The 112,426-nt window shown below is 58.0% G+C and carries 116 protein-coding genes, 1 tRNA gene, 2 pseudogenes and 1 riboswitch; of the genes and pseudogenes, 62 read left to right on the top strand and 57 right to left on the bottom strand.

The genetic code is table 11. The annotated features are described in order from the left end of the window. Positions 1–45 precede the first annotated feature (45 nt). Positions 46–945, top strand: coding sequence for an acetylglutamate kinase (gene argB, locus DXT88_RS15300; RefSeq protein ID WP_016834869.1), 900 nt, complete (start codon positions 46–48; stop codon positions 943–945). 87 nt (positions 946–1,032) lie between these two features. Here argB and DXT88_RS15295 read toward each other — a convergent pair whose 3' ends face one another. Beyond that, positions 1,033–1,953, bottom strand: coding sequence for a TraB/GumN family protein (locus DXT88_RS15295; protein ID WP_265214739.1), 921 nt, complete (start codon positions 1,951–1,953; stop codon positions 1,033–1,035). Between the two features lie 33 nt (positions 1,954–1,986). On the opposite strand from DXT88_RS15295, the gene DXT88_RS15290 reads away from it, so the two are divergent. Further along, entirely contained in the window at positions 1,987–2,724 is a 738-nt protein-coding gene (locus tag DXT88_RS15290; RefSeq protein ID WP_016834867.1) for a pyrimidine 5'-nucleotidase, read from the top strand. A 48-nt stretch (positions 2,725–2,772) separates the two neighbouring features. On the opposite strand, the gene DXT88_RS15285 is transcribed toward DXT88_RS15290, so the two are convergent. The 4 genes from DXT88_RS15285 to DXT88_RS15270 form a co-directional block, all read right to left on the bottom strand. Beyond that, positions 2,773–3,354 carry a Fur family transcriptional regulator gene (locus DXT88_RS15285; RefSeq protein WP_265214738.1) on the bottom strand — a complete coding sequence of 194 codons (582 nt, stop codon included), beginning with the start codon at positions 3,352–3,354 and terminating at the stop codon, positions 2,773–2,775. A gap of 129 nt (positions 3,355–3,483) precedes the next feature. Next, positions 3,484–4,452, bottom strand: coding sequence for a tyrosine recombinase XerC (gene xerC, locus DXT88_RS15280; RefSeq protein ID WP_265214737.1), 969 nt, complete (start codon positions 4,450–4,452; stop codon positions 3,484–3,486). Positions 4,453–4,478: 26 nt separating this feature from the next. After that, the gene (locus tag DXT88_RS15275; protein ID WP_265214736.1) at positions 4,479–5,147 is read right to left on the bottom strand and encodes a DUF484 family protein; all 669 of its coding nucleotides are present in this window, start codon (positions 5,145–5,147) and stop codon (positions 4,479–4,481) included. A gap of 239 nt (positions 5,148–5,386) precedes the next feature. Then, the gene (locus tag DXT88_RS15270) at positions 5,387–6,592 is read right to left on the bottom strand and encodes a porin (protein WP_265214735.1); all 1,206 of its coding nucleotides are present in this window, start codon (positions 6,590–6,592) and stop codon (positions 5,387–5,389) included. A 370-nt stretch (positions 6,593–6,962) separates the two neighbouring features. Between DXT88_RS15270 and DXT88_RS15265 the strand changes: the two genes are divergently transcribed. Continuing rightward, complete coding sequence (locus tag DXT88_RS15265) at positions 6,963–8,555, top strand: tetratricopeptide repeat protein (protein WP_265214734.1); 1,593 nt, start codon at positions 6,963–6,965, stop codon at positions 8,553–8,555. A 112-nt stretch (positions 8,556–8,667) separates the two neighbouring features. Here DXT88_RS15265 and dapF read toward each other — a convergent pair whose 3' ends face one another. Genes dapF through DXT88_RS15250 form a run of 3 tightly spaced genes read right to left on the bottom strand, consistent with a single transcriptional unit; the run spans position 8,668 to position 11,263 of the window. After that, positions 8,668–9,519: a diaminopimelate epimerase gene (gene dapF / locus DXT88_RS15260; protein ID WP_265214733.1), complete on the bottom strand. Its 852-nt coding sequence runs from the start codon at positions 9,517–9,519 to the stop codon at positions 8,668–8,670. A gap of 23 nt (positions 9,520–9,542) precedes the next feature. Next, positions 9,543–10,421: an LpxL/LpxP family acyltransferase gene (locus DXT88_RS15255; RefSeq protein WP_265214732.1), complete on the bottom strand. Its 879-nt coding sequence runs from the start codon at positions 10,419–10,421 to the stop codon at positions 9,543–9,545. Beyond that, positions 10,418–11,263: a lysophospholipid acyltransferase family protein gene (locus tag DXT88_RS15250; RefSeq protein ID WP_016834860.1), complete on the bottom strand. Its 846-nt coding sequence runs from the start codon at positions 11,261–11,263 to the stop codon at positions 10,418–10,420. Before DXT88_RS15250 ends, DXT88_RS15255 begins: the two co-directional genes overlap by 4 nt. Before the next feature lie 178 nt (positions 11,264–11,441). On the opposite strand from DXT88_RS15250, the gene metK reads away from it, so the two are divergent. Together metK and ahcY are read left to right on the top strand one after the other, a co-directional pair. After that, positions 11,442–12,605, top strand: a complete 1,164-nt coding sequence (gene metK, locus DXT88_RS15245) for a methionine adenosyltransferase (RefSeq protein ID WP_016834859.1) — start codon at positions 11,442–11,444, stop codon at positions 12,603–12,605. An 82-nt stretch (positions 12,606–12,687) separates the two neighbouring features. After that, positions 12,688–12,764: riboswitch (S-adenosyl-L-homocysteine riboswitch) on the top strand. Between the two features lie 47 nt (positions 12,765–12,811). Beyond that, positions 12,812–14,224, top strand: coding sequence for an adenosylhomocysteinase (gene ahcY, locus DXT88_RS15240; RefSeq protein WP_265214731.1), 1,413 nt, complete (start codon positions 12,812–12,814; stop codon positions 14,222–14,224). On the opposite strand, the gene DXT88_RS15235 is transcribed toward ahcY, so the two are convergent. Further along, positions 14,218–14,361, bottom strand: coding sequence for a hypothetical protein (locus tag DXT88_RS15235; protein ID WP_265214730.1), 144 nt, complete (start codon positions 14,359–14,361; stop codon positions 14,218–14,220). The genes ahcY and DXT88_RS15235 overlap by 7 nt on opposite strands. Here DXT88_RS15235 and DXT88_RS15230 point away from each other — a divergent pair. Continuing rightward, positions 14,360–14,710, top strand: coding sequence for a phage holin family protein (locus DXT88_RS15230; protein ID WP_265214729.1), 351 nt, complete (start codon positions 14,360–14,362; stop codon positions 14,708–14,710). The genes DXT88_RS15235 and DXT88_RS15230 overlap by 2 nt on opposite strands. Positions 14,711–14,757: 47 nt before the next feature. Next, positions 14,758–15,600 (top strand): methylenetetrahydrofolate reductase [NAD(P)H], encoded by an 843-nt coding sequence (metF, locus tag DXT88_RS15225; RefSeq protein WP_265214728.1) that lies wholly within the window; start codon positions 14,758–14,760, stop codon positions 15,598–15,600. A gap of 57 nt (positions 15,601–15,657) precedes the next feature. Here metF and DXT88_RS15220 read toward each other — a convergent pair whose 3' ends face one another. Beyond that, a complete protein-coding gene (locus DXT88_RS15220; protein ID WP_265214727.1) occupies positions 15,658–16,287 on the bottom strand; it encodes a 5-formyltetrahydrofolate cyclo-ligase in 630 nt (209 codons plus the stop codon). A gap of 26 nt (positions 16,288–16,313) precedes the next feature. Here DXT88_RS15220 and DXT88_RS15215 point away from each other — a divergent pair, with 26 nt between their 5' ends. From DXT88_RS15215 to DXT88_RS15185, 7 genes are all read left to right on the top strand, one after another. Continuing rightward, positions 16,314–18,266 carry a lytic transglycosylase domain-containing protein gene (locus DXT88_RS15215; RefSeq protein WP_265214726.1) on the top strand — a complete coding sequence of 651 codons (1,953 nt, stop codon included), beginning with the start codon at positions 16,314–16,316 and terminating at the stop codon, positions 18,264–18,266. A gap of 53 nt (positions 18,267–18,319) precedes the next feature. Beyond that, entirely contained in the window at positions 18,320–19,288 is a 969-nt protein-coding gene (locus DXT88_RS15210; RefSeq protein WP_265214725.1) for a complex I NDUFA9 subunit family protein, read from the top strand. A 24-nt stretch (positions 19,289–19,312) separates the two neighbouring features. Continuing rightward, a complete protein-coding gene (locus DXT88_RS15205; RefSeq protein ID WP_265214724.1) occupies positions 19,313–20,011 on the top strand; it encodes a glutathione S-transferase family protein in 699 nt (232 codons plus the stop codon). 21 nt (positions 20,012–20,032) lie between these two features. Then, entirely contained in the window at positions 20,033–21,256 is a 1,224-nt protein-coding gene (locus tag DXT88_RS15200) for a multifunctional CCA addition/repair protein (protein WP_265214723.1), read from the top strand. 15 nt (positions 21,257–21,271) lie between these two features. Then, positions 21,272–21,979: a GNAT family N-acetyltransferase gene (locus DXT88_RS15195; RefSeq protein WP_265214722.1), complete on the top strand. Its 708-nt coding sequence runs from the start codon at positions 21,272–21,274 to the stop codon at positions 21,977–21,979. A 96-nt stretch (positions 21,980–22,075) separates the two neighbouring features. Beyond that, positions 22,076–22,966 carry a phenylalanine 4-monooxygenase gene (phhA, locus tag DXT88_RS15190; RefSeq protein WP_016834848.1) on the top strand — a complete coding sequence of 297 codons (891 nt, stop codon included), beginning with the start codon at positions 22,076–22,078 and terminating at the stop codon, positions 22,964–22,966. Positions 22,967–23,206: 240 nt separating this feature from the next. Beyond that, positions 23,207–26,803 (top strand): indolepyruvate ferredoxin oxidoreductase family protein, encoded by a 3,597-nt coding sequence (locus tag DXT88_RS15185; RefSeq protein ID WP_265214721.1) that lies wholly within the window; start codon positions 23,207–23,209, stop codon positions 26,801–26,803. A gap of 81 nt (positions 26,804–26,884) precedes the next feature. Here DXT88_RS15185 and prmC read toward each other — a convergent pair whose 3' ends face one another. The 17 genes from prmC to DXT88_RS15100 all read right to left on the bottom strand — a co-directional run bounded on the left by prmC (position 26,885) and on the right by DXT88_RS15100 (position 42,874). Then, the gene (gene prmC / locus DXT88_RS15180) at positions 26,885–27,748 is read right to left on the bottom strand and encodes a peptide chain release factor N(5)-glutamine methyltransferase (RefSeq protein WP_265214720.1); all 864 of its coding nucleotides are present in this window, start codon (positions 27,746–27,748) and stop codon (positions 26,885–26,887) included. Between the two features lie 6 nt (positions 27,749–27,754). After that, the gene (locus tag DXT88_RS15175; protein WP_265214719.1) at positions 27,755–28,225 is read right to left on the bottom strand and encodes a disulfide bond formation protein B; all 471 of its coding nucleotides are present in this window, start codon (positions 28,223–28,225) and stop codon (positions 27,755–27,757) included. 152 nt (positions 28,226–28,377) lie between these two features. Then, on the bottom strand, positions 28,378–29,457 hold the full coding sequence (prfA, locus tag DXT88_RS15170) for a peptide chain release factor 1 (protein WP_265214718.1): 1,080 nt from the start codon (positions 29,455–29,457) through the stop codon (positions 28,378–28,380). Positions 29,458–29,558: 101 nt separating this feature from the next. Further along, complete coding sequence (gene hemA / locus DXT88_RS15165) at positions 29,559–30,860, bottom strand: glutamyl-tRNA reductase (RefSeq protein WP_265214717.1); 1,302 nt, start codon at positions 30,858–30,860, stop codon at positions 29,559–29,561. A 105-nt stretch (positions 30,861–30,965) separates the two neighbouring features. Next, a complete protein-coding gene (locus tag DXT88_RS15160; RefSeq protein ID WP_265214715.1) occupies positions 30,966–31,889 on the bottom strand; it encodes an alpha/beta fold hydrolase in 924 nt (307 codons plus the stop codon). Between the two features lie 5 nt (positions 31,890–31,894). Beyond that, positions 31,895–32,590: a response regulator transcription factor gene (locus tag DXT88_RS15155; protein WP_265214714.1), complete on the bottom strand. Its 696-nt coding sequence runs from the start codon at positions 32,588–32,590 to the stop codon at positions 31,895–31,897. 90 nt (positions 32,591–32,680) lie between these two features. Next, the gene (minE, locus tag DXT88_RS15150) at positions 32,681–32,947 is read right to left on the bottom strand and encodes a cell division topological specificity factor MinE (protein WP_050476381.1); all 267 of its coding nucleotides are present in this window, start codon (positions 32,945–32,947) and stop codon (positions 32,681–32,683) included. 1 nt (position 32,948) lies between these two features. Next, a complete protein-coding gene (minD, locus tag DXT88_RS15145; protein ID WP_007879447.1) occupies positions 32,949–33,764 on the bottom strand; it encodes a septum site-determining protein MinD in 816 nt (271 codons plus the stop codon). A 54-nt stretch (positions 33,765–33,818) separates the two neighbouring features. Then, positions 33,819–34,616, bottom strand: a complete 798-nt coding sequence (gene minC / locus DXT88_RS15140) for a septum site-determining protein MinC (RefSeq protein WP_265214710.1) — start codon at positions 34,614–34,616, stop codon at positions 33,819–33,821. Between the two features lie 129 nt (positions 34,617–34,745). Continuing rightward, on the bottom strand, positions 34,746–35,147 hold the full coding sequence (locus DXT88_RS15135; protein WP_265214709.1) for an SRPBCC family protein: 402 nt from the start codon (positions 35,145–35,147) through the stop codon (positions 34,746–34,748). A gap of 135 nt (positions 35,148–35,282) precedes the next feature. Further along, a complete protein-coding gene (locus tag DXT88_RS15130; protein ID WP_265214707.1) occupies positions 35,283–36,422 on the bottom strand; it encodes a BMP family ABC transporter substrate-binding protein in 1,140 nt (379 codons plus the stop codon). A gap of 89 nt (positions 36,423–36,511) precedes the next feature. Further along, the gene (locus DXT88_RS15125; RefSeq protein WP_265214706.1) at positions 36,512–37,432 is read right to left on the bottom strand and encodes an ABC transporter permease; all 921 of its coding nucleotides are present in this window, start codon (positions 37,430–37,432) and stop codon (positions 36,512–36,514) included. 12 nt (positions 37,433–37,444) lie between these two features. Next, positions 37,445–38,545, bottom strand: a complete 1,101-nt coding sequence (locus DXT88_RS15120) for an ABC transporter permease (RefSeq protein ID WP_265214704.1) — start codon at positions 38,543–38,545, stop codon at positions 37,445–37,447. Beyond that, positions 38,538–40,094: an ABC transporter ATP-binding protein gene (locus DXT88_RS15115; protein WP_265214702.1), complete on the bottom strand. Its 1,557-nt coding sequence runs from the start codon at positions 40,092–40,094 to the stop codon at positions 38,538–38,540. The genes DXT88_RS15120 and DXT88_RS15115 overlap by 8 nt, the downstream gene beginning before the upstream one ends. Before the next feature lie 120 nt (positions 40,095–40,214). After that, on the bottom strand, positions 40,215–41,006 hold the full coding sequence (locus DXT88_RS15110; protein WP_016834828.1) for an ABC transporter permease: 792 nt from the start codon (positions 41,004–41,006) through the stop codon (positions 40,215–40,217). A 12-nt stretch (positions 41,007–41,018) separates the two neighbouring features. Further along, positions 41,019–41,846, bottom strand: coding sequence for an ABC transporter ATP-binding protein (locus tag DXT88_RS15105; protein WP_265214699.1), 828 nt, complete (start codon positions 41,844–41,846; stop codon positions 41,019–41,021). Then, positions 41,843–42,874, bottom strand: coding sequence for an ABC transporter substrate-binding protein (locus tag DXT88_RS15100; protein WP_265214697.1), 1,032 nt, complete (start codon positions 42,872–42,874; stop codon positions 41,843–41,845). The genes DXT88_RS15105 and DXT88_RS15100 overlap by 4 nt, the downstream gene beginning before the upstream one ends. A gap of 715 nt (positions 42,875–43,589) precedes the next feature. Between DXT88_RS15100 and DXT88_RS15095 the strand changes: the two genes are divergently transcribed. Together DXT88_RS15095 and DXT88_RS15090 are read left to right on the top strand one after the other, a co-directional pair. Next, positions 43,590–44,426, top strand: a complete 837-nt coding sequence (locus tag DXT88_RS15095) for an outer envelope protein (protein ID WP_029363575.1) — start codon at positions 43,590–43,592, stop codon at positions 44,424–44,426. 139 nt (positions 44,427–44,565) lie between these two features. After that, complete coding sequence (locus tag DXT88_RS15090; RefSeq protein WP_265214694.1) at positions 44,566–45,777, top strand: urate hydroxylase PuuD; 1,212 nt, start codon at positions 44,566–44,568, stop codon at positions 45,775–45,777. A 73-nt stretch (positions 45,778–45,850) separates the two neighbouring features. On the opposite strand, the gene puuE is transcribed toward DXT88_RS15090, so the two are convergent. From puuE to DXT88_RS15075, 3 genes are read right to left on the bottom strand one after another with little or no spacing between them, the layout of a single operon-like run. Beyond that, positions 45,851–46,789, bottom strand: a complete 939-nt coding sequence (gene puuE / locus DXT88_RS15085; RefSeq protein ID WP_016834823.1) for an allantoinase PuuE — start codon at positions 46,787–46,789, stop codon at positions 45,851–45,853. Between the two features lie 29 nt (positions 46,790–46,818). Continuing rightward, a complete protein-coding gene (locus DXT88_RS15080; RefSeq protein WP_016834822.1) occupies positions 46,819–47,550 on the bottom strand; it encodes a GntR family transcriptional regulator in 732 nt (243 codons plus the stop codon). A 17-nt stretch (positions 47,551–47,567) separates the two neighbouring features. Further along, positions 47,568–47,816, bottom strand: coding sequence for a hypothetical protein (locus DXT88_RS15075; RefSeq protein WP_157137878.1), 249 nt, complete (start codon positions 47,814–47,816; stop codon positions 47,568–47,570). Positions 47,817–48,032: 216 nt separating this feature from the next. On the opposite strand from DXT88_RS15075, the gene DXT88_RS15070 reads away from it, so the two are divergent. Then, complete coding sequence (locus DXT88_RS15070; protein WP_265214691.1) at positions 48,033–49,289, top strand: M20/M25/M40 family metallo-hydrolase; 1,257 nt, start codon at positions 48,033–48,035, stop codon at positions 49,287–49,289. Between the two features lie 91 nt (positions 49,290–49,380). Here DXT88_RS15070 and DXT88_RS15065 read toward each other — a convergent pair whose 3' ends face one another. Beyond that, a complete protein-coding gene (locus tag DXT88_RS15065) occupies positions 49,381–50,442 on the bottom strand; it encodes an adenosine deaminase (RefSeq protein WP_265214690.1) in 1,062 nt (353 codons plus the stop codon). Positions 50,443–50,711: 269 nt separating this feature from the next. Between DXT88_RS15065 and DXT88_RS15060 the strand changes: the two genes are divergently transcribed. Beyond that, positions 50,712–51,257 (top strand): hypothetical protein, encoded by a 546-nt coding sequence (locus tag DXT88_RS15060; protein WP_265214688.1) that lies wholly within the window; start codon positions 50,712–50,714, stop codon positions 51,255–51,257. 189 nt (positions 51,258–51,446) lie between these two features. On the opposite strand, the gene DXT88_RS15055 is transcribed toward DXT88_RS15060, so the two are convergent. The 6 genes from DXT88_RS15055 to DXT88_RS15030 all read right to left on the bottom strand — a co-directional run bounded on the left by DXT88_RS15055 (position 51,447) and on the right by DXT88_RS15030 (position 56,456). Then, on the bottom strand, positions 51,447–52,175 hold the full coding sequence (locus DXT88_RS15055) for an amino acid ABC transporter ATP-binding protein (RefSeq protein WP_116434342.1): 729 nt from the start codon (positions 52,173–52,175) through the stop codon (positions 51,447–51,449). Further along, positions 52,156–52,812 carry an amino acid ABC transporter permease gene (locus tag DXT88_RS15050; RefSeq protein ID WP_265214684.1) on the bottom strand — a complete coding sequence of 219 codons (657 nt, stop codon included), beginning with the start codon at positions 52,810–52,812 and terminating at the stop codon, positions 52,156–52,158. The genes DXT88_RS15055 and DXT88_RS15050 overlap by 20 nt, the downstream gene beginning before the upstream one ends. Then, positions 52,809–53,480: an amino acid ABC transporter permease gene (locus DXT88_RS15045; RefSeq protein WP_016834815.1), complete on the bottom strand. Its 672-nt coding sequence runs from the start codon at positions 53,478–53,480 to the stop codon at positions 52,809–52,811. Before DXT88_RS15045 ends, DXT88_RS15050 begins: the two co-directional genes overlap by 4 nt. Before the next feature lie 90 nt (positions 53,481–53,570). Next, positions 53,571–54,353: a transporter substrate-binding domain-containing protein gene (locus DXT88_RS15040; protein ID WP_016834814.1), complete on the bottom strand. Its 783-nt coding sequence runs from the start codon at positions 54,351–54,353 to the stop codon at positions 53,571–53,573. Continuing rightward, the gene (locus DXT88_RS15035) at positions 54,353–55,168 is read right to left on the bottom strand and encodes a GntR family transcriptional regulator (RefSeq protein WP_265215228.1); all 816 of its coding nucleotides are present in this window, start codon (positions 55,166–55,168) and stop codon (positions 54,353–54,355) included. The genes DXT88_RS15040 and DXT88_RS15035 overlap by 1 nt, the downstream gene beginning before the upstream one ends. A gap of 295 nt (positions 55,169–55,463) precedes the next feature. Then, a complete protein-coding gene (locus DXT88_RS15030) occupies positions 55,464–56,456 on the bottom strand; it encodes a 5'-nucleotidase (RefSeq protein ID WP_265214682.1) in 993 nt (330 codons plus the stop codon). Between the two features lie 301 nt (positions 56,457–56,757). Between DXT88_RS15030 and DXT88_RS15025 the strand changes: the two genes are divergently transcribed. The 6 genes from DXT88_RS15025 to otnI all read left to right on the top strand — a co-directional run bounded on the left by DXT88_RS15025 (position 56,758) and on the right by otnI (position 62,964). Then, positions 56,758–57,453 (top strand): FadR/GntR family transcriptional regulator, encoded by a 696-nt coding sequence (locus DXT88_RS15025; protein WP_265214680.1) that lies wholly within the window; start codon positions 56,758–56,760, stop codon positions 57,451–57,453. Positions 57,454–57,504: 51 nt separating this feature from the next. After that, positions 57,505–58,440 (top strand): L-threonate dehydrogenase, encoded by a 936-nt coding sequence (ltnD, locus tag DXT88_RS15020; RefSeq protein ID WP_321161118.1) that lies wholly within the window; start codon positions 57,505–57,507, stop codon positions 58,438–58,440. Between the two features lie 29 nt (positions 58,441–58,469). Continuing rightward, on the top strand, positions 58,470–59,756 hold the full coding sequence (gene otnK / locus DXT88_RS15015; RefSeq protein WP_265214676.1) for a 3-oxo-tetronate kinase: 1,287 nt from the start codon (positions 58,470–58,472) through the stop codon (positions 59,754–59,756). Next, positions 59,753–60,403: a 3-oxo-tetronate 4-phosphate decarboxylase gene (gene otnC, locus DXT88_RS15010; RefSeq protein WP_265214675.1), complete on the top strand. Its 651-nt coding sequence runs from the start codon at positions 59,753–59,755 to the stop codon at positions 60,401–60,403. The genes otnK and otnC overlap by 4 nt, the downstream gene beginning before the upstream one ends. Before the next feature lie 362 nt (positions 60,404–60,765). Continuing rightward, positions 60,766–62,091 (top strand): MFS transporter, encoded by a 1,326-nt coding sequence (locus tag DXT88_RS15005; RefSeq protein ID WP_265214673.1) that lies wholly within the window; start codon positions 60,766–60,768, stop codon positions 62,089–62,091. Positions 62,092–62,157: 66 nt separating this feature from the next. Further along, entirely contained in the window at positions 62,158–62,964 is an 807-nt protein-coding gene (otnI, locus tag DXT88_RS15000; protein WP_265214672.1) for a 2-oxo-tetronate isomerase, read from the top strand. 128 nt (positions 62,965–63,092) lie between these two features. Here otnI and DXT88_RS14995 read toward each other — a convergent pair whose 3' ends face one another. Continuing rightward, positions 63,093–63,245 carry a hypothetical protein gene (locus DXT88_RS14995; protein ID WP_016834768.1) on the bottom strand — a complete coding sequence of 51 codons (153 nt, stop codon included), beginning with the start codon at positions 63,243–63,245 and terminating at the stop codon, positions 63,093–63,095. Positions 63,246–63,711: 466 nt separating this feature from the next. On the opposite strand from DXT88_RS14995, the gene DXT88_RS14990 reads away from it, so the two are divergent. From DXT88_RS14990 to rffA, 14 genes are all read left to right on the top strand, one after another. After that, entirely contained in the window at positions 63,712–65,340 is a 1,629-nt protein-coding gene (locus DXT88_RS14990) for a hypothetical protein (protein ID WP_265214669.1), read from the top strand. Beyond that, positions 65,337–66,035, top strand: coding sequence for a WbqC family protein (locus DXT88_RS14985; protein ID WP_265214668.1), 699 nt, complete (start codon positions 65,337–65,339; stop codon positions 66,033–66,035). Before DXT88_RS14990 ends, DXT88_RS14985 begins: the two co-directional genes overlap by 4 nt. Further along, on the top strand, positions 66,032–66,961 hold the full coding sequence (locus DXT88_RS14980; protein ID WP_265214666.1) for a glycosyltransferase family 2 protein: 930 nt from the start codon (positions 66,032–66,034) through the stop codon (positions 66,959–66,961). Before DXT88_RS14985 ends, DXT88_RS14980 begins: the two co-directional genes overlap by 4 nt. Further along, a complete protein-coding gene (locus DXT88_RS14975) occupies positions 66,942–67,637 on the top strand; it encodes a class I SAM-dependent methyltransferase (RefSeq protein ID WP_265214664.1) in 696 nt (231 codons plus the stop codon). The genes DXT88_RS14980 and DXT88_RS14975 overlap by 20 nt, the downstream gene beginning before the upstream one ends. A 10-nt stretch (positions 67,638–67,647) precedes the next feature. Beyond that, positions 67,648–68,619 (top strand): class I SAM-dependent methyltransferase, encoded by a 972-nt coding sequence (locus tag DXT88_RS14970; protein WP_265214662.1) that lies wholly within the window; start codon positions 67,648–67,650, stop codon positions 68,617–68,619. Positions 68,620–68,638: 19 nt separating this feature from the next. Further along, on the top strand, positions 68,639–69,586 hold the full coding sequence (locus DXT88_RS14965; protein WP_265214661.1) for a glycoside hydrolase family protein: 948 nt from the start codon (positions 68,639–68,641) through the stop codon (positions 69,584–69,586). Next, a complete protein-coding gene (locus DXT88_RS14960) occupies positions 69,583–70,254 on the top strand; it encodes an acetyltransferase (RefSeq protein ID WP_265214659.1) in 672 nt (223 codons plus the stop codon). The genes DXT88_RS14965 and DXT88_RS14960 overlap by 4 nt, the downstream gene beginning before the upstream one ends. A 1-nt stretch (position 70,255) precedes the next feature. Then, the gene (locus tag DXT88_RS14955) at positions 70,256–70,495 is read left to right on the top strand and encodes an acyl carrier protein (protein ID WP_265214657.1); all 240 of its coding nucleotides are present in this window, start codon (positions 70,256–70,258) and stop codon (positions 70,493–70,495) included. Then, the gene (locus DXT88_RS14950) at positions 70,485–71,225 is read left to right on the top strand and encodes an SDR family oxidoreductase (protein WP_265214655.1); all 741 of its coding nucleotides are present in this window, start codon (positions 70,485–70,487) and stop codon (positions 71,223–71,225) included. The genes DXT88_RS14955 and DXT88_RS14950 overlap by 11 nt, the downstream gene beginning before the upstream one ends. Further along, the gene (locus DXT88_RS14945; protein WP_265214652.1) at positions 71,225–72,088 is read left to right on the top strand and encodes a formyltransferase family protein; all 864 of its coding nucleotides are present in this window, start codon (positions 71,225–71,227) and stop codon (positions 72,086–72,088) included. Before DXT88_RS14950 ends, DXT88_RS14945 begins: the two co-directional genes overlap by 1 nt. A gap of 105 nt (positions 72,089–72,193) precedes the next feature. Next, positions 72,194–73,744, top strand: coding sequence for an amino acid adenylation domain-containing protein (locus DXT88_RS14940; protein WP_265214650.1), 1,551 nt, complete (start codon positions 72,194–72,196; stop codon positions 73,742–73,744). Then, on the top strand, positions 73,707–74,153 hold the full coding sequence (locus tag DXT88_RS14935) for a GtrA family protein (RefSeq protein WP_265214648.1): 447 nt from the start codon (positions 73,707–73,709) through the stop codon (positions 74,151–74,153). The genes DXT88_RS14940 and DXT88_RS14935 overlap by 38 nt, the downstream gene beginning before the upstream one ends. A gap of 7 nt (positions 74,154–74,160) precedes the next feature. Next, entirely contained in the window at positions 74,161–75,036 is an 876-nt protein-coding gene (locus DXT88_RS14930; RefSeq protein ID WP_265214646.1) for a methyltransferase domain-containing protein, read from the top strand. A gap of 29 nt (positions 75,037–75,065) precedes the next feature. Further along, on the top strand, positions 75,066–76,205 hold the full coding sequence (gene rffA, locus DXT88_RS14925) for a dTDP-4-amino-4,6-dideoxygalactose transaminase (RefSeq protein ID WP_265214644.1): 1,140 nt from the start codon (positions 75,066–75,068) through the stop codon (positions 76,203–76,205). Between the two features lie 181 nt (positions 76,206–76,386). On the opposite strand, the gene DXT88_RS14920 is transcribed toward rffA, so the two are convergent. After that, positions 76,387–76,462 (bottom strand) — tRNA-Phe (locus DXT88_RS14920). A 216-nt stretch (positions 76,463–76,678) separates the two neighbouring features. Here DXT88_RS14920 and DXT88_RS14915 point away from each other — a divergent pair. After that, on the top strand, positions 76,679–77,950 hold the full coding sequence (locus DXT88_RS14915; protein ID WP_265214642.1) for an FAD-dependent monooxygenase: 1,272 nt from the start codon (positions 76,679–76,681) through the stop codon (positions 77,948–77,950). An 88-nt stretch (positions 77,951–78,038) separates the two neighbouring features. Continuing rightward, the gene (locus tag DXT88_RS14910) at positions 78,039–78,776 is read left to right on the top strand and encodes a DsbC family protein (protein ID WP_016834765.1); all 738 of its coding nucleotides are present in this window, start codon (positions 78,039–78,041) and stop codon (positions 78,774–78,776) included. 51 nt (positions 78,777–78,827) lie between these two features. Here DXT88_RS14910 and pth read toward each other — a convergent pair whose 3' ends face one another. Beyond that, positions 78,828–79,409, bottom strand: a complete 582-nt coding sequence (gene pth, locus DXT88_RS14905) for an aminoacyl-tRNA hydrolase (protein WP_116434328.1) — start codon at positions 79,407–79,409, stop codon at positions 78,828–78,830. Positions 79,410–79,613: 204 nt separating this feature from the next. On the opposite strand from pth, the gene DXT88_RS14900 reads away from it, so the two are divergent. After that, entirely contained in the window at positions 79,614–81,965 is a 2,352-nt protein-coding gene (locus DXT88_RS14900) for a Tex family protein (RefSeq protein WP_265214602.1), read from the top strand. A gap of 144 nt (positions 81,966–82,109) precedes the next feature. Here the strand turns inward: DXT88_RS14900 and DXT88_RS14895 are convergent, their stop codons facing one another. From DXT88_RS14895 to DXT88_RS14860, 8 genes and pseudogenes are all read right to left on the bottom strand, one after another. Beyond that, positions 82,110–82,859, bottom strand: coding sequence for a DUF5610 domain-containing protein (locus DXT88_RS14895; protein ID WP_265214600.1), 750 nt, complete (start codon positions 82,857–82,859; stop codon positions 82,110–82,112). Between the two features lie 264 nt (positions 82,860–83,123). Further along, positions 83,124–84,275 (bottom strand): ABC transporter substrate-binding protein, encoded by a 1,152-nt coding sequence (locus DXT88_RS14890; protein ID WP_265214598.1) that lies wholly within the window; start codon positions 84,273–84,275, stop codon positions 83,124–83,126. A 154-nt stretch (positions 84,276–84,429) separates the two neighbouring features. Beyond that, complete coding sequence (locus DXT88_RS14885; protein WP_265214596.1) at positions 84,430–85,581, bottom strand: deoxyguanosinetriphosphate triphosphohydrolase; 1,152 nt, start codon at positions 85,579–85,581, stop codon at positions 84,430–84,432. Between the two features lie 77 nt (positions 85,582–85,658). After that, positions 85,659–87,353, bottom strand: a complete 1,695-nt coding sequence (gene aroKB / locus DXT88_RS14880) for a bifunctional shikimate kinase/3-dehydroquinate synthase AroKB (protein ID WP_029363555.1) — start codon at positions 87,351–87,353, stop codon at positions 85,659–85,661. Positions 87,354–87,523: 170 nt separating this feature from the next. Further along, positions 87,524–87,871: pseudogene (locus tag DXT88_RS14875) on the bottom strand (type IV pilus secretin PilQ); the annotation flags it as partial. Positions 87,872–87,910: 39 nt separating this feature from the next. Further along, entirely contained in the window at positions 87,911–88,255 is a 345-nt protein-coding gene (locus tag DXT88_RS14870; RefSeq protein WP_265214592.1) for a hypothetical protein, read from the bottom strand. Between the two features lie 171 nt (positions 88,256–88,426). Next, a complete protein-coding gene (locus DXT88_RS14865) occupies positions 88,427–88,873 on the bottom strand; it encodes an HAD domain-containing protein (RefSeq protein ID WP_144967686.1) in 447 nt (148 codons plus the stop codon). Positions 88,874–88,975: 102 nt separating this feature from the next. Beyond that, positions 88,976–89,302: a hypothetical protein gene (locus DXT88_RS14860; RefSeq protein WP_265214588.1), complete on the bottom strand. Its 327-nt coding sequence runs from the start codon at positions 89,300–89,302 to the stop codon at positions 88,976–88,978. Between the two features lie 385 nt (positions 89,303–89,687). On the opposite strand from DXT88_RS14860, the gene DXT88_RS14855 reads away from it, so the two are divergent. The 4 genes from DXT88_RS14855 (at position 89,688) to DXT88_RS14840 (ending at position 91,816) form a co-directional block, all read left to right on the top strand. After that, complete coding sequence (locus tag DXT88_RS14855) at positions 89,688–89,975, top strand: helix-turn-helix domain-containing protein (RefSeq protein ID WP_265214587.1); 288 nt, start codon at positions 89,688–89,690, stop codon at positions 89,973–89,975. 322 nt (positions 89,976–90,297) lie between these two features. Beyond that, positions 90,298–90,663, top strand: a complete 366-nt coding sequence (locus tag DXT88_RS14850; RefSeq protein ID WP_265214586.1) for a hypothetical protein — start codon at positions 90,298–90,300, stop codon at positions 90,661–90,663. Between the two features lie 69 nt (positions 90,664–90,732). Next, positions 90,733–91,188 carry a GNAT family N-acetyltransferase gene (locus DXT88_RS14845; RefSeq protein WP_265214584.1) on the top strand — a complete coding sequence of 152 codons (456 nt, stop codon included), beginning with the start codon at positions 90,733–90,735 and terminating at the stop codon, positions 91,186–91,188. A gap of 82 nt (positions 91,189–91,270) precedes the next feature. Further along, complete coding sequence (locus DXT88_RS14840) at positions 91,271–91,816, top strand: hypothetical protein (RefSeq protein ID WP_157137905.1); 546 nt, start codon at positions 91,271–91,273, stop codon at positions 91,814–91,816. Here DXT88_RS14840 and DXT88_RS14835 read toward each other — a convergent pair. Next, positions 91,813–92,577, bottom strand: a complete 765-nt coding sequence (locus DXT88_RS14835) for a phosphatase PAP2 family protein (protein ID WP_265214582.1) — start codon at positions 92,575–92,577, stop codon at positions 91,813–91,815. The two genes, DXT88_RS14840 and DXT88_RS14835, sit on opposite strands and share 4 nt — an antisense overlap. 89 nt (positions 92,578–92,666) lie before the next feature. On the opposite strand from DXT88_RS14835, the pseudogene DXT88_RS14830 reads away from it, so the two are divergent. The 5 genes and pseudogenes from DXT88_RS14830 (at position 92,667) to DXT88_RS14810 (ending at position 97,703) form a co-directional block, all read left to right on the top strand. Beyond that, positions 92,667–93,550, top strand: a pseudogene (locus DXT88_RS14830) (FTR1 family iron permease). 217 nt (positions 93,551–93,767) lie between these two features. Continuing rightward, a complete protein-coding gene (locus DXT88_RS14825) occupies positions 93,768–94,064 on the top strand; it encodes a hypothetical protein (RefSeq protein ID WP_265214581.1) in 297 nt (98 codons plus the stop codon). A 252-nt stretch (positions 94,065–94,316) separates the two neighbouring features. Continuing rightward, positions 94,317–94,994 carry a response regulator gene (locus DXT88_RS14820; protein ID WP_016835250.1) on the top strand — a complete coding sequence of 226 codons (678 nt, stop codon included), beginning with the start codon at positions 94,317–94,319 and terminating at the stop codon, positions 94,992–94,994. Further along, entirely contained in the window at positions 94,981–96,369 is a 1,389-nt protein-coding gene (locus tag DXT88_RS14815; protein WP_040503634.1) for a sensor histidine kinase, read from the top strand. Before DXT88_RS14820 ends, DXT88_RS14815 begins: the two co-directional genes overlap by 14 nt. Positions 96,370–96,563: 194 nt before the next feature. Continuing rightward, a complete protein-coding gene (locus tag DXT88_RS14810) occupies positions 96,564–97,703 on the top strand; it encodes a porin (protein WP_265214579.1) in 1,140 nt (379 codons plus the stop codon). Positions 97,704–97,798: 95 nt separating this feature from the next. Here the strand turns inward: DXT88_RS14810 and DXT88_RS14805 are convergent, their stop codons facing one another. Next, entirely contained in the window at positions 97,799–98,608 is an 810-nt protein-coding gene (locus DXT88_RS14805) for an ABC transporter permease (RefSeq protein WP_265214578.1), read from the bottom strand. Next, complete coding sequence (locus DXT88_RS14800) at positions 98,605–99,237, bottom strand: ABC transporter ATP-binding protein (RefSeq protein WP_016835246.1); 633 nt, start codon at positions 99,235–99,237, stop codon at positions 98,605–98,607. Before DXT88_RS14800 ends, DXT88_RS14805 begins: the two co-directional genes overlap by 4 nt. A 391-nt stretch (positions 99,238–99,628) precedes the next feature. On the opposite strand from DXT88_RS14800, the gene DXT88_RS14795 reads away from it, so the two are divergent. Continuing rightward, complete coding sequence (locus DXT88_RS14795) at positions 99,629–100,291, top strand: response regulator (protein ID WP_265214577.1); 663 nt, start codon at positions 99,629–99,631, stop codon at positions 100,289–100,291. After that, positions 100,267–101,619 carry an ATP-binding protein gene (locus tag DXT88_RS14790; RefSeq protein WP_265214575.1) on the top strand — a complete coding sequence of 451 codons (1,353 nt, stop codon included), beginning with the start codon at positions 100,267–100,269 and terminating at the stop codon, positions 101,617–101,619. The genes DXT88_RS14795 and DXT88_RS14790 overlap by 25 nt, the downstream gene beginning before the upstream one ends. A 43-nt stretch (positions 101,620–101,662) precedes the next feature. Here DXT88_RS14790 and DXT88_RS14785 read toward each other — a convergent pair whose 3' ends face one another. The 3 genes from DXT88_RS14785 to DXT88_RS14775 form a co-directional block, all read right to left on the bottom strand. Then, positions 101,663–101,848 (bottom strand): hypothetical protein, encoded by a 186-nt coding sequence (locus DXT88_RS14785; RefSeq protein WP_265214573.1) that lies wholly within the window; start codon positions 101,846–101,848, stop codon positions 101,663–101,665. Positions 101,849–101,938: 90 nt separating this feature from the next. Next, positions 101,939–102,400 carry a hypothetical protein gene (locus DXT88_RS14780; protein WP_265214571.1) on the bottom strand — a complete coding sequence of 154 codons (462 nt, stop codon included), beginning with the start codon at positions 102,398–102,400 and terminating at the stop codon, positions 101,939–101,941. Between the two features lie 28 nt (positions 102,401–102,428). Next, entirely contained in the window at positions 102,429–103,211 is a 783-nt protein-coding gene (locus tag DXT88_RS14775) for a COG4705 family protein (protein WP_265215225.1), read from the bottom strand. A 288-nt stretch (positions 103,212–103,499) separates the two neighbouring features. Here DXT88_RS14775 and DXT88_RS14770 point away from each other — a divergent pair, with 288 nt between their 5' ends. After that, positions 103,500–104,255 (top strand): COG4705 family protein, encoded by a 756-nt coding sequence (locus DXT88_RS14770; protein WP_265214570.1) that lies wholly within the window; start codon positions 103,500–103,502, stop codon positions 104,253–104,255. A 329-nt stretch (positions 104,256–104,584) separates the two neighbouring features. Here DXT88_RS14770 and DXT88_RS23415 read toward each other — a convergent pair whose 3' ends face one another. After that, the gene (locus DXT88_RS23415; protein ID WP_321161116.1) at positions 104,585–106,294 is read right to left on the bottom strand and encodes a methyl-accepting chemotaxis protein; all 1,710 of its coding nucleotides are present in this window, start codon (positions 106,292–106,294) and stop codon (positions 104,585–104,587) included. Between the two features lie 709 nt (positions 106,295–107,003). On the opposite strand from DXT88_RS23415, the gene DXT88_RS14755 reads away from it, so the two are divergent. From DXT88_RS14755 to DXT88_RS14745, 3 genes are all read left to right on the top strand, one after another. Further along, positions 107,004–107,237, top strand: coding sequence for a hypothetical protein (locus DXT88_RS14755; RefSeq protein WP_265214569.1), 234 nt, complete (start codon positions 107,004–107,006; stop codon positions 107,235–107,237). Between the two features lie 16 nt (positions 107,238–107,253). Next, positions 107,254–107,457, top strand: a complete 204-nt coding sequence (locus DXT88_RS14750) for a hypothetical protein (RefSeq protein ID WP_265214567.1) — start codon at positions 107,254–107,256, stop codon at positions 107,455–107,457. Positions 107,458–107,557: 100 nt separating this feature from the next. Next, the gene (locus DXT88_RS14745; protein WP_265214565.1) at positions 107,558–108,076 is read left to right on the top strand and encodes a hypothetical protein; all 519 of its coding nucleotides are present in this window, start codon (positions 107,558–107,560) and stop codon (positions 108,074–108,076) included. Between the two features lie 76 nt (positions 108,077–108,152). Here DXT88_RS14745 and DXT88_RS14740 read toward each other — a convergent pair whose 3' ends face one another. Together DXT88_RS14740 and DXT88_RS14735 are read right to left on the bottom strand one after the other, a co-directional pair. Continuing rightward, positions 108,153–108,437 carry a hypothetical protein gene (locus tag DXT88_RS14740; protein ID WP_265214563.1) on the bottom strand — a complete coding sequence of 95 codons (285 nt, stop codon included), beginning with the start codon at positions 108,435–108,437 and terminating at the stop codon, positions 108,153–108,155. 131 nt (positions 108,438–108,568) lie between these two features. Then, complete coding sequence (locus DXT88_RS14735; protein WP_265214561.1) at positions 108,569–109,024, bottom strand: MarR family winged helix-turn-helix transcriptional regulator; 456 nt, start codon at positions 109,022–109,024, stop codon at positions 108,569–108,571. A 64-nt stretch (positions 109,025–109,088) separates the two neighbouring features. Between DXT88_RS14735 and DXT88_RS14730 the strand changes: the two genes are divergently transcribed. The 6 genes from DXT88_RS14730 to DXT88_RS14705 form a co-directional block, all read left to right on the top strand. Then, a complete protein-coding gene (locus tag DXT88_RS14730; protein WP_265214559.1) occupies positions 109,089–109,379 on the top strand; it encodes a DUF1330 domain-containing protein in 291 nt (96 codons plus the stop codon). Positions 109,380–109,494: 115 nt separating this feature from the next. Beyond that, positions 109,495–110,163: an AbiV family abortive infection protein gene (locus DXT88_RS14725; RefSeq protein ID WP_265214558.1), complete on the top strand. Its 669-nt coding sequence runs from the start codon at positions 109,495–109,497 to the stop codon at positions 110,161–110,163. Positions 110,164–110,335: 172 nt separating this feature from the next. Further along, positions 110,336–110,872, top strand: coding sequence for a hypothetical protein (locus DXT88_RS14720; RefSeq protein ID WP_265214557.1), 537 nt, complete (start codon positions 110,336–110,338; stop codon positions 110,870–110,872). Positions 110,873–110,954: 82 nt separating this feature from the next. After that, complete coding sequence (locus DXT88_RS14715; protein WP_265214555.1) at positions 110,955–111,338, top strand: hypothetical protein; 384 nt, start codon at positions 110,955–110,957, stop codon at positions 111,336–111,338. A 152-nt stretch (positions 111,339–111,490) separates the two neighbouring features. Beyond that, the gene (locus DXT88_RS14710; protein WP_265212152.1) at positions 111,491–111,901 is read left to right on the top strand and encodes a YunG family protein; all 411 of its coding nucleotides are present in this window, start codon (positions 111,491–111,493) and stop codon (positions 111,899–111,901) included. A 51-nt stretch (positions 111,902–111,952) separates the two neighbouring features. Continuing rightward, positions 111,953–112,426 (top strand): AAA family ATPase (locus tag DXT88_RS14705; RefSeq protein WP_265214553.1); only part of this gene is annotated, 474 nt, incomplete at its 3' end.

Genomic DNA, 112,426 nt, shown 5'->3' with positions numbered 1-112,426 from the left:
AAAATCGCGGACATTCCGAATATCTCTCCTGCCCAGGAATTGCACATGACCGATTTGACCGACCTGACCGACGTTGACCCCATCATCAAGGCTGAAATCCTGGCCGAAGCCTTGCCGTACATCCGCAAGTTCCATGGCAAGACCATCGTCGTCAAATACGGCGGCAATGCGATGACGGAAGAGCGTCTCAAGCATGGCTTCGCCCGCGACGTGATCTTGCTGAAACTGGTCGGCATGAATCCGGTGGTGGTGCACGGCGGCGGTCCGCAGATCGACAATGCGCTCAAGAAAATCGGCAAGCAGGGCACCTTCGTGCAGGGCATGCGCATCACCGACGAAGAAACCATGGAAGTGGTGGAGTGGGTGCTGGGCGGCGAAGTGCAGCAGGACATCGTGATGTTGATCAATCACTACGGCGGCCAGGCAGTGGGCCTGACCGGCAAGGACGGCGGTCTGATCCGTGCGCGCAAGATGCAGATGCCGGACAAGGAAAATCCGGGTCAATTCCTCGACATCGGCTTCGTCGGTGAAATCGAGGCAATCAATCCGGCGGTGGTCAAGGCGCTGCAAGACGATGCCTTCATCCCGATCATTTCGCCGATCGGCTTCGGCGACGACGGCCAGGCTTACAACATCAATGCCGATGTCGTGGCCGGCAAGATCGCCGAGATCCTGCATGCCGAAAAGCTGATCATGATGACCAACATTGCCGGCGTGCAAGACAAGAAGGGTAACCTGCTGACCGACCTGTCGGCACGCGAGATCGACGAAATGTTCGAAGACGGCACCATCTCCGGCGGCATGCTGCCGAAGATTTCCTCGGCCCTGGACGCCGCCAAATCAGGCGTGAACACCGTCCACATCATCGACGGCCGCATCGAGCATTCGCTGCTGCTGGAAGTGCTGACCGAACAGGCGTTCGGCACCATGATCCGCTCGCACTGAACATCGCAAGCGCATCGCGCAAAAAAGGCGCCCCGGGAAACCGGCGGCGCCTTTTTTATTGCAGCGTGGATGCGTATATGAGGACGGTCAGTAAATCCGTTCGACCTTGAAACCGCGCTGTTGCAGCAACGCCGGCACGCCGGTGGGGCCGACCAGATGCAGGATGCCGATGGCGGCGAAAATGCGATCGCGGCTCTTGAGCAGGCCGCCGATTCGTTCGGCCAGGGCGGGATTGCGCTGGTCCAGCAAGACGTCCTTGGTAAAGCGGCCGACGAAGCTGCCGTCGCCGGCCATTTCATCAAGCAGGCTTTGCAGTCCGGACAGGTTGGCGGTGCGCCAGAACTCGGCCAGCTCCACTACGCGCGCTGCGCTGTCGGGATCGTCGAGCTCCTTGAGGGTGTCTTCCAGCAGCAGGGTTTGCTGTTGCCGGCTTAGCGCGCCGAACAGCGCCAGCTGTGTTTCGGCGCCTTCCAGTTCGATCACGGGCTTGTTGCGTTTGGTGACGAAATCGGCCAGATGGCCGTCGACGGCAAGGTCGGAACGATAGCCTTTGCTGCCGAACTCCTGCACGGTCAGCAGGCTGGCGATCATCCAGGGGCGAAAGCGCGCGACGGCTTCGGCCGGGACATTGTATTTTTTCAGCGCTGCCTGCACCTGCTGCTGCAGTTGCGGAGTGAGGTCGGTCTGGTAGCTCTGGCCTTCGGGATAGAACCCGTAGCGCAGCACCGCGGCCTGCATGGCGGGCGTTTTCTTCGGATCGATTTCGAGCGCGATTGCCGGGGCCTGTTCCAACGCTTGCATCACGCGCGGTTCCAACGGATAGAAGTTGGCGGCGCCGACATGGATGGTGCCGAACAGATACAGCGTGTGGCGTGCGTCCTGCACCTTGAACAAGGCGCCGCGATGCTCCGCGCGGACCGCCGCAGAAGCAGCCTCGGCGGCATTTGCGAGCGGCAGATAAAGGCAGAACAGCCAGCTGAATGTCACTATAATCAGGCGTCGCATCATTGCGCTTTCCATCCATTCACATCAAGTTTTACCGTGCCGAATATTACACCGCTCTGGCTTTTCGATCTCGACAACACCCTGCACAACGCGTCGCACGCGATCTTCCCCGCGATCAACGCCAACATGAACCTGTTCATGGAGCGGGTGCTGAAAGAGCAAGGCTTGCCGGCCGATCAGGACGCCGTCGACGCCATGCGCCAGCGCTACTGGCGCTTGTACGGTGCGACCTTGCTGGGGATGGTGCAGCATCATCAGGTGCGGCCGGAAGACTTCCTGCGCGACGCGCATGACTTCGACGACCTGTTCGGCATGATCCGCGCCGAGCGCGGCTTGCTGAACCTGCTCAAGCGCCTGCCGGGACGCAAGATCCTGCTGACCAATGCGCCGTTGCGTTACTCGCGCGACGTGGTGCGACATCTCGGCCTGCATCGTCATTTCGACAAGCACATCTCCATCGAATCGATGCGCGTGCACGGCAAGCTCAAGCCCAAACCGTCGCGGCAGATGCTGCAACAGTTGCTGGCGCGCGAACGTGTCCCGGCGCATCGCTGCATCCTGGTGGAAGACACCGTGGTCAATCTGAAGTCGGCCAAGGAGCTGGGCGTGCGCACGGCGTGGATCACCCAATACCTGGTCGGCAATCCGCATTTTTCAGCGGCCGGCGTGCGCAGGATGCAGACAATGCATCCGTCATATGTCGATGTGAAGGTGCGTTCGGTGCGACAGCTGACCAGCCATTTGCGTCGCCTGGCCGGCGCTTACAAGGAATAAGCGGGAATAAGCGGTATTCAGCCGTATTCAGCGGCTTCAGCCGAATACTCAATCGTCGGCGCAGTCGGCGCACCAACCCTTGATGGTCAGTTCGATTTCGTGACTGCGAAAGCCCTTGCCGAGGGATTTTTGCAGGGCGGTCTGCAATTGCGCCGCCGTGGTTTGGCGCTTTCCCGATGAAGGCAAAACACTTTCAAGAAACCCCGCTTCGCCGCTGCCGTCCAGGCAAAACACCCGGGCGCAGCGCGTGCATTTGAAATGACCATGCTGATGCTGGGCATTGCCGTGGGCGTGTTGATGGCCGCCATGGCTGCCGTGATCGTGATGTTCGGCGCCGGTGCCGGCGTTGTAGCGGAAGATGCGGTCATCGCTGGCGATCTTGTGCGCCAGCCCGGCCTCGGTCAGGCAGTCGAGCGCGCGATACAGCGTGACACGATCCATGTCGACCAGCTTGTCCTGGATATCCTGATGCGACACCGCGCTGCGTGCGCTCAGTAGCGCTGCCAGGACGCTCACGCGCGCCTGCGTGACGCGCACCGACGCGTCGCGCAATTGCAGCTCGGCCAGAGCCTGCACAGCGGCGGGATCGTGGGGCAGAGCGTTGGCGGTGATGTCGGCTTTGGATTTCATGGCATATCGCTAGAGTGGCTGGTACGGCTGATGTGAGGACGGCTCGCAGATGCGGCGCCCGGTCGGTGACCTATCCGAATTATGCCGCAATTCGCCGGTGGCGGCTTTGTCCGGGCGTGGGAGTGAAGCTTATTTGCCGGCGATCTTCTTGGCGCGCGGATGGGCGGCGTCATAGACTTGCGCCAGGCGCTGGAAGTCGAGCGAGGTGTAGACCTGGGTCGCCGCGATCGACGCATGGCCAAGCATCTCCTGCACTGCACGCAAGTCGCCTGAGCCTTGCAGGACGTGGGAGGCGAAGGAGTGGCGCAACACATGCGGATGGACGTTGGTGGCCAGGCCCAGCGCCTGACCGTGCGCTTTGAGGCGCAATTGCGCTACCCGCGGCGACATGCGCGCACCGCGCTCGCTCAGGAACAGCGCGCGCCGCTCGGCGTCGGCATGACCCCCCATCACGGTCTCGCGCGCGCTCAACCAGGCTTTGAGCGCCTCCATGGCCGGTTTGCCGACCGGCACGCTGCGCATCTTGTTGCCTTTGCCGGTGACGGTCACTTCATTGCCGTCCATGTCGATCCAGCCGGCCGAGACATAGCCTGCTTCCTGGCGGTACTGCACGTCGAGGCCAACCAGTTCGGAAACCCGCAAGCCGCTGGAGTACAGCAATTCGAACATGGCGCGATTGCATAGCTGGGCAGGTGCGGCGGGGTCCTTGAGCGGATTGGCCTGCGACACCAAATGGACGGCGTCATCGGCGGCCAGCGCCTTGGGCAGCGGCTTGGCTTTCTTGGGTGCTTTGACGCCGTCGACCGGATTCGACTTCAACCGGCCCTGTTCGGACAGCCAGTCGTAGAAGCCGCGCCAAGCCGACAACTTGCGTGCGATGGAGCGGGCATTGAGGCCGCGGCCGTGCAATTGCGCGGCGAACTTGCGTATCTGGAAATGGGAGACTGCGTCCAACTCCGCACTGGCGGCTTGCGCCAGCTCGGATAACTCGGCCAGATCGCGACCGTAATTGCTCACCGTGTGCGGCGACAGCATACGCTGGCTCAGCAGGGTGTCGAGATAGCGGTCGATTTCGGCTTGATTGGCGTCGGCGCTCACACGGTCTGGAGGGAAGTCGGGATAAATCAGTGTAGCAGGCAGGCCAGCGCTGCGCTGGCGGTTTCGCTGATGCGGCTCAGGAAATCGGTAGCCATGTCGGCGCTGAAGCGGCTTGGGTCGGGCGAGCCGAGCACCAGCAAACCAAAGGCTTCCGGCGCCGCGCCCACGCGCAGCGGCAGCATTGCCAGCGACTTCACGGAAGCGGCGTCTTCCAGCCAGCTGGCGGCTTCGAAATCGTTGTTGGCGCCGCAGAACGGTGTCGTCAGGCCATTGGCAAAAATACGCGCATCTTCCGAGACGGCGGCGGTGTACCAATTGTCGTTGTGGCTTTCGGCGACGTTCCACAGGCGCAACGTGACCTGCGGGACGTTGAAGATTTCCTGCAGCTTGCCGGCCAGCGCCTGCGGCAGGTCGGCGTCATTGCGCGCCAGCAGCAGGGCGCGCGTCCAGGCTTGGAATTTACCGGTGATCTCGTCGTTTTCCTGGGCGATCCGCATCAGATCGGCCATGTGCAGCTCTTGCACCTTGATCTTTTCACGCAGGATTTCCATCTGGCGTTCCTGCAAGGAGATGGCGCGACCCAGCAAAGGGCTGGTCAGCCTGATCCGGCCGAGCAATTCGGCGTGCTCTTCGAAGAAGTGCGGATGGTCGAGCAGATAGTCGGCGATCGAATCGGAGTCCAGATGGGTGGTCATGTGCGTTTTTTTGAGTGTGGTTGTTCCGGGAGGTCGCGCCAGGCGCGCCGGATTGCATTGCCGCAATATCGCGAGATTATCTACGCTATCGGTAATGCTGACAACTTGAATTCTTGGCGAAGGCGATGAGACCGCTTTCCCAATAAAAACGGGCTTACATGATTGCTCATGTAAGCCCGAATCGTTCAAGCTAAGTTTCTGATTCTGACGTTTGCACGCCAGAGATTCAGACGCTTAAATTAGAACTTGTGACGGATACCAACAGTAACTGCTGTTTGGCTCGAGTCAGTACCAGTTGTGTCACCAGCCACGCCTGGGTTCTTCATGTCTTTAGCACGCAGGTTCGACACGAATGCGTACAGGTCAGTACGCTTGGACAGCCAGTAGTCAGTACCGATGTTGTACTGAGTCAGCTTGCCCTTGCCGTTCAGGCCGTCGAAGTTAGCTGTTGTGTATTCCACAGCAGCCAGCAGCTTCAACGATGGAGTCAGCGAGTAAGCTGTGCCCAGTTCGAATTGGTCCGACTTGCGCGAGTTTGCCAGAGTTGCTGTAGTGACACGATTTGCAGCTGTCAGAGCAACAGGTGTTGGCAGACCTGCCAGGTTTGCCTGTGTATTCAAGTCTTGCTTGACGCGCGACCAGTTACCGTAGACGCGTGCTGGGCCAAACTGATAGCTGGCGACCAAGTTGAACACCTTAGCTGCTGTGTTGCCGGTATTGGCACCAGTAGTGCTCAAAGTAGCTGTCGTAGCAGTGGCAGGGATGAGGCTGGTGTCCGAAGGAGTTGGACCAGCTTTGGATTGGTAATAGTTGGCACCCAGACCCAGTGGGCCGTTGTCATACTTGACGCCCAGACCGAACGATTGGCCGGCAGTTGTCTTGCCAGCTGTTTCGCCGAAACCGTACAACACGTTAGCAGTGAAGCCAGCCAGGTTGTTGGTGGTGTAGCTGATCGAGTTGTTGGTGCGTGTACCTTGCAAACGGTTCAGAGCCGAACCCGCGTTCTGGATAACGCCGCCGAAATCAGCAACGCCAGTGTAGGCGCTGATTGTGTCAGCGAAGTCAGTTTGACGACCGACCAGAACCGAACCGAAGCCGCCGGCCAGACCGACAACCGACTTACGACGGAACAGGTTCGAACCAGTAACAGCGTCGGAACCTTGCAGGCCGCCGTTGTCGTTGGTGAAGCCAGTTTCCAGGTTGAACACTGCGCTCAGACCGCCGCCCAGATCTTCAACGCCCTTGAAGCCGATGCGCGAACCTTGGATAACGCCGGAGTTCATTGCAAACTTGCTACCGGTATTTGTGCCGCCAGCTGGAGTTTGAGCCTTGCTTGTGTAAGTAACGTCGGTATCAACGATACCGTAGATAGTGACGGAGCTTTGTGCTTGTGCAGCACCTGCAAACGCGCCGAGAACGGCCAGTGCAAGCAGAGATTTTTTCATTTGACATCCTTCTATAAAAATAGTCTTGAGGATCCGTACATCTAGTCGGATGGTGAGACATTAAGGGTTCTCATTAGCGCTGGCCTCAGATTGGTCGTTTGGCGGACAAAGTTTTGGTTGAAATTCCGAAACTCCTGCACGACTGTTGTTTTTTTCTAACGCTTTCGAGGTGAATCTCCCACAATCGGGATTTTCCGGAGGTAAGGAGGGGCCTCTGACTATTTGATTGCCTTTGCAGCAACAAAAACATTATTAAAGACTTGAATTGTTGTTTTAAAGCTCCAAATTGATCTCTTAAAGCAGGTATTAAAAAAATATCATGATTTATGGGGGATAATTTTTTCCTTCGAAAGAGTGCTTGGATTGATTTATGGCGAGTCGGGAAGATTTGGCAATTATCCGCGCGGCGCGCGCCGGTCAGGCGGAAGCGCAACTGGCGCTGGGCCGGCGCTATTTATTTGGCGGCAACGGATTGCCGCAGAGCTTCGCCACCGCGTTGCATTGGCTTGACCGCGCGGCGCGTCAGGGAGTGCCGGATGCCTGGACGCTGATTGGCGAGCATATTCCCTATGAGGTCGTGGCGCAGGCGCCGCGTCCGCTTGACTATGTACTCTGGTATGAACGTGCTTTTGACGCCGGGCGCAAGCTGGCCGGGCTGGCGTTTGCACGCCTGGTGTTGGCGCATCAGGCGCAGCCCGAAGCGCAGGCAATGTTGGGCAAGGCGGTGAAGGCGCTGGAATCGGAAGCAAATGCCGGCACGGCCGAAGCCCAATGGTTGCTGGCGCAGCAACAGGGAAGGCGACAGGCTGCGGGAGCCGCCATCGCGACCGGCGAGCAACGCGCCGCTGAGCAGGTCATTGCAACGCAATGGGCGCAGAAAGCCGCCGACGCCGGCGTCGGTCAGGCGCAGTTGGCGCTGGCGGACGCGGCCTGGTTGCGTCAGGATCGGGCAGACTTCATTCGCCGCGCCTTGCCGCTGGCGCGTTCCCTGCTGGCGCAATATGGCGCCGGTCTGCCGCAACTGAATGCCCCCGCCGAGGGCTTGGTCCGACATTTGGGCGAGGGAAACATCGCTTTGCTATCGCGGCTTGCGCAAGTGCTGGCCGAGATCGGCGACGTTGACGCCGAGGAGGCGCAATCACTGCTGGAACTGGGGGCCTATGCCGATGACAAGATGGCACAACTGTCGCTGGGTCTGTTCTTTGCGCGCATGAACGAGAACGGCGGGCGTGCGTTCCCGGGTTTCGGTTCCGCCAATTACAAAAAGGCGATCCGCTGGCTGACGCTGGCTGGTGAGCGTGGTCTTGCGGCGGCATGGTATGCCTTGTCGCGCATTTACCTCAAGCCTGAGTTCTCCCAGCGCAATCTTGCCGACGCGCAGCATTATCTGGAACGCGCTGCCGAAATGGGGCATGCGTTGGCGCAACTCGAGTGCGGCGGTAGCGCCTGGCGCAACCGCCGCGAAGATCCCGCCAACGACGTGCGCGCGGTCTACTGGCTGCAAAAGGCGGCAGCGCAAGACAGTGCCGATGCGCGCGAATTATTGGCCAAAATTGCTGACCGGCCGGCTGCGGCCGCATGGGCGGTTGCGGCCAAGGGGCACATGACACGTGATTTCCTGAACGCCTATCCGTTCCTGGCGGCGCGGCTGGAGCTGGCGATCCTGTTCGGACTGACCCGGCCCGAGGCTTTGCTGATCGATTTGAAACAAGCTGATTGCGGCCATTGCCTGGCGGTCGACATCCGTGACTACTATGCCCGCAGCAAACGGCGCCTCATATTAATAGAGACCGGTGACGAGCGGCAGGTACTCAATCGCATCGGTCGCCTGTTCGAAGACGTCGATTGCAGCTTGAACGGTCCGGAAGGCAATTATCGGCAACGTTTGTACCGTCTGAAAACCGCTTTGCCGCAGGATGATGACGAGCGCGAAGAAGAGGGCGACCTGGCTGAAGAGTCTTAGGCGGTGTTGTTGCAAGGAAAATAAAAGAGATGGCCGCGGCCATCTCTTTTTATTACGTCTTGCATTGGATATTTTATGGTGCCTCTATATAGAGTAGATAGAGTAGAAGCATTCAGATCTCGATCTCACCTTCGAACACCGATACCGCCGGCCCCGTCATCATGACCGGCTTGCCCGGCCCGGTCCAGCGGATCACCAATTCGCCACCGTGGGTTTGCACCGCGACCGGCGTATCCAGCAGGCCGCGCCGGATGCCCGCGACAACCGCTGCGCACGCTCCAGTACCGCACGCCAGTGTTTCGCCGACGCCGCGCTCGAATACGCGCAGATTGACGTTGTGCCGATCAACCACTTGCATGAAGCCGGCGTTGACGCGCTTGGGGAAGCGCACGTGGCGTTCGATCAGCGGGCCGTCGGTCAATACCGGCGCCGCTTCGGTGTCGGCCACGATTTGAACCGCATGCGGATTGCCCATCGATACCACCGAAATCCAGCGTGTCTTGCCGTCGACGTCGAGTGGCCACAGTGCGTCGTCGCCTTCCGCTTTGCTGTCCAGGCCGGACGGATCGAACGGCACCTGTTCCGGACTTAGCACCGGCGCGCCCATGTCGACCGTGACGCGTCCGTCGTCTTCGAGCGTGGGTTCGATGATTCCGGACATTGTTTCCACACGGATAACACGTTTGCTGGTCAGGCCTTTGTCGCTGACAAAGCGCGCAAATGCGCGCGCGCCGTTGCCGCATTGTTCGACCTCGCCGCCGTCGGCGTTGTAGATGCGGTAACGAAAATCGATGCCCTCGGATTGCGTCTTTTCCACCACCAGCATCTGGTCGGCGCCGATGCCGAAGCGGCGGTCGGCAATGAACTTCCATTGCGCCGGGGTCAGCGCGATGTCCTGGTGAATGGCGTCAACGACAACGAAGTCGTTGCCGGCGCCGTGCATTTTGGTGAATTTGATCTTCATGGCATCAATTATAGGCGGCCACGCTAATCATGGCCGTATACATTAGGTGTGCCCGGAGGATGCGTTTTAAAGCGCTTGTGCGCCCAAAAATATTCCGCCGGTGCTTCCAGCACGCGCTCTTCGATAAAGGCGTTCATGCGGCGCGTCGCCTCGACGATATCGTCGCCGGGATAGTTTTCCCAAGCCGGATAGAACGTGGTTTTCCAGCCCTTGTAGTTCGGCAGAAAGGTGGTGATCATCGGCACCACGTTGGCGTGTGTCGCCGCCGCAATGCGTGCGGTGGCGGTCAGTGTCGCAGCAGGCACGCCGAAGAATGGGACGAATTCAGCGTCGCGCAGGCCGAAGTCCATGTCCGGCAGCATGATGAACGGCAAGCCGTCGCGCATCGCGCGGATGATGGGCTTGACGCCTTTTTCGCGCGACAGAAGGGTTACGGGACGAAAGCGCGAGCGCCCTTTGAGCAGCGCCCGGTCGACGACTTCATTTTGCTGTTTGGAGTAAATGGTGCAAATCGACAAGTCGGAATTGAGCACCAGCGCGATGCCGGGGATTTCCAGGCAAACGAAATGCGGGCAGAGCAGGATGGTCGGGCCGGACTTGATGACTTCGACGGGTACGCGCGGTTCGACCTTGATCAGCCGTTTCAGGCGCGCTTCCGAAGCCCACCACAGGATGCCTCGCTCAAGCGCGCTGCGCGCATACGCCTGGAAATGCCGGCGCGCAAGGGTTTCACGTTCGGCTTCGGTTTTGTCGGGAAAGCACAGGCGCAGATTGGTCAGCGTGATGTGCCGGCGCGGCTTCATGATGATGAACAGCAGGGAACCCAGCGCTTCGCCAAGGCGACCGAGAATCGGCAGCGGCAGCCAGTGCAGCAGCCACATCAATGCGATCAGCGCTTTCATTGCGATGCACCCGGCGCGGTCACGCCGGGCGGCGTCTTGTAGCGGTTATAGCTCCAGATATATTGCGCGGGGCAGCGCGCGATCAGCTTTTCCATTGCCAGGTTGATGGCGCGCGCCTGTTGTTCGGGCGTCTCGCCGAGGGTTTCTTCAAACGCCACGAAGCGGATCACGAAACCGCGGCCCCATGACAAGCGCTCTGCGTACGACAAAATGATTGGTGCGCCGCTCATCTGATGCATCTTGGCGGAGAGCGTCATGGTGTAGGCGGGCTTTCCGAAGAAGTCGGCCCAGACGCCTTCGCCGTGTTGCGGAACCTGGTCCGGCAACAGGCCTATGGCCAGCCCTTTCTTGAGCGCCTTGAGCAAAACCCGCACGCCCGACAGATTGGCCGGCGCCAGATGCAGGTTGGGACGTGAACGCGCGCCTTCGATCAGTGGCTTCAGCGCGGCCTTGCGCGGTGGACGATAGAGCGCAGTCAGAGAGGTTTTCTCGGCGATGGCCTGGGCAATGATTTCGAAGCAGCCAAGATGCGGCGTCAGGAAGACGACGCCGGTTTTTGCCTCCAGGGCCTGTTGGGCCAGTTCCCAGTTTTCGATGCGGGCGGTGCGCAAGACGCGTTGGGGCGCGGCGCACCAGATGAACGGCAATTCAAAGATGCCCTTGCCCGCCTCGTTGACGGCAGCCAACAAATGCCGCCCGTGGCCAGCCCGTGTGAGGTTGTCTTTAAGACGCTTCCGGTAGGATGGCGAGGCTAGGTAAACAAGCCAGCCCATCACAATCCCGATCAGGTGCAGCAAAGGCAGCGGAAAAAATGACAACAGGCGGAATAAAGAAAAAAGCATATTTGCCGTTACCGTGAATAATGCTGTTAAATTGCCGAATTTTTGCAAGACGCGTAAAATAGCATGAAAGCCGTCGAGTTAATGACAACTTGCGAGACGGGATATAAATTTCGCTAAAGCGTCGCAGGCTAGAGTAAGGCCGCGACACCGGTTAATCTCTATACTGCAGGAGCATGTGATGTCCAATGAATTTCTCTTTACTTCCGAATCCGTCTCGGAAGGTCACCCAGACAAAGTAGCCGACCAGATTTCCGATGCGATTCTGGATGCCATCTTTGAACAGGATCCACTCTCCCGCGTCGCCGCCGAAACCTTGTGCAACACAGGTTTGGTTGTGCTCGCCGGTGAAATCACCACGCGCGCCAACGTCGACTACATCGACGTCGCCCGTCAAACCATCAAGCGCATCGGTTACGACAATGCCGACTACGGCATCGACTACAAGAGCTGCGCCGTGCTGGTCGCCTACGACAAGCAATCTCCGGACATCGCCCAGGGCGTGGACGAAGGCAAGGGCCTGGACCTCGACCAAGGCGCCGGCGACCAAGGCCTGATGTTCGGCTACGCCTGCGACGAAACACCGGAACTGATGCCTGCCGCGATTTACTACGCGCACCGTATCGTCGAGCGCCAGTCGCAACTGCGCAAGGACGGCCGCCTGCCATGGCTGCGTCCTGACGCAAAGTCGCAAGTCACGCTGAAGTACGTCGACGGCCGTCCGGTCGCCATCGACACCATCGTGCTGTCGACCCAGCATGCGCCTGAAATGGAGCACAAGGCCATCGAAGAAGCCGCGATCGAAGAAATCATCCGCCCGGTCGTGCCCGCAGAGTGGATCAAGAACACCCGTTATCTGATCAACCCGACCGGTCGTTTCGTCATCGGCGGTCCGCAAGGCGACTGCGGCCTGACCGGTCGCAAGATCATCGTCGACACCTACGGCGGTGCCGCACCGCACGGCGGCGGCGCGTTCTCCGGCAAGGATCCTTCCAAGGTTGACCGTTCGGCAGCCTACGCCGGCCGTTACGTCGCCAAGAACATCGTGGCTGCCGGCCTGGCGTCGCGTTGCCAGATCCAGGTGTCGTACGCCATCGGTATCGCCAAGCCGACCTCGGTCATGGTTACCACTTTCGGCACCGGCAAGATCAGCGACGAAAAGCTGGCGGAACTGGTGCTGGAACATTTCGACCTGCGTCCGAAGGGCATCGTGCAGATGCTTGACCTGCTGCGTCCGATCTACCAGAAGACCGCCGCTTACGGCCACTTCGGCCGCGAAGAGCCGGAATTCTCGTGGGAGCGCACCGACAAGGCTGCCGCACTGAAGGCCGCCGCCGGTCTGTAATACCCCGACGCAATCCGGTCATTGTGGCCGGATTGCTGCGGTGTGCTGGCATTGCGCACCCAAAGGATTTACAATGCCTTTCCGTATCAAGGAGCGTTGCGACAAGACATCGATCTTGCCAGGCTTGATACCGTCAACATGCAACTGCGCTCACGTTACTTTTTTTCTGTTTTCTACGAAAGGAGGGCGTGAACAACGCCGCAGCCATGACTACCAATTCCACAAAAGACTATGTGATCGCTGATATCAGCCTGGCGCAATGGGGCCACAAAGAGATCAAGATCGCTGAAACCGAAATGCCCGGCCTGATGGCCATCCGCGAAGAGTTCGCTGCCGCCCAGCCGTTGAAGGGCGCACGCATCACCGGTTCCATCCACATGACGATCCAGACCGCCGTGCTGATCCAGACGCTGGAAGCGCTGGGCGCCAAGGTCCGTTGGGCATCCTGCAATATCTATTCGACCCAGGACCACGCTGCCGCGGCAATCGCCGACAAGGGCACGCCGGTGTTTGCGTTCAAGGGCGAGTCGCTGGACGACTACTGGGAATTCACGCACCGCATTTTCGAATGGCAAGGCGGCGAGAACGAACAAGCCAACATGATCCTCGACGATGGCGGCGATGCAACCTTGCTGCTGCACCTGGGTACACGCGCTGAAAAAGACGCATCGGTGCTGAACAATCCGGGTTCGGAAGAAGAAATCTGCCTGTTCAACTCCATCAAGAAAAAGCTGGCGACGTCGCCAAACTGGTATTCCACGCGCCTGGCGCAAGTCAAGGGCGTCACCGAAGAAACCACCACCGGCGTGCATCGTTTGTACCAGATGTTCAAGGACGGCAAGCTGGCCTTCCCTGCGATCAACGTCAACGACTCCGTCACCAAGTCCAAGTTCGACAACCTGTACGGCTGCCGTGAATCGCTGGTCGACGGCATCAAGCGCGCCACCGACGTCATGATCGCCGGCAAGGTCGCCGTCATCGCCGGTTACGGCGACGTCGGCAAGGGTTCGGCGCAAGCCATGCGCGCGTTGTCGGCGCAAGTCTGGGTCACTGAAATCGATCCTATCTGCGCACTGCAAGCCGCAATGGAAGGCTATCGCGTCGTCACCATGGATTACGCGGCCGAACACGGCGACATTTTCGTCACCTGCACCGGCAACTACCATGTGATCACGCACGACCACATGAAGAAGATGAAAGACCAGGCCATCGTCTGCAACATCGGTCACTTCGACAACGAAATCGAAGTCGCCGCACTGAAGCAATACAGCTGGGAAAACATCAAGCCGCAAGTCGACCACGTCATCTTCTCTGACGGCAAGCGCATCATCCTGCTGGCCGAAGGCCGCCTGGTCAACCTCGGTTGCGGCACCGGCCATCCGTCCTATGTGATGAGCTCGTCGTTCGCCAACCAGACCATCGCCCAGATCGAGTTGTTCGTGAACACCAAGAACTACCCGGTCGGCGTCTACACGTTGCCCAAGCATCTGGATGAAAAGGTCGCCCGCCTGCAGTTGAAGAAACTCAACGCGCAACTGAGCACCCTGACGGCAGAGCAGGCTTCGTATATCGGCGTGAAGTCGGACGGTCCTTACAAGCCTGATCACTACCGTTATTGATCCGCGTTGCGGGCGACGGCCTTGCCGTCTCCCGCTGGTTTGTTCGTCGTTTTATCCGCTGCCGACCGGGCGATGGCAATGCTGCCATGCAGATATTGCCGGACCCGGCCGGCGCGCCGCCTGAAAGGAAACCACATGCGTCTTCTCATCCTCTGGCTGATCAATGCGCTGGCCTTGCTGGCCGTGCCTTACCTGCTGCATTCGGTGCAAGTCGACAGTTTTGGCGCGGCGCTGATCGCAGCCCTGATCCTCGGCTTCGTCAATACGCTGGTGCGTCCGGTGCTGGTGGTGCTGACTTTGCCGGTGACCTTGCTTACGCTGGGTCTGTTCATCCTCGTGATCAACGGGCTGATGTTCTGGGTGGTGGCGCAACTGGTGGGCGGTTTCCATGTGGGCGGCTTCTGGTCCGCGGTCGGCGGCGCGCTGTTGTACAGCATCGTATCGTGGGCCTTGTCGACGCTGTTGCTGAAATCGGGTCGCAGCTGAACTGTAATGTTCTGATCGCGTCTTGACCGTTTCCGGATCGAATTCTCATGACACAACATAATTTCAGCATCGAGTTTTTCCCGCCCAAGACACCCGAAGGCACGGAAAAACTGCGCGCCACGCGCGCCAAGCTGGCCGCGTTGCAGCCGAAGTATTTTTCGGTCACCTTCGGCGCCGGCGGTTCGACCCAGCAGGGTACGCTCGACACCGTGCTGGAAATCATGCGTGAAGGCCACGTGGCTGCACCGCATCTGTCTTGCATCGGCAGCTCGCGCGATGCCCTGCGCGACATCCTGACCGAGTACAAGTCGCACGGCATCAAGAAGCTCGTTGCGCTGCGCGGCGATTTGCCGAGCGGCTTCGGCGCTGCTGATTTTTCGTCCAGTGAATTCCGCTATGCCAACGAGCTGGTCGAATTCATTCGCGCCGAAACCGGCGACTGGTTCCACATCGAAGTCGGCGCCTATCCGGAAATGCATCCCCAGGCCAAATCGCCGCAGGACGACGTCCGCAACTTCGCGCGCAAGATCGAGGCCGGCGCCGATGCCGCGATCACGCAGTATTTCTACAACCCCGACGCTTACTTCAACTTCGTCGACGATGCGCAAAAGCTGGGCGTCAACGTACCCATCGTACCGGGCATCATGCCAATCACGAACTACACCCAGTTGATGCGTTTCTCGGACATGTGCGGCACCGAAATCCCGCGCTGGATCCGTCTCAAGCTTGCCAGCTACGGCGACGATGCCGATTCGATCCGCGCGTTCGGCCTCGACGTGGTGACGCAGCTGTGCGAGCAATTGCTGGAAGGGGGCGCGCCGGGTCTGCATTTCTACACGCTGAACCAGCCTGCGGCGACCATGGAAATCTGGCAACGGCTGGTGGATTGAGGTGATATTTCAGCAATAAAAAGCCGGCGCTTGCCGGCTTTTTTATTGCCCGGCATTTCACCCGTTGGTGAGGATCAGGTCCAGCGCAATATCATGCGGCTGTCCTGCAAATTCGGCCAGCGCTTCCGCATAAGCGATACCGATGGCCAACGGACGCGGCTCCTGCGCCAGCGTACGGTCGTAAAAGCCGCCGCCGTAGCCCAGCCGCAGGCGCGCCGCGTTGAATCCCAGGCAAGGGATCAGCAAGGCCTGCGGACGCATGATCTCCTCATGCGCCGGCGCCGAGGTGCCCATGGCGTCTTTCACCAATGTTTCTCCCGGCGTCCAGCGGACAAATTCCAGCGGCGCCTCTTTTCCTCGAATTATCGGCAAGGACAGGTGCACGCCTTGCGCCGCCAGCGCGTTATAGGCCGGATGCAGGTCCGGTTCCTGGCGGATCGGGTGGTACACGCCGAGGCTGGCGACCGGATTGTTTTGCAGCCAGTCCAGCAGGCGGCTGCAGATCATCGCTTCAGCCGCGGCTTTGGCTGCCGGCGTCATGGCCTTGCGGGCGGCGAGCAAACGCGTGCGCAGGACTGATTTTTCCGACGCAGCGGTTGTGGTTGTCGCCGCTGTTGCCGCTATTTGCGGCGTGCTCCCGGCAGCGTCAGCGTGCGCGGAACCGCGTGCTATCCTTGAAGTCGTCATTTGTTTCAATCGAAGGTTGTATAAGAATGCAATTAAAGAAATGCGTGGTCGTGATCACATGCGCTGCTGCGGCGGCAATCAGTTTTACGCTGCCGGCCCAGGCGCAAAAACGTCCTTCAGCCAATGCCTCGCAGGATGACGTTTTCCTTGCGCTGCGCGACGCCTCACGGGTCGATGATTCGGCCACGGCGCTCAACCTGGCGGCGCGTTTGCCCGATTATGTCATTCCTTCCTACGTCGACTATTATCGGCTGAAACCGCGCGTGCGCGACTTCACCGCGCCGGTGTCGGAAATCCGCGATTTCCTGAGCCGCTACGACGGCACGGCGATCGGCGACCGCCTGCGCAACGACTGGTTGTTGGCGCTGGGCAAGACCGGCGACTGGGCCACCTTCGATGAACAATATCCGCTGTTCGTGCTGAACGACGACGTGCAGGTCAAATGCTTCGCGCTGAATTCGCGCGCGCTCAAGGGCCAGAACGTCGCCGACGAAGCACGCGCCTTGCTCACCAGCCCCAAGGACTACGGCCAGGGTTGCAGCGACCTGATCGGCACGCTGGCGCAAAACCATCAGTTCGGCGAAGGCGATGTCTGGGCGCAGATCCGCCAGGCGGTCGAAGCCGGCAGCATCATGGTGGCGCGCCGCGCCGCGATCTTCACCGACAACGGCGACGTCACCCTGCAGCAGGTGATCGACAAGCCGGCGCCGCTGCTGGCGCGCGGACCGGGACAGGGCCGCACCGCGCATGAGCTGTACATCATCGCCATCGGCCGCGCCGCCAAGAGCAATCCGCAGCAGGCCGCCGCTTTCCTGAGCGGCGCTTCCGGCCTGACCGCGCAGGAGCAAGCCATCGCCTGGGCGCAGATCGCCCTGCCGGCCTCGATGAAGCTGATGCCGGAAGCGATCGACTACTGGCGCAAGACCAAGGACGCGCCGCTGTCCTACGAAGCGTATCAATGGAAAGTGCGCATCGCCCTGCGCGCCGGCGACTGGAAGCTGGTGAAATCCACCATCGAAGCCATGCCGGCCTCGCTGCGCAGCGACATCACCTGGACTTACTGGCTGGCGCGCGCGCAAAAGGAAGACGGCCAGGCCGAATCGGCCCAGCGCCTGTTCCAGTCGATTGCCTCGAACGTCAGCTTCTACGGCCAGCTGGCCACCGAAGAACTGGGCCAGAAAATCGTGATTCCCGCCGGCCCGACGCCGCCGACGCCGGCAGAGATCGCACCGATGGCGCAGAACAGCGGCTTCAAGCGCGCGCTCAAGTTCTATGACCTCAACATGCGCTACGAAGGCATTCGCGAATGGAACTGGGAACTGCGCCGCATGAGCGACCGCCAGTTGCTGGCTGCCGCCGAGTTCGCACGCCAGAGCGATGTGCTCGATCGCATGGTGAACACCTCTGACCGCACCAAGCAGGAAATGGATTTCACCCAGCGCTTCCCGGCGCCGCATCTGAGCGAAATGACCGCCAACACGCGACCGCTCGGGCTGGAAAACGCCTGGGTCTACGGCCTGATCCGCCAGGAGTCGCGTTTCATCAAGAACGCCAAATCCTATGTCGGCGCCTCCGGCCTGATGCAGTTGATGCCGTCGACCGCGAAATACGTCGCCAAGAAGATCGGCCTGACCGAGTTCACGCAAGACCAGATCAACGACATCAACACCAACCTGCTGCTCGGCACCAGCTATCTGAACATGGTGCTCGGCAATCTGGATGGTTCGCAGGCATTGGCGACGGCTGCCTATAACGCCGGCCCGGGGCGTCCGCGCACCTGGCGTTCGACGTTGAGCCGCAGCGTTGAAGGCGCGATCTTTGCCGAATCGATTCCGTTCAACGAGACGCGCGGCTACGTCAAGAACGTGATGTCCAACGCCACTTATTACGCCGCCCTGTTCGAGAACAAGCCGCAGTCGCTCAAGCAGCGCCTCGGCGTGGTGGCGCCGCGCACCAATATCCCGACCGACCTGCCTTGACGCGATACGATGACGCTGCGTCGAGGACCTGAAGCAAGAAAGCGATGACGGCCATGGCGTACAGAAACATACTGATAATCGGCGGCTCCGGATTCATCGGCAGCCAATTGGTGGCGCAGCTGGCGCGCAGCACGGCGGCCGGAATCACGGTGCCGACCCGGCGCTATGAACGCAGCAAGCATCTGCTGGTGATGCCGACGGTGCGCACGACGATCGCCGATGTGCACGACGAGGCCGTACTTGATCGCCTGGTGTCTCAAGCCGACGTCGTCATCAATCTGGTCGGCATCCTGCATTCACGCAGCGGACCGCGTGGCAGCGCCTGGGGTCCTGATTTCGAGCGGGCCCATGTCGAACTGCCGCGCAAGATCGTGGCCGCCTGCGCCAGGCATGGCGTGCGGCGTTACCTGCACATGAGCGCGCTGGGCGCATCGGCGCAGGCGCCATCGATGTACCTGCGCTCCAAGGCGGCGGGAGAAGTTGCCGCGTTCTCGGACGCCACTGTCGCCGCCACGGTGTTCCGGCCTTCGGTGGTGTTCGGCGAGCACGACAACTTCCTCAACCTGTTCGCCGCGCTGCAAAAGCGTTTCCCCGTCATGCCGCTGGGCGGCGCCGACGCGCGTTTCCAGCCGGTGTACGTGGGCGATGTGGCGCAGGCTTTCGTCAGCGCATTGCAGAATGAGTCCACGCAGGGCCGCAGCTACGAGCTGGCCGGGCCGCAGGTCTATACGCTGCGCCAATTGGTGCAACTGGCCGGCGCATGTTCCGGTCATCCACGCCCGGTGTTTGGATTGCCGCCGGCATTGGCGTCCTTGCAAGCTTTTTTGCTGGAACATTTGCCAGGACGCATGATGAGTCGCGATAATCTGGCTTCCATGCAGGTGGATAATGTTGCAAGCGGGCCGATGGCGCCGGAACTGCACATCGCGCCGACCGCGCTGGAAGCGATTGCGCCGCGTTACCTCGCCGGCGTGCACATGCAGCAGCAAATGGACGCCCATCGCCGCGGCGCACGGCGCTGAACACAATCATTTTTAAGGACCGCCATGCAGAACACCGAACTTGATCCGACCCTGTCGGCGACGTTGGAAAAAGCCGGCAAGAACGCTATCACGCTGGTCATCGGCAACAAGAATTACTCCTCCTGGTCGATGCGCCCGTGGGTGGTGCTGACCGCGTTCGACATTCCTTTCCGCGAAATCCGCATCTGCCTCGACCAGCCCGACACCGCCGGCAAGATCGCCGAATATTCCGCTGCCGGACGCGTGCCGGTGCTGCTCGACGGCCAGACGCATATCTGGGATTCGCTGGCCATCTGCGAATACCTGGCCGAACAATTCCCCGACCGTAAGCTGTGGCCGCAAGAGACCGCCGCCCGCGCCGTCGCGCGCAGCATCACGGCTGAAATGCATTCCGGTTTTACCGGCCTGCGCAGCGCCATGAGCATGGACATCCGCGGCAGCTATCCAGGCAAGGGCCGCACGGCCGAAGCGCAGGGCGACATCGGTCGCATCTGTGAAATCTGGGAAGACTGCCTGTCGCAGTTCGGCCATCACGAATTCCTGTTCGGCGACTTCTCGATCGCCGACGCCTTCTATGCGCCGGTGGTGATGCGTTTCCGCAGCTACCATGTATCGCTGGCGCCGGCCTTGCAGGCTTACGTCGATCGCGTGGCGGCGCATCCGGCTGTGGCCAAGTGGATCGCCGAAGCGCTGGTCGAAAAAGAAGTCTTGCCCGACCATTGACCATTGACCATTGAGCCACTAATGAAGATCTACGTCGTCGGCGGCGCGGTGCGCGATGAACTGCTCGGTTTACCCGTGCAGGATCACGACTACGTGGTCGTCGGCGCCACGCCGGAAGACATGCTGGCGCGCGGCTTCCGTCCGGTCGGCAAGGACTTCCCGGTGTTCCTGCATCCCGACACGCAGGAGGAATACGCACTGGCGCGCACCGAACGCAAGACGGCGCCGGGCTACAGGGGGTTCGTGTTCCATACCGACAGCACCGTCACGCTCGAGCAGGACCTGGCGCGGCGCGACCTCACCATCAACGCCATCGCCAAAGGCGAGGACGGCGTATTGGTCGATCCCTATCACGGTCAAGAAGATATCCGGCGACGCGTATTTCGCCATGTCTCCGACGCCTTCATCGAAGACCCGGTGCGCATCCTGCGCCTGGCGCGCTTCGCGGCGCGCTTTCCCGATTTCACCGTCGCGCCTGAAACCAATGCGCTGATGCAGAAGATGGTCGCCGCCGGCGAGGTCGATGCGCTGGTGCCCGAGCGTGTGTGGCAGGAATTGGCGCGCGGCATGATGGAGCAGATGCCCTCGCGTATGTTCAACGTGCTGCGCGACTGCGGCGCGCTGGCGCGCATCCTGCCGGAGCTGGATGCGCTGTGGGGCGTACCGCAACCGGCCAAATACCATCCCGAAATCGACACCGGCGTGCACGTCATGATGGTGCTCGACTATGCCGCCGGACGCGGCTATTCGCTGGGCGTGCGTTTCGCCGCGCTCATGCACGATCTCGGCAAGGGCACCACGCCGCCCGATCTGTGGCCCAGCCATCATGGTCATGAAGGCCGCAGCGTCGAGCTGGTGCAAGGCATCTGCGATCGTCTTAAAGTGCCCAACGATTGCCGCGACCTGGCCGTGATCACCGCGCGCGAACATGGCAACGTCGGCCGCGCCTTCGAGTTGCGCCCGGCCACCATCGTCAATCTGCTGGCGCGTTGCGACGGCTTCCGCAAGCCGGAGCGCTTCCACGACATGTTGCAGGCGTCCGAATGTGACCGCCGCGGCCGCACCGGTTTCGAGGACGTCGCGTTCCCGCAGCTGGATTACCTCATGGGCGCGCTCAAGGCCGCCCAGGGCGTGGATGCCGGCGCCATCGCCGCCAAGCACCGGGAGCAGCCGCAGCGCATCCCGGAGGCGATCCTGGCGGCGCGCACGGCAGCGGTGGCAGAATATGCCGCCAACGCCGCTTAATTCATTTCCACGCCCATGCCGACATTCGCCACGCAACTGCGCGCCAGGCTGGACCGCCTGAAGCAGACTCTCAGCGCCCTCGCCGAGGCATCGGACAAGCCGATGATCCTGGTCAAGGAGCTGTCGCCGCGCGCGCGTCGGCATCTGCTGCGGCATTTCCTGGCGCTGGAAGAAAAAGACCGGCTGCTGCGTTTCGGCAGCAAGCTGTCCGATGAGCTGGTGACGCGCTACGTCGAGAATATCGATTTCTCGCGCGACACGATTTTCGGCGTCTACGATCGCAAGATGCGCCTGCTCGGAGTCGGCCACCTGGCTTTCGCGCCGCGCGAAGCATCGCCTGTCAGCGGCGCCACGCTCAAGGCCCGGGTGGCCGAGTTCGGCGTGTCGGTGTCGGCGGCGGCGCGCGGCATGGGCGTCGGCACCAAGCTGTTCGTGCGCGCCGCGATCCGCTGCCGCAACGCCGACGTCGACACGCTGTACATGCATTGCCTGTCCTCCAACAAGGTCATGATGCACATCGCCAAGAAAGCCGGCATGGAAATCCATCGCGACTACGGCGAAGCGGACGCTTACCTGAAGCTGCAGCCGGCCAATCCGGTCACGCTGTTCCAGGAAGCCATGGAAGAGCAGGCGGCCATGCTCGACTACATCATCAAGGCCAACATGCGCGCGCTGTTCAAATGGATCAGCAGGGTCTTCGGCATCGGCAAACCGAAGGCCTGAATGCAGGCTTGAACCAGCCGCACGCCTTGCCGCTGCGCAGCTCCCGGACCGAAATCGGCGATAATGGCGGCTTACAGGCATTTTCCAGCAGAACTCATGAACAACTCCGCCAGCACCGACGATTTTTTTGCCAGCGTGGCCGCCAAGTCGGACAGCGGCGCCTTGCGCGGCGACTACAGCAACGCCGACAAGAACTTCGTCGTCGACCAGAACTGGGCCGCTTATACGCCCGCCCAGCACGCGCTGTGGCGACGCCTCTACGAGCGTCAGGCCAGGCTGATCCCGGGCCGCGCCTGCGACGTCTTCCTCGACAGCATCAAGGCGCTCGACGTCTCGCAGGGCATCCCGCAATTCGACCGCACCACCGAGGCGTTGTACAAGGCCACCGGCTGGCAACTGGTCGCCGTGCCCGGACTGGTGCCGGACCATACTTTCTTCGAACACCTTGCCAACCGCCGTTTCCCGGTCACCGTGTGGCTGCGCGAAGAGAGCGAGTTCGACTACATTGTCGAACCGGACGTGTTCCACGATTTCTTCGGCCATGTGCCGCTGCTGTTCAATCCTGTCTTTGCCGAACATTTGCAGGAGTACGGCAAGGGCGGCCTCAAGGCGCTCAAGCTCGACGGCCTGGCTTTCCTTGCGCGCCTGTATTGGTACACCATCGAGTTCGGTCTGATCCAGAGTCCCGAGGGTTTGCGCATCTACGGCGCCGGCATTCTGTCGTCGGGCGGCGAAGTCGAATACTCCCTGCGTGGTTCACAGCAGAATCAGCAGCCGAACCGCATCCCGTTCCAGGTCGAGCGCGTCATGCGCACGCTGTACAAGATCGATTCGTACCAGGAAACCTATTTCGTCATCCGCGATTTCCAGCAGCTGTTCGACGACACCGCGCCCGATTTCACCGCGCTGTACGAGCAACTGAAGGCGCAGGACGCCTTGCCGGCCAACACGCTGCTGCCGGGTGAGCGAAACCTTCCCATCGCCTGATCCGTGGCGACTGCGCACCGGCCCTTGCCTTAACCGCAGGGGCTTTTTTTCGTTGTCAGCGCATTGTCAGTCCGGCCACCCGCCATGCTGCGCCGTGCGTAGCGGCGATACGCGGCTTGTGCTACTGTAGCCGCATCAAAAGAACGAAACCATTCGCCCACAAGGCGGAAGAGTTTCAGGCAGGATCTCGAACAGATCCATGTGCAAACAAAGACACGATTTTTGGCACGGAGACAATGCATGAACGCACCCCTACCTTCCAGTGAACGCCTGCTGCTGGATGACATTTCCCTGGACGACAAATATTCGCTGGAGCGCGGTCGCGTTTTCATGACCGGCATCCAGGCGCTGATACGGCTGCCGATGCTGCAGCGGCAGCACGACCTCCAGGCGGGATTGAACACCGCCGGTTACGTCACCGGCTATCGCGGCTCGCCGTTGGGCACGGTCGATCAGACCGCTGCCAAGGCCAGGAAATATCTCGACGCCGCCCACGTCAAATTCCATCCCGGCATGAACGAAGACCTGGCCGCCACCGCCGTGTGGGGCACGCAGCAGGTCAACCTGTTCCCGGGCGCGCAATACGACGGCGTGTTTTCGCTGTGGTACGGCAAGGGGCCCGGCGTTGATCGCTGCGGCGACGTCTTCAAGCACGCCAACATGGCCGGCACCTCGCAACACGGCGGCGTGCTGGTGATCGCCGGCGACGATCACGCCGCCAAGTCATCCACCACCGCGCACCAGAGCGAACACATCCTCAAGGCCTGCGGCATCCCGGTGCTGTATCCGTCGTCGGTGCAGGAATACCTCGACTACGGCCTGCACGGCTGGGCCATGAGCCGCTATACCGGCCTGTGGGTGTCGCTCAAGTGCGTGACCGACATCGTCGAATCGGGCATGTCGGTGGAGATCGATCCGCAGCGCGTGCAGCCGATCATCCCCACCGATTTCGAATTGCCCCTGGATGGCCTCAACATCCGCCAACCCGACACCGTGCTCGAGCAAGAGACGCGCATGAATGTCTACAAGTGGTACGCCGCGCTGGCCTATGCACGCGTCAACAAGCTCAACCAGATCATCTGGGACAGCCCGCGTGCGCGCATCGGCATCGTCACCGCCGGCAAGTCCTATCTCGACACGCGCCAGGCGCTCTACGATCTTGGCATCGACGAGCAAGTCGCGCGCGACATCGGCATCCGTCTCTACAAGATCGGCATGACCTGGCCGCTGGAAGCCGAAGGCGTGCGCGAGTTCGCGCAAGGCCTCGATGAAATCCTGGTGGTCGAAGAGAAGCGCCAGATCCTCGAATACCAGATCAAGGAAGAACTCTACAACTGGCGCGACGACGTGCGTCCGCGCGTGGTCGGCAAGTTCGACGACACCGGCGAATGGAGCGGCTCGCCGCGCGAAGGCCACGGCAACTGGCTGCTGCCGGCCACCTATGAACTGAGCCCGGCGCAGATCGCGCGCGCCATCGCCACGCGTATTTCCAAGTACTACGCCGGCCATCCGATCGAGCAGCGCGTCAAGGCGCGCATCGCCTTCCTCGAAGCCAAGGAAGCCACGCTCAACGTCAGCACCAAGCCAGATCCGAACAAGGACCGCATCCCGCATTTCTGCTCGGGTTGCCCGCACAACACGTCGACCAAACTTCCCGACGGCAGCCGTGCGCTGGCCGGCATCGGCTGCCACTACATGGTGACCTGGATGGATCGCGAATCGACCATCTTTTCACACATGGGCGGCGAGGGCGTAACCTGGGTCGGACAGGCGCCGTTCACCAGCGAGAAGCACGTGTTCTCCAATCTCGGCGACGGCACGTATTTCCATTCGGGTTTGCTGGCCGTGCGCGCGGCCGTGGCGGGCAAGGTCAACATGACCTACAAGATTCTGTACAACGACGCGGTCGCCATGACCGGCGGGCAAGAGTTCGACGGCCCGCTCGACCCGGCCATGATTTCGCGCCAGTTGGCGGCCGAGAACGTGCGTCCCATCATCGTCGTCACCGACGAGCCGGACAAGTACCCGGCCGGCACGCCGTGGGCCGAAGGCGTGACCATCCGCCATCGCAGCGAACTCGACGCCGTGCAGCGCGAACTGCGCGAAGTGCCGGGCGTGTCCGCCATGATCTACGACCAGACCTGCGCCTCGGAAAAACGCCGCCGCCGCAAACGCGACGCCTATCCCGACCCGGCCAAGCGCGCGGTCATCAACGAGGCGGTGTGCGAAGGCTGCGGCGATTGCAGCGTGCAGTCCAACTGCCTGTCGGTGGAGCCGTTGGAAACCGAGTTCGGCCGCAAGCGCCAGATCAATCAGTCGTCGTGCAACAAGGATTACTCCTGCGTGAACGGGTTCTGCCCGAGCTTCGTCACGGTGGAAGGCGGCAAGCTCAAAAAGGCCAAGCGCGTCGCCGTTGAAAAGACCGAAGCCGCAGCGCAGGGACCATTACTGCCGGAACCGCAATTGCCCGCCATGGGCGACACCTACGGCATCGTCGTCACCGGCATCGGCGGCACCGGCGTGATCACCATTGGCCAGATCCTGGCGATGGCGGCGCACGTCGAAGGCAAGGCTTGCTCGGTGCTCGACATGAGCGGCCTGGCGCAAAAGGGCGGACCGGTGATGTCGCATGTGCGGTTGTCCGAACGTCCCGATGACCTGTATTCGACGCGCGTGGGCACCGGTGCGGCGGACCTGGTGATCGGCTGCGACGTGATCGTCACCGCCAGCCGCGATGCCTTGTCGCGCATGGGCGAGGGACGCACGCATGCAGCGGTCAATGCGACCCGCATGCCGACCGCGGCCTTCGTGCGCAATCCGGACTGGCAGTTCCCGGCGGAGTCCGCCGAGGGCAGCATCCAGAGCGCCTGCGGCAAGGACCGCGTGGCCCTGATCGACGCCGGCAACATCGCCACCGCGTTGATGGGCGACGCCATCGCGACCAATATGTTCATGCTCGGTTATGCATGGCAACGCGGCTGGGTGCCATTGTCGGAAAGCGCGCTGCTCAAGGCCATCGAGCTCAACGCCTTGTCGGTCGAGTTCAACAAGCAAGCCTTCGGCTGGGGCCGCGCTGCCGCGCACGATGCCGACATGGTGGCGCAAGCCGCGCGTCGCAACGGCATGACGGCGCAGGTGATCGACTTCAAGCGTCCGCCATCGCTGGAAGAAGTGCTGGCCAAGCGGGTCGACTTCCTCACGCAATACCAGAATGCCGCTTACGCGCGCCGGTACAGCGACTTCGTTGCGCAGGCGCAGCATGCGGAAGCTGCATTGGGTGAAGCCGGCAAGGCGATGAAGCTCAGCACGGCGGTGGCGACGTACCTGTTCAAGCTGATGGCGTACAAGGACGAATATGAAGTTGCGCGCCTCTATACCGCGCCGGCCTTCCGCGAAAAGATTGCCGGCATGTTCGAGGGCGACTACCAGCTGAAATTCCACCTGGCGCCGCCGCTGCTGGCCAAGCATGACAGCAAGGGCCACCTGATCAAGAAGGAATACGGCCCGTGGATGATGCGCGCCTTCGGCGTGCTGGCCAAGCTGCGTTTCTTGCGCAACACCCCGCTGGATGTATTCGGCTACACCGACGAGCGCAAGCAGGAACGCGCGCTGATCGGCGAATACTGCAAGACGGTCGGCGGTTTGTTAAGCAGGCTCAACGCCGACAATCTTGCTCAGGCAACGGCGATTGCACGCATTCCGGAAGATATTCGCGGCTATGGCCATGTCAAGGAACGCCACCTGAAAGCGGCCAAGCAGAAGGAAGCGGATTTGCTGCGGATGTTCGACGCAGGCCAGAAGCCGCATGTGCCGGAAGGCGGAAAACAGGCCGCCTGATTTACTTGCAGGAGGAGCCAACAAGCACCGTCGTCTTGATGAAAATCGGGACGACGGTGTTTTGTTTTGGAGGTGGGAAATCTATTGCGAAGCGGCAGCAAGCTTGCCGCCGCTGACACGTTCAATCCCCGCCAGATCACGCCAGCTTTGCACTTCGGCGAAACCGCGCTGCTCCAGCAGCTTGCGCACGGCGCCAGACTGATCGTAGCCGTGCTCCATCAACAGCCAGCCGCCCGGTTTCAGATAAGTCGCCGCACCGTCGACGATGATGCGCAGCGCCGACAAGCCGTCGGCGTGATCGGTCAACGCGCCGATCGGTTCGAAGCGCAAATCGCCCTGCGACAGATGCATGTCGCCGGCGACGATGTAAGGTGGGTTGGAAACGATCAGGTCGAGGTACGGCTGATTGGCGTTGCCCATGTCATTCAGCGCGGCGTACCAGTCGCTGCGCAAGAACTCCACCTTTGCGCCATGCCGCTGCGCATTGCCGGCGGCGACCTTCAGCGCGCCTTCACTGACATCGAGCGCCCTCATGGCGACATCCGGCCGCGTGTGTGCGATGGCCACCGCGATGGCGCCTGATCCGGTGCCCATGTCGAGCGCCTTGCCGTGTTGCGGCAGCCGCTCCAGCGCCAGCTCCACCAGCAATTCGGTGTCGGGGCGCGGGATCAGGACATCCGGTGTGACTTGCATCGCCAGGCCGAAGAACTCGCGCTCGCCGACGATGTAGGCAATCGGCTCGCCTTGCAGGCGACGACGGAACAGCGCGCTCAGTTGCGCCGCTTCATCGGCAGCAAGCTGACGTTCGGATTGGGTGATCAGCTGGATGCGCGTCAGTTGCAGTGCATGGCCGATCAGGATGCGATTTTCCAGCGGATCGAGCGGGGCGCTGCGTAGCGCCTCGGCCAGACTGATGCCTGGCCGGATGTCCGAAAAATCACCCACGGAAAATCAAGCGCGCTTGACGATGCGGCGCACCAGCACGATGGCGATGATGGCGAACCAGATCAGCGACCATTGCGGAATCGACAGGCCGAGGAAAGGATACGGATTGGCGCACAGGCCGTCGGCCTTGAACAGCGTCGGGAACAGCGTCGCGGTCGGGATGGTGTTGAGGGAAGTTTCCAGCGGATCGATGCCGCAGGAAGTACCCGGATGCGCCTGCACCCACAGGTGCCAGCCGGCGGTGGCGATGCCGCCCAATGCAGCCAGTGCGCCGAGGCCGGCGCCAAGCTTGGCGGAGCCCGGCGGCAGGAAGGCGAAGATGATGCAGATGATGGCGATGGCGACGAAGATGTAGCGCTGGATGATGCACAGCGGGCACGGCATCATCTCTTCGACGATCTGCAGATACAGAGCGACGCCGAGCAGGGCGACGCACAACAGGGCCACGGACAGGAACAGGGATTTGGACGATTTCATGGGCGTTGGATTTTGATGTTGTTCGGAATTGGCTAGCCTAAGCTGTACCCTGAGAGAGGTCCGTTTGCAATTGGTTCCGGCGTCGCTGCATTGTGCCACAGGCCGCGACAATGCTGGGCTACTGGCCGGTCGCACTGAACAATCGCCACTCTTTATTCGTCACCCAGCTGCGCCAGCAACTCCGCCTGATGCTCGGTGATCAACGCATTGGTCAACTCTTCCAGATCGCCGTCCAAGATGAAATCCAGCTTGTACAGCGTCAGGTTGATGCGGTGATCCGTCATGCGGCCCTGCGGGAAATTGTAGGTGCGGATGCGTTCGCTGCGGTCGCCCGAGCCGATCAGCGATTTGCGCGTGGCGGCTTCCTTGGATTGCTGTTCGCGCAGTTGCACGTCCTTGATGCGCGCCGCCAGCACCTTCAGCGCCGAAGCCTTGTTCTTGTGCTGGCTGCGGTCGTCCTGGCATTCCACCACGATGCCGGTCGGCATATGCGTGATGCGCACCGCCGAGTCGGTCTTGTTGATGTGCTGGCCGCCCGCGCCCGAGGCGCGGTAGGTGTCGATGCGGATATCGGCCGGGTTGATGTCGACGTCTTCGACTTCGTCGGCTTCCGGCATCACGGCCACGGTGCAGGCCGAGGTGTGGATGCGGCCCTGGGTTTCGGTGGCCGGCACGCGCTGCACGCGATGGCCGCCGGATTCGAACTTCAGGCGTGAATACGCGCCGAAGCCGGCGATGCGCACGATCACTTCCTTGTAGCCGCCGACTTCCGAATCGGAGGCCGATATCATTTCCACCTGCCAGCGGTTGCGTTCGGCGAAGCGGGTGTACATGCGCAGCAGGTCGCCGGCGAACAGCGCCGATTCGTCGCCGCCGGTGCCGGCGCGGATTTCCAGGAAGATGTTGCGCTCGTCGTTGGGATCCTTCGGCAGCAGCATCTTTTGCAGGTCGGCTTCCAGCGCTTCCATGCGCGCCTTGGCGCCGTTGATTTCTTCCTGCGCGAATTCCTTCATGTCGGGATCCGACAGCAGCTCCTGCGCAGTCGTGATGTCGTTCGCCGCCTGTACATAAGTGTGGTACAGCGCCACCAGCGGACCGAGCTCGGCGTGTTCGCGCGTCATCTTGCGGTAGTTGTCCATGTCGGACGTGGCTTCCTGCTGCATCAGCAGGTTATTGAGTTCTTCCAGCCGTTCGGCGAGCTGGTCGAGTTTGGCGAGCATGGATGGTTTCATGGACTGACTTTACTGAAATGAGGGGGTGATGCGATGCCGCGTTGCAAGCATGGGCAGAGAGTGCCGGCGATCGCGAGGATGCCGGCCGGCGAACCGAGTCGCTAACGTTTGGTGCGGAACAGTTGCGGCAGCAGCTGGACCAATTGCGCGCGCTCGTCGCCTTGCGCGTGATGCAGGGCCTGTTGCGGGCCGTGCAGGAATTTGGCGGTGAGGCCCCTGGACAAGGCGTCGAGCACGGCGTCGATGTCTTCGCCCTTGGCCAGCAGCTTGCGGGCGCGTTCCAGCTCGGCCATGCGCAGCGATTCGCCGGCATCGTGCAGGTCCTGGATCACCGGCACCACGGCGCGGCTGTCGATCCAGTGCATGAAGGACTGCACGCGGGTTTCGATGATGGCTTCGGCCTGCGCGACGGCGGCCTGGCGGTTTTCGACCCCGCTCTGCACGACTGACGCGAGGTCGTCGACGGTGTACAGGAAGACGTCGTCGAGACGGCCGACTTCGGATTCGATATCGCGCGGCACGGCCAGGTCGACCATGAAAATCGGTTTGTGGCGACGCGCCTTGACGGCGCGCTCGACCAGGCCGAGGCCGATGATCGGCAGCGACGAGGCGGTACAGGACACCACGATGTCGAACTTCGACAACTGCGTCGGCAGATCGGCCAGGCGCAGTGCCGCGCCGTTGAAGCGATGCGCCAGCGTTTCGCCGCGTTCCAGCGTGCGGTTGGCGACGGTCAGCGATTTCGGATTCTGCGCAGCAAAATGGGTGGCGCACAACTCGATCATTTCACCGGCGCCGATGAACAGCACGTTCTGGCCCGAGATCGAATCGAAGATGCGTTGCGACAAGCGCACCGCAGCGGCCGCCATCGACACGCTGTGCGCGCCGATTTCAGTGGTGCTGCGGACTTCCTTGGCGACCGCGAAGGTGCGCTGGAACAACTGATGCAAATAGGTGCCGAGACCGCCGGCGGCATCCGCCTGGCGCACGGCGTCCTTCATCTGTCCGAGGATCTGCGGTTCGCCCAGCACCATCGAGTCCAGCCCGGAGGCGACGCGGAAGGCGTGACGCACGGCATTGTCCTGCGGCAAGGCGTAAAGGAAAGGACGCAGTTCGGCGTAGGAAAGCTTGTGATAGTCAGCCAGGAAATGCGCGGTGCTGTCGATGGCGACATCGACGCCGCCTGCGGCAGCGGTGCTGGCGGCGTACAGCTCGGTGCGGTTGCAGGTCGACAGGATCGCCGCTTCGCCGGTCTGCGCCAGATTGGCGCTCAGGTCCGCGCGCCCGAACCAGGCGCGCGCCGACGCCACCGCCTGGCCGATCTGGTCGGCCGGGAATGCCACTTTTTCGCGCAGGGAAACCGGCGCGGTAGTGTGGTTCAGTCCGACGGCAAGCAAGTGCATGGCGACTCTGTGGTTTACGGGCGAAGTGCTGCGAAAAAATGGAGAAATATCAACTCGGTATTATACCCGCTGCAGGTAAAGGGGTTTTGAAGTGTATCAATATGACTATTTATGCAGGCTATGAGGCGACACCGCACGCGGAGGAAGTTTTTCCATATGGACAATAATTTCTCGTGCGTAACGTTCTGGTTGCTCCAGATCGGGAAAATGCCCGCAGTCGTTGAACTGCACGATGTCCGCCTGCGGCAGGCAATCTTGCAGCGATGCCGGCGGCGTGGTCCGGTGCGAACGGTCCAGATTGCCCCAGATCAGCGTGCAAGGGATGTCCGATAACGTGGACAGGGAGGTTTCGCGCAACAGCCCCTGCACCACGCCTCCCAGGCAGAAGCAGCCACCGGCATCAAAAGCACGGCGTGCGGTTTCCTGAAATGCGCCAGTATCCGTGCTTGCCGGCAAGGCGCTGCGATACCAGAGCTGCGCCAGTTTGCGGCGGGCCAGCCAAGTGATCAGCTGGCCCGCCACCGGCACGCGCAACGGTCGCGGAATCATCTTGTACGCCCACGCCTGCATCGCCGCCAGCGCCGGCGTTTGCGTCAGCATCAAGCTGTCGATGCGGGCCGGCGCCAGTTGCGCCGCGCGGATCGCATACAGGCCGTTGGCGCAGCTGAACGCCAGCGTGGCGCGCCCGATTTGCAGTTGATCCAGTACGGCCAGCACCACACCTGCGCCTTGCTCCAGCGAGTGGGCGTAATCCGCCGCCGGCAATGAAAAACCGAATCCCGGCATGTCAAAGCAGACCACGCGGAAGCGCGGCGCCAGCAAAGCGATCAAGTGTTGATAGTGGGCCACCACGTTGGGGCCGTCAGGCGTGAAGACGATGCAGGGGCGGTCATCGTCGCCCGCGGCAGAGTCGGTCACGTGCACGCGTCCGGCGGCGGTGTCGACAAAGCGGCCCTGGCGCAGTGCCGGATCGCGCGCCAGCGTTGCCGCGATACGGCTAAGAAAATGGTCGGTGCGTGCGCCTGACACGTCGTCTACTTTTTCGCAGCGGGGCCGTCCAGCCGCTCCAGCTGGTAGCCGTAGCCGTACACGGTGCTGAGCCGATAGCCGTTCTCGGGCTTGAGCGCGAGCTTGCTGCGCACGCGCGAGATGTGGGTGTCGATGGTGCGGGTCGGCACGGCGTTGTCGTCTTCCTCACCCCATACGCTTTCCTGCAGCGTGACGCGCGACAGCGGCCGGCCGATGCTGGCGAACAGCAGCAACGCCAGCGCGAATTCCTTTTGCGTCAGCGTGACCGGCACGCCCGCATGAGTGACCACGTGCGCGGGCGTTTCAAAACGATAATCGCCGAATTGCTGCACCTGCCGCGCATCGTGGTCCGGATAGGCGCGCTGCAGCAGCAAGGCCACGCGCGCGGCAAGGGCCTGGCGACGCAAGGGTTTGAACTCGCTCTCGACCAGGCGCCGGCCGGCGTATTCCGACAACGCGACCAGTTCGGCAGCCGTGTCGTCCGCCAGCAGCAGCACCGGCAGCGTCGCCGTCGCTTGCAGAATTTCAGCGAGGTGTTCACCGGCGTCGGCCACATCCACGATCAGCAATTGCACCTGTGATTGCGCCTGCGCGCGGCGCAGGTCGGCGCGCTGCTGCACGGCTTCGCAGTCGTGCGCGGGCAGGCTGCGTGCGATCAGGGCAAGGTCGTCGGCGGAGCGGCTGAAGATGGAAATGTGCATGGCATGCAGAGAGCAGTTTTCGGAGCGTCGAATGAATCCGGGCTCCAAAAAGCACTGCGCCGGATCAAGTCCGGCGCAGTGATGAGGAGCTTAAGGCGCGTCGGCGTCCGGCAGCACCACGTTCACGTCGAGCACTTCCAGGTTGCCCTGGCGGTCGAGCGAGATCTTGATGTCGTCGGCGTTGACCTTGGTGTACTTGGAGATCACCTCGATCAGTTCCTTGTGCAGCGCCGGCAGGAAGTCATAACCCTGGCCCTGGCGACCGCCGCGCTCGCGCGCGATGATGATCTGCAGGCGTTCCTTGGCAGCGGTGGCGCTTTTTGCCTTGGGCGGAAACAGGAAGGAAAGCAAAGCCATGTCATTTACCTCCGAAAATACGCTGGAGCAGGCCCGGCTTTTCGTAGCTGGTAAAGCGCAGCGGCAGGTCTTCGCCGAGGAAGCGGCTGACCAGGTCCTGGTAGGCCTCGGACACGTCGGTCTCCTTCAGGTGGATCGCAGGATTGCCCTGGTTGGACGCGTGCAGCACCGATTCCGATTCAGGGATGATGCCGATCAGCGGGATGCGCAGGATTTCCTGAACGTCGGTGTACGACAGCATTTCGCCGGCTTCGACGCGCTTGGGCGAATAGCGGGTGATCAGCAGATGTTCCTTGACCGGTTCGCCGCCGCTCAGGGCGCGACGCGACTTGGCCTGGATGATGCCGAGGATGCGGTCCGAATCGCGCACCGAGGAAACTTCCGGATTGGTCACGATGATCGCTTCGTCGGCGAAGGTCAGCGCCATCACGGCGCCGTGTTCGATGCCGGCCGGCGAATCGCAGATGATGTATTCGAAATCCATCTTTTGCAGGTCGCCCAGCACGCGTTCCACGCCTTCTTCCGACAGCGCGTCCTTGTCGCGGGTTTGCGAGGCCGGCAGGATGAACAGGTTGTCGCAATGCTTGTCCTTGATCAGCGCCTGGTTCAGCGTTGCTTCCTGATTGACGACATTGATCAGGTCGTACACCACGCGGCGTTCGCAGCCCATGATCAGATCGAGATTGCGCAGGCCGACGTCGAAGTCGATGACGACGGTCTTGTGTCCGCGCAGAGCCAGACCCGATGCGAAACTGGCGCTCGACGTCGTTTTGCCGACGCCGCCTTTACCGGATGTCACAACGATGATTTTTGCCACAAAAGACTCCTTAGAAGATTGAATACTTGATGATGCGAATACTAAATTACCGAATTATTTGCTGGTATTGATCGGCAGCACGTCGATACGGTCGCCGGTCAGGCGCACCTGCACCTGTTTCTGCGCCAGTTCGGGCGGATGACCGTTCTCAAAGGTACGGTAGACGCCGGCAATCGACACCAGTTCCGCTTCCAGGCTCGCCGCGAAGATACGGGCGCCGGTATTGCCGCTGGCGCCGGCCAGTGCGCGGCCGCGCAAAGGGGCGTAGACGTGGATGCTGCCGTCGGCGATGATCTCGGCGCCGTTGTTGACCGCCGCCATGATCACCAGGTCGGCGCCGCGTGCATAAATGCGCTGGCCTGCGCGCACCGGCGTGTCGATGATCATCGTGGCGGCTGCGGGTGCGAACGAAGCGGCCGGAGCGACCGGAGCGGCCTGAACCGGCGCTGCGGCGGCCGCAGCAGCAGGGGCAGCGGCCGGCTTCGGCGCTTCCTCTGCTGCAACGGCGGTTTCGGCTTCCTGTTGTTGCGGACGCGGCGCGCCGCCGTCGATGGACAGTCCTTGCGCAGCGATCTCGGCGTGCAGTTCCTCCGGCGCATTACGCACGGCGACCGCATTCAGGCGATAGCGCTTGAACAAGGTGACCAGCGCAGCCCAGTCGATGCCGGCGCCGGCAGTGTCCAGCGCGCCGATGTCGATCACGGCGAATTCGTCTTCAAAGAAGTCGGACACGCCGCCGGTCATGTCCCTGAGGGCCTGGTCCAGTGCTGCCGGATCGGTTTCGTGCAGGATCGCGGAAATGGCGACCACCGTGGATATCTTGATGTCGATCGGTTTGCGAGCTTTTTGCATAAGTTGTTCAGTGCCCGCGTTTTCCCGGTGGGAAAACGGCAGGTTCATTGCGTTCGGGGGGATTCCGTCTGGCGCGGGGCCGGTGTTGGATTGGCATTATACAGTCAGCGCGGCGGCCGGATAAAGGCTTTAGGCTTCCAGCAAGGCCTTGAGCGCTTCCAGGTCGCGCGTCACCCAGGCGGTATCTTCGTTGAATTTGTCATCGCTCATCCCGGGCTGGCGGAACAGGGTGAAGGTCAGCTCGCAGCCGTCGCCGTTGGCCACTGCGCGCATGGGGATGACGACGCCGGCGCCCGACGCCAGGATCACCTCGTGGTCAAGCACGCCGAAGTCGTTGGCCGGCGCAAAACGGACTTCCAGCTTGCCTTCCGGCGTATCGGCGAACCATTTGCCGTCGACTTGATGAATGCCCTTGCCCAGGCCGGAAGCCCATTTCGGCATGTTTTCAGGATTGGCGACGAAGCGATACACGTCCTGTACGGCGCGTTCGATGGTGACGTGCAGGAGACGGGTGGGAAGCGGCTTGGGCATGGCGGATCTCCTTGGGCAAGGAAGCCATTATGCCGCCGCGCAGGCAAAGCGGGTGCACAAAAAAATGCCGGAGACGCTGAGGTCTCCGGCAGATTGCTACATTGGCAAGTCGGATGAATCCGAAGAATCGGACGATCAGCCCGGTACCTTGCCTTCCACGCCTTCGACGTAGAACTTGACGCCATGCAGGAAGCCGTCATCGGCAACCGCATCCTTGGCGACCTGTTCCTTGCCGGTGTTGTCCTTGATCGGACCTTTCCAGATCGGTGCGGAACCGTCGGCGATGCCCTTCTTGCGCTCTTCGACCAGCGCCTTGACGTCGGCCGGCAGTTCAGGATTGAAGCCGCCCAGGTCGATGCCGTTTTCCTTCAGGCCGAGCCAGGTGGTGCCGGTCTTCCACGAACCGTCGAGCACCGCCTGGACGCGCGCCGTGTAGTACACGCCCCAGTTGATCATCGACGCCGCCAGGTGAGCCTTCGGGCCGAAGCTGGTCATGTCGCTGTCCCAGCCGAATGCGTAGACGCCTTTTTCCTGCGCAGTCTGGACGACGGCGGCGGAATCGGTGTTTTGCATCAGCACGTCGACGCCCTGGCCGATCAGCGTGGTGGCGGCCTCACGTTCCTTGCCCGGATCGAACCACTTGTTGACCCAGACCACGCGCGTGGTGGCTTTTGGATTGATCGAGCGCGCGCCCAGCGTGAAGGCGTCGATGTTGCGGACCACTTCAGGAATCGGCACCGAAGCGACCACGCCCAGCTTGCCCGACTTGCTCATCTTGCCGGCGACCACGCCTGCCAGGTAAGCGCCTTCATAGGTGCGCACGTCGTATTGCGCCAGGTTGTCGGCGGTCTTGAAGCCGGTGGCATGTTCGAATTTGACGTCCGGGAATTCCTTGGCGACCTTCAGCATCGCTTCCATGTAGCCGAAGGTAGTGCCGAAGATCAGCTTGTTGCCGTCGGTGGCCAGCTGGCGCATTACGCGCTCGGCGTCGGCCGCCGACTCGGGGACGTTTTCGACGAAGGTGGTCTTGACCTTGTCGCTGAACTTGGCCTCGACCGCCTTGCGGCCGTTGTCGTGGGCGAAGGTCCAGCCGGCGTCGCCGACCGGGCCGATGTAGACGAAGGCGACCTTCAGCGGTTCGGCTGCGGCCGGCGCTGCAGCGGCAGGCGCAGGTGCGGTGGCGGGAGCTGCTTCTTCTTTTTTGCCGCAGCCGATCAAGGTGGCGGCGGCCAGCGTGGCGAGCATCGCAATCGATGCCCTGCGCGAAATCTTCATACTTTCTCTCCCTGGTGAAAAATCAATCGAATCAATTAAAAAATAATGTGCAAAAACGAGCAGGCAAAAACAAGAAACAAACAACAAAATCAGGATGCGCCCGGGCGGAACGGCTTGCCCAGCGAAGCCGGCATGTTCAGGCGGATCCAGTCCGGATTGCGCGAGATCAGCGCCAGCACCACGATGGTGGCGACGTAGGGCAGCATCGACAGGATCTGCGACGGAATCGTCACGCCGATGCCCTGCAGATAGAACTGCAGAATCGTCACGCCGCCGAACAGCAGCGAACCGAGCAAGACCCGTGCCGGACGCCAGGTGGCGAAGGCCGTCAGCGCCAGCGCGATCCAGCCGCGCCCGGACACCAGACCCTCCACCCACATCGGCGTATAGACCAGCGACAGGTAAGCGCCGGCCAGGCCGCAGCAGGCGCCGCCGAACAGCAGCGCGAGGAAGCGGATGCCGCGTACCGAATAGCCCAGCGCATGCGCCGACTCGGGCGACTCGCCGACCGCGCGCAGGATCAGGCCAGCGCGCGTGCGGTACAGGAACCAGGCAATCGCCGCACACAGCAGCAGCGCGACATAGGCCATCCAGTGCTGGGTGAAGAAGGCCGGGCCGACGAAGGGAAGATTGTTCAGGCCTGGAATGCCGGTGCTTTGCGACGGCAGCGCCAGGCCGACGAAACGCTGGCCGATGAACGCCGACAAGCCGGCGCCGAAGATCGACAGCGCCAGTCCGGTGGCGACCTGGTTGGTCGCCAGGATCAACGCCAGCCACGAGAACAGCGTCGCCATCAGCATGCCGCACAGCGCGCCGGCGAGGAAGCCCAGCAGCGGGCTCCTGGTGGTGTAGCCGACCGCGAAACCGGCGATGGCGGCGACCAGCATCATGCCTTCCGCGCCGAGATTGAGCACGCCGGCGCGTTCGTTGATCAGCAGGCCGATGGCCGCCAGCAGCAGCGGCGTGCCGGCGTTGATCGAGGCCGCGATGAGGGGAGCGAGTTGGTCCATGTGTTGTATTCCTTAAGCTTGCTGTTTCCAGCGCAGGCGATAGTCGATCAGCGTGTCGCACGCCAGCAGCAGGAACAGCAGCATGCCCTGGAACACGCCCGTGATCGCCGACGGCAGACCGAGGCGCGATTGCGCCAGCTCGCCGCCCAGGTACAGCAGCGACATGATCAGTCCGCCGAACACCGCGCCGATCGGATGCAGGCGGCCGATGAAGGCGACGATGATCGCCGCGAAGCCATAGCCCGGCGACACCGACGGCAACAGCTGGCCGATCGGCCCGGCGATTTCAAACGATCCCGCCAGGCCGGCGAAGCCGCCCGAAATCAGCAGCGACACCCATAGCGCATTGCGGCTGGAAAAACCGGCGTAGCGCGCGGCGTGAGGGGCGACGCCGCCGACCATCAGCGAGAAGCCGCGGAAGCTGCGCATCATGAACACCGCCATCACGATCGCCGCCACGATGGTCACGGCAAAGCCGATGTGCAGGCGCGTGTCACTCATCAGCATCGGCAGCATGAATTCGCTGGAGAAAACTTTCGACTGCGGGAAGTTCATGCCGTTGGGATCCTTCAGCGGACCGTTGACGGCATACATCAGCAACAGTTGCGCGACATAGGTCAGCATCAGCGACACCAGGATTTCATTGGCGTTGAACTTGTCGCGCAAGAGCGCCGTGATGCCGGCCCAGAATGCGCCGCCGATCACGCCTGCGACGATCATCAGGATCAGTCCGAGACCGCCCGGAATCGCGTGGTCGGGCACGTCGATCCACACCAGCATGGCGCCCGCGCACAAGGCGCCGACGGTGAACTGGCCTTCGGCGCCGATGTTCCAGATGCTGGCGCGGAAGCACACGGCAAGGCCCAGCGCGCACAGGATCAGCGGAACCGATTTCAGCAGGAGTTCGCTGATGGCGCGCCTGCTGCTGAACGGATCCACCAGGAAGACCTTGAGCCCGGCAATTGGATCCTTGCCCAGCGCCATGAACAGCAGCGCGCCGAGCAACAGCGTCAGGACGATGGCGATGACCGGCGACAGATAGGTCATGCGGCGCGACGGGACGCCGCGCAGTTCGAGCCGGAACGGAAGCGAGGTGAACATTGCCTTAGCCATGTGCAGCCTCCGCAGCGGCGTCCGATGCATCATCGTTCCACAAGCCGCTCATCCACAAGCCGACCTGCTCGCGCGTAGCCTGTTCAATCGGGATGGAAGGCGACAAGCGTCCCTTGGCGATCACATGCAGGCGGTCGCACAGGGCGAACAATTCGTCGAGTTCTTCGGAGATCACCAGCACGGCACAGCCTTCTTGTTTGAGCGCCAGGATTTCGGCATGGATTTGCGCGGCGGCGCCGACGTCGACGCCCCAGGTCGGTTGCGCGACGATGAAGACGCCGGGTTTGCGCTCCATCTCGCGGCCGACGATGAACTTCTGCAGGTTGCCGCCGGACAGGCTTTTCGCCAGCGCATCGGGACCGCCGGCCTTGACCTTGAAGCGCTCGATGATGGCGGCGGCGACCTTGCGCGTGTAGGCGAAGTCGATCATGCCGTGTTTCACGTACGGGACTTTCTGATGCGACAGCAGCATGTTGGCCGACAGGCTCAGTGTCGGCACGGCGCCGCGACCGAGGCGTTCTTCCGGCACCAGGCCGAGGCCCTTGGCGCGGCGCGGATTCGGCGCCAGGTGACCGACGGCGCTGCCGCCCAGCATGATCATGTTGGGCGCGGCGCGCTGGTCTTCGCCGGACAGCGCCGCCAGCAGTTCCTGCTGGCCGTTGCCGGACACGCCGGCGATGCCGACGATCTCGCCGGCGCGCACTTCGCATTCGATGTCTTTGAGTTCGGTGGCGAACAGATGCGCCTTGGGCAGGCACAGGCGATTGACGTGCAGCTTGCGCTCGTTGCGTTGCGACTCTGGGTTTCTCTCGCGGCGCAGGCGTACCAGTTCTTCGCCGATCATCATGCGCGACAGGCCGGCGCTGGTTTCATTGCGCGGGTCGCAGGTGCCGGTCACGCGGCCGCCGCGCATCACGGTGGCGCTGTGGCACAGCGCGCGGATCTCGTCGAGCTTGTGGCTGATGTAGAGGATGCTGCAGCCTTCGTCGGCCAGCAGGCGCAGCGTGACGAACAGTTTCTCGACCGCCTGCGGCGTCAGCACCGAAGTCGGTTCGTCGAGGATCAGCAATTGCGGATTGGTGAGCAGCGCGCGCACGATTTCCACGCGCTGGCGTTCGCCCACCGAGAGCGTGTGGACGTGGCGATTCGGTTCCAGCTCGAGGCCGTATTTTTCGCCGGTCTGGCGGATGCGCGCGACCAGGTCCTGCATGTCGGTGTCGGCGTCGAGGCCGAGCGCGATGTTTTCCGCCACGGTCAGCGTGTCGAACAGCGAGAAGTGCTGGAACACCATGGCGATGCCGAGCTTGCGCGCGATCTGCGGATTGGCGATGTGCGCCAGTGCGCCGTTCCAGTAGATTTCGCCGGCGTCGGGCTTGACGGTGCCGAAGATGATCTTCATCAGGGTCGACTTGCCGGCGCCGTTCTCGCCGAGCACGGCATGGATCTCGCCGGGCGCGACGCTCAGGTTGATGTCGTCGTTGGCCAGCACTCCCGGATAGGTCTTGCGGATATGCGCTATTTGCAGGCGCGCAGGCGACGTTGCGGTCACGGTTTTCCCCTAGCAGAAACGGCGCGGCGTGGCGCGCGTTTCAGGTTATTCAAATGATCTGCGGAATTTACCATAGCCAAATAAGCCGGATTGTCGACAATCGGAGAAATTGCAAAAATATCACGCGCGGTTGCCGCCGTCGCGACCCCGATGCGCCCAGCGCGTGGTGCGTTTTTCGATGATCGCGAACAGCTCGTACATGGCCATCGCCATCGCGCCGATGACAACCAGCCCGGCAAAGGCCAGCGGCATCTTCATCGACGAGCCGGCCGAGACCAGCAGGTAGCCGATGCCTTCGTTGGAGGCGTTCATCTCCGATACGGTCGAGCCGACGAAAGCCAGCGTGATGGCGACCTTCAACGACGCGAAGAAATACGGCAGCGAGCGCGGCATGCCGACCTTGAGCAGGATGTCCATGCGTTTGGCGCCGAGTACGCGCAGCACGTCTTCCAGTTCCGGCTCCAGGGTCGCCAGACCGGTGGCGATGTTGACCATGATCGGGAAGAAGGAAATCAGGAAAGCCGTCAGGATCGCCGGGCCGGCGCCGATGCCGAACCACACCACCAGCACCGGCACGAAGGCGGCTTTGGGCAGTGCATTGAACGCCGTCATCAATGGATAGGCTGCGGCATACAGCAGCGGCGACGAGCCGATCAGGAAGCCCAGCGACACGCCGACCGCGACCGCGATGGCGAAGCCCACCATGGTGACCCAGAAAGTCGACAGTGCGTGATGCGCAATCGGACCGGCGAATTCGATCATGGCCTCGATGATCGCCATCGGGCTCGGGAAGATGAACTCGGACACGTCCAGCGCGCTGCAGACGATTTGCCAGACCACCAGGATCGCCAGCAGCAATATCCACGGCGCCATCGTGCGCGCGGCCTGGTTCAGGGAAGAAGTTTTTTTCATGGTCGCCTCGGCTTAAGTATTTCTGACGCGGCCGATATGCTCGCGCAACTCGTGCACCAGGGCGTTGAAGGGATCGGTGTAGGTGAGCTCCAGTTCGCGCGGACGCGGCAGCGGATTTTCCTTGCGCGCCACGATGCGGCCGGGGCGTTTGCTCATCACATAAATGGTGTCGGCCAGGAAGGCGGCTTCGCGCAGATCGTGGGTCACCAGGATGACGTTGAATTTGCGCTCGGTCCACAGGTCGCGCAGCACGCACCACAGCTCTTCGCGCGTGAAGGCGTCGAGCGCGCCGAACGGTTCGTCCAGCAGCAGCATCCTCGGTTCGTGGATCAGTGCGCGGCAGATCGACGCGCGTTGCTGCATGCCGCCCGACAGTTCCCACGGGAACTTGTCGGCATAGCCGTCGAGGCCGACCGTCTTGAGCAACTTGAGCGCACGCTCGGCGTACTGCGCCTTGTTCTTCTTGAAGTCGCGCCGATACGGCTCGACGATTTCCAGCGGCAGCAGCACGTTGTCGAGCGTGGTGCGCCACGGCAGCAGCGTCGGCGCCTGGAAGGCCATGCCGACGAATTTGAGCGGACCGGTGACGTCGGCGCCGGCGATGGAGATGCTGCCGCGCGTGGGACGTTTCAGGCCGGTCGCCAGCTTCATGAAGGTCGACTTGCCGCAGCCGGACGGGCCGACGATGGCGATGAATTCTCCCTGTTTGGTTTGCAGGGAAATGTCTTCGACCGCGAATTCGTCGGAGCCGTCGTAGGACAGGAAGACGCGGCGGAAGTCGACGAAAGTGTCGGCCGAAGCGTCCACAGCTGCTTCAATAGTGTCGGCGTGCAATGTCATTTCCCGAACACGTTGAGCAGTTCTTTGGATGGCAGGTAAGCCGGGGTCCAGATCTTTTCCGCATTGACGCGGGTCTTGGTGCCGTAGGCATCCGACACTTGCGAGGCCATCAGCGTCAGGCGCGGCAGGAACACCTGGCCGTAACCTTCGGCCTTGGCGTGCGGCGTGGCGATGGCGCTGGAGATGGCCAGCTTGAGGCGGCGCAGTTCCAGCTTCGCGTCGATCAGGCCGTCGCGTTCCTTGAGCACCTTGATGGCGGCTTCGGGATCGGCCAGCACGTCCTTGGTGGCCTTGGCGAAGGCGCGCAGGAAACCCCTGAGCGCTTCCGGATTGGTCTTCATCAGGCTTTCATTGGCGATGATGGCGTTGCCGTACAGCTTGACGCCGTAGTCGGGGTACATCATCACGTTGATGTCCGCATCCTTGATGCCGCGCGCGTTCAGGTTCAGCAGCGAGGTGAAATAGAAGCCGGTGATGGCGTCGACGTCGCCGCGCGCCAGCATGGTTTCACGCAGCGGCGGATCCATGCTGATCCAATTGGCCTTGGAGGCGTCCAGGCCGTTGGCCTTGGCGAAGATCGGATAGCCGCGGCGGCCGGCGTCGAACACCGGCGAGCCCAGCTTCTTGCCGGTCAGGTCGGCCGGCGTCTTGATGCCGGTTTTCTTGAGCGAGAAAATCGCTGCGGGCGTGTCGTTGTAGACCATCATCACGGCCATCGGCTTGCCCGGCGAACCCGGGTTGTTGGCGGTGAATTCCATCAGCGCCGCCATGTCGGCAAAGCCCATGTCGTAAGTGCCCGACGCCACGCGATTGACGGCGTTGCCGGAGCCGCTGCCGGCGTCGATGACGACGTCCAGTTTCTCCTGCGCGAAATAACCCTTGGACTTGGCCACCAGGAACAGCGCCGACGGACCTTCAAAGCGCCAGTCGAGCTGGAACTTGATCTTGGTTTCCTGCGCAAAAGAGGCCGAACAGGCGGCGCTGAGCAGCAGGGCGGCGGTGAACTTGAAGAGCTTGTTGGCGTGCATGGCGGGCTTCCCGTTGGTTATTCAGTGGATGACTCAGTTGGTCGGTGGATTGAGGCACAGGTGAAGAGATGTCGCCAATGCGCTTCGATTTTGTTATCAGGCTTCTACAAACGATGTACAAACGATGTCTCGTTGAAAAGCATTTACTGTGCCAAGAACCTCGCACGGCAGCGACAGCGAAGGCAGCGCTGCGGCCGGCCCGCGGCCGGGCTTTATTTTGTCGACAATCCAAAATTTCATTTGCGACAATTTGGTGCTTTGCTGCACCGCTCTAGCAAGAGCTGCACTAAAAACAGTATTCTTACGCCCCCGTAAGCCTTGTAAACAGCGGTGTTTGTCGATAAACAGGTTTAGTACTGTCGTTCTATATTTTGTCGACAATCTTCCGTTGCAACCATCTCAAGGGCATGCCGGGGCGGGCTGTTTTCCACTCTGTGCAGCGACTCCGGCCGCTGCGGGGACGTCTTCTTCTCCGGGTTCATTTTTTGCCTGGCTGTCGCGTCCGCGGCCGCATTGTCGACAGTTTTTCGCCGTCTTGTTTTCGGCTGGCATGGCGTTTGCATTGATGGACCCGGCGGATTGCGCATCGGTGTTTGCCGGGTGCGATGCCAGACCAGTTGGACATGGGTGAGCAAATGAAGGAGCGCGCGTTACCTCCGTGACGAGCGATGGGATCCGGATTTATTTTTCAATGAAACGCAAAGGGAGAAAACGTATGAAGAAGAGTGCAATGGGGATGTGCTTGACTACCGCAGCGCTGGCTGTGTCGGCCATGGGCAGCATGTCGGCCAACGCCGCCGAATGGGCCGACAATTCGATCGGTATTCGCTACGGTACGCAATTTGCCGAGCCGTTCAATTCGCAAGACATCGCGAAAAAAATCGTCAACTTTACGCATGCCAGCGGCTACAAATACGGCACCAACTACCTGAACGTCGATTTGCTGATGTCGGATAGCAAAGACGCCGAATCGCAAGAAGCCTATATTGTTTATCGCCATACGCTGGATATCGGCAAGGTCGCCGGCAAGGATCTCTCTTTCGGCCCTGCGCGGGGTTTTGGCTTGACCGCAGGTTTTGACTGGAACACTAAAAACGATCCCGGCTACAGCTCGCGCAAGCGCATGATCGTTGCCGGTCCGACGGTGATGCTGGATGTTCCGGGCTTCCTCAACATCAGCCTGCTGGCGCTGTGGGAAAGCAATCAGCCGCTCAACAACGGCGTGCGCATGAGCAGCCGTTACTCCTATGACACGCATCCAATGCTGAACGCCGCCTGGGGTATCCCGTTCGGCACCAGCGGTTTCGCCTTTGAAGGCTACGTGAACTACATCGCCGCCAAGGGCAAGAACGAATTCGGCGGCGGCACTGCGCCCGAGCTGAACTTCGACGGCCAGATCATGTACGACGTCGGCATGCCTATGGGCATGGGCAAGAACACCTTCCGCGTCGGTCTGGAATATCAATACTGGCGCAACAAGTTCGGCAACCCGCACAACGTCCCGGGTTCCCTGGCCAAGACGCCGATGATCCGCGCCGAATACCACTTCTAAGCGTTTCTGCGGGCATGCCGATGTGGGCGTCACTTCGGCATGCCCAGTTCCTTCGGTGCCGGGTCCTTGGATCCGGCATTTTTTTCGACGTCAGTAATGGTATAAACAATTCCGGTATCGACTCACTACGCGGGGCGCAATGGAAGCATACATTTTCGACTGGCTCAATCTCTTGCTGCGCTGGCTGCACGTCATCACGGCGATCGCCTGGATCGGCTCATCGTTCTACTTCGTCTGGCTCGACAACAGCCTGACCCGGCCGGACGATCCCGCGCTGCTCGGGAAGGGCGTCGGCGGCGAGCTGTGGGCGGTGCACGGCGGCGGTTTCTACAATCCGCAGAAATACCTGCTGGCGCCGAAGACGCTGCCGCAAAACCTGCACTGGTTTTTCTGGGAGTCGTACAGCACCTGGCTGTCCGGCTTCGCGCTGTTCTCGGTGCTGTATCTGTTCAATGCGGGCACCTTCCTGGTCGACAAGCATGTGCTCGACATGACCGCGACTACCGCGGTGCTGGCGGCGCTGGCCTACCTGATTGCGGGCTGGCTGGTGTATGACGCCATCTGCCGTCTGTTCGGCGACAAGCCGGGCGGCGACCGCGTGGTCGGCGTGCTGGTCACGCTCTATGTCGTCGTTGCGGTCTGGGTGGCGTGCCATGTGTTTTCGGGACGCGCGGCCTTCCTCATGACCGGCGCCTCGCTGGCCACCGTGATGAGCGCCAACGTGCTGTTCTGGATCATCCCCGGCCAGCGCAAGATGGTGGCGTCGATGCGTGCGGGACAGAGTCCGGACCCCATCCACGGCAAGCGCGGCAAGCAGCGCAGCGTGCACAACACGTACTTCACGCTGCCGGTGATCTTTGCGATGCTGTCGAATCACTACAGCATGACTTACAGCGCCGGCAACAACTGGCTGGTGCTGCTGCTGATCATGCTGGCCGGCGTGCTGATCCGGCAGTTCTTCGTGCTCAGGCACAAGAGCGTGTTCAAGTGGCAGTATCCGGCCGCGGCCGTCGTGATTCTGGCCGGCGTGGCCGCGTGGATCGTGCCGAAGTCGGCGCTGCAGCCTGCGTCCGCAGTGACTCAAAACGCGCCGGCCGTCTCCTTCGCACAAGTGCAGCAAGTAATCGAAACGCGCTGCATCCAATGCCACGCGGCCAAACCGACGCTGATGCCGGTGCCGGGCAAGGGCATCCTGCTCGACAGCAAGGACGGCGTGTTGCAGCATGCGCAGCAGATCTACCAGCAAGCCGTGGTGCAAAAGGCCATGCCGCTGGGGAACATGACCAACATCACCGACGACGAACGGGCCCTGTTGGGCAAGTGGTTCGAGGCAGGCGCCAAGGGCGAATGATCAGGTGGCAGGCGTAGGAAAGTAAAAAGGCTGAACGCGGTGTTCAGCCTTTTTTGATTCTCCGGAAATCCGTTCAGCCGGCGTAAGGATGCTGCTCGCGCCAATGGTTGGCGATGTCGATGCGGCGACAGATCCACACGCGCTCATGCGACTGCACGTAGTCGAGGAAACGCTGCAACGCGGCAAAGCGGCCCGGCCGGCCGAGCAGGCGGCAATGCATGCCGACCGACAGCATCTTCGGGGCTTCCTCGCCCTCCGCGTACAGTACGTCGAAGCTGTCCTTCAGGTATTGGAAGAACTGCTCGCCGGTGTTGAAGCCCTGCGGCGTGGCGAAGCGCATGTCGTTGCTGTCGAGCGTGTAGGGCACGACCAGATGCGCTTGCTCGCTGCCGTCGGCCAGCGCCACCCGGGTCCAGAACGGCAGGTCGTCGCCATAGTAATCGGAGTCGTAGGCGAAGCCGCCGTGCTCGACCACCAGCCGGCGTGTATTGGGCGAATCGCGGCCGGTGTACCAGCCTTGCGGATGCATGCCGGTCAGCTCGCGGAAAATCTCGACGGCGGCGCGCATGTGTTCACGCTCGGTCTCGATATCCATGTTCTGATAGTGGATCCAGCGCAGACCGTGGCAGGCGATCTCGTGACCCAGTTCGACGAAGGCCCGGGTCACTTCCGGATGGCGTTGCAGCGCCATGGCGATGCCGAATACCGTGAGCGGCAGCCGGCGCTTTTCGAATTCGCGCAGGATGCGCCAGACGCCGACGCGCGAGCCGTATTCATAGATCGACTCCATCGACAGGTGGCGCGCCGGATAGGCGGCCGCGCCGATGATTTCAGACAGGAATTGCTCCGAGGCCGGGTCGCCGTGCAGCACGGAATTCTCGCCGCCTTCTTCATAGTTCAGCACAAACTGCACTGCGATCCGGGCGCGGCCCGGCCAGTTGGCGTGAGGGACGTTGCGGCCGTAGCCGATCAGGTCGCGCGGATAATTGCCTGCTGCTGGTATGTGTTGCATGTGTTCTTTTGAAATGAAGAAGACGGTGTTCAGGTGCTCTTGCCCAGCACCGATCGCAAATCGAAGTGATCGTCGTCGCTGGGGCGGACCCTGTCTTCACACAAGTGCAAATGGTGTGCCATGTGTTCCTGCGCCTGGGCGATGTCGCCGTTTTCGAGCGCCGCCAGCACGGTGTCGTGTTCGTCGAAGGAGCAGGCATTGTGTCCTGGCGCCTCGGTCTTGGCGATCATCAGCGTGGTGCGCGAGACCAGCTTGCGCAACGTGTCGACCAGCAGCGCATTGCCGGTCAGCTCGGCCAGTGCCAGGTGGAACTGCGCCGACAGGCGGATCCAGCGCGGCCGGTCGCCGGTCAGGTAGGAGTTGCGCTCTTCCTCGACCATCTTGCGCAGGCCGGCGATCTGGCGCGTGCTGGCTTCGCGGCCGACCTTGTCGAGCACCGCGTATTCGATGATGTTGCGCAGCTCGAACATGTCCTTGACCTCGGCGTGCGAAGGGCTGGCGATGAAGGCGCCGCGGTTGGCTTCGAGGTCGACCATGCCTTCGGTGGCCAGGCGCGACAGCACCTTGCGCACGGTGTGCCGGGCGGTATCGTAAATCTGGCACAGGACCTGCTCAGTGAGCTTGGTGCGCGGCGGCAGGCGATGTTCCATGATGGCGTCGTAGATGTCCTGGTAGAGGCGCTCCTCGACGGCCGGCGAATGATCGCGGACGGCGGGATGCGAAGCCAGGGGCGAGCGGGATGTCTTGCTTGGTTTGGTCATGGCAGGAATAGATGGCATCAAGGGTTGAACGGAAGCGACGGCTTGTTTGCGACGATGCAGGAGTCATACCGGCGGCCAGCATTGTCGACAATGGGAAAAACGATCTGCAACAATTTGGTGAGATTGCGCACCAAAATCGACGCGGCGGCGCGCGACATGCACCACCGGTAACGCGCTGCAGTGATTGTTCCGTCGCACTTTGCGGGCGTCATTGCCGCAGCAACCGCGCGATGGCAATTGTCGACAATCATTTGTGTATTTTTCATCGGATATTGCCCATGCATTTTGACAACGACTTTCCTTCCCATGCAAGAAGCGTACTTGCTGCCCGTTTTTGCCGGACGCGGGCGATGGCCAACGAATAAACAGGGACTGAACAAAGGGTTGAACGCCCGCGGCGCAAGTCTTCTACATCTACAATCACGTATGCGGTTTTTACAGCAGTCTCCGGTTCTCCTCAGTTTTCTTTTACAGGTCATCTCATGCCGTCTTCATTGCAACAATCCGTAGTTACCTTCCTTGATGCGGAACACGCCGCGCAAACACGTTTCCTGCAGGAACTGGTGCGAGTGCCGTCCGACAATCCGTCCGGCGATTGCGCCGCGCACGCCGCGCGCGCCCAAGCCTTGCTGGAGCAACTGGGTTTCGACGTGGAAGTGCACGTGGTGCCGGATGAGCTGGTCAAGGCCAACGGCATGATCTCGGCCGCCAACCTGATCGTGCGCAAGCGCTTCGGCAGCGGCGGCCCGACCATCGCGCTGAACGCCCATGGCGACGTGGTGCCGCCCGGCCTCGGCTGGAGCAAGGATCCCTACGGCGGCGAAATCGTCCAGGACGCCGAACACGGTCCCGTCATGTACGGTCGCGGCGTGGCGGTGTCGAAGTCGGATTTCGCCACGTACACCTGGGCGCTGCTGGCGCTGATCGCGGCGGAGAAAAATGGCGCTGCGCTCAACGGCGCCATCGAACTGCAATTTACTCATGACGAAGAAGCCGGTGGCGACATCGGTCCCAAATGGATTCTCGAGCAAGGCCTGAGCAAGCCCGACTACGCGGTATCGGCCGGCTTTGCCTACGGCATCACCTCCGCGCACAACGGCTGTCTGCATCTGGAAGTTACCGTCAAGGGCAAGCAGGCGCACGCCGCGATGCCGCACACCGGCATCGACGCCATCGAAGCCGCGAGCGGCATCCTGCAGGCGCTGTACGCCTATCGTGCGGAACTGGCGGAAAAGAAATCGGCCGTCGCCGGCATTGATCACGCCACGCTCAACGTCGGCCTGATCAAGGGCGGGATCAATACCAACGTGGTGCCGGATCTGGCGAGCTTCCGGCTCGATCGCCGCATGATTCCGGAAGAAGCGGGCTTCGACGCCGAAGGCGATCTGCGCCGCGTGATCGACGCCGCTGCGGCGCGTTATCCGGGCATTGAAGCCGGCGTGCAGCGCATCCTGCTGGCCGAGCCCCTGGCCGAACTGCCGGGTGTGGAGAAACTGATCGGCGCCTTCAGCCGCAATGCCGAAGCCATCCTGGGCGAGCCGGTCAAGGCCCACGGCGTGCCGCTGTATACCGACGCGCGTCACTACACCAGGCAAGGTATTCCGACGATCCTGTACGGCGCGGGTCCGCGCACGCTGATGGAGGCGCGCGGTCACAATTCGGATGAAAACCTGCGCCTCAATGATTTGTTGAAAGCCACCAAGGTGGTGACGCTGGCGCTGGCGGAGTTGCTGCAATAATCTTTCGCTGAAAAGAAAAACGGCGCCGCGACCAGATGATCGCGGCGCCGTTTTTCATGCGCTCGAATGATCGAATGCTCGAATGCTGGAACTAATGCGCTGCAGCGTACTGATCGAGCTCGGCAGTCAGGCGGCCTTTGTCGGCAGCTGGGAGGAAGCTGGCGTCGATGCCGTTGCGCGCCAATTGCACGATTTCTGCACGGGAGAGATCCAGCGCCGCCACGACGGCCAGGTAGTTGTCGTTCATGTAGCCGCCGAAGTAAGCCGGATCGTCGGAATTGACCGTCACCGCGAGACCCGCGCGCAGCAGTCGCGCCAGATTGTGCCTGGCCATGTCGTCGACCACGCAGAGTTTGAGGTTGGACAGCGGGCATACCGTCAGCGGCGTTTTTTCACGCACCAGGCGTGCCATCAGGGCGGGGTCTTCTTCGCTGCGCACGCCGTGGTCGATGCGTTCCACCTTGAGCACGTCGAGCGCGCCGATGATGTACGCCGGCGGACCTTCTTCGCCGGCGTGGGCCACCAGGTGGAAGCCGAGCTCCTTGCAGCGCGCAAAAACCTTGGCGAATTTCTCCGGCGGGTTGCCGCGCTCGGACGAGTCCAGGCCGATGCCGCTCCACAGGTCGCGGTATTGCTCGCGCAGCGGCAGCGCCGCGTCGAGCGTGACGAAGGCGTCTTCTTCGGAAAGATGGCGCAGGAAGGACATGATCATGGCGCTGGAGAAGCCATGTTCATCGCGTGCCTCGCGCAGCGCACGGGCGATGCCGGCGAACACCACGTCAATGCCGATGCCGCGTTCGGTGTGGGTCTGCGGATCGAAGAAGATCTCGGCATGGCGCACGTTGTCGGCGCGCGCACGCGCGATGTAGGCGGCGGTCATGTCGTGGAAGTCCTGTTCGGTCTGCAGCACGTTGGCGCCGGCGTAGTAGAGATCGAGGAAGGACTGCAGGTCGGTGAAGTCGTAGGCTGCACGCAGCGCATCAACCGAAGCATAGGGCAGCGCGACCTTGTTGCGCTGCGCCAGGGCGAATAGCAATTCAGGTTCCAGCGTGCCTTCGATGTGCAGGTGCAGCTCGGTCTTGGGCAGGGCTTCGACGAAGGAGCGCATTGCTGCGGACAGGGCGGGGGGAGCTGAGGTGGCGGAGGTAGTCATGGCTGGCCTTTGGTATTGAACTGGAACGATGGCGTATTTTCTCAGAAAGCGTCGTCGGGCTTCGAAAAACGTTCGTGAATTCTTGTCATTCAGGAAAACTAAATCACCTCAGTGCGGACTAAGAGGCAGCGCCGTCTCGAAGAAGGGGCTGGAATAATGTAAAGTTTTCGTGAAATGCGGCGTATCCGCGGTAATGCATGTTTTAATGCTGTGCCGTCAGGCGGACCAAAATAAATTGCACAAGCAAAACAGGAGCGGTCGGATCAGGTATGAAGAAGATTATTGCGACGACAATGACATGCAGCATGCTGGCGGGAGCAAGCGTAGCACTCACCGGCTGTTCGCTGTTTTTCTGGAAGAAGAAGGAAGACGCCAGCCTGGTGCCGTTCTCGACCATTCCGAGCAGCGCGTACCAGAGTTTTGTCAAAAACTGGGACAACAAGGCGCAACCGGTGCTGTGCGCGTTGATTCGCTCCCAGGCCGACTGGAATTACTGGTTCCAACCGGCGACGACGATGCGCTCCCAGCGCGCGTTGACGCCCTCTGAAGAATACTTCGAGACGCGCCAGTTGTTGCTCGCCACGCGCGTCATCCAGGCGCCCGACGCCGCCGAGCGCAGCCAGATCTTCAGCGCCGACAAGGTCACCATGCGGAACGGCGTGCTGAAGCTGGAATACCGCTTCGTCAAGCCGGTTTCCGGCGCAACCTATCAGGTCAAGGATTTCCTGCTGGTGGAAATTCCCAAGGAGCGCTACACCACCGGTCCGGTGGAGTTCATCGAAAACGGTTCCAAGGTGTGCCAGATCGCGCGCTGACGCTCTTGCCGCACTCTGCGCGACATCGACAAAAAGCCTGAGCCCTTGCTCAGGTTTTTTTTCGTTTTGGCGGGACGCTGGTTGCCAGTCGCCAAAAAAATCCCCTGCCGGTGTAATGACGTGCAGGGGAGGTGCAGAAAGGAACAGTATTGCCTTTGTTGTCGTCTTGTTGTCTTGTTGTTTTGACTATCAGTGCGTCATGCCAAGGAACTGTTGCAACTCCGGTGTCTTCGGATTGGCGAACAACTCTTCCGGCGGTCCGATCTCGTGGACCTTGCCCTGATGCATGAACACCACGCGGTCGCACACTTCGCGCGCGAAGCGCATTTCGTGCGTGACCATGAGCAGGGTCATGCCGTCGTCAGCCAGGCTGCGCACCACGGCCAGCACTTCATTGACCAGTTCGGGATCGAGCGCCGAAGTGATTTCGTCGCACAACAGCGCCTGCGGCTGCATGCTCAGTGCGCGCGCAATCGCCACGCGCTGTTGCTGGCCGCCTGAGAGCTGATCGGGAAATGCATCGAACTTCATGCCCAGGCCGACGCGCTCCAGGTTTTTCTTGGCCAGCTCGCGCGCTTCGGCTTCCGACGTGCCCTTGACAATCATCGGCGAGATCATCACGTTGCGGCCCACGCTCAGGTGCGGGAACAGGTTGAACTGCTGGAAGATCATGCCGACCTTCAGGCGCAGCGTCTTCAGTTCCAGTTCGCTGGTGCCGAGATAGGCGCCGGCCACGCTGATCGAACCTTCGTCGATGGTTTCGAGGCCGTTGATACAGCGCAGCAGCGTGCTCTTGCCGGAGCCGCTCTTGCCGATGATGGCGATGACTTCACCGGCATCCACGGACAGGCGGATGCCCTTGAGCACTTCGTTGTCGCCGTAGCGTTTTTTGACATCCTCAATGGCGATGAGCGGCATTGAATTTCCTTTCCAAGAATTGGCTGTACTTCGACAGCGGCCAGCACAGGGCAAAGTAAAAAAGTCCGACGACGGCAAACACGGTGAACGGCATGAAGGTCGCGTTGGTGATCACGGTGCCGGCCTTCGACAGTTCGACGAAGCCGATGATCGAAGTCACGGCAGTGCCCTTGATGATCTGTACGCCGAAGCCGACGGTAGGCGGAATCGCGATGCGCAACGCCTGCGGCAGGATGATGTGGCGCATCTGTTGCAGGTGACCCATGGCCAGTACCGAAGAGGCCTCCCACTGGCCGCGCGGAATCGCGTCGACGCAGCCGCGCCAGATTTCGGCGAGGAAGGACGCGCTCCACAAGGTCAGCGCCAGTCCCGCCGCCAGCCAGGCCGGCACTTCCAGTCCGAACAGCGCGAGCCCGAAGAAGATCAGGAACAGCTGCATCAGCAGCGGCGTGCCCTGGAACACTTCGATGTACAGCCTGGCGGCGCGTTGCAGGGCGCGGCGTTTGGAAATGCGCGCGAACAGGATCATCATGCCGACCACGCTGCCCAGCACGAAGGTCGCCAGCGACAGCAGCACGGTCCAGCGGCCCGCCAGCAGCAGATTGCGGACGATGTCCCACAGGGAAAAGGAGATCATGAAGCCCTCCGCGCAAAGATGAACTTGTCGCCGATCAGGCGCAGCAACTGCCGCAGCAGGATCGCCATCGCCAGGTAGATGGCGGTGGCCAGCAGATAGGCTTCGAAGGCGCGGAAGTTGCGGCCCTGGATGAAGTTGGCGGCGAACGACAACTCTTCCACGGCGATCTGCGAGCACACCGCCGAACCCAGCATGACGATCACGATCTGGCTCGACAGCGCCGGCCAGATCTTTTGCAGCGCCGGACGCAGGATGATGTGGCGGAACGCCTGCACGCGCGACATCGACAGGCTCAGTGCCGCCTCCATCTGGCCGCGTGAAATCGCATTGACGCCGGCGCGGATGATTTCCGTGCTGTAGGCGCCGAGGTTGATGACCATGGTCAGGATGGCCGCCTGCATTTCGCTGATCTGTATGCCGAGGCTGGGCAGGCCGAAGAAGATGAAGAACAGCTGCACCAGGAAGGGTGTATTGCGGATCAGCTCGACGTAGCCGCTGACGATGGGCTTGAGCCAGCGCGGTCCCTGCGTGCGCGCCCAGGCGCCGAAGATGCCGACGGCGATGCCGACGACGCCGCCGACCGCAATCAGCTCGACCGTGGTCAGCACGCCCTTGACCAGCACGTCGGTGTAATCGAACGCCGCGAGGAAATCAAAGTGATAGGCCATGTGGATGCATTTTCCGAGTATGGGTGGTGTGAATCACTTCCGCATGCAGGTCATCCGGACCCCTTCACGGGATCCGGTTCGTTGTGCGGATCAGAGCGTGGCCGGCAGCGGCAGACCCAGCCACTTGACGGTCAGCGCGCTCAGCTCGCCGTTCTTCTTGATCTCGGCGAGGACCGCGTTGACCTTGTCCTGCAGCTTCTTCTCGTCCTTGTTCAGGCCGATGAAGCAAGGCGAATCCTTGATCAGGAATTTGGTTTCAGGCTTCTTCGGCGGGTTCTTGGCGATGATGGCGGCGGCGATCACGTTGCCGGTCGCGACCAGTTGCACCTGGTTCGACAGGAATGAACTGATGGTGCCGTTGTTGTCTTCATAGCGCTTCACGGTAGCGCTGGCCGGCACGATCTTCGACAGTTCCAGGTCTTCCACCGAACCGCGCGTGACGCCGATGGTCTTGCCCGCCAGATCGGCAGGGCCGCTGACCTTCTGGTCGGCCGGACCGAACACGCCGTTGAAGAACGGTGCGTAGGCGGCGGTGAAGTCGATCACTTTTTCACGCTCGGCGTTCTTGCCCATGCTGGAGATGACCAGATCGACCTTCCTGGTTTGCAGGTAAGGCACGCGGTTGGCGCTGGTGACCGGGATCAGTTCGACCTTCACGCCGAGCTTCTTGGCGATCAGCGAGGCGACGTCGATGTCCAGGCCTTGCGGTTTCAGGTCGGCAGTGACCGAGCCGAACGGCGGGAAATCCTGCGGTACGGCGACGCGCAGCACGCCGGCCTTCTGGATGTCGTCGAGCGCGTCGGCGCGGGCAACGGAAGTGGAAATCAGCAGCGCGCCAGCCATCAGGCCAAGCAACAGTGTCGAGAGTTTCATCATGATTCTCCAAGTTGAGATGAAGTAAGGGAAATGGCTGAAGTAGCCTGCTTGTTGACGGAGCGCGAAGTCGTCTTTTTGCGCTTCGCGGGTGCTGCAAAAGCGTTGCCGACCACCGATGCGGCCGACACTGCGGACACCGGCGCCAGCGCCTGGCGAAGCGGCGCCAGCGGGTCGTTGACTTCGGCCTTGTTGAGGCCGGCTTCGACGTGCTGCAAATGGTCGTGCATCAGTTGCTCGGCTGCGGCCAGGTCGCCGCGTTCGAGCGCCGCGACGATGTGGACGTGTTCGGCGCAGGAGTCTTCGGCCTGCTCGGAAGACTGGTGCAGCATCGCGGTCAGCGTGGTGCGTGCAGTGAGGTCGCGCAGCGTGTCCGACAGCAGCGTGTTGCCCAGGCATTCGCACAGGGCCACATGGAAGTCGCCGAGCAGATAGGCGCGCGCGCCGACGTCGTCGCCTTCAATCGCGGCCTGTTCGCGGTTGATATGGTCGCGCAGTTGCCCGATGGCGCTTTTGGTAATCGGTCGTGCGTGGCGCAGCAGCCCGAGTTCGATCACGCGACGCGCCTCGAAGGCTTCACGCGCGTCGCTCGGCGACGGTTCGATGACGAACCAGCCGCGCCGCGCGCTGACGGTGACGATGCCGCGCGTGACCAGGCGCGTCAGCGCTTCGCGCACCAGCGTGCGGCTGACGCCGAACAATTCGGACAATTGCTGCTCGCCCAGGCGCGTGCCGGGGGCAAGCTGCTTGGCGAGGATCGCTTCCATGATGCGGTTGGCGATCTGGATCGAGGATTTAATGGCGTCGGTGCTCATATCCATCATCTGAGCAATATGCATGCCAATCTTGTATACCAGATTGACGTACAGAAAGAATGCATCGGGCGGGAAGGTGCCGCCAGCTGCAAAGCCTTTGCTGTCATGGCATTGAGCGGCTGAACCAGGCCGCGGCAGGGAAGGTGATGATTCGATTTGGCGCATTGCCCATCCCTGCCTTGGTGCATTTTTGGCGAGGTCTTGTATATCAGTTCACGGCGGCTCACTACTGCGGCGCAAAAAAAAGCCGCCGGTGCAACCCGGCGGCTTGGTGTTCTGCCTTTAAGGCTGCGCTTCAGTTTTTTGAAGTTTCCAGCGAAACATCGCTGTCGGCGGACGGCGGCGTCAGCAATATCGGCTTGGCGCTCTTGCGCGCGCTGCGGGCGCCGAGCGCGCCGCCTTCATACGGCACCCGACCTGACGGCACCACGGCGGATGCCAGCTCGACATGGCCTTCCTGGTCGTCGAAGAACATGTGGGCGCCGAACGCGTGCAGCACGTCCGCCTTGGGCAGGCCGCCGAGGAAGAAGGCCTCGTCGACGGTGACGTTCCAGGTGCGCAGCGTGTGGATCACGCGTTTGTGCGCCGGGCTGTTGCGCGCGGTGACGATGGCGATGCGCACCGGGCAGGTCTCCGGCGTGAACTGCTTCTGGATTTCGGCCAGGGCGAACAGCAGCTTGGCCAGCGGGCCTTCCTTCATTGCCTTGTTGCGGTGGCGTTGTTCGTGACGGACGAAAGCCTCCAGGCCTTTTTCAGCATAAATCTGTTCCGACTCCCGCGAGAACAGCACGGCGTCGCCGTCGAAGGCGATGCGGATCTGGTTTTCCGGGGCGACGTAATTGGTCGGCGCGGTATACAACTGCGCCGCAGCGACGCCGCCGTCGATGGCGGCCTGGACGTCGCTCTTGTCGCGCGAGAGGAAAAGATCGATCTTGAATGCTTCGAGGTAATGCACGATAGGTTCGCCGCCGGTGAAGGCCGCGCGGCTGATGTCGAGCTTGTGCGCCTCGATGGCGTTGAAGGCGCGCAGGCCGGTGTCGGGCGAATTGCGCGAGATCACCACCACTTCCACCAGGCGGCGGTCGGGGATCAGCGTATTGAGACGGAGCAGGGCCTTGACCAGCGGGAAGGCCGTACCCGGTTCAAGCGGATCGTTTTCATGCTGGCGCTGGTAATCGCTGTAGGCGGTCACGCCCTCGGTGTCGTAGATGGCGTTTTCGTGTTCGAGGTCGAACAGCGCGCGCGAGGAAATGCCGATGACCAGCATGCCGGAAAGATCGTAAGCCATGTCTTATATAAGCAATTGATGAGCGATGAGGAGTGTTTGTGCCGCGAAACTGATCTGCGCAGTGTGCCACAGATGGAATTCGGTCCCCAGTTTTGTAGCGATTTGGCCGCATGCAACATCGGCATGGGATCTGGAGCGGCAGCTTTTCTCGCTATTTGTTAACTTTGTCTGGCAACATCACGCATATTGCCTGCTTCTTTGTCGCGTGTTGTCAAAAAGTATTTTTCGGTCGCGGATTGCAACGCGTTACATAAATTTGTATGATGACCGTATAACTTATTTAAAAGACCCAGAGACAAGCATGTTTCAGAAGATCCCGGTACAGGCGCTCAGCGACACGGTAGCGCGGCAATTGCTGGAAAAAATCGACCTCGGCGCCTTTCCGCGCGGCGGCAAGTTGCCGACCGAGGCGGTGCTGGCGCAGGAGTTCGGCGTCAGCCGCACGGTGGTGCGGGAAGCGCTTTCCCGGCTCAAGCATGAAGGCCTGGTCGAGCCGCGCCAGGGCAGCGGCGTATTCGTCACGGAGCAGGCCGGCATCAAGCCGCTGCGCATCGATTACACGGAGGTCAGTTCTCCCGAAGCAGTCTTGCAGATCGTTGAATTGCGTCGCGCCATCGAAGCCGAGGTTGCCGCGCAGGCTGCCAAGCGCCGTACCGACGCCGACATGGCGGCGATTGACGCCGCGCTCGCGCGCATCGGCCAGGATGTCCGCGAAGGCAGCGACGGCGTCGCCGCCGACGTCGCGTTCCACCGCGCACTGGCGAGCGCCACGCGCAATCCCTATTTCATCAAGACGCTGGAGTTCCTGAGCCAGTATCTGGAAGCGGCCACCAGCGTCACGCGCGGCAACGAAGCGCGGCGCGACGACTTTTCGCGCCAGGTGCGCGAAGAGCACGAAGCCATCGTCGCGGCGATTCGCGCCGGTGACGAAATGGCCGCGCGCGCGGCCGCGCAGACGCATATGTTCAACGCGGCAAGGCGACTGAGCCAGGCCTGAAAATCTCGACGATTCAACCATTTCCAACCAGGCGCAGTAAAACGAGAGGCCATCCGGTCCCGGCCAGCGCCGTTAAATTTATCGGAGTCGACAATGTCAAAAAATGTAGGTGTGATCGGTTTGGGCGCCATGGGTCTGGGCGTTGCCCGTTCTTTGCTGCGCGCCGGTTTCAAGGTGCACGCCTGTGACGTGCGCAAGGAAGTGCTCGACAAGTTCGCAGCCGACGGCGGCATCGCTTGCGCCTCGCCTGCCGAGATGGGCAAGGCAGTCGACGTGATCATCACGCTGGTGGTCAACGCCGCGCAAACCGACACCGTACTGTTCGGCGAGAACGGCGCCGCTTCCACATTGAAGCCGGGCAGCGTGGTGATTTCGAGCGCCACCGTGGCGCCGGATTTCGCTGTTGCACTGGGCCAGCGTCTCGCCGAAAAAGATCTGCTGCTGCTGGACGCACCGGTGTCCGGCGGCGCCGCGCGCGCCGCATCGGGCGAGATGACGATGATGACCTCCGGCCCCGCCGAGGTCTACGCCAGGATCGAAGACGTGTTGAAGGGCATGGCCGGCAAGGTCTATCGCCTGGGCGACACGCACGGCATCGGTTCCAAGGTCAAGATCATCAACCAGCTGCTGGCCGGCGTGCACATCGCCGCATCGGCGGAAGCGATGGCGCTGGGCCTGCGCGAAGGCGTCGATCCCGATGCGCTGTACGAGGTCATCACGCATAGCGCGGGCAATTCGTGGATGTTTGAAAACCGTGTGCCGCACATCCTCAAGGGCGACTACACGCCGTTGTCGGCGGTCGATATTTTCGTCAAGGACCTGGGCCTGGTGCTCGACACCGCACGCCGCAGCAAATTCCCGCTGCCGCTGTCGGCCGCTGCGCATCAGATGTTCATGATGGCGTCCACCGCCGGCCACGGCGGTGAAGACGATTCCGCCGTGATCAAGATTTTCCCCGGCATCGACCTGCCGCCGTCAAAACAGTAAAACAGTAACCAAGCAATCCGGAGTTCATCATGTCTCAAGCCAAACCTCTGCTCGGCTGCATCGCCGACGACTTCACCGGCGCCACCGACCTGGCCAACATGCTGGTGCGCGGCGGCATGCGCACGGTGCAAACCATCGGCATTCCCGAACAGTTGCCGGCGGTCGCCGCCGATGCGCTGGTGATCGCGCTGAAGTCGCGCACGATTCCCGCCGCCGAAGCGGTCGAACAATCGCTGGCCGCGCTGCGCTGGTTGCAGCAGCAAGGCTGCACGCAATTCTTCTTCAAGTATTGCTCGACCTTCGACTCGACCGACGCCGGCAACATCGGCCAGGTGACCGACGCGCTGCTGAAGGAACTGGGCGCCGACTTCACCATCGCCTGCCCGGCCTTCCCCGAAAACGGCCGCACGATCTATCGCGGCTACCTGTTCGTTGCCGACGGCTTGCTCAATGAATCAGGCATGGAAAACCATCCGCTCACGCCGATGACCGACGCCAACCTGGTGCGCGTGCTGCAACGCCAGACCGAATCCAAGGTCGGCCTGGTGCGCTACGACACCGTGGCCAAGGACGCTGCTGCCGTGACCGAGCGCTTCACCGCGCTGCGCACCGACGGCGTCAAGATGGCGATCGCCGATGCGGTATCGGATCGTGATCTGTATGTGCTGGGCGAAGCTTGCGCAGAATTAAAATTGGTCACCGGCGGCTCCGGCATCGCGCTCGGCCTGCCGGAGAATTTCCGTCGCGCCGGCTTGCTGCACGCCAGCGCCGAAGCCGCGCAACTGCCGCAGGTCGGCGGTTTGTCGGCAGTGCTGGCCGGCAGCGCATCGAAGGCCACGAACGCGCAAGTCGCCGAATGGACGGCCACGCATCCTGCCTGGCGCATCGATCCGTTGGCCCTGGCGCGCGGCGAAGCCGTGGTGGCGCAAGCATTGGCGTTCGCCGATGAACACATCAGCAAGGAAGCGGTGCTGATTTACGCCACCGCCACACCTGACGAAGTCAAGGCGGTGCAAAAGGAACTCGGCGTCGCCAAGGCCGGACATCTGGTCGAACAGGCGCTGGCAGATATCGCCAGGGGTCTGCGCGAACGCGGCGTGCGCCGCTTCGTGGTGGCCGGCGGCGAAACTTCCGGCGCTGTCGTGCAGGCGCTCGATGTGCGTGCCTTGCGCATCGGACCGCAGATCGATCCGGGCGTGCCGGCGACGGCCACGCTCGACGACCAGCCGTTGGCGCTGGCGCTCAAGTCGGGTAATTTCGGCAGCGTCGATTTCTTCGAGAAGGCGCTGCGCTTCCTCGCCGGAGAAACGCAATGAGTCCGGGCGTGAGCAAGGAAAGCCAACTGCGCGAAGAGATCTGCCGCACGGGCGCCAGTCTCTACCAGCGCGGCTATACGGTCGGCTCGGCCGGCAACATCAGCGCACGTCTGGATGACGGCTGGCTGATCACGCCGACCGACGCCTGCCTCGGTTTCCTCGATCCGGCGCAGATCGCCAAGGTCGACGCCGCCGGCAACCGGGTCTCGGGCGACAAGCCGTCGAAGACGCTGGCGCTGCATCGCATGGTCTACGACAACAATCCGGAGATGCACGCCGTGGTGCACACGCACTCGACCCACCTGGTCAAACTGACGATCACGGGCGTGTGGTCGCAGGACGATGTGCTGCCGCCGATCACGCCGTATTACGTGATGAAGGTGGGGCACATCCCTTTCATCGCCTATCGCCGTCCGGGCGATCCGCTGGTCGCTGAACAAGTGAAGCAACTCGCCGGCAAAGTGCGCGGCGTGCTGCTTGAGCGTCTCGGCCCGGTAATGTGGGAGAGCTCGGTTTCCAAGGCGGCCTGCGCGCTGGAAGAGCTCGAAGAAACAGCCAGGCTGTGGCATCTGGCGGGCGGCAATGTCACGCCGCTGGACGACGCTGCGCTGACCGAATTGCGCGAGGTATTCAACGCGCGCTGGTAGCCGCTGATCCATTGCGCGGTTGAGCGCTACGGCTTCAACAAGAACAAAAGCCAATTCAACGGGGACACCGGTTCAGGCCGGTATCCCGGCCGCAGCATTCACTTTTTTTCGCCAGCCACGCACCGCCCGATTTTGTATCAGCACGTCAGATTTTTAAATTGCCTGCTTTTTTAAAGCAGGCATCGTAAGAGCCGCTAACAGAACGTCGCCGGCAAGGCGCGCCGACGAAGACAGTACGAAAGTACCTTGGTTAAGCTGAACCGGGAGAAGCAACGCCGCCAGCGGCGTTTTGTTAGCGGCTCTAAACCAGCGGCCGTGGGAGCGGCTGCATATCAACATAATCAACAGGAGATTGTCGTAGCATGACTGCATCAACCAACATCGGCGCCGCACCGGCTGTCAACACCAGCGCCAACGAACAAGAACAGAACCGCGTCTACGCCAAGGTATTCTGGCGCATCATGCCTTTCCTCATGCTGTGTTACGTGATCGCCTATCTCGATCGCGTCAACGTCGGCTTCGCCAAGCTGCAGATGTCGGTCGACCTGGGCTTCAGCGAAACCGTCTTCGGCCTCGGCGCCGGCGTGTTCTTCCTCGGCTACTTCCTGTTCGAAGTGCCGAGCAACATCCTCATGCACAAGGTCGGCGCGCGCGTCTGGATCGCCCGTATCATGATCACCTGGGGCATCCTGTCCGCCGCCTTCATGTACGTTGAAACGCCGATGCAGTTCTATGTGCTGCGCTTCCTGCTGGGCCTGGCCGAAGCCGGTTTCTATCCCGGCATCATCCTGTACCTGACCTACTGGTATCCGTCGCATCGACGCGCCAAGGTGATCGCCGTCTTCATGTCCGGCATCCCGGTCGCCGGCATCCTCGGTAACCCGCTGTCGGGCTGGATCATGGACGCCTTCCACGGCACCACCGGCATGCACGGCTGGCAATGGATGTTCGTGATCGAAGCGGTCCCGGCCGTGCTGATCGGCCTGGCCACGCTGGCGTACCTGGACAACGGCATCGCCAAGGCGAAATGGCTGAGCGCCGGCGAAAAGAAATTGCTGGAAGATGAAATCGCCTCCGACCAGAAGGGCAAGGAAAGCGTGCATTCCTTCGCCGATATCGTCAGCGACAAGCGCGTCTGGCTGATGTGCCTGATCTACTTCTGCTTCGTCATGGGCCAGTACGGCCTGACGCTGTGGATGCCGACCCTGGTGAAAGCCACCGGCGTCACCGGCAACCTGCACATCGGCCTGCTCAGCGCGATTCCGTTCGGCTGCGCCATCATCGCGATGAACCTGATCGGCCGCAGCGCCGACGCGCGCCGCGAACGCCGCTGGCATCTGATCGTGCCGGCGCTGATGGGGGCAGTCGGTTTCGTCGGTGCGGCGCTGTTCGCCGACAACACCGCAATTTCGATCGCCGCGCTGTCGCTGGCCGCTGCGGGCGTGCTGACTTGCGCACCGCTATTCTGGTCGCTGCCGACCTCGTTCCTGTCGGGCGCCGCGGCCGCTGTCGGTATCGCCGCCATCAACTCGGTCGGCAACCTGGCCGGTTTCGTCAGCCCGTACCTGATCGGTTACCTCAAGGACCTGACCCACAGCGGCGCGACCGGCATGTACATGCTGGCGATCATGCTGGTGATCGGTTCTGCTGCGGTGTTGAAGACTTCGCCGAAGCTGGTGAACAAGTAAGTTTCACACTAGACTTATCCGGCGCGCACTGTAGCAAGTGCGCGCCACTATTCCAAGGAGACCACGATGCTGCGCTTTGCCGCCAACCTGAGCATGATGTACAACGAGCATGCTTTCCTCGATCGCTTCGCCGCTGCCGCCAAAGATGGCTTCAGCGGCGTCGAGTTCCTGTTTCCCTATGATTTCCAGCCGGAAGAAATCCGTTCGCGCCTCGACGCCAACGGCCTGACGCAGGCGCTGTTCAACGCACCGCCGGGCGACTGGGCGGCCGGCGAGCGGGGCATCGCATCGCTGCCCGGCCGCGAAGACGAATTCAAGCGCAGCATCGAGACCGCGCTGAAATATGTCGAAGTCATCGGCAACAAGACGCTGCACGTGATGGCCGGCCTGATCCGTCCCGACCAGGATCGCGCCAAACATCGCGCGGTCTACATGGACAACCTGTCGTACGCCGCCCATCATGCCGACCTGGCCGGCGTGACCGTGGTGATCGAGCCGATCAACACGCGCAACATCCCGGGCTTCTTCCTCAATCGCCAGGACGACGCGCAAGCCATCTGCGCAGAAATCGGCGCAGAGAATCTGAAGGTGCAGTTCGATTGCTACCACTGCCAGATCGTCGAAGGCGACGTCGCCGTGAAGTTGAAGCGCGACATGGCCGGCGTCGGTCACATCCAGGTCGCGGGCGTGCCGGAGCGTCATGAGCCGGATATCGGCGAGCTGAACTATCCCTACCTGCTCAAGCTGATCGATTCGCTGGGCTACAAGGGCTGGATCGGTTGCGAGTACGTGCCGGCGGCGGCGACCTCGGACGGCCTCGGCTGGCTCAAGGCACTGGCGGCGCAGGGGCTGACTGAGCTGAAGCCGCGCTGATCAATCGAGGCGGTGAAGAACCGGTTCTTCACGGAAAAGATGTGAAGAAAAAAAGCGGGGCGTTCCTGACGGAACGCCCCGCTTAGTTTTTTTATTCTTACCGAATGTCTGCTGACTGCTCTCGCCAGTTAATCGTTCGGGTGAATCTGCTTGGTGACGCTGCTTTTATCGTGGCACTTGATGCAAGTCGCGTAATGCCAGATCGCAGGAAGCGGAATCTTGTAGCCGTGTTTCTGGCCACAAGCCAGACATACCAATTCGCCTTGCTCGGGGATATTCATGTTGTGCTGCTATGTGATGATGGTTGTTCGAAGTCGCGGAGCCGTCCTTTGGAAGTTAATGATAGTTAAGAAAAAACATTAACCAATGACAACAGTTCACAGACTGGTGTTGATTCTACCCTTGATTGGAAAAGCCTGCCGGGGAGCGGCATCGTTCTAATATGGTTTGACATGGGATAAAGCGGGGACTCCATGTTAAACACGATTACCGCAGTTCGCTTGATATCCCATCCTCCTTTCCTTTGGGATAGTCGTTTTCAGAAAGCACTGTGGTGGCTTTCTACAGAACGAGATACGCCGGGCAACTCATATGGTGGTGAACTGACACAAAAAACCATAGGGGAAAGTTGTTGTTGAAAGATAATTTATTGCAGTTAGTTGGTGAACTTCAAGACACGAGTCCACAAATATTCTGTATCCTTCATTGCCCTAAATTCGCCAAAATTACATAACAAGGTACCCATCCATGGTCAATGATCAGATTCCCCCTCCGCTAAAAAGCGAGGAAGCCTGGTTAAATCGCCATTTGAAAATATTGCTGATTGTCTATTCAGCGGCCCATTTACCTATGTTGGCTTTTTTTGATGCGCGTTTTTGGGATGATTGGAGCCTGCACAAAGCAGCTCCTGAAACGATACTCTCCGTCTTTGGTCAAGGGGGATCACCTTGGGTCGGCTATCTGCATATTGCGATGCAGCAAGCTGGCGGATGGTCGTATCTTGCGCTGACATTTCTGGCGTTCTTCGTGACTGTAGTTTGTGTATTTGAAATCTTGATGCGCCTTAGTGTGGGTGCGTCAGGTTCGTTCTGGATTGCCGCCTTTGTTGCTGTTCTCCCGGTAAACTACGCACGGATAGCGGAAATTTCTCTTCCCAGTACATTGGCGTTGACCATTTTCATGGCGTCATGGGTGACATTGTTGTCCTCGTGCAGCAATCGCCCTTTCTTTTACCGAGCAATCGCGTTGACGGGATTTTTTATATCGTTTCAGATAGGCTCTTTGATTGTCTTTTTTGCAATTCCATTTGTAACTTATCTTTATGTCCGTTGGATGCAAGAGGTTAGCAAAGGTTGCAGATCTGGGTTGAGTATAATACTGGGGGCTGCCGACCTGATGGCGTTGCCTTTTGTGTACTGGTATGTCAAATCGGTGTATTTCAAGCCGTCGGGCATGTTTCAGGACGGTTACAACGTTCCCGTACTAAGCTTGGAGACTTTTGCAAAGCCCATTTTTTCGATCCTTGATTTTTTCAGTGGCGGCGGAATGGCTATTGGGTCGGGGGCTATCGTTGTAGTCATGGCGCTGACATTTTTGTTGGGCCGAATGTCAGGCTTGTGTCCAAAATTTGATGGCAAAGGCTGGAAGCAGGGCTTAGTTTTTATTTTAGTTGGAATTTTGGTCAGCTATATCGGGGTATTTCCATACGCAGCGGTTGGAAAGTTGCCTTCGTTTTCTGACTGGACGCAAACCAGGCATCAATTTCTCCTGATGTTTGGTCTTGCCATAACTATCTATGGTATCGCCTCATGTTGTGTAAGAAAAATTAAAACAGAGGCTTATGGTGCGGCCGCGTTGATTCCCTTGTTTTTTGTCTTAATGTTTATTGGGAACTGGTGGCAGATATATTCAGAATTTTACGTTGATACTTTAAAGCAGCGAGCGATTGTCGCCTTGATGAAGCGATCCCCGCTGGGGGCGGGTGGAAATTTCATCATCTTGGATAATACAAAATTAAGTGCCTTTTCCACTCATACAGGGTTTGGTGAATACGCAGCAATTCATGCGAACGTCAGTTCGTCGCACGACTCTTTAGTTTTGGATTATCAGGCGGTAGGAGAATATGAGGGCTGGGAGCGATTTGTGGGCGCGTACAGTAAATTTCTTGGCGTCTGGTCCAAGACCGAACGTGTGAATTTAGAGCTTAAGCCCTCGTTCTATGTCTTGAATTCCACTGTCAATCCAGATGATAAAATAAAATACTCGCTTGCAATGTCGCTGATGCGTATGTTTAGTAACAAAGACGAGGCAGAAATTGTGGGAAATCTTTTATCTCTGGATGGGCCATTCTCAACGCAGCCAAGATTGCCGAGATGACCAAAAAAGTTGCCATTCTCCAGTCTAACTATATTCCTTGGAAAGGGTATTTTGACATGATCGCTGCCGTAGATGAATTCATTCTCTACGACGACATGCAATACACGCGGCGTGACTGGCGTAATAGAAATCAAATTAAAACCCCGCAAGGTGTGCAGTGGTTGACAGTTCCTGTTCAAGCCAAGGGTAAGTATGACCAGAAGATCAGGGATACAATCATCGACGGTTCTGAATGGGCTGGATCGCATTGGAAGACTTTGGCGCAGAACTATAGCCGTGCGGCACATTTTGATGAGGTGGCGATATGGCTGAAACCTCTATACCTTGCTGAGTCTTATACCCATATTTCTGAGTTGAATCGCCGCCTCATCGAAGCTGTTTGTCAATACATGGGTATCAAGACCATCATTTCCAGCTCATGCAGCTATAGTTTAATTGACGGCAAAACAGAGCGTCTGGCGGATCTCTGCAGGCAGGCGGGAGCGACGGAGTATATCTCTGGCCCTTCGGCAATAAATTACGTTGAAAAAAATGCATTTGAAGACCTGAACATGAAGTTGACATGGTTTGACTACGCAGGCTATCCGGAATACCCGCAACTCTGGGGAGAGTTTGCCCATGGGGTCTCTATTCTCGATCTATTGTTCAACTGCGGTAAGGATGCTCGCCGATATATGAAATTTCCCCCCCAATGAAGCTTTCAATTGTTGCTACGCTCTATCAGTCTGCTGAATATATTGCTGAATTTTATCGGCGAGCTAGCGCTGCCGCCAGGCAGCTTGTAGGCGAGGATTATGAGATTGTTTTTGTCAACGATGGGTCGCCCGACAACAGCGTCGAGCTTGCGGCACAACTGACAGAAAGTGATGACCATGTGGTCGTGGTGGATCTTGCACGCAACTTTGGGCATCACAAAGCGATGATGGCGGGGCTTCAACAATCGAGTGGCGACAAGATTTTTCTGATAGATAGCGATCTCGAGGAAGAGCCGGAATGGTTGATGACTTTTTCGGAAAGGATGGCAGCGGAGAAAGCGGACGTCGTCTACGGTGTGCAGAGCCGGCGAAAAGGTAATTGGTTTGAGCAATTCAGCGGTTACCTTTTCTACTCGCTGTTCAATTTGCTCTCCAACATCGATCATCCTAGAAATCTCGTCACTGCGCGTTTGATGTCCAGGCGCTATGTGAATGCGCTTTTGCGTCACGGAGAGCGTGAGTTGGTCATCTCATGTTTGTGGGTCATCACTGGATTCAAGCAGTGCGCGCATCCGATCAAGAAGCATCAAACAAGCAAATCGACCTATGGTTTTTTCAAGAAACTCAATCATCTTGTGAATGCCGTTACGTCGTTCAGTGAGGCACCGCTGAAGATGATTTTTTTCTGCGGTATCGCGGTGCTTTTGGCTGCTTGTACCTACGCATCGTGGCTAGTTGTGAACCGTTTCTTCATGGCGCGGCATATTGATGGCTGGACGTCCATCATGGTGTCGGTCTGGATACTTGGCGGATTAATCATTTCATTCATCGGCGTTATCGGAATCTACCTAGCTAAAGTATTTTCGGAAACCAAACAGCGTCCATATGTCATTGTCAGGGAAGTATATGGAAAACCAAAGCTCTAACATCAACAGCAGCTACGAGCGGCACTATGCCGAAAGAGCCAAGGCCAAGGTCTATCCAACGGAGTTCGTTGTCAGGACCATGTTGGCAACATATCCGAAATTGGACTTCATCAAGCCGGTGCCTGGCAATACCATTCTTGACGTAGGTTTCGGTGATGGTCGCAATACGGTTCTTCTGTGCGATAGTGGCCTAGAGGTCAGCGGTATTGAAATTACGCAGGGAATTGTCGATCAAGCCAACGCACGGATGAAAAATCTGGGGCACCGTGTTGATTTGCGCGTCGGACGCAATAGCAGCATCCCTTTTGGGGACAGCTATTTTGACTATATTTTGGCTTGCCACAGTTGCTACTATTGTGATGAAGGCCAGACCTTGCAAGACAATCTCAAGGAGTATTCCCGAGTGCTGAAACCAGGCGGGTTTGTGATTGCCTCTGTGGCTAACAGGTCCTCCTATATTTTCGAAGGTGCCAAAGAGCTTGCGGACGGCTCTCTGGAAGTCGCCAACGATCCCTACAATAATCGCAATGGCTACCGCTTGCATGGATTTTCCAATACGGCAGACATAGAAAACTATTTTTCCCCGTTATTTAACAACTTCTCTTTCGGCGCCGCCGACAACGACTACTACGGCATTTCAGAACGAGTGTTTTGGGTTATATGCCAGAAAAAATAAGAAGCGACACGTGAAAACTACTCCAATCTATCGTTGCATTAAGGCAACTTGCAATCATGAACCTCTTGCCGAGCAAGGTGAGGGCCTAGTCTGTCCGGCAGGTCATTTCTATCCCTATGTCGCGGGTTCGCAGGTGCCGGTCTTTGCCTGCCAACCTGAAGACGTCAACGAATACGCGCTCAAGGATGCTGCGGCGATTCATGACAACTCCCTGCGTTGGGTATTCGATACCTTCGGATCAGACGAGTCGAGCCTTCGGCATAACCTGATTGCGCGACTTCACCTGTCCAAGGGAAAGACAATTTTGGTGACAGGGGCGGGCGCTGGCAATGATCTGCCTTACATTGCACAGAGTCTTGATGGCGCTGGGACCATTTACGCGCAAGACATTGCCAAGCAAATGCTGATGGCCGGCGTCGAGCGTCATACTGAACAGGTCAAGGCGTCGGGCGTGGACATTTTCTTTTCTGCAAGCGATGCGACAGACCTGCCGTTTGGCGACAATATGTTCGACGCGGCTTACCATTTTGGCGGGTTGAACTTATTTCCCGACATCGGCCGTGGGATTGCCGAAATGAATCGCGTTGTCAAGCCGGGCGGCCAGATTGTTATCAGCGACGAAGGTGCGGCTCCGTGGCTGAAGAAAACGGAGATTGGTCAGATGTTGATCAGAAACAATTCGCTATACGCATTTGATCCGCCGTTGGACCTGTTGCCAGACACTGCCAGGGAAGTAAAGCTTTCCTGGGAGCTCTGCAATACTTTTTTCGTCATTGAATTTGTGGTGTCGGATCAGCCTCTGCCGATCAACATTGATGTTCCCCATGTCGGTCGCCGCGGCGGTAGCATACGCACACGCTACTCTGGCCAACTTGAAGGCATTGATCCTTCGCTCAGGGACAAAGTCTATGCGGATGCTGAAAAACTGGGTGTGAGCCGCGTGGCTTATCTCGAATCGCTGTTGGCGAAATCTCAATCGTAAGAAAGATTTGGGCAGAACGATGAAGGATCGATTGAACTCAAAAAAGCCATTTTCCTGGAAAAAACAAGGCCTGATTTTTGAGGCAAAAATTCCAGGTTTTACTCATGGCTCGCACCCCTGCGCCATCCATTACAAGGATGATATTTTCGCAGTCGCTTTTACCTGTCGCGACGCAAACAGCAGGTCACATATTTTCCTGTCGTATGCTTCGGTTTCCGACGGCAAGATTTCTCTCATCGGCTCGCCAAAAGTCGCTTTGCTACCTGGTGCGCCTGGTACCTTCGATTGCGATGGAGTGATTAGTGTTTGCTTGATCAAGAACGAGGGGCAGTTGTATCTTTACTACGTCGGGTGGCAAAATCTTCCTGACGGTCTGTGGATTTGCGACACCGGCAGGGCTAAGCTCGATGCGGACAATCTTACATTGACCAAGGAATTCCTTGGCCCGGTTTTGGGACGTGACAAGCACAATCCTTTGTTTGCTGCCGCTACCGCGTTCCACATTCGGGACGGTATTTGGCATACGTGGTACAACTCCGGCGTTAAGTGGGAAAAAACGGAGAATGGTTGGCACCATCACTATGGTATACATCATGCGCAGTCTCCTGACGGGGTAGATTGGGCTTGCGATCCAGGACTGTGCATTCCCTTCGCAGATGAGTATGAGTACGCTTTCGGTCGTCCGACAGTGTTTTGCAAGGACGACACATACTTCATGTGGTTTGCGCATCGCGCTTCCAAGAATATTGATACCTATCGAATAGGTTTCGCTTCGTCCTTGGACGGGCTGGCTTGGGAGCGCAACGATGCAATATCGGGTATCGACGTATCTTCGGGCGGCTGGGACAGCGAGATGATCTGCTACCCCTATGTTTTTGAGCATGCAGGGAAAATGTACATGCTCTATAACGGCAACGGGTACGGACGTACGGGCTTCGGTTCTGCCGTACTGGAGGACGCTGTATGAGAAGAATTGTCCTCGCAGGAAACGCCGTCACTGCCGACATCCTGAACGCCTACCTTGCCCACGACAAGCGATATCATGTGGTTGGTTCGACGGTGGATGATGATTTTTTGCAGGCTGGCCGGGTCAATGATATGGAATCGGTTCCCTTGAGTCGTCTCAAAGAGGTCTTTAAACCTGAGGACTGCACCATCTTGATGGCCATGGGGTACAACGATCTTAATCGTGTGCGCGAGTCCATGTTCCACAGGCTTAAGGAGATGGGCTATGCAATTGAAACCTATGTTCATCCGGATGCGAAGGTCTACACGGAACATGCTTTAGGCGAAGGCGCTGTCGTCATGCCTTCAGCGGTGGTAGAGGCCCATGTTCGAGTAGGTGCAAACAGTATGGTTTGGGCGAACGTCACACTGGCTCATCATTGCTCTGTGGCTGAAAATTGCTGGATCGCATCCGGCGCCGTGATTTCCGGCAATGCCAATGTAAGTCGCAATTGCTTTGTCGGGGTCAACGCGACTATCGTCAACGAGGTAACCGTGGGCGAATACGGCTTTGTAGGCGCTGGCGCGTTGATCACCCGGGACACGAAGGCCTCCAGCGTTCAACTGGCCCGTTCGGCGGAAGAGCATCGTTTTGCGTCACAGGATTATGTCAAATTTTATGGACTTTGAAATGAACCAGCGTTTGGCCGCTCTCTTGGCGGAGGTGTTTAATTTGCGCCGAGAACAAATAGTTCCGACCTTGACCAAGGCAGAAATCCCCGTCTGGGATTCGTTGAAGCAGATGGATCTGGTCGTGTCGCTGGAGCGGGAATTCGGTATTGCTCTTGAGATACCGGACATTGTCAGGATGAACTCCGTCAGCTCCATCATCGAGACTCTGACGCTTAAAGGTGTGGATCTTGGAGCTTGAACAGGCCGTTGTTCTGGTCACCGGTGGCGCCAAGGGCTTGGGCTTGGCCATTGCCACTCACTTAGAGCAAAAAGGCGCAATCGTGTCCGTGGTCGATCTGGACGCTGACGCCGTCGCAGCCCTGCCTGCCGCCATGCAGGGGTATGTGGCGGATGTCACAAACCAAAGTGACGTCGGCACGGTGGTCAGCGAAATTGTTCGGCGCCACGGACGTATTGATATTCTGGTTAACAATGCCGGGGTGATATTCAGTGAGCCTTTCGTTAATATCATGAATCCCACGGGCATGATGCACGACTATGAGCGTTTCAAGCGTTCCGTTGCCGCTAACCTTGACTCTGTGTTCATTGTTACATCTGCGGTGGTTGAGAAAATGGTAACCCTTCGGACTAAGGGCGTGATCGTCAGCATCAGCTCAATCAGCGCCTCCGGCAACGAAGGTCAAACGGCGTATTCCGCAGCCAAAGCCGGCGTCAATGCCATGACGCGCACTTGGTCCAAGGAACTGGCGCGGATGGGGATTCGATGCAATGCCATTGCGCCCGGTTTCATCGATACGCTGTCAACACGGGGTGCGCTGAACGAGTCCATCATCAAGCATATCCAATCCAATACCCCGCTCCGCAGACTTGGTCGTGGAGAGGAAGTGGCACAGGCTGTCGCCTCCGTCATCACCAATGATTTCATCAATGGTGTCGTGTTGGATGTAGATGGCGGTCTGACCATCTGATGGCAACTCGTCAAGTTTTCGTGGGCAACCGCCGTTTCGTCTTGCAAGAGATTGTGAGACAAGACGTCGGTCCTCTCACTGTGATTGTTGTAGCCGGAACGCATCTGCACCGAGACCTTGAGAACAGGGTGCTTCCCGTTGACTATCAGTTGGTCAGTAGCAAAAAGGAGCTGCTCACGGTTCTTGAGCACATCTCGTACGACGTTCTCCTGTCCAATGGTTGCCCTTACATCCTCCCTGTCGCCGACTTGCCTGTTGCACGGTATGTGAACATTCATCCATCTTGCTTGCCGGATCTGCGCGGCGTCGATCCAGTCATCGGGTCCATTTTGCATGCACGTGATGCAGGCGCTACTTGTCACGTGATGGATGCCCATATCGATACCGGGCCTGTTATTTCTCAGGTCCGAATTCCTTATTCCGATGACTTGGATGTCACTACGTTGTATCAGTTAAGTTTCGTCGCTGAGCAACGTGCGTATAGCTTGGCATTGGAACGTGATTTCGCGCCGCAGTTCGACCAGGTGGCGGCGACCGACGACATCTACTATAGCCGTAGCGCCGGCGACCGGATATTGACGTTCCGGGAGTCCAATTCCCTTCTATTGAAAAAAATAAAGGCGTTCAACAATCGCTCCCAGGGCTGCGAGTTCACGATAGATGGGCGTAGTTTTCGTGTGTACATGGCGGCGCGTATGCACAACACTTTCTTGTCGGATTTGTCGCTGCAGCAGGACGAAGGGGTAGTCTTGTTCAGCTATGAGAACGGCATTATTTTCCGCAAGGATGGCGAAATCCTCCGGTTTCTGGACATCGTGCCCGGCGACGGTCGTGCGATTGAAGTGGGTACTCGCCTGTTCTAGATACTGTGGCTCGAAAATATCGATTCCTGTTACATCGTGGCGGCACTCGATGTGCAATTGGCCGTCCGAAGTTTTCCCCATGTTCTCTTTAACTGTCCATCAGACATGAGTATTTATTTCCACAATCTTGGTTTGCTGTTTTCCGATGTCGCGGCCACAAATGCCCAGCAGCCTGCTCTGCGCTATGAAGAGCACAGCCATAGCTATGCCGATCTCGCGATCTGGGCTGAAAGTCTGGCCGCTCTTTTGCGGACCCATGGATTGGCTCGCGGTGATGTCATTGCAATCGCCCATAACAAGCAAGCAGTGTCGTATGCTCTGATGCTTGCGGCACTTCGGTTGGGCATCGCCTACGTTAATATCGACGTAGCCTCTCCTGCAGCCCGGAACGCGCGCATTCTTGATGTTAGTGGCAGTTCCTTGTTGTTCTACGACGATTTGGAGTACACGCAGCAGATGCAGGAATTGGCTTCAGATGCCGGATGTGATCTGATCGAACTAAAGCCGGAATTGTTGCACGTGATATCTCAGGCGGAGCGGGCAGTGCAGCAGGACCTGATGCAGCAGGTTGACGGCGCCACCATCGCATATGTCATGTTCACTTCGGGGTCTACCGGAGTCCCAAAGGGCGTCGCTGTTACCCACCAGAACGTTTTGCATTTCATCGCTTGGGGGCGACGGCAATTCCAGATTGAGCGCTCTGCCAATTTTGCGAATTTGAGCCCGATGTATTTTGACAATTCCGTGTTTGATTTCTACGTCGCGATTTTTTCCGGCGCGTCGCTCAGTCCTATTCGCAGAGAACTGATGGCCAATCCCTATGACTTGGTTGCGTATGTCGCAAAAATGAAGTGCGATATGTGGTTTTCGGTTCCATCCCTGCTGATCTATTTGAATGCCATGAAGGCGCTGACAGCTAGGAGCCTGCCGGAAATACGAAATATTGTGTTTGGCGGTGAGGGTTACCCCAAGTCAGAGCTGAAAAAGCTTTACGACACATTTTCTGAGCAGGCGGTGCTGACGAACGTGTATGGGCCGACGGAATGTACATGCATTTGCAGCGCATATCGCCTGAGTTCAGAAGATTTCGACAAGATGGATGGGCTGCCGCCGCTGGGTCATTTGAATGTCAATTTCGACTATCTGATCGTTGATGAAGACGGTCAGGAGGCGCACCTGGGCGAGCTGTGTTTGATTGGCCCCAACGTCGCGGCCGGGTACTTCAATGATGTCGAACGCACTGCAGCGTCGTTCTTCACGTTGAATGACTCAAAGCGCTTTATGAAGCGTATGTATCGGACTGGCGACCTAGTGCAGAATATTGATGGCATGTTGTATTTTGTGGGGCGGAAGGACAATCAGATCAAGCATATGGGCTATCGCATTGAGCTTGAAGAGATCGAGCATGCGTTGGCAAAGATTCCTCAGGTATCTCAAGCCGCCGTGATTTACCACAAGGCCAACTCCTCGTACGGGAAGATAGTGGCTTTTGTTGCATGCACCGACGACGTGGTTGAAGCAGCGTTGCTGGCCGATCTGGCCGCGCTGGTGCCTGAATACATGGTGCCAAGCAAGTTGCTGGTGATGACCAAGCTGCCGCAAAACCCGAACGGGAAGGTTGATCGACAGCAATTACGAATTTTGTTGGGCAAATGACGTGAGACGTAATAGGTGGCTGTTACTTTTTTTTCAGGTGGTCCGCTACGGCATCGTCGGTGTGCTGAATAATCTTTTGGGATATCTGATCTACCTTGCACTGACATGGTTGTGGCTGGATCCTAAGCTGGCGATTACCTTGCTGTACCCTATTGGCGCTATGACGGCCTATTTTGGCCATGCCAAATATGCTTTTGCGTACCAAGGCGCGCATAGTTATGGAGTGTTGCGTTACGTTATGGCGCATCTGATAGGGTACGCTATCGATGTGTCACTCCTTCATGTATTCACAGATAGACTTGGTTTCCCGCATCAAGCGGTGCAGGCCTGCGCAGTGATCGTTGTCGGAGGTGTGTTGTACCTGCTTTTCAGATACTGGGTTTTCCCCTCCCCCCAAATTAACAAGTGAGTAATTTATGCTCGTCTGCCCAGTTTGCAGTGAAGAATTAGAAGATGAAGGGAAACTATGTGGGACCTGCAAATTTTCAGTCGCAACGCGAGAGGGTTTTGCAACTTGGGCTCCCGAGTTGGCAGACCACAATAGCGGTTTTCGTGCCGAATATTTTTCCGACCTCGCACAGGTAGAATCAGCGCATTTCTGGTTTCGGGCTAGAAACGCTTTGATTATATGGGCGCTCAAGACGTATTTCCCTAATTTTCATTCCCTGCTGGAGGTTGGTTGCGGCTCCGGTTTCGTGCTATCGGGCATTGCGGCAGCTTTCCCTCATGCAAGGCTGGTTGGGAGCGAGATTTTTGTTGCAGGCCTGGAGGTGGCATCCAGTCGCATACCAGGTGCCGAACTAGTTCAAATGGATGCCAGGAAACTGCCTTACGTCGATGAGTTCGACGTCGTGACCGCTTTTGATGTCATTGAGCATATTGATGAAGACGTTACAGTGTTGCAGAACTTCTTTCGCGCGGTTAAACCTGGCGGTGGCTGCATCATCACTGTGCCTCAGCACAAATGGCTTTGGAGCCCGGTCGATGAAGAAGCCTGTCATAAAAGGCGTTACACTGCCGCCGAGCTGCATGGCAAGATGGAGGCGGCCGGGTTCAAAATTTTGCGGACGACGTCTTTTGTCGCGTTACTGCTCCCCCTCATGCTGACATCTCGCCTGCGCGACAAACGTGTCGGCAAATCAGGAGGTGTGGACTCGCTGCGGATGAACAAGACCCTCAATTCTTTGCTTGAAACAATTCTCAACCTCGAACGTCGGGCTATCAACGCAGGGCTCAACTGGCCTCTGGGCGGTTCCAGGCTTGTCGTCGCGCAGAAAATACTCTCCTCGTAAAATTAACCTTGAACCCGGCATATTTTCAAATGAATCAAAAAAAGATCCAGTTCAATCGACCTTACATGACGGGCAAGGAGCTGTCCTACATCACCGAGGCAAAATCGGGTCATATGCTCGCTGGTGACGGGCCCTTTACCAAGCGCTGTCACGGGTGGATTGAAGAAGAGACCGGTTGTGCCAAGGCGCTGCTAACCCATTCTTGCACCGCAGCTTTAGAGATGGCGGCGCTGCTGCTGGATATTCAGCCTGGCGACGAAATTATCATGCCGTCGTATACCTTCGTTTCTACGGCCAATGCGTTCGTGTTGCGTGGCGGCGTACCAGTATTTGTCGACATTCGTGAAGATACGCTAAACCTTGATGAGCAGCTGATCGAGGCTGCCATCACCCCTCGCACGAAGGCAATCGCGCCGGTGCACTACGCGGGCGTTGCTTGCGAGATGGATACCATCATGGCGATCGCAAAACGTCGCAATCTGAAAGTAGTCGAAGATGCCGCTCAGGGGGTAATGTCAACCTATAAAGGCCGCGCTCTGGGAAGCATTGGCGATCTCGGAGCATACAGTTTTCATGAAACCAAGAATGTAATTTCCGGGGAGGGGGGGGCGTTGCTTGTCAATGACCCTACGATGGCTCTGCGCGCGGAGATCATTCGAGAAAAGGGTACCGACAGAAGCCGATTTTTTCGCGGTGAAGTAGACAAGTACACTTGGCAAGATGTCGGATCATCGTTCTTGCCAGGGGAGTTGGTCGCGGCTTTTCTCTGGGCGCAATTTGAAGATGCCGATGGTATAACCAAGGATCGGCTGCGCAGTTGGCAGCGTTACCACGAGTTGCTGGAGCCGTTGGAATCTGCAGGCCTGCTCCGTCGCATGATCGTGCCTGAGGGCTGCCAGCACAATGCGCATATGTACTACGTGCTGATCACGCCAGAAATTGAGCGACAGGGAGTGTTGGATAAACTCAGGAGCAATAATATTTCATCTGTCTTTCACTATGTGCCTCTTCATTCGTCGCCGGCAGGAAAGCGGTACGGCAGATCACATGGCGAGCTGAATATAACTGATGAACAGTCTGCGCGATTGGTACGTTTGCCACTATGGGTAGGGATTACCGAAGAGCAGCAATCTAGAGTTATCGATGTGCTTAAGGGAATTGCCACGTGAGTGACCAGTCAGCGGCAAGCACCGGAGTCGTTCAAACCGACGCATGAGTAGCCATGGCTACGTCAGCATTTTCAATCAAGGAAAGTCCAAGCTGTGACGATGGATTTTGCTCAATCTGCAAGCAAAGATATTTTTTAGAACAATAAAAAAGGCCTGATTTTCATCAGGCCTTTCATGTTCTTGGTGGCCCGGGGCGGAATCGAACCACCGACACAAGGATTTTCAATCCTCTGCTCTACCGACTGAGCTACCAGGCCAAGAGGCCGAATTATAGCAAGATAATTTTAGAATGCAAAGGGTGCTTCCACTTTTTTATCAAAAAGTTCGCCGGCTCCATATGGAGTGCGCTGTGCAGTCGCTTGAGTTAATTATTTCCGGCTTTCTTTCTTCACCTTCCTTTGCTTTCCGATACTGCGTTCTTGTGACGGAGATCAAGGAAAGGCCTGCGGCGAAGGCGTTTATAATGCTTTCCCATGAACGGCACCTCATCCCATCCTTCTTCTCACGCCACCGCGCGCAAGCCTGCGGGTGTGTCTTCTCCTTCCGCTGATATCTGCGTCGTCGGCAATGGCGCCATCGGCAAGACCGCCGCGCTGGCGTTGGCGCAGGCCGGTTTGCGCGTGACGCTGCTGGCGCCGGCCGCTGCCGCTGCAGGACCTGCGGCGGCAGCGGGCGCGGAACAAGCCAGTTGGGACGTGCGCGTCTATGCCGTCAACCAGATCGCGCGCGACCTGCTGTCGTCGATCAAGGTATGGGATGCGCTCGACGCCGAGCGTGTGGCCGCGGTCGACGGCATGGACGTCACCGGCGACGATGAAAACCATCCGGGCCATCTGGTGTTCGACGCCTATGCGGCGCACGTCGATGCGCTGGCGTGGATCGTCGAGGATCGCAACCTGAACGCCGCGCTCGATGCGGCGCTGAAATTTTCTCCCAACGTGCGCGTCGTCAACGGCCGCGCCGTGTCCTTGCGCAGCGATCCGCACGGCGTCGCTCTGCAACTGGAAAGCGGCGACACGCTCGACGCTTCCTTGCTGGTCGGCGCCGACGGCGGGCAATCGTGGGTGCGCGGCCAGTGCGATATCGGCCTCGACTACCGCGCCTACGGACAGCGCGCCATCGTCACCAATTTCGCCTGCGAAAAAGCGCATCAGGGCGTGGCCTATCAATGGTTCACTGCAACCGAGGGCATCGTCGCACTGTTGCCGTTGCCGGGCCAGCGCGTGTCGCTGGTGTGGTCGGCGCCCGACGCGCTCGCCGAGACGCTGATGCGCCAACCGGCTGCGCAACTTGCGCAGCATCTCGGCAAATACGCTGCGCATGCATTGGGTGGGTTGACGCCGCTGGAGCCGGAAGTGGTGCGCGATTTTCCGCTGACGCTGGTCAAGCCGCACGCCATGACGGCGCCGCGCGTGGCGCTGATCGGCGATGCCGCCCACGTGATCCATCCGCTGGCCGGTCATGGCATGAACCTCGGCTTCGCCGATGTGGTCGCTTTGCTGAAGGTCATCAACGAACGCGAGCCGCAACGCGATTGCGGCGACGCCCGCGTGCTGAGCCGCTATGCACGTGCACGCAAGGAAGAAGTCCTGCTGATGCAACTGGCCACCGACGGCCTGGCGCGCCTGTTCGGCACCGGGCTCGAGCCGCTGCGCATGGTGCGCAATATCGGATTGAACCTGGTGAATCACTTGCCGGTCTTAAAGCGGCGTCTGATGGCGCATGCCCTCGGCAAACGGGTTTAATTGTTTTAATTTATAGTGTGACGACTTTGCACGGTGCAAGCCGGGACATGCAGGCGTTTCAACTATCGTCTTCTTATCGGATCAGAACATGAAAAAGATTTTTGCACTTCCAGTCTTCCTCGCGGCAGCCGGCCTTTTGCTGGCGAGCGTGGGCGGCTCCGCTTTCGCGGCCGACGCGACTGAAGCCGCCATCAAGAAGGCGATCGAACCACGCCTGGGCGAAGGCGCCAAGGTCGAGTCGGTGAGCAAGACGCCGTATGCGGGATTGTATGAAGTGCAAGTCGACGGCGACGTGATTTATACCGATGCCAAGGCGCAGTACCTGTTCATCGGTCGCGTGGTCGATTCGCAGACTTACCGCGATTTCACCAAGGAAAAGATCCAGGCCATCAACAAGGTCAAGTTCTCCGACCTGCCGCTGGACCTGGCGATCAAGACCGTCAAGGGCAACGGCAAGCGCACCATCGCCGTGTTCGAGGATCCGAACTGCGGTTACTGCAAGCGTTTCCAGAAGACCTTGCTGGACGTCGACAACGTGACCGTGTACACCTTCCAGTACAACATCCTGGCGCAGGATTCGATCGAGAAGTCGCGCAACATCTGGTGCTCGTCCAATCCCGGCAAAGCCTGGAGCGACTGGATGCTGAACGGCAAGGAAGCCTCGGCTGCGCCGGCGTCCTGCAATGCGCCGCATGAGCAAGTGCTGGCGCTGGGCCAGAAGATGAAGATCACCGGCACGCCGACCATCATTTTTGCGGACGGCTCGCGTATTCCCGGGGCCATCGATACCAAGGGCCTGGAACAGAAGTTCGCCACGCTGAAGTAACCGTAAGGCGCTCCGCCGTCAGTATTTTTGCTGCGGCCGTCAGGTTGAGATTTACTTGGCGGCCGTATGCAACTGCATCATTCCCGCTTCAAATTTCCCCTCGCACAACAATGGAATGGCATCGAGACTCTTCTCGATGGCGTCGTTGATGAGCGCCTGTTCTTCCTTGCGCGGACGATGCAGCACGAAGTCGGCCACCGGTTGCTGCAGGCCCATCGTGCGCGGATGACCGATGCCGATGCGCAGGCGCCAGTAGTCTTGCGTGCCGAGCGCGGCGGTGATGTCCTTGAGGCCGTTGTGGCCGCCGGAAGAGCCGCCTTTCTTGATCTTGGCGCTGCCGGGCGGCAGGTCCAGTTCGTCGTGCACCACCAGCACTTCGTCGGGCGCGATCTTGTAGAAGCGCGCGAGTGCGCCGACCGACTGGCCGGAGCGGTTCATGAAGGTCTGCGGCTCCAGCAGCCAGACTTCCTGGCCGGCGACGGAAGTCTTGGCGGCCAGCGCATTGAAGCGCGTCTCGCGTGCAAGACGAATGCTGCCGGCGAGATTGTCGACCAGCCAGAAGCCGGCGTTGTGCCGGGTCTGCTCGTATTCCGGGCCGGGATTGCCGAGGCCGACGATAAGGCGTATGGACATGCTGATAAAAAGTTAACAGGAAAGCGCAGATTATCGCGGATAACGAATCTACCCGTCCAATTCCGCCGTGTTTCCATCCCGGGTTGCCGTGTTTATTGCTGCAAATCCATTTATTTCGTGCATTTGGGGGCTGTCAAGATTGGCGCGTCCCGCTGAATTGCGTATCATCCAACGCTTGTTTTTCAATTCCCGGATTTCATTGTCATGTTGCCTTCCATCGAACAACGTTTAGCTCTCGAACTCGTCGCCAAGCCGGTGCAGGTTGCCGCCGCGATCGCCTTACTCGACGAAGGCGCGACCGTGCCTTTCATCGCACGTTACCGCAAGGAAGCCACCGGTGGCCTGGACGATACCCAGCTGCGCCTGCTGGAAGAGCGCCTGCGTTACCTGCGTGAACTGGAAGACCGCCGCACCGCGATCATCTCGTCCATCGAAGAGCAGGGCAAGATGACGCCGGTGCTGCTTGACGCCATCGTCCACGCCGAAGACAAGACGCGCCTGGAAGACCTGTATTTGCCGTACAAGCTCAAGCGCCGCACCAAGGCCCAGATCGCCGCCGAAGCCGGCCTGACCGAACTGGCCGACGCGCTGCTGAACGACCCGATGCTCAATCCGGAAGAAGAAGCGGCGAAATACCTCAAGCCCGCCTTCACCACCGACAGCGGTGACAATCCCGGCGTGGCCGATGCCAAGGCGGCATTGGACGGCGCCCGCCAGATCCTGATGGAACGCTTCGCCGAAGATGCCGAGCTGTTGCAGGCATTGCGCGAATACATCACCGAACACGGCATCGTGGAATCCAAGGTGATCGAAGGCAAGCAGGACGCCGGTGAAAAATTCGCCGACTATTTCGACTACTCCGAAACCATTGGCACGATTCCGTCGCATCGTGCGCTGGCCTTGTTCCGCGGCCGCCGCGAAGAGATGCTGACGGTGGTTCTGCGCCTCGACACCGAAGAAGAAAAACCGAAGTGGGACGCGCCGCACAACCCCTGCGAAAACCGTATCGCCGCGCGCTTCGGCGTCAGCAGCAAGGGCCGTCCCGCCGACAAGTGGCTGGCCGACACCGTGCGCTGGGCATGGCGCGTGAAGGTGTTCATGCACCTCGAGACCGAACTGATGACCGGCCTGCGCGAGCGCAGCGAAGCCGAAGCGATCAACGTCTTTGCCCGCAACCTGAAGGATCTGTTGCTTGCCGCACCGGCAGGACCGCGCGCCACCATGGGCCTGGATCCGGGATTGCGCACCGGCGTCAAGGTGGCCGTTGTCGACGCCACCGGCAAGGTGGTCGACACGACAGCCATCTTCCCGCACCAGCCGCGCAATGACTGGGAAGGTTCGCTGCACACGCTGGCCAAGCTGGCCGAGAAGCATAACGTCTCGCTGATCTCGATCGGCAACGGCACTGCTTCGCGCGAGACCGACAAGCTGGCGCAAGAGCTGATCAAGATGCGTCCGGAACTGAAGCTGACCAAGATCGTCGTGTCGGAAGCCGGCGCGTCGGTGTATTCAGCTTCCGAATTCGCGTCGAAGGAATTGCCCGATCTGGACGTGTCGATCCGCGGCGCGGTATCGATTGCGCGTCGTCTGCAAGACCCGCTGGCGGAACTGGTCAAGATCGATCCGAAGTCGATCGGCGTCGGCCAGTACCAGCATGACGTCGGCCAGTCGCAACTGGCGCGTTCGCTCGACGCCGTCGTCGAGGATTGCGTGAACGCCGTCGGCGTCGACGTCAACACCGCTTCCGCGCCGCTGCTGGCGCGCGTGTCCGGCCTCAACGCCAGCGTCGCGCAAAGCATCGTGTCGTATCGCGACATGAAGGGCATGTTCACCTCGCGCGCCGGTTTGCGCGAAGTACCGCGCCTGGGCGACAAGACCTTCGAGCAGGCGGCCGGCTTCCTGCGCGTGATGAATGGCGAGAATCCGCTCGACGCCTCGGCGGTTCACCCGGAATCGTATCCGCTGGTGAACAAGATCCTGGCCGACATCAAGAAGGACGTGAAGGGCGTGCTGGGCGAAAGCGCCTTGCTCAAATCGTTGAGCCCGGCAAAATACGCCGACGAAAAATTCGGCGTGCCGACCGTCACCGACATCCTCAAGGAACTGGAAAAGCCGGGCCGCGATCCGCGTCCCGAGTTCACTACCGCGACCTTCAAGGACGGCGTGGAAGAAATCAAGGACCTGCGTCCCGACATGATCCTCGAAGGCGTGGTGACCAACGTCGCCGCCTTCGGCGCCTTCGTCGACATCGGTGTGCATCAGGACGGTCTGGTGCATATCTCGGCGTTGTCCAACACCTTCGTCAAGGATCCGCACACCGTCGTCAAAGCGGGCCAGGTGGTCAAGGTGAAGGTGCTGGAAGTCGACGAGAAGCGCAAGCGCATCGCGCTGACCATGCGTCTGTCCGACAGCGCCCCGGTCGCCGGCAGCAAGCCGGAGCAACGCGGCGATCGCAACGATGCACGTCGCCTGTCGCAGCACCAGGGCCAGCAGTCGCGTCAGCCGGCGCCGGCGAACAACGCCATGGCGGCGGCGTTCGCCAAGCTCAAGGGTTGATGCAAAAATCCCTTCTTTGCGGCGCAGCGCGCCGGCAGGAAGGGGCAGGAAATATCGACGGACAAAAAAAGACGCGGCATGCCGCGTCTTTTTTTACGCCTGCAGCATGGGCTGCAGGACACTATGGCGCTGCCGGTCGGGGAATCAGTCGTTGGTAATGGTGGTGCGGCTTGCCGTGACCGAAACCGACACCGATACCGACACGCTGGTGGTGGTGCTGGAGCTGCCGTCGGCCGGAACAGAACCGTCGTCGGTCGTCGGATTCTTCAGCGACGCAACGAAATCGGCGATGCCCTTCTTCAGGATTTCATAGGTCTTGTCGATATTGCTGGCGATGTCGCCGTTGAGGACCTTGAGGCTGGACAGAATGCCGCGCGCTTCATCGAAGCCCTGGTCGACACCCTTCTGGATGAGGCTCATGAACTTGTCGATGTTGGCGTCCCGCTTGGTGTTGTCGGTGCCATCGGCGCCGTCGGTACCATCGGTGCCGTCAGCGCTGCTGCTGGTCGGGCTGTTCTGGCTGAACAGCCCAAAAGCGCTCTTGATGAACGACAGGATGCGGTCGGCGGTAGCTTCCGGGCTGTTGTCCTGCGACGCGGCGTTCTGGATGGCGTTGTCGCCAAGTTCCGGTTTCAGGATCTCGTTGAGATTTTCGATCGCCGACTTGTAGACCAGCGACAGCGGATCGTTCTGCGACGACAGCGAGACTTCCAGCGACGATTGCAGGATGGCTGCATTCAGCTGTTGCTTGGCAATGGCCGGCGTCAGTTTGATATCTGACGCGCCGGACGCGCCTTCCGTCTTGGCGGCGTCGTCGGTGGCGGCGGCATCGTTGGTCGCCGGCAGGCTGGTGGCCGGTGTGTTGGTGTTAATCGTGTTGGTGCTGATAGACATGGCAGGTCTCCTGTACAAGGACCGCACGCAAGAAGGAGGGGAAATGGCAGTCCATCCTCAACTTACGGCATGCTGACGGAAATCTGAAGGTCGCAATCCCAACTTCATTTGTAAGAATTTATGAACAGAATCGAGACAATACGTATCGTTTTCACTGAAATTAAGACGATCATTGTTTTTGGGAAATACTGTCTTGCAGTTATCGTGCGCCTCGCCCCATGAGAGCGATGATCCTGTCTCTCAAATCGCTTGCGGCGAAATTATCTAAGGCTGGATGACGCCGGTCTTATCCATTGTCGTCACGTCGACATAGGTCGAGCCCTGATGGCTGGACGGCGAAAAATTGATTTGGTAGCCGGCGTGGTCATAGGTTTTGTTGTTCACTGTTTCCAGCGCGACAATCAATTTCTCGTGCGTCAGTCTGTGGCTGGCGCGGCTGAGACCTTCCGCCAGCACTTTTGCTGCGATATAACCTTCGAGTCCGAGATAGCTGAACTGTCCGACCCTGGCGATGCGCATCGCCTTTTGGTATTCGTGCACGATGGGCGTGCGCGCTTTCCAGGGATGCGGCACGATTTGCGAAATGATCAGGCCGCTGGCCGCTTCTTCGAGATCGCTGGTCAACAGCGGGCTGCACACCAGCGAGGCGCAATAGAAGTAACCGAGATAGCCTTTGGCGCGCAGGCTTCGTATCAAAGCGCTGTTGACGTTTTGAGAAATGCTCATGATCAGCACCACGTCGGGTCGGCTTTCCAAGAGCTTGTCGGCGATCTTGGCTACATTTTGTCCCATGATGCTTTCCGAGGCGACCAGCTGTGCATTTGCATTACTGATTTTGGTTTTCATCATGGCGTTGTGCGGCAGTCCCGTAGCATCATTGAAGATCGCCAGCCGTTTCAGTCCCATCTGCGTAAAGCGCGAAAACAGGTAGTCGTATTCATTGGCATAGCTCGCGCGTATGGTGAAGACATGCCGGTTGAACGCGGCGTACACAATCCAGGATCCCGTCACGGGGGCGAAATACGGCACCTTGCGTTCGTTGATCAGCGGCAATACGGCGGCGGTGGTTTGCGCGCCGATATAGCCGAACAGCGCGATGGCCTTGTGTTCGTCGAGCAGGTCCTGGGTATTCTTGAGCGCCAGGGTGGGGTCGTTCTGGTCGTCCAGCGTCATCAACCTGACCCGGCGGCCCGTTATCCCGCCGCGGCTGTTGAGTTGGGCGAAGTAGACGTTTGCGCCGGTGATGAACTGGCGCGTGAGCTTGGCGTAGGGGCCGCTCAGATCAGCAGACTGGCCGACGACGATGTCGTTGTTGCCGGCAGGTTCGGTGGGATTGAATTGTCCATGGGCATGGCAACACAAAGAAAAGAGGGCCGGCGCGACGATGTGCCGCACGGAAAGGAAGGGTATTCGCATGGTCTCGACACCTCCACCGGTTGTTGGCCGTGGAGATGGTTTTGTCGTGCTATTCAGAGTAGCAACGATGAACGAGGAGGCAATGCATTTATGCGAATTGGGCCCACAAACCGGCTGAATCTTGACGATATACGAACCGCGTCAGAATTTTTTTCTACAGTTCTTCCACCATGAACAAGCGCCGGTGTTCGCGCATGGCGTAACGGTCAGTCATGCCGGCAATGTAGTCCGACACCTGGCGCGCCTGGCGGCGTATGCCTTCCTCATCCTGCCCTGCGACCACGTAGTCGGGCGGCAACAAAGTCGGTTGCGACAGAAACGCCTGGAACAATTCGGCGATGATGCGGCGCGCCTTGGCGGTCATGCGGTTGACCTGGTAGTGGCGATACAGGTTCTGGCGGAGGAAGCGCTTGAGCACTGCGGCCTCTTGCTGCATCGGTTCGGAAAAGGCGATCAGCGGCGCGGCATTGCGCACATCTTCGATGCTGCGCGGCGCAACGGCGGCGATATTCTCCTGCGAGGTCTGGATCAGATCGACGATCAGGGTATTGATCATGCGGCGCACGGTTTCATTGATGGCGCGGCGGCCGGTGATGCCCGGATAGGCTGATTCCGCTTCGCGTTGATGGCGCGCGAAGAAATCCACCTCGCCCAGTTGCGCAATCGTCAGCAGGCCGGAACGCAGGCCGTCGTCGATGTCGTGGTTGTTATAGGCGATCTCATCGGCCAGGTTGGCCAGTTGCGCTTCCAGGCTCGGCTGCTTCTTGTCGATGAAGCGCTGGCCGATGGCGCCGAGCTGGCGAGCGTTGGCCGGCGAGCAATGCTTGAGGATGCCTTCGCGTGTTTCGAACATCAGGTTGAGGCCATCGAAGGCGCCATAGTGCTGTTCGAGGTCGTCGACCACGCGCAGGCTTTGCAAGTTGTGCTCGAAACCGCCGAAGTCCTTCATGCAGCTATTGAGTTCGTCCTGGCCGGCGTGGCCGAAGGGCGTGTGGCCGAGGTCGTGCGCCAGCGAGATGGCTTCCACCAGGTCCTCGTTCAGACGCAGGTTGCGTGCGCAGGAGCGCGCGATCTGGGCGACTTCGATGCTGTGGGTCAGGCGCGTGCGGAACAGGTCGCCTTCATGATTAACGAAGACTTGGGTCTTGTATTCGAGGCGGCGGAACGCGGTGGAATGGATGATGCGGTCGCGGTCGCGCTGATATTCGGTGCGCGATCCGGGCGCAGGTTCGGAGAAGCGCCGCCCTGTCGATGTTGCTGCGTGTGCGGCATAAGGTGCAAGGTGGAGCGGCGCGTCTTGGGTCATGTCAGGAACTCATTCAGGTGCTTCAATGCAGGCTCTTCAATCGACGGCGACACAATGATGTTCTGCAGCCGTCGTCGTCAGCTTCGGGTTTGTACGCAGGCCGCCAGCGTCTGCAGCAGGAGTTCCTGCGGCACGTTGGTGATCAGCGGCTGGCCCAGCGGCTTGATCAAAATGAACTTGATCGCGCCGCCTTCGTTTTTCTTGTCCACTTCCATCAGTTCCAGCCAGCGTTGCGTGCCCAGATCGGGCGCCGTCACCGGCAGGCCGGCGGCTTTCACCAGTGCGGTCAGGCGGTCCTTCGAGGCGGCGTCGATGTAGCCGAGACGATGCGACAGATCGGCCGCCATCGCCATGCCGCAACCGACTGCTTCGCCGTGCAGCCATTGGCCGTAGCCGAGGCCGTTTTCGATGGCGTGGCCGAAGGTGTGGCCGAAGTTGAGGATGGCGCGCAGGCCGCCTTCGCGTTCGTCCTGGCGCACCACGTCGGCCTTGATTTCGCAGGAGCGCTGGATCGAGTAGGCCAGCGCGGCATTGTCCTTGGCCACCAGCTTGCCGATGTTGGCTTCGATCCAGTCGAAGAAGGCGGCGTCGATGATGGCGCCGTGCTTGATCACTTCGGCCAGGCCGGCCGCCAGTTCGCGCGGCGGCAGCGTATGCAGCGTGGCGGTGTCGGCGATCACGGCTTGCGGCTGGTAGAACGCGCCGATCATGTTCTTGCCGAGCGGGTGGTTGATGCCGGTCTTGCCGCCCACCGACGAATCGACCTGCGACAGCAGCGTGGTCGGGATCTGCACGAACGGTACGCCGCGCATGTACGAGGCTGCGGCGAAGCCGGTAAGGTCGCCGATGACGCCGCCGCCGAGTGCGACCAGCGTGGTCTTGCGATCGCATTTTTCGGCGAGCAGGACATCGAACACTTTCATCAGGCTGACCCAGGTTTTTTGTTCCTCACCGTCGGGCAGCACGATTTCGGTGACCTGCTTGCCGGCGTCTTCGAGCAGCTTGCGCACGCGCGGAAGATACAGCGGACCGACCTTGTCGTTGGTGACGACCGCGACGCGCTTGCCGGCGACGTGGCGCGTCAACAATTCGGGGTTCGACAGCAGATCGTGGCCGATGGTGATCGGGTAGCTGCGCTCTCCCAATTCGACTTGCAGGGCAACGGGGGCGAAGGTGGATGCGGTCATGGCAGGTTCGGCGTAGGCGGCTGGTTGTGCGGAGGAGGTCGCCGGCGCAGAGGCGGCATCGGCAGTCTGTTTGGGTGTCAATTCGAGCTGGCTCAGGATCGCCTGCACCAGGAACTGCACGTTGGGGCGGCCGGTCTCGATGACGAAATCGGCCACTTCGCGGTAATACGGATCGCGCTGGCGCGACAGTTCTTCGAGCTTGCGGCGCGGATCGGCGGTTTGCAGCAGCGGGCGGTTCTTGTCGCGGCCGGTGCGTTGCAGGATCTGGTTGATGCCGGCGCGCAGATAAATCACGGTGCCGCGCTGCTTCAGGTAGGCGCGCGTTTCTGCACGCAGGATGGCGCCGCCGCCGGTGGCCAGGACGATGTCCTGCTGGGCGCTCAGTTCGCGGATGACGTCGGCCTCGCGCTTGCGAAAACTTTCCTCGCCTTCGATTTCAAAAATCACGGGAATGGTTGTGCCGGTGCGTGACTCGATCTCGTGATCGGAGTCGACGAAGCGCTTGTTCAGTTTTTTCGCCAGGGCGCGCCCTATCGTTGTCTTGCCGGCGCCCATCAGGCCGACAAGAAAAATGCTTCCACTCATATACGATTTTTCACTGCGGAATTGTCCGGATAGCTGGTCGCTGGAGGCCTGTATTGTTGGTCTTTCGGCCTGCCTTGCGCAACCAGCTGCAACAGACGATTTTACCGTCTGTTACGCGGTTGTCGGGGAAATATCGGGAAAAACATGCTTTTTGATCCCTTTTGAGTCCGCTACCGCAAGAAATTGCGGTCGGCGACGATTTTGGGCGTGAGGAAGATCAGCAGTTCCGTCTTGTGGTCGATGCGGGCGCTATGCCGGAACAGATTGCCCAGCACCGGGATGTCGCCCAGCAACGGCACCTTGGAAACGGTGTTCGATTCCGTCTGCGTGTAGATGCCGCCGATCACCACGGTGCCGCCGTTTTCCACCTGAACCAGCGTCTTGACGTGTTTGGTGTTGATTGCCAATCCGCCCGGCGTGGCGGTGCCGCGGCTGTCCTTGTTGATGTCGACGCTGAGGATGACGTTGCCGTCGGGTGTGATCTGCGGCGTCACCTCAAGTTTGAGGTTGGCCTTCTTGCCGTTAGGAGTCAACTATTTTGTCTGCTATCTGACTGCCTAGATATAACTGAAACGTCGCGCTAAAGATTCACAAGCAGACTCGCCAAAAATTCTAGCCCATATTTCAGACGCTTCGATTTCCGCTTCAATATCCGCTTGGTTTCGGTTTTTCGAATATTTGTCAGGTTTTTCCAAGGGAAGATGCTCCGTTTCAGCATCAATCGTGATCAACGTTAACAAATCGACGTCGTCATTTTCCATGGAAATCGTGTGTCGTAACAACGAAATTTTTCTCGCACCCAGCAAGAAACTTATTTCATTAGCCAGCATAGCCTTTGCAACTGACGCTATCTGACGCCGGACTAAATTTACATATTCTTCATCGAATAGATGTTGAGACATGGCTCTTCGCTTTATGGATGTTTGACTTACGGTACTGTTTTTAAAGAAATTCTGTGTGCCGATATTGCATGGAAAGCTCAGATGAGGGGGAGTGCGGAACGAGGTATTGAAGGCCTCAGTGCTGTGGCTAGAGTGAAAATTTGACCTAATGGCTGTTTGTATAAGTGATGGTTAGATAGAACTTAATTTCTCCTCAAGAATGAGACATATTTCATTCGTCAATCCTATGGCGGGATCTGTGCGTACAAGATTCGATAAGAATGGACGAAACAAATGCGGTTGATCATCAAGAACTACCCATGATTCCCAATTTTTATCGGCATGCAGAAGCCAGCTTTTAACTTCGGCTTGTCGGACATAAGAGCCCATCTCGCTGGGACTTTGAATGTCACGCCAATTGGGTGTCTTGCCGATGATGCGCGACCGAATATCAGTACTAAATAATGATCGCAATTCTTCGAGAGTACGATTTTCACGCCAGGTAGAAGTGATTACAACGTCGACGTGCTGGCAATTTCTTAAAGAATTTTCCAATAGGGAGCGCCGACAAAATAGATCGGAATTATTTTTGTAGATTGCAGGGTGCAGGACGCCATCGAAATCAAGAAATAGCAACATGGCAGATTTTTATTTGCTTACATGTGATATTCATCAAGCGAAATATTTTCCGGAAAAAGCGAAGGAAGAAATTGAGCCAATATCCCTTTGAATCTTGCAAAACTATCTCCTACGCTTGGAAAACCGCTTGAATAGCTGATACGCAATGAATCCCCAGAAGGCTAAAGATCCAAGTCCAATAGATATGTCGATAATGTTCTTGCTCTTAAATAACTGGGCAATGAAGCCGACGCAGAAGATCGCGCCCATCAATACAGTCACTGACCAACCCAAGGCCGTGAGTTTCCCTCCAGACTCGTACATCACCCCACCACAAAATGGGCATAGATGCTGCGTCACCATATATCTGAAAGTGCCGAAGGCTGGCCGATAGTGCCACAGTTTAGGAATGCAATTTTTATCGCAATGCGGGCATTTGATCTTATCCATTGTTTTTCTCACTTTCTTAAGGCCTGCTAGGCCACATCCAGATAAATTTATTGCCTACTTAGGTGATGTTCGAGATCTTTTGAGAGCGTCTGCTTTAATGCCTTCGCCCATTTGGCGAATTCATCGAGTGGTTGTATAGCTTCAGTCTGCTCTTCCGACTGTCCGCGAGACCGTATCAGGCGCCATTGGACAAGTAGATTCCCATCTACTGCCATGCTGATAGATTTCACTTTTCTAACTACGCCACCATGGCCGATATAGGCCGAGCAGGGCCGGATCTCACATTTCTTCATTGATGTATTCCTAAAAACAATAAATGAACACTATAGATTGTAGCTCTAAAGTGTTCAAAATGAGTACATCGGTCTCTTTGGGAGACTGTTATATGAAGTTACGAGAAGGATTTGCAGAGGCCCTCCGGGAGACTCGGAAACAACGGCAATTAACTCAGGAAGATTTTTCGAATGTTTCGAGCCGTACTTACTTAAGTAGCCTGGAGCGGGGGATGAAATCGCCTACGTTGGATAAGCTTGAAGAAATTGCGTCAGTAATAGGGGTTCATCCGGTTACCCTTTTGGCTATGACTTATTGCAAGGTAGAGAATGTCCAAGCGGAGACATTTTGCAAAAAAATACGATTGGAAGTAGAAAATTTTTTAACTGTGCGTGATTGAGGATTTAGGCCATCAGCTGATGCAAGCGTGGCGAGGTAGTCATTTTTGCCGACACTGCAAAACGCAAGAATTTTTGATCAAGTCGAAGTTTCTGTTGTGCAATTGCATTAAGAGATTGTCGCGATCGCGGCGCACGCACAAGGTCGCTCATATATGGGAGCCACGTAGGCGCTCCGCCAGGCCGACCTTCGAAAGGATTTTGGGAAAATGAAAAATTGCGCGTGTAACTATTCCCTCAAGATGGCTTTATATACTCATCTCGCTTAATGTCCTCAAAACCGTTGTCTGCAACCGGCCAGTAACGGTCATTCACATTTTAAGAATGAATATAGACGACATCCTTAACCAAATCGATAAAAATGCTCGGCCAGATGATGACGCATTTGATTTGCTATTCGTTTCGCACAGCGGTTCGCGCAACGCATTCTGCGAAAGCTTCACCAAAGAAGTTGCGCAGCGCTACCTAGATAATTTTTTGAAATTCGATAAAGCCGACTGTGCAATAAACTCTTTGTCTGCTTGGGCACCTCTTGAGACATTTTCTGAATTTTCTTGGGCCATATATAGAGCCTTCGACGAAGGTGAATATTTGCACCTTGGACAGCTAGCAGGCACGAATGAAGAGTTGTACACCAAGCCTATGCTCCGCAAGGCTCTGAATACGGTCCCTTTGAAATCCGATAGTTAACCTCCGCAACCGGCCAGTTTCGGACATTCAAAAATCATTCCAGGCGAAGAAACTGAAGAAAGAGGCGAAATGGAAATTCGTGATATCTGTTCTGACGACTTGAATTTAATCTGCCAACATCGAGAATTGATGTTTCGAGAGGCGGGCCGGGATGAAACAGCTCTGGCTGCGATGTCACCTAATTTTCGAAATTGGTTGGAACCCAGAATCGCAGATGGTAGCTATTTCGGATTTCTTGCCACTGATAACGATGACGTCGTAGCCGGCATCGGCTTGATGGAAGTTGATTGGCCGCCTCACCCATCTCATCCATATCAAGCTAAGCGCGGCTATGTACTCAACGTGTACGTAGTGCCAGCATATCGTCGCCGTGGCATTGCAGACTTGTTGATGAAAATGGCCGACGCTGAATTTAAGAAACATGGATTAACTTTCGCGATTCTACATTCAACCAACTCCGGGCGTCCGCTATATGAAAAAATCGGCTGGTCCTCAACCACGGAGATGGCCAAGCCGTTGGTGTAGGTCGTTGACGTCAACATTGTTATCCGCGTCCGGCCAGAAGCGGCCGAGCTGTAGAGGTGATTCAAATATGGAAGGAAAAACTATGCTGGATGAGGCCACACCACTTGGGGCAGACATTGCCTCGTACTTTAAGAAAATAAGTGACGGCCATCTATCCGGCCATCAGGGACTAGGCCTTAATCTTCTTAGTCAACATGAGGCCCTCAAATTTTCCCGAGCTCTGCGCGGTCATCCTTTTGTAGAGACAGCGGAATCTCTCGTGCTTGACGATGCCGAAACTAGTAATCATCACTTACTGATCACCAAGGGAGCGCTGGCTGGATCCATATTTTTCTTGGACCATGACGGCGACAGCCGAGTGGTGTTCGAGTCATTGCAGTCATTTCTGGCTACGGCCTATGACGCAGTATCCCGCCAGGTTTGGATTGAAGAACTTCACCCACCTGTAACACCTATTTGCCAAACTCCAAGAGAACTAGATGTATTAGTCACTAGCCTGCTCAATTCTGACTTGGAAGATCTTATGCCTGTTGAATGCAAGCGAGTTAGCAAGAAGTTTTGGCGTGGAGAAGCAGTCAAACTAGGTGATGCGTTAACTCCCAGTTGGCACTTTATTAAAAATGGTTAATTTTTAACATGCTGTGGCGGAAAAAGGAGAAATACCGCGGTGCTCCAAGCGATCGCCGCACTCCATCCCGCGAGCACATCGGACGGATAGTGCACACCCAGATAGAGCCTGGAGACACCGATCAGCAGCACGAAGAGAATGCCGAGCATCATCGCCGGATAGCGCATTTCAGTACGGCGCAAGAAAATACCGAGAGCGCATGCAAGCGCGACGGAATGCATCGCATGCCCACTGGGAAAACTGTAGGTATGTTCGGCAACGATCGATATCCAGAGATCCGGCCGGCTGCGAGCGAACAACTGTTTCGCCACAAAATTGAGAGCGCCGGTGCCGCCGATAAGAACACAAAAAAACTTTAGTTCCCACCATCTTTTTCTGAAAAGAAAGAAAGTCGCCAGCGCGATCTCGATCGGTATCAGTACCGCAGCAGATCCGGCATTAGTGATGAAGACCATGATGCGGTCCAATGCCGGTGTCGCCTGATGGTGGAGGTATAGCAGCAATGCCGGATCAAAGGAAAACGGATCTTGTTCTACAACGTCTTCCGCGAGCACGCCAAAAAGCCAGAGCGAGGCGGCCAGCACCGCAAATATGCTCTGCAGGCTGAGCGTAGTTCGTTTGACTTGCATGTCGTCGTTTCTCCGTCTTTGATGAAACGTGCAAGCATAGGCAGCGCGACTTAGTTCTTTATTAGGTTTATCAGGTAACCGCCAGTCCTTCTCGTCCGTTGCAAGAATCCCGGACTTCCTGTTGTTTGCCATAAAGCATCTTTACCGCCGCCCTAAGGATCGGCTAAGTCTGCCCAGATATCATAACGCGCGTGTTTTTGCGCATCATTAGCCGGGGAGAAATATGGGGCAGGTTCTGTTTTACCGTCTGGCGAGAAAACGTGGAAGCGCTTCTGATCGTCGGAATCTTGTACGGCTGGATCAGGCACAGCGGAGATGTCGCGCGGCGCGGCTTGCCTTATCTGATCGGTGGCGTGGGCTTCGGGCTGCTGCTGGCGATTGCCGTCGGCGCCGCGCTGATGGGTTTCGGCGAACTCATTGCCGGAGACACGCAAACCTATTTTCAAATTACGCTCGTGCTTTCCGTTGCTGCGCTGATCGTCCACATGGTGTTCTGGATGAGAAAGCATGGCCGGACATTGCGAGCCTCGCTCCTCAGCCCCCTGGAAACCAACGTGTCGACGCGCACCTGGTGGGGGGTGTTCTTCCTGACGGCGCCTGCCATCGCCCGCGAAGGCAGCGAGATGGTGGTCTTTCTCTACGGGATCGGCATGGGAATGCACGCCGACGGAACACTAGAGATGAACATTGCAGCCGCACTGGGACTGGCGCTCGGCTCCTGACCTTTTACCTTCTGCAGATGGGCGGAAAATTCTTTTCCTGACAAAGTTTCTTCCAGGTCACCGAGATTATCTTGCTGTTCCTGGGCGCCGGCTCGTTTCTCAACGGCATTGAAAGGCTCATCGATACACTGATTGAAAGCAGCGACGCCCTGGCCGGCGCCCACATTACCTCCTTTCTCACCGCGCCCGTATGGAACACCACATGGCTATTGGATGAATCGTCAAAACCAGGCAGCTTGTTGTCGTCAATGATCGGCTATCGCGGCCAACCTGCGTTAATGAGCGTCGCAGCCTATGCCGCCTACTGGATCGGCATCGTATGGGCGCTCGGGCGTGTACGCGTAACGGCGTCGCAGCCGAAAGCGCTATCCGTCGCAGGCTGACAACCGTTGTCCGCTGGCATCTTCCGGCTGATATTGCCATGCCCAGACCGCTGTCGTCGCATGACAACAAAGGGAAAGGCCTAAGTGACTGCTAAGTGAAGCCCGCTAGCCTATCGTCGAGGCGAGCTCCGGCTAACGCATTTGCCGAGGGCAGTCAGCCTCATGTACGAACGCAGGGGAACAAGATGATCAACCAATATCTTTCTGGAGAATCAACATGAACGTGAGTACAAATACAGCGGCATATGCCGCAAAGCAAACCGATTACACAGCCGCGAGTACACCTAAGGCGACCTCTGTGAACGACATTACTTCATCTACACCACCGTCAACCGGCAACCCGGTGAAAACCGACACGGTGACAATAAGCAATGCAGCCCGCGCTGCGCTGGCGGAAGCGACTGAGACTGCTGCGCAAACAACTAAAGAGGCGCAGGGGGGAGACCGTCAGGCAATGAAAATCTTGGCCAAGCAACAACATAGTCGTACCAAGCAAAGCGCCGTACCAGCTTAAGCTTGGAAAATGAACCGGTCCGCTCATGCAATACCGGGCCGGTTCATATCCACTTTATATGTTGACGCCCGTTTAAACATTCACCTTCTCAAATTGAGCTTCCTATCTCGACGCGGAACACGGTTCTGTAACGAGTTTCAAAAGGCAGTTCTCTGCAAACGCAATCTGATGCATAAGACATCGAAGTTTGCATGCTCATCGCCACGCTGATCATGGCAATGAGCCTATTTTAATAATAACGAGGAGACAAGAATGCGCCTTCTTCTGGTCGAGGATCATAAGCCTCTTGCAGATTGGCTGATGCTCACATTGCAACGCAACAACTATTCGGTCGACTGCGTCCATGATGGCGCTGATGCCGATCATTTGCTGCTCACGCAGCAATACGATCTCATTATTCTCGACATAGCGCTGCCAAAGCTCAATGGCAACGAAGTGGTCAAACGCTTGCGCGCCCGCAATAACGCGGTACCGGTACTCATGCTGACCGCGGCCAATTCCGTTCAGGGCAGAGTATTGAGCCTGGACCTGGGGGCGGACGACTATATGGGAAAGCCCTTCGAGGTCAGCGAACTGGAAGCGCGGATTCGTGCGTTGCTGCGACGATCAGGGCAGCGCCCCAATCCGGTATGGCAATGCGGATCGCTGATCTACGACAGCAATACGCGCATCTTCACCGTGGCGGAGTTGCCTTTGTCCGTCACCGGGCGCGAGCACGCGATACTGGAAATACTCATGCTCAAGGCTGGCAAGACCGTCAGCAAAAAAATGCTCGCGGAGAGTCTCTTTTCCATGGAGGACGAATCGTCTTTCGATGCCATCGAGGTCTACATCCACAGGTTGCGAAAAAAACTGAGTGACTGCGATGCCTCCATTATTACGCTGCGAGGACTTGGCTATCTGCTAAAGCACCACCATGCAATTCAATAGCTTGCGAGGGCAACTGCTTGTGTGGTTGCTGGTTCCATTGGCGGTATTTGTGGCGTTCAACAGTTGGGTTGCCTACAAGAATGCCATCGAGATGGCTACCGTGGTCCAGGATCGGATGTTGCTCGGCGCGGCGCGGATCATTGCGGAACAGATCCGCTACGACGACGATATTTTTGAAGTCAGTGTGCCGCCGTCGGCGCTCGAGCTTTTTGAATCGGCGGCGCAGGATCACGTCTACTATCGCGTCACCTCCTCCAACGGGACACTGCTGGCCGGCTCCGAGGATTTCCCGCTTCCGCGTGCGCCTGCACGCATGGACGCTGCAGTGCATTTCAGCGCACAGTTTCGCCAGCAGCCGGTGAGAATCGTCGCGTACACAAAATCTGTCATTGCCGCCCCCTCGGAAACAACCGTCATCGTCGAAGTTGCCCAGACTCTGCATGCGCATAAAATACTGTCCGACGGGGTCTGGGAACATACGATTCAACAGCAATTGCTGATCATGCTTCTGGTCGCCGGCCTCGCATGGATTGGCATGCGCCGCGGCCTGGCGCCGACCATGCGTCTGCGCGATCATGTCCAGAATCGCCAGCCCAGTTCGCTCGAACCGCTGGACGCAACTCCCGTTCCCAACGAACTTGTTCCGCTGGTGGATGCGATCAATCACTATGTGGGCCGCCTCGACGAGCACATGACTGCGCATGACCGTTTCATCGCTAACGCCTCACATCAGTTGCGCACCCCGCTGGCGGCACTCAATACGCAGGTCGACTACGGTTTGCGCAGCGAGACCATCGACGGAAAGAATGCGGCGCTACGTGCCATCAACGGCGGCGTACAGCATGGAATCAGGCTGGTCAATCAACTCCTGACACTCTCCAATGCAGGTGCCATCAGCACCAGACGGCTGCAGCACGCGCAGAAGGTCGATCTGGTGAGAGTGGTCCAGCAGGTCTTTGAAGAACTTGCCATCGTCGCTCAGGATCGTGGCATTGACCTGGGCTTCGAATGCAAGGAAGAGCAGATCTGCTTGACTGACACGGCCGGCCTGCTCGACGAACTCGTCAGCAATCTGGTGGACAATGCCTTGCGCTACACGCTGGTCGGTGGCGTCGTCACGGTTTCCGTGGAACGTCATGACGGCGCGGTACTTCTGAAGGTGGAAGACAATGGCCCCGGCATCCCTGAATCAGAACGCGAACGCGTCTTCGAACGCTTTTATCGCATCGATGCCGGCAAGCATCATGGGACCGGCCTCGGACTAGCCATTGTCCGAGAGATCGTAGCGGCTATCGGCGCGGTCATCACCCTTGGCTCACCGATTAACCATAGTGGATTGATCGTATGGGTTCGCTTTCCGGTACAGCAGGAATAGCATGCACGATGGCCAGAAATCAGTGCTATCACAACGAAGCTTTCTGTTTCCTTTCGATAGATGAAATTCCATCTTGTTGTACAAAGCAAACGTTCCATATGAAATGAAAGCAAATCGTAAGTTGGCGAATTCTATAGTCAGCCGGCCAGACAAAGCACTGTCCGGCACATTAAAAACAGACCGGAGACTATCGAATGAAAAAATCACTCTTGAGCATCGCCATGCTCGGCGCCGTCGCCTCCTATGGTAACGCCAGCGCACAATCCAGCGTCACTGTATATGGACTGATCGACGCAACCATCAGTACAACCAACAATGCCAATGCCAACGGCGCACGCCTCACAGGCATATCAACGGCCTGGTTCAGCGGCAACCGCCTCGGATTTCAGGGCAAGGAAGATCTCGGTGGCGGCACCGGAGCGATCTTCAAACTGGAAGCGGAGTATCTGGTAGCCACGGGCGCGATGGATACACCCGGCGTCTTGTTCAACCGCGATTCGTGGGTCGGTCTGCAGAACAATGAAACCTTCGGCAAAGTCACGATCGGCCGTCAGAATACCCTGGTACGCGATTTCTCCCAGACTTACGGCGATGCGTACGGCTCAAGCAAATTGGGCTACGAAGAAGGTGGCTTCACCAACAACAACAATTTCAAGCAACTGATTTTCTACTCGGGTAGTGCGACTGGCACACGCTATGACAACGGCGTGGTGTGGAAAAAGGTCTTCAACAACGGCATCGTGGTAGGTGCAGGATATCAATTTGGCGAAGTGGCAGGCGCCATGAACAGCGGCACCACCAAAGCGTTTGCATTGGGCTACAACGGCAGCAATTACGTCATTTCAGGTTTTTACAACGAAGCCAACACCAATAACAAGCTCAATTCCAGCACTGAAAAACACAAGGCCTATTCGCTGGGCGGCAGCTACATCATGGATCTCGTCCGCCTGAACGCCGGTTACTTCCATTACACTGCGGAACAAGGTGCACTGGGCACACGTACTGACAATGCATGGACAGTGTCGGCAAAGCTCACTCCCCAGGGTGTAATGGATTATGAGCTCGGCTATCAAGTCATGAAAGCCAAAAACGCTGCGATCAGTTCCGATGGCAGCAGCACGCTGAATGCCTTCTCGGACGCCACTAACTCCACCGTTACCGGCTCCGGCAAAAAAGCAACGCTGTACGCCTCGGCCTTCTATCATCTGTCCAAACGGACGGAATTGTATGTGGCAGCCGACTACATGAAACTCACGGATAACTACCGCGTTGGTTCCGCCAACGGCTTCAAGAACCAGACGGAGCTGGCAGTTGGCATGCGCACGCGCTTTTAACAGATAGCGATGGCCGCCCCGTCGCCAAAGGTGGGCGGAATAGTACTGAGGTTGCGGCGCACCGGCGCGTATCCATGATTATTGGATAATGCCGATCATGCGCCGTTTTTTTTATTTTCCAGCCGGTCACAGCGAAGACGATGCCGCTCATCGGTAATCGCGTTGGCCGCCAGGTAAATGCTGCCGGTCGCCGCCAAGCCACTGGCGCCGGCGAGAATGAACATGAGAAGAATCTGGTATTTAGCTGCGTTGACGGCGTCGACACCAGCCAGAATCTGACCGGACATGATGCCAGGTAAAGTGATGATGCCCGCCGCGGACATCTGATTGATCACAGGAATCAAGCCGCTGCGGATGGCGTTGCGCATATGGGGGGCGAGCGCTTCATAGCGCGTTGCCCCCAGTGCAAGACGTCCCTCGACCACATTGCGCGACGACGTCACGCCGCTAAAGAAGATGTCCAGTCCCAGGCTCGCGGAATTCAGCACGCTACCCAGCACAATGCCCATCAGAGGCACCGCATAGTGGGCGTCATACCAAGGCGACGGCCGAATCGCCGTCAGCAGCGCCAACAGTACTGTAGCAATCGACGTTGCACTGACCATTGCAGTGCTGATGCCATAGCTTTTCCAACCTTTGAGACGCCATTTTGGGCGGACGGCCACTTCTCGCGCCGCCGCCAAGATCATGGCCAGGATGACCAGCGACGTCGCCAGCGGTGATCTGAGTTCCAGCACGTAGCGTAACAGCAAGCCGACCAACAGCAATTGCACTACCATGCGCACCGCCGCCCACAACACCGGCTTATGCAGCTGCAGGCCGAGCCCGATCGAAATGACGGCGTTGATCATCACCAGTACGGAGGCGATCGCGAGATCGGACGCAGAAATGGGCTGCAGCATCATGATGCCTTCCTTCGCGTGATCTCCAGGCGGTGATTGCCGAGCCGTTCTGCCTGCTCAGCCGAGTGCGTCACGAGAACGAGCGCCAGACCGGCATGCAAGCTGTCGCGCAAGACTGCTTCGACGGCTGCTGTATTGACCTGGTCCAACGCGCCGGTCGGTTCGTCCAGCAACAAAACCTTCGGCCGGATCAGCAAAGAACGAATCAGCGCCAGGCGCTGGCGCTCACCGGTAGACAAGCGCGAAATTTCCGCATTTAGTATGCCGTACGGAAGATTAAGCTGTGCTAGCAGGATACAGGCCTCTTCAAGACCGCTTGGCTCAAAATGCTCACCAACAGTGGGTTCCCACCAGGCCGGCTCGGCGGATTGGTACACCACCCGGCGGCGCCATTCAGGTGCAGCCATCTCCTGGCGTCGGATGCCGTGCAGACTGATCTCGCCGGTGTTTTCATCGAGATCCGCGATCATCCTCAGCAGTTCACTCTTGCCGGCTCCCGAAGGACCGCTGACAACTAAACATTCACCGCCGTTCAGCCCGAAAGAGTATGGACCCGCGAGCGCCGAATACAGCCCCTCGACCTGAAGGACTTCAGTTGAACCCGCTCTAGGAATTCCTGTATAAGACATCATGACCTGAAGAGTGATAAGTGAATATTAAAAAGCTGGGAGTAAATATCTCACTAGATTGTCGGGTGCTCCCGTACCAGATGGTATCCGACGGGCTGCGTTGCCGTGACGATGGTCGCCGACAGGGAGATTGTCCAGAAAACTTTGCGAAGCTTAGACGCTTAGAATTAGTTAAAAATTAGGTTTTTTCGCAACAATATTTCTCTGCGGACATTGATCTGCCATTCCAAGAAGACAACCTCAGTCTCCACTAAGTCTTTTCGTCTACTTTAGCCACAGGAAGGCAGGAGTACACTTCTGTCGTGAACTTGCTTCATCTTGGGAAACATTACCTGCGAGCGACAAGTCTCGCCGACAAAGTCATAACTATTTGAAGCAAGGAGCCAGACGGATTGTGAGAGTGCTTTTGGTTGAAGATGACCGCATGATTGCTCAAGCAATCGAGCTGGCGCTGAAAGATGCGTCCTACGCCGTCGATTGCGTGTCCGACGGCCGCGCTGCCGAAGTCTCGGTCAGAGCACAACAATACGGTCTGGTGCTGCTCGACCTTGGCTTGCCACATCTTGATGGCTTCGAAGTATTGCGGAACATCCGCGACAGCGAAGTCCCCACGCCGGTCGTCATTATCACCGCTCGCGATGCGCTGGAAGATCGGATCCGAGGCCTGGACGCGGGAGCTGACGACTATGTCATCAAGCCGTTTGAAATGGGCGAATTGCTGGCGCGCATGCGCGCCGTGCTTCGCCGTAACGGTGGGAGCGGCAATCCGATATTGACGAATGGCGCCATCCACCTGATTCCTGCTACACGAGAGATCACCTTCGAAGGAAATACCTTGCGCTTGTCCTCGCGCGAATTCAGCCTCATGCAATCGTTGCTGTTGCGGCCGGGCGCGATCCTTTCGCGACAAGATCTAGAGGATAGGATTTATGGCTGGAACGAAGAAGTAGAAAGCAATGCCGTTGAATATCTGATTCACTCCATTCGTAAAAAATTGGGTAACCAGATTATCAAGAATGTCAGAGGTTTGGGATGGATGGTTTCAAAAGAAAAATAACGCAGTCCTTGCAGGCCCAGCTTTTATTCTGGGTATCGCTGGTCATTGTCGTTGCGGCACTGGGAGGTGGCTACTTTTCTTTCCAGGGAGCCTTCGCCGAAGCTTATGAATTCCAGGACGATCAGCTTCGCCAGATCGCAGGCCTGATGGAGCAGCAAAGACCTGCGCCGGGATTCGTCATTACTGAAATCACCGAGGAGACCGCCGACCCGGAATCTCAGGTGATTGTGCAAGTCATGGGAAAACATGGCTCGGAAATTTCAGTGCGCCACAATGAAAAACTGAGCCTGCCACCAAATCTGCCGGAAGGAATTCAGACGTTCCAGTCCAGCCACCACGCCTGGCGGCTTTTCATCCGCGATCTGCCTACTGGTGACCGTCTGGTCATCGGCCAGCGTACCGAGGTACGAGATGAAATTGCCCACGGCAGCGGGTTGCGTACGGTGTTGCCTTTCCTCATTCTCATGCCCGTGCTGCTGATCGTCGTCAATGTATTGATTCGCCAGATGCTCAAACCGGTCGCAAGACTTTCTAGCGAACTTGATCGTCGTAGCGAAGCCGATCTCAGCGCTATGGACGACGAAAAGGTACCGGCAGAAATCAAACCATTTACCGCATCGATCAATGCCTTGTTATTACGAGTGGAGAAATCGATGGAAATGCAAAAGCGTTTTGTCGCCGATGCCGCGCATGAGTTGCGCTCCCCGCTGACGGCACTCTCGCTGCAGGCCGAAAATCTTGCCAAGATCGAACTGCCGCCGGCCGCTTCAGAGCGTCTGGCGACGTTGCGCGGCGGCATGCAGCGCATGCGTACGTTGCTGGAGCAGTTGCTCCTCATGGCACGCGCGCAAGCAACATCGCGGCAAGTTGTCTCTACCGTAAAAATGCAGGATATGTTCAGGGAGGTGCTGGAAGATCTGATGCCGATGGCGGAAGCTAAGAAACTGGAAGTGGAAGTCAGCTCCGCCGACGACGTCTATTTTCATGGACATCATTTCGACTGCATCGTTGTCATCAAGAATCTGGTAGACAACGCGATTCGTTACACGCCGGAATACGGACGCCTGATCTTGAGCGCCCACAAAAGCGATCGTCGTCTGATCATCGATATCGAAGACAGCGGCCCGGGAATCTCTGATGACGACGTCGGACGCATTTTCGATCCGTTCTATCGCGTACTGGGAAGCGGAGAATCCGGTTCTGGACTGGGACTGGCGATTGTCAAAGCAATATTGGACCGGAGTGCTGCGAAAGCAACTGTCACGAATATAAGAAATGAAGACGGCACGAAAGGTGGTTTGCGCGTACGCGTTACATTTCCACAATAACGCCGTTCACCATGACGGCATGTGTGACAACGCACCGGCACCACTATTTTGCGTCTGATTTTCCTGAGATCACAGATAGATGCCTTTTGCGGCGGTTGTATTCCTCGCGCAATTTCTTCCATCTCCGCTTGGCATACAACAGACGCACCAACGTCACTACGCTTGCTAGCACCAAGCACAGTGCCGCGATCATGACGCCATATACCGGTGCCTTGGCAAGCAAATTCATGGCTTCCTCAGGTTACTTTAACGGTCTCTGCCTGCACTTTGTAGCCAGCATGCGAATATCGGGGCCTCGGGCGGTAACGCAAAATCACACCTACTTGCCGTTGCTGCCAAGGCGATCAAACGCCTTCAGCAGATCAGCCATCACAGTCTTGCACTCGGCCTGATTAGGTACGCCGCTGCGCAATGCTTCCAGGGCTCGATCAATGGCTTTGTCGAGCTTGTGCCAGTCTTCGGCTGCGCGTGGTTTCAAGCCGGCCTCGGCAGAATCCCATTGGGTTTCCAGATCTTTGATCCGTGTCTTTGCTGCTAGCAGATCGCCCTTGTCTACGCTGGCGGATACATCGACAGCGATGGCACGGAAAGCGCTCAAGTCACCAAGCTTCGGTGCCTGTGCCGTTTGCTGCGCGGGTGCCATCACGCTGGGAGTCGCTGTCCCGCCGGCAGCATTCTGATCTCCCGATTTTGAACAACCGGCCGTGAACGCTAGCAGGGCGATGATGGAAGCGGCGACACTAATGCGTCCGAACGGCGCTAGGAATGTGGAATGACGCATAAGAATGTCCTTTTTTAGTTAAAAAATGTCATTCGGCGGTGGACACAGCTTGATGGCCAGCCTTCCCGCGCTGTGCGATGACAACAAACAAAACAATCACCGAGAGGAACAGAATGCTGGTCCACATGGCGCCCATGCCGAACCCGCCATAGGTCTTGGATTGCGTTAGCAGATCGCCGAGGGCGGCGCCGAACGGGCGCGTCAGAATATAGGCAATCCAGAAAGTGAGAACGGCATTGCCGCCCATGCGCCAGCTCAGATAGGTTAGAGCAATCAGGGTGCCGAAGATAATCGCGCCCCAGCTGAAGCCCAGTTCAAGCGCCTCGGTCGCGAGATCGCCGGCAGCAGTACCCAGCGCAAATGTGCAGAGAATCGCCAGCCAATAAAAGGATTCGCGGCTGCGGGTAACGACGTCATGGATGGATAAGGTCCGTTCGATCATGTACCAGACGGTAAAAATTGCAGCGAGCACCACCGCAAATACAGTCGTACTCCAATACAGACTGACGCCGACACCGTCCGTCAACAGGTCGGTAATCTGCGTGCCGACTACACTGACCAGAACGACCGTCAGCCAGTAGCTCCAGGGCTCATGTCCGCGCAACCTTACCTGATTGAACAACACAAGCGCAAGAAAAACCACCATGACGGCACTGGTCAATCCCTGCCCCCAGCCGACGCCAACCGCCAGAAAATCAGCAACGGTTTCACCAACAGTGGTCGACAGAATCTTGATAATCCAGAACGACAGGGTGACTTCGGGTACTTTATTGATCAGTTCAGCGACGCGGGACGCTGGCAATTGCCTCATGATGTTTTCTCCTGCACAAATAATTGATGCGATGGAGAGTTTGCTCAAGCCGACTTAGGACAGTCATAGGTGCGGATTCGCTAACAACATGGGCATTGCTGCTATTTGTTCACTTCAAAGAAGACATCGTCTCAAAGCATCGAGAGCATTTACAGGGAGTGGGAGAAATAGTCCTGCGGAGGCTGATCTGCGACTTCCTCACCGAGACCTAAGTTTTAGCTAAGTCGGTGTCTGTAAGGTCAAATTATGGTTTTTGACTTTTCTTTAGTGTTCTGATCAGGATGGCATATGACTACGATTAAGCAATCACTGGCTAAAGTACCAGAGGTGACTTTGATATTCTGGATTATCAAAATCGCCGCAACAACATTAGGCGAGACCGGCGGTGATGCCGTATCAATGTCAATGCAATTGGGCTACCTCGTCGGCACCGGTATATTCGCGACAATCTTTCTAGCCGCTGTCACCGCCCAGATCAAGGCAAAATCATTTCGTCCATTACTCTATTGGACGACTATTGTCGCCACCACGACCGTGGGAACAACATTGGCGGACTTTGCAGACCGCTCCCTTGGCATTGGATATGCGGGCGGCTCGACCATCTTGCTAGCATTACTGCTGGCATCGCTTTTTGTCTGGCACCGTACACTCGGGTCCGTCTCGGTTGATAGCATCAATTCGCCTAAGGCAGAGGCTTTCTACTGGGTGACAATCATGTTCTCGCAAACGCTCGGGACTGCCCTCGGCGACTGGACAGCCGATACCGCCGGATTGGGCTACACAGGGGCGGCGCTCATCTTCGGCTCACTGTTACTTCTCATTCTGCTGGCATATTTTTTAACCAATCTATCGCGCACCGTACTCTTCTGGGGAGCTTTTATCCTCACGCGTCCCCTTGGTGCTGCGGTTGGAGATTTTCTCGACAAGCCACATGGCCAAGGAGGTTTAGAATTGAGCCGCTATACGGCGTCTGGAGCATTGCTAGCTTTCATGCTGCTCTCCCTATTTCTCTTCAGGCAGAAGGCCGCAGAGGCGCCACACTGAGCCTCGTTATTTAATTGTTAAAAATAGACAAAGGCTTGCCGATTCGAAGTTCGCCTGACATGAATAATCGGAGCTTCTGAAGAAGCTCCAGCGCGAGATGCGATTAAAAATTTAACCGACTGGTATGCAAATCATCTTGTTTCGAGCCTGCAACAGGCAATAGGTCCTACTGACTGATACGTTACAGTAGAACCGCTATCGGCCAGAAGCAGGCGCCATCATACTTGTGACCTCTTTCGTTTCAGACAGCTCGACTTGTCTCAACGATTTTTCTACATATTTACAAGATGTAGCGCCTGAACTTTCCATGACATTATTTCAAGGGAGGGCTAGAATTGCTCCCATGAATTGCGATCATCGCCTTGAGCTACAGAAAGAACAGGCTTCTTGACAGATGTTGTCGTTTTCAATTTAGGTGGCATCGGTGAGATATCACGGATTCTGTTATTTTCCGACAATCCTTGGACTTGAACGCCTGCCTTTTTTGGATCAAGCTTAAAGATGCCGACCACGTCGGACAGTTTGCTTGCTTGTTCCTGCATGGATTGTGCCGCAGCAGCAGCTTCTTCGACCAACGCCGCGTTTTGCTGAGTCGCCTCGTCCATCTGCGTAATGGCAAGGTTGATTTGCTCAATACCGTCACTTTGCTCCTGGCTGGCAGAGGTGATCTCCCCGACGATGTCCGTTACACGTTTGACGCTATTGACCACCTCATCCATCGTCGAGCCTGCCTGCGCCACAAGCTTGCTACCGGTGTCAACTTGGGTGACAGAACTGTCAATCAACGATTTGATCTCTTTGGCTGCGGTAGCCGAGCGTTGTGCAAGATTACGTACTTCCGTTGCAACCACCGCAAAACCGCGACCCTGCTCACCGGCACGCGCGGCTTCCACGGCAGCATTTAAGGCAAGGATGTTCGTCTGGAAAGCGATGCTATCAATCACGCTGATGATGTCTACGATTTTTTTGGATGAGGCGTTGATTGACCCCATGGTTTCAACTACTTGGCTGACTACATTACCACCAGCGATCGCAACCTCGGAAGCAGAGACTGCCAATTGATTCGCTTGACGTGCGTTGTCTGCATTCTGTTTAACAGTAGAGGTGAGTTCTTCCATTGCCGATGCGGTTTCTTCCAGCGAACTTGCTTGTTGTTCGGTGCGAGAGGACAAGTCCAAATTGCCGCTGGCAATTTGACCTGAGGCCGTAGCAATCGTATCGGTACCTGCACGTACCTGGCCGACTATCTCTGCGAGACGATTGCGCATGACTCTAATGGATGCGATGAGACTGGTTTGATCACCCTGACGAATGGTGATTGAACGCGCCAGGTTGCCACTTGCGATGTCGCTGGCAATTGACATTGCATAGTCAGGCTCACCACCGAGTTGACGAATGATGCTCCGGGTAATTAGTAGCGCCGCGATTAAACTTAATCCAAAAGCTGCTGTGCTAACGATGATCAACAACACGCAGGCATGACGGTAGGTTTCCTGACTCTCAGCGACGGTATCGTTCATCAACGTACGCTGATAGTCAGAGAGCTGTTTCAGCGCCCCAAACATCGCTGATTGTTTGTTGCGCATGGCGCCGAAAATCAGTTTTTTAGCGTCGTCGACATTTCCCTTTGCAAGCAACGTGAGCAGATTCTCCTGTTCAACATAATATTCCGAGCTCGACTGTTTCAGCGCCACCATCAATCCCTTGCCTTTTTCGCTGGTGATGACATCACTAAGCTTTTGCAATGTCGCAGTGTTTTCCTCCCGCGCCTTCTTTACTCGAGCCAGCTCTTGCGATGTGATGGTCTCGTCGGTGGACAAGACAACGTTTCTCACCGCGCGAGCGATCAGATTGACGTTGTTGGATATGGAGTCGACCAACACGGTTTTGGCGTATCTGTCGCTGACCAAGAAATTGACATTGTCGTTTAGAGCGGACAAGCGAGTGTAGCTAAAAAGACCAATTCCGAGGAGGAAGACCAAAATCAGTCCGAAACCAAGATAAAGCCGGCTGGAAACTTTCATACTGGATAGATTCATGACATTACTCCCTTAGAAACTACATGTTGCAACATGGATGGCTCGCCTCAACGAATATTGCATAAAAAACAATAAACTCAAAGATATACGTCAATCGCGTCTTGGAAATACAACGAGATTCCGGCAGGAAATAGCGGCAATAATTCTTGGTAGGATGCGCAGACTATATAGGGAGGTCATGCGCTTTCCTATCAGGGAATTCCTTGCTGTTGGTCGGCGGCGCAATGTACGGTCGAGATAAACTTTAGACTACGAAATACCAACCGAACGATGCTAGCAATCTGTTGCACTCACCAGGTGAATCCGTGGCCAAGACCGGTCACAATTTAAATTTCTGAAATTTATTTGGAAACACCATATACGGGTCTTCTTAGGCGATGAACGTACGACGCCAGAGGGCTGAATTCGGCCATTTTGGCCGGACGAGGTAATTGACCTCCTTGTTGCTGGCGGTGTTGCCGAACTAAGCCTGAATCATGATCTTGGCAATGGTGAGCGGGTACCAGTTACGATGTCATTGTATGGGTCGAGGAGGCTGTCGTGACACAGGCTTCCCTGCTGCCCAAGATTGCGGTGCATTTTTCCAATACATCTGCACGCGAGAAAATGCTTGAGGGATTCCCTCTATTGAGAGTCCTCAACCGGCCAGAAGCCTCCACCTGACTCAACCGCTATACTGTTCTCAAAGTAAAGCCAAAGGGAGAATGGGATGCAAAATGCTGAATGGGATAAAGCGCGAGCGGAAATTACAGGTATGAAAGCCGTGCGTTATTCGCTTTGTGCAGTCCAGCCTCCTGAGCAGGCGCGCCTTTTTCACATACTCCTACAGCGACAGCTTGGTTCCATCGAGGAACATCTCGTTCCTTCGGCCGACGCACGCGAATTTTTGGAGCGGGCTGCCGCAGTGATTCGAGATTTCATCCTGGTGGCTAAGAAACACTAACTTCGAGGGACGCACCATGGCTGGCGAGCAATTTAAATACAAGGAAATGCAAGTCAGCATCCAACTTATGCAACCGCTGACGGGTGATGGCTGGCTCTGGCAGACGAATATTGCAGGCAATCGCTTGGAGTCGCCCCGACGTGCGCCGATAAAGCACCGCCAAGATGCGCTTCAGTATGCAACCATGGAGGCGAAGGAGGCGATTGACCGGATGGGATAAGCGTACTTACGCATTACAGCCTGCTTCCGCTTGCGGCCAGAAACGGATGTTGAAAATCTGCATTAATCCCTAAAATAGGTGCAAAGCTTCTGGAGGATATGTGAATCAGATACTCGAGGTTGAAGAAGACGAAATGGAAAATAACCATGACAAATTTAACTACTACGTCGGGTGCATCTTCGCAATCTTGCAAGGAACTTTCCCGCGACGAACACAGATAGATACAGTTGAGATGTTGGGGGCGGAACGATGCGAAGAGACGATCGATGATCATGGGCGCTACACAGGGAAGTACCGCCGTGACGGTGAGATAGTCGATTTGAGAGAAGAATTGGACTTCATCTATGAGACAGCTCACTGGCTTTTTCAAACTGGCTATCTGATAGGGAGTGTGAGTGTCACTCAAATCGGAAGAAATATCTTTGTGACGCTCAGTCCGATGGCGCTAGAAGTATTAAAGATTGTTCCTGATTCTATCGACGCCACACCAGCGGCTGAGTCGTTTGGAACAAAAATCTCGAAGGCGGTGAAAGCCGCCGCCACAAAGCAAGTCGGGGATGTCACAAGTCAAGCCTTATCGTACGCCGTCAAAGCAGGGTGGAATGCCATAACGAATTAATCACGGCAATCTCTTTTGAGGCTTATTGTAGAAGGCCGCAATCGGCCAGGAGCTGACCTCAACACGCACATTCACGCTAGTTATGCGTGCCCACAGCATTTAGTGCGATCTCGATGGCTCGCCTACAGGTCGACCGCATCTCGTCCAATTCCTCACTGTTATCAAATGACTCGTAAAAGGGGCCTTTAAATGAGAACAGGTGCCGGCTTAGATCCCTGAGCACGTCCGCCATATCGGTCTCGCCCGCGTTCCGGATTCTGGTCGCCGCCCACTTCGCGCTATCGCACTCTGCCGTGTCGATGCTGCGGATGCGGATCGCGTCGAGTGACACCAATACATCGACAATACGTTGTTTATCCATCCGGGATTCCTTTCCATGTCTCACGTTGCGAGCCGCCAGGATAGCGTAGCGCAGGTGCAGTTTAAGCATGCTTGCAAGCATAAGGACATATATCCGACGCCGGCCGCGCACTATGCAATAAGGTCTCAGGTTCACAATACCGGCTCTGCGGCTTTACCGAGCTCCGCCATTGCCTGCCGGGCCGTGCCAAGTTTTTCAGTGCCCATCCGCCGGGCAAGTTCAGTCTTCGCCGATTTCCATACCTGGAATGCCTCGGCCATGAGGCGACGCCCCGATCTGGTCAGTGCCAACCGCTTTCCTGCACGGCCGCGTCCGCCTTCGGCACTGACCAGATCGCGACTCTCCAGGTTTTTGACATTCCGGCTCAAGGTGGTCGGATCGACGCCAGCTCTATTTGCAAGATCGACCAGCGTGACGTCTTCGGTGGCCCCGATGCCGACCAGGAGGCTGAACTGCTCGGCCGTGAGCCCGAGCGGCTTGAATCGAGCGTTGTAATACCGGGTAAGTGCACGTGCCGTTGCCCGAGCCTGAAAGCCCGGGCACTCGGCTTCCACGTCCTGCAACGACTCAGGATCAAAACCGCTCATGCCGTCTCCTTGACAATCTGATGTCCTAATAATACTGTATATGCATTATTAATGGGAGGCGGCGATGCCAGCATATGTACACGTCAATCTACGCGTAATCGACCCTGCCAAGCAGGCGGCCCTGGCCCCGCGCTTCCAGGCAGCGCTAAAAGATGCAGGCGGGAAGATTCTTCATTTCGGGCTCGTTGCGCATACTCTGGAAGGAGATGAGGATCCACTGCCGCTGGCGGGCGTATTTGAATTCCCGACGCTCAGCCAGGCGCTGGCCTTCTATCACTCCGAAAGATATGCACCAATCAAGGCGGAACGCCAAGAAGCCCAGCAGGCACGGATGTTTGTTGTCGAGGCAGGGTGAGACATCCCGGGAGGTCTGCAATCGGCCAACAGCGGACTTTGCATTGGAATTGTCTGCGGTGGCTATGGCGACGACGCGCTTTTGCATGTTTGTTATCACACGAACATTTCAGTCGATGACTAAATCAAAAAAATCGGTGCTTCCTACATTAACTAAATATAAATGGAAGAAATTAGGCGCGGAGTCGCTGAAAAATGTCCTGAGATTACATCGCGACGCGATTCTCTTATTTCGAGCGAAGTCCTTTGCCTCTGCATACCAACTTTCAGTTCTATCCCTTGAGGAGTTTGCAAAAGCAAAGATGATTGAGCACTACTTTTATAGCTCAATAACCAATGAGGGCTTCGCGCCAGCAGAGTGCGAGCAAGATTGGTTACAGCTCCTTTATCTTCATGGGAAAAAACAGTATTTGTTCGCGGCGAGAGACGAATATGACTACTCAGCGTCCTTTATTGCTTTCCTCAAAGATGGCCATCTTGAGCGGAGGAAGCAGAAAGCGGTCTATGTTGGACTCGACAGGGACCGCAAAACAATTGATGTTAAGGGACGTATATCAACCCCAAAATCAATTAGCGAGAAGGAGGCAAAACGAATGATTTCCCTCGTCAATGCCGAGCTGACGTTTGCGTACAATTGCTTGAAATATTACGAATGTTATTACGGTATCGAAGCAATGGACGATGTATTGCTGTCGCAGGAAGCAGCCGTAATCTTCGATTGGCCATTTAAGACGCGAACTAGATTATTCCGGCGTACGCCAGCTTTACTCAAGCCGGGAAAATAATACTTTTCGCCTTCAAGGAGAAATTCAAAGGTCCGTTTTCGGCCAGGAGCACACGCACGCGCTATCGGAATTGCGCCGACAAGACGTTTTTATACCTCAATGCCCATTAATCTAGTACAAGCATTTCTGGTCCTATTATCCCCGATGCTAACTACATAAATTGCCCCAATCGATGCCACCCCAATCTCAAAATCCTCGCGGTATTTTGCCGACCTATGTAACGAGTCAAGAAATCGTCCTCTGCAAAGTATCTCCGATTGTCCAAAACACTTATGAAATTAGGCTTGCCCTATTTTTTGCTATCGAGGGAAAGAAAACGTTCAAGCTCGTCACGCCACCTAATACCGACATCGAAAACGAACTTCTCCAAAGTATTGTCAAATTCGGAGGGAAGGTTGAGTATCATGACTGCAAGTCTTTCAGCGTGAGCGTCAGCCATTTCGACCAGAATGGCCTAGAGAAAGATAGCTGGGTTTTGGGTGACGAGATAGCATGGGCTTCATTGCTTAGTTCCTGCAGCTCAGCGTGGATTAAGGCTGAACTAAAGCCTGGGGCCAAATTTGGGGGAGAGTCATTGCTACGTTTTGAGCAAGAAATCTCGCTAGAGCATATTCAACATAAAAATATTGATAACGAAGATTTGAAACTCGCTCTACAACGGATTATTCGCGAATGCAAAACACATGGCGGATACGTATTAATTCAATGATTGTCGTAAGCGGACTTGACGGTAGCCGACGTCCGCAATCGGCCAAAAAAAGCCGTTAGTAAAATTTGTGAGGATACAGAAGATGGATTTTGATGGGGCGACACTAGTAGTCATTGCGTTAGCAAAAGAATTTATAGCGGCAATGCAACGAATTAATCCTGTGTGGGAGAAGGCTTATTGGCGGTTTGTGTGCAAGGATGATCACTACGGGTCAAATGCCTCCTACAGTACTCCGACGGAAATTACGTTAATTTCCGCTATCAAAGAGAAGCAGTTATTTGAAAATCTAAATAACTTGGGACGGCAGCTGTGGAATTCCGAGAATGACCCTGACCGAAGATTCTGCGTCTGTCTTTTGGCTGTAAGTTCTACCTTCGACTACGAAATAAAATTTGAACAGAATGATGAAAACAGATGGCGTATTACGAAGCTTGACGGCAAAAGCGGATTGCCTGATGCCCTTTAAGTAGTGCAGTGGTAACGTCCGCAATCGGCCAGGAGCAGCCGCTCGACACGAATGTCTAAAGCGCTGATAATTTTCCTGTCATTCATCAGGAGGCTGGTGGCAACTCAATTTCCTAGGAGCGCCCTGGCGCAACAACATAGATTGACCGGACAATGAAGAGCCTCCCTCAAAATTTCATGCTCCTCCTTCGTGAAGCGCTAACCGCCTCCTGGGATAAACAAACCGCTTATTTAGAAGTGACGCAAATGGGAAATCCGGCCCTAGGTCAGTGCTATCCAACGTCACGGACGGTGCAGCACTACTATCCCGAAACCGAAATCATCAAAGGAAAGGTGTGGACCGGGAAAACGCTAGATATCCACTTCTGGAATGGGCTTCGTATCGGCGCCGACTGGTATCACATTGACTTGACCTGGCAGCAGTTCCCGGCCAGTTCAATCATTCAGGAATTCGTAGTCATCAAAAATCACGAATTGAATGACAGTGAAGCGACGATGCAACGCTGTGAGTTGCTGTTAAAGAGGGTTGATAGCTATTTAAAGGCTCGCTTCGAGGCTGCGTGAGAAATCCTCGCCAGGAACAGACATTCTGGATACCCAGATTTTCAAACGAGTGTGAAAATTTTCTCCAAGACGAAATATGATTTGAAGGGATGTTGCTTGGATATCTCAAGAACAATAATCATCGGAAACTCTGGCTCTGGAAAGAGCTGGTTGGCGGAGCGCTTGGCGAAAAACAATGGCGGTGCCTGCATAGATTTAGACTCCGTTAATTGGCTGGAAAGCGGATATAACCGAGCCAGAGAACGAAGCGAAGCAATTGAGCTAACTAAAGCCGCCGCCTCGCAAGAGCGATGGGTCATTGAGGGAATCTATGGATGGCTAGTTGATGAAGTGATGTCACGTGCTACGGCGCTTATATGGCTGAGCTTAAGCGAGGAGGAATGTCTGACCAATATCAAGTCCCGCGGTCGACGTGGGAATGCCAGCGAACAGTCATTCGCCGACTTGCTTGAGTGGGCGGACACTTATCGTATTCGGACAGGCTCAAGTGCCTTCAACGCTCATCAGCGTATTTTTGATGGTTTT

Origin of the sequence: Herbaspirillum lusitanum, from assembly GCF_026127345.1 — a bacterium.
In the GTDB taxonomy this organism is placed as follows: domain Bacteria; phylum Pseudomonadota; class Gammaproteobacteria; order Burkholderiales; family Burkholderiaceae_D; genus Herbaspirillum; species Herbaspirillum lusitanum.
Note: the sequence above shows the minus strand (reverse complement) of the source record. Positions and strands in the feature narration are given on the sequence as shown.

Coding starts and splice junctions, on each gene's coding strand:
- argB (WP_016834869.1), top strand. CDS start 46: ATGACCGATTTGACCGACCTGACCGACGTTGACCCCATCATCAAGGCT.
- DXT88_RS15295 (WP_265214739.1), bottom strand. CDS start 1,953: ATGATGCGACGCCTGATTATAGTGACATTCAGCTGGCTGTTCTGCCTT.
- DXT88_RS15285 (WP_265214738.1), bottom strand. CDS start 3,354: ATGAAATCCAAAGCCGACATCACCGCCAACGCTCTGCCCCACGATCCC.
- DXT88_RS15275 (WP_265214736.1), bottom strand. CDS start 5,147: ATGACCACCCATCTGGACTCCGATTCGATCGCCGACTATCTGCTCGAC.
- DXT88_RS15270 (WP_265214735.1), bottom strand. CDS start 6,592: ATGAAAAAATCTCTGCTTGCACTGGCCGTTCTCGGCGCGTTTGCAGGT.
- DXT88_RS15265 (WP_265214734.1), top strand. CDS start 6,963: ATGGCGAGTCGGGAAGATTTGGCAATTATCCGCGCGGCGCGCGCCGGT.
- dapF (WP_265214733.1), bottom strand. CDS start 9,519: ATGAAGATCAAATTCACCAAAATGCACGGCGCCGGCAACGACTTCGTT.
- DXT88_RS15255 (WP_265214732.1), bottom strand. CDS start 10,421: ATGAAAGCGCTGATCGCATTGATGTGGCTGCTGCACTGGCTGCCGCTG.
- DXT88_RS15250 (WP_016834860.1), bottom strand. CDS start 11,263: ATGCTTTTTTCTTTATTCCGCCTGTTGTCATTTTTTCCGCTGCCTTTG.
- metK (WP_016834859.1), top strand. CDS start 11,442: ATGTCCAATGAATTTCTCTTTACTTCCGAATCCGTCTCGGAAGGTCAC.
- ahcY (WP_265214731.1), top strand. CDS start 12,812: ATGACTACCAATTCCACAAAAGACTATGTGATCGCTGATATCAGCCTG.
- DXT88_RS15230 (WP_265214729.1), top strand. CDS start 14,360: ATGCGTCTTCTCATCCTCTGGCTGATCAATGCGCTGGCCTTGCTGGCC.
- DXT88_RS15235 (WP_265214730.1), bottom strand. CDS start 14,361: ATGTGGTTTCCTTTCAGGCGGCGCGCCGGCCGGGTCCGGCAATATCTG.
- metF (WP_265214728.1), top strand. CDS start 14,758: ATGACACAACATAATTTCAGCATCGAGTTTTTCCCGCCCAAGACACCC.
- DXT88_RS15220 (WP_265214727.1), bottom strand. CDS start 16,287: ATGACGACTTCAAGGATAGCACGCGGTTCCGCGCACGCTGACGCTGCC.
- DXT88_RS15215 (WP_265214726.1), top strand. CDS start 16,314: ATGCAATTAAAGAAATGCGTGGTCGTGATCACATGCGCTGCTGCGGCG.
- DXT88_RS15210 (WP_265214725.1), top strand. CDS start 18,320: ATGGCGTACAGAAACATACTGATAATCGGCGGCTCCGGATTCATCGGC.
- DXT88_RS15205 (WP_265214724.1), top strand. CDS start 19,313: ATGCAGAACACCGAACTTGATCCGACCCTGTCGGCGACGTTGGAAAAA.
- DXT88_RS15200 (WP_265214723.1), top strand. CDS start 20,033: ATGAAGATCTACGTCGTCGGCGGCGCGGTGCGCGATGAACTGCTCGGT.
- DXT88_RS15195 (WP_265214722.1), top strand. CDS start 21,272: ATGCCGACATTCGCCACGCAACTGCGCGCCAGGCTGGACCGCCTGAAG.
- phhA (WP_016834848.1), top strand. CDS start 22,076: ATGAACAACTCCGCCAGCACCGACGATTTTTTTGCCAGCGTGGCCGCC.
- DXT88_RS15185 (WP_265214721.1), top strand. CDS start 23,207: ATGAACGCACCCCTACCTTCCAGTGAACGCCTGCTGCTGGATGACATT.
- DXT88_RS15175 (WP_265214719.1), bottom strand. CDS start 28,225: ATGAAATCGTCCAAATCCCTGTTCCTGTCCGTGGCCCTGTTGTGCGTC.
- prfA (WP_265214718.1), bottom strand. CDS start 29,457: ATGAAACCATCCATGCTCGCCAAACTCGACCAGCTCGCCGAACGGCTG.
- hemA (WP_265214717.1), bottom strand. CDS start 30,860: ATGCACTTGCTTGCCGTCGGACTGAACCACACTACCGCGCCGGTTTCC.
- DXT88_RS15155 (WP_265214714.1), bottom strand. CDS start 32,590: ATGCACATTTCCATCTTCAGCCGCTCCGCCGACGACCTTGCCCTGATC.
- minE (WP_050476381.1), bottom strand. CDS start 32,947: ATGGCTTTGCTTTCCTTCCTGTTTCCGCCCAAGGCAAAAAGCGCCACC.
- minC (WP_265214710.1), bottom strand. CDS start 34,616: ATGCAAAAAGCTCGCAAACCGATCGACATCAAGATATCCACGGTGGTC.
- DXT88_RS15135 (WP_265214709.1), bottom strand. CDS start 35,147: ATGCCCAAGCCGCTTCCCACCCGTCTCCTGCACGTCACCATCGAACGC.
- DXT88_RS15130 (WP_265214707.1), bottom strand. CDS start 36,422: ATGAAGATTTCGCGCAGGGCATCGATTGCGATGCTCGCCACGCTGGCC.
- DXT88_RS15125 (WP_265214706.1), bottom strand. CDS start 37,432: ATGGACCAACTCGCTCCCCTCATCGCGGCCTCGATCAACGCCGGCACG.
- DXT88_RS15120 (WP_265214704.1), bottom strand. CDS start 38,545: ATGGCTAAGGCAATGTTCACCTCGCTTCCGTTCCGGCTCGAACTGCGC.
- DXT88_RS15110 (WP_016834828.1), bottom strand. CDS start 41,006: ATGAAAAAAACTTCTTCCCTGAACCAGGCCGCGCGCACGATGGCGCCG.
- DXT88_RS15105 (WP_265214699.1), bottom strand. CDS start 41,846: ATGACATTGCACGCCGACACTATTGAAGCAGCTGTGGACGCTTCGGCC.
- DXT88_RS15100 (WP_265214697.1), bottom strand. CDS start 42,874: ATGCACGCCAACAAGCTCTTCAAGTTCACCGCCGCCCTGCTGCTCAGC.
- DXT88_RS15095 (WP_029363575.1), top strand. CDS start 43,590: ATGAAGAAGAGTGCAATGGGGATGTGCTTGACTACCGCAGCGCTGGCT.
- DXT88_RS15090 (WP_265214694.1), top strand. CDS start 44,566: ATGGAAGCATACATTTTCGACTGGCTCAATCTCTTGCTGCGCTGGCTG.
- puuE (WP_016834823.1), bottom strand. CDS start 46,789: ATGCAACACATACCAGCAGCAGGCAATTATCCGCGCGACCTGATCGGC.
- DXT88_RS15080 (WP_016834822.1), bottom strand. CDS start 47,550: ATGACCAAACCAAGCAAGACATCCCGCTCGCCCCTGGCTTCGCATCCC.
- DXT88_RS15075 (WP_157137878.1), bottom strand. CDS start 47,816: ATGAAAAATACACAAATGATTGTCGACAATTGCCATCGCGCGGTTGCT.
- DXT88_RS15070 (WP_265214691.1), top strand. CDS start 48,033: ATGCCGTCTTCATTGCAACAATCCGTAGTTACCTTCCTTGATGCGGAA.
- DXT88_RS15065 (WP_265214690.1), bottom strand. CDS start 50,442: ATGACTACCTCCGCCACCTCAGCTCCCCCCGCCCTGTCCGCAGCAATG.
- DXT88_RS15060 (WP_265214688.1), top strand. CDS start 50,712: ATGAAGAAGATTATTGCGACGACAATGACATGCAGCATGCTGGCGGGA.
- DXT88_RS15055 (WP_116434342.1), bottom strand. CDS start 52,175: ATGCCGCTCATCGCCATTGAGGATGTCAAAAAACGCTACGGCGACAAC.
- DXT88_RS15050 (WP_265214684.1), bottom strand. CDS start 52,812: ATGATCTCCTTTTCCCTGTGGGACATCGTCCGCAATCTGCTGCTGGCG.
- DXT88_RS15045 (WP_016834815.1), bottom strand. CDS start 53,480: ATGGCCTATCACTTTGATTTCCTCGCGGCGTTCGATTACACCGACGTG.
- DXT88_RS15040 (WP_016834814.1), bottom strand. CDS start 54,353: ATGAAACTCTCGACACTGTTGCTTGGCCTGATGGCTGGCGCGCTGCTG.
- DXT88_RS15035 (WP_265215228.1), bottom strand. CDS start 55,168: ATGAGCACCGACGCCATTAAATCCTCGATCCAGATCGCCAACCGCATC.
- DXT88_RS15030 (WP_265214682.1), bottom strand. CDS start 56,456: ATGGCTTACGATCTTTCCGGCATGCTGGTCATCGGCATTTCCTCGCGC.
- DXT88_RS15025 (WP_265214680.1), top strand. CDS start 56,758: ATGTTTCAGAAGATCCCGGTACAGGCGCTCAGCGACACGGTAGCGCGG.
- otnK (WP_265214676.1), top strand. CDS start 58,470: ATGTCTCAAGCCAAACCTCTGCTCGGCTGCATCGCCGACGACTTCACC.
- otnC (WP_265214675.1), top strand. CDS start 59,753: ATGAGTCCGGGCGTGAGCAAGGAAAGCCAACTGCGCGAAGAGATCTGC.
- DXT88_RS15005 (WP_265214673.1), top strand. CDS start 60,766: ATGACTGCATCAACCAACATCGGCGCCGCACCGGCTGTCAACACCAGC.
- otnI (WP_265214672.1), top strand. CDS start 62,158: ATGCTGCGCTTTGCCGCCAACCTGAGCATGATGTACAACGAGCATGCT.
- DXT88_RS14995 (WP_016834768.1), bottom strand. CDS start 63,245: ATGAATATCCCCGAGCAAGGCGAATTGGTATGTCTGGCTTGTGGCCAG.
- DXT88_RS14990 (WP_265214669.1), top strand. CDS start 63,712: ATGGTCAATGATCAGATTCCCCCTCCGCTAAAAAGCGAGGAAGCCTGG.
- DXT88_RS14985 (WP_265214668.1), top strand. CDS start 65,337: ATGACCAAAAAAGTTGCCATTCTCCAGTCTAACTATATTCCTTGGAAA.
- DXT88_RS14980 (WP_265214666.1), top strand. CDS start 66,032: ATGAAGCTTTCAATTGTTGCTACGCTCTATCAGTCTGCTGAATATATT.
- DXT88_RS14975 (WP_265214664.1), top strand. CDS start 66,942: ATGGAAAACCAAAGCTCTAACATCAACAGCAGCTACGAGCGGCACTAT.
- DXT88_RS14965 (WP_265214661.1), top strand. CDS start 68,639: ATGAAGGATCGATTGAACTCAAAAAAGCCATTTTCCTGGAAAAAACAA.
- DXT88_RS14960 (WP_265214659.1), top strand. CDS start 69,583: ATGAGAAGAATTGTCCTCGCAGGAAACGCCGTCACTGCCGACATCCTG.
- DXT88_RS14955 (WP_265214657.1), top strand. CDS start 70,256: ATGAACCAGCGTTTGGCCGCTCTCTTGGCGGAGGTGTTTAATTTGCGC.
- DXT88_RS14945 (WP_265214652.1), top strand. CDS start 71,225: ATGGCAACTCGTCAAGTTTTCGTGGGCAACCGCCGTTTCGTCTTGCAA.
- DXT88_RS14940 (WP_265214650.1), top strand. CDS start 72,194: ATGAGTATTTATTTCCACAATCTTGGTTTGCTGTTTTCCGATGTCGCG.
- DXT88_RS14930 (WP_265214646.1), top strand. CDS start 74,161: ATGCTCGTCTGCCCAGTTTGCAGTGAAGAATTAGAAGATGAAGGGAAA.
- rffA (WP_265214644.1), top strand. CDS start 75,066: ATGAATCAAAAAAAGATCCAGTTCAATCGACCTTACATGACGGGCAAG.
- DXT88_RS14915 (WP_265214642.1), top strand. CDS start 76,679: ATGAACGGCACCTCATCCCATCCTTCTTCTCACGCCACCGCGCGCAAG.
- DXT88_RS14910 (WP_016834765.1), top strand. CDS start 78,039: ATGAAAAAGATTTTTGCACTTCCAGTCTTCCTCGCGGCAGCCGGCCTT.
- pth (WP_116434328.1), bottom strand. CDS start 79,409: ATGTCCATACGCCTTATCGTCGGCCTCGGCAATCCCGGCCCGGAATAC.
- DXT88_RS14900 (WP_265214602.1), top strand. CDS start 79,614: ATGTTGCCTTCCATCGAACAACGTTTAGCTCTCGAACTCGTCGCCAAG.
- DXT88_RS14895 (WP_265214600.1), bottom strand. CDS start 82,859: ATGTCTATCAGCACCAACACGATTAACACCAACACACCGGCCACCAGC.
- DXT88_RS14890 (WP_265214598.1), bottom strand. CDS start 84,275: ATGCGAATACCCTTCCTTTCCGTGCGGCACATCGTCGCGCCGGCCCTC.
- DXT88_RS14885 (WP_265214596.1), bottom strand. CDS start 85,581: ATGACCCAAGACGCGCCGCTCCACCTTGCACCTTATGCCGCACACGCA.
- aroKB (WP_029363555.1), bottom strand. CDS start 87,353: ATGAGTGGAAGCATTTTTCTTGTCGGCCTGATGGGCGCCGGCAAGACA.
- DXT88_RS14870 (WP_265214592.1), bottom strand. CDS start 88,255: ATGTCTCAACATCTATTCGATGAAGAATATGTAAATTTAGTCCGGCGT.
- DXT88_RS14865 (WP_144967686.1), bottom strand. CDS start 88,873: ATGTTGCTATTTCTTGATTTCGATGGCGTCCTGCACCCTGCAATCTAC.
- DXT88_RS14860 (WP_265214588.1), bottom strand. CDS start 89,302: ATGGATAAGATCAAATGCCCGCATTGCGATAAAAATTGCATTCCTAAA.
- DXT88_RS14855 (WP_265214587.1), top strand. CDS start 89,688: ATGAAGTTACGAGAAGGATTTGCAGAGGCCCTCCGGGAGACTCGGAAA.
- DXT88_RS14850 (WP_265214586.1), top strand. CDS start 90,298: ATGAATATAGACGACATCCTTAACCAAATCGATAAAAATGCTCGGCCA.
- DXT88_RS14845 (WP_265214584.1), top strand. CDS start 90,733: ATGGAAATTCGTGATATCTGTTCTGACGACTTGAATTTAATCTGCCAA.
- DXT88_RS14840 (WP_157137905.1), top strand. CDS start 91,271: ATGCTGGATGAGGCCACACCACTTGGGGCAGACATTGCCTCGTACTTT.
- DXT88_RS14835 (WP_265214582.1), bottom strand. CDS start 92,577: ATGGCAAACAACAGGAAGTCCGGGATTCTTGCAACGGACGAGAAGGAC.
- DXT88_RS14825 (WP_265214581.1), top strand. CDS start 93,768: ATGAACGTGAGTACAAATACAGCGGCATATGCCGCAAAGCAAACCGAT.
- DXT88_RS14820 (WP_016835250.1), top strand. CDS start 94,317: ATGCGCCTTCTTCTGGTCGAGGATCATAAGCCTCTTGCAGATTGGCTG.
- DXT88_RS14815 (WP_040503634.1), top strand. CDS start 94,981: ATGCAATTCAATAGCTTGCGAGGGCAACTGCTTGTGTGGTTGCTGGTT.
- DXT88_RS14810 (WP_265214579.1), top strand. CDS start 96,564: ATGAAAAAATCACTCTTGAGCATCGCCATGCTCGGCGCCGTCGCCTCC.
- DXT88_RS14805 (WP_265214578.1), bottom strand. CDS start 98,608: ATGATGCTGCAGCCCATTTCTGCGTCCGATCTCGCGATCGCCTCCGTA.
- DXT88_RS14800 (WP_016835246.1), bottom strand. CDS start 99,237: ATGATGTCTTATACAGGAATTCCTAGAGCGGGTTCAACTGAAGTCCTT.
- DXT88_RS14790 (WP_265214575.1), top strand. CDS start 100,267: ATGGATGGTTTCAAAAGAAAAATAACGCAGTCCTTGCAGGCCCAGCTT.
- DXT88_RS14785 (WP_265214573.1), bottom strand. CDS start 101,848: ATGAATTTGCTTGCCAAGGCACCGGTATATGGCGTCATGATCGCGGCA.
- DXT88_RS14780 (WP_265214571.1), bottom strand. CDS start 102,400: ATGCGTCATTCCACATTCCTAGCGCCGTTCGGACGCATTAGTGTCGCC.
- DXT88_RS14775 (WP_265215225.1), bottom strand. CDS start 103,211: ATGAGGCAATTGCCAGCGTCCCGCGTCGCTGAACTGATCAATAAAGTA.
- DXT88_RS14770 (WP_265214570.1), top strand. CDS start 103,500: ATGACTACGATTAAGCAATCACTGGCTAAAGTACCAGAGGTGACTTTG.
- DXT88_RS23415 (WP_321161116.1), bottom strand. CDS start 106,294: ATGAATCTATCCAGTATGAAAGTTTCCAGCCGGCTTTATCTTGGTTTC.
- DXT88_RS14755 (WP_265214569.1), top strand. CDS start 107,004: ATGCAAAATGCTGAATGGGATAAAGCGCGAGCGGAAATTACAGGTATG.
- DXT88_RS14750 (WP_265214567.1), top strand. CDS start 107,254: ATGGCTGGCGAGCAATTTAAATACAAGGAAATGCAAGTCAGCATCCAA.
- DXT88_RS14740 (WP_265214563.1), bottom strand. CDS start 108,437: ATGGATAAACAACGTATTGTCGATGTATTGGTGTCACTCGACGCGATC.
- DXT88_RS14735 (WP_265214561.1), bottom strand. CDS start 109,024: ATGAGCGGTTTTGATCCTGAGTCGTTGCAGGACGTGGAAGCCGAGTGC.
- DXT88_RS14730 (WP_265214559.1), top strand. CDS start 109,089: ATGCCAGCATATGTACACGTCAATCTACGCGTAATCGACCCTGCCAAG.
- DXT88_RS14725 (WP_265214558.1), top strand. CDS start 109,495: ATGACTAAATCAAAAAAATCGGTGCTTCCTACATTAACTAAATATAAA.
- DXT88_RS14720 (WP_265214557.1), top strand. CDS start 110,336: ATGCCACCCCAATCTCAAAATCCTCGCGGTATTTTGCCGACCTATGTA.
- DXT88_RS14715 (WP_265214555.1), top strand. CDS start 110,955: ATGGATTTTGATGGGGCGACACTAGTAGTCATTGCGTTAGCAAAAGAA.
- DXT88_RS14710 (WP_265212152.1), top strand. CDS start 111,491: ATGAAGAGCCTCCCTCAAAATTTCATGCTCCTCCTTCGTGAAGCGCTA.